Annotated in this window: 88 protein-coding genes, 1 tRNA gene, 3 rRNA genes, 1 other RNA gene and 1 riboswitch (2 of these 94 cut by a window edge); of the genes, 26 read left to right on the top strand and 67 right to left on the bottom strand. The window is 43.4% G+C overall.

Features of this window, described 5'->3' with window-relative positions; all coding sequences use genetic code 11:
* The 6 genes from HXT43_RS00685 to HXT43_RS00660 form a co-directional block, all read right to left on the bottom strand.
* Window positions 1–186, bottom strand: partial view of an ABC transporter ATP-binding protein gene (locus HXT43_RS00685; RefSeq protein ID WP_116442890.1) — the 5' portion only. Its footprint begins 1,611 nt before the window's first position; only the first 186 of its 1,797 coding nucleotides appear in the window; the start codon lies at window positions 184–186; its stop codon lies off the left edge, out of view.
* A gap of 2 nt (window positions 187–188) precedes the next feature.
* Window positions 189–2,003 carry an ABC transporter transmembrane domain-containing protein gene (locus HXT43_RS00680; RefSeq protein ID WP_116442889.1) on the bottom strand — a complete coding sequence of 605 codons (1,815 nt, stop codon included), beginning with the start codon at window positions 2,001–2,003 and terminating at the stop codon, window positions 189–191.
* A gap of 179 nt (window positions 2,004–2,182) precedes the next feature.
* A complete protein-coding gene (locus tag HXT43_RS00675) occupies window positions 2,183–3,925 on the bottom strand; it encodes an ABC transporter family substrate-binding protein (RefSeq protein ID WP_004104709.1) in 1,743 nt (580 codons plus the stop codon).
* A 323-nt stretch (window positions 3,926–4,248) separates the two neighbouring features.
* Entirely contained in the window at window positions 4,249–6,138 is a 1,890-nt protein-coding gene (locus HXT43_RS00670; protein ID WP_004104711.1) for an ABC transporter ATP-binding protein, read from the bottom strand.
* A 21-nt stretch (window positions 6,139–6,159) separates the two neighbouring features.
* Window positions 6,160–7,107 (bottom strand): ABC transporter permease, encoded by a 948-nt coding sequence (locus HXT43_RS00665; RefSeq protein ID WP_004104713.1) that lies wholly within the window; start codon window positions 7,105–7,107, stop codon window positions 6,160–6,162.
* A gap of 24 nt (window positions 7,108–7,131) precedes the next feature.
* Window positions 7,132–8,115 (bottom strand): ABC transporter permease, encoded by a 984-nt coding sequence (locus HXT43_RS00660; RefSeq protein ID WP_012914500.1) that lies wholly within the window; start codon window positions 8,113–8,115, stop codon window positions 7,132–7,134.
* A 562-nt stretch (window positions 8,116–8,677) separates the two neighbouring features.
* Here HXT43_RS00660 and HXT43_RS00655 point away from each other — a divergent pair.
* Window positions 8,678–10,120 (top strand): aminopeptidase C, encoded by a 1,443-nt coding sequence (locus HXT43_RS00655; RefSeq protein ID WP_032842247.1) that lies wholly within the window; start codon window positions 8,678–8,680, stop codon window positions 10,118–10,120.
* 345 nt (window positions 10,121–10,465) lie between these two features.
* Here the strand turns inward: HXT43_RS00655 and metG are convergent, their stop codons facing one another.
* Window positions 10,466–12,337, bottom strand: a complete 1,872-nt coding sequence (metG, locus tag HXT43_RS00650) for a methionine--tRNA ligase (protein WP_004118486.1) — start codon at window positions 12,335–12,337, stop codon at window positions 10,466–10,468.
* Window positions 12,338–12,641: 304 nt separating this feature from the next.
* Between metG and HXT43_RS00645 the strand changes: the two genes are divergently transcribed.
* Both HXT43_RS00645 and HXT43_RS00640 read left to right on the top strand, forming a co-directional pair.
* Window positions 12,642–13,268 carry a hypothetical protein gene (locus HXT43_RS00645; protein WP_050397209.1) on the top strand — a complete coding sequence of 209 codons (627 nt, stop codon included), beginning with the start codon at window positions 12,642–12,644 and terminating at the stop codon, window positions 13,266–13,268.
* On the top strand, window positions 13,259–13,522 hold the full coding sequence (locus HXT43_RS00640) for a hypothetical protein (protein ID WP_004104722.1): 264 nt from the start codon (window positions 13,259–13,261) through the stop codon (window positions 13,520–13,522). The genes HXT43_RS00645 and HXT43_RS00640 overlap by 10 nt, the downstream gene beginning before the upstream one ends.
* 31 nt (window positions 13,523–13,553) lie before the next feature.
* On the opposite strand, the gene rsmI is transcribed toward HXT43_RS00640, so the two are convergent.
* Entirely contained in the window at window positions 13,554–14,456 is a 903-nt protein-coding gene (gene rsmI / locus HXT43_RS00635; protein ID WP_004104736.1) for a 16S rRNA (cytidine(1402)-2'-O)-methyltransferase, read from the bottom strand.
* 129 nt (window positions 14,457–14,585) lie between these two features.
* Here rsmI and HXT43_RS00630 point away from each other — a divergent pair, with 129 nt between their 5' ends.
* Entirely contained in the window at window positions 14,586–15,428 is an 843-nt protein-coding gene (locus tag HXT43_RS00630; protein WP_101886197.1) for an alpha/beta hydrolase, read from the top strand.
* A 215-nt stretch (window positions 15,429–15,643) separates the two neighbouring features.
* On the opposite strand, the gene HXT43_RS00625 is transcribed toward HXT43_RS00630, so the two are convergent.
* The 7 genes from HXT43_RS00625 to ptsP form a co-directional block, all read right to left on the bottom strand.
* Window positions 15,644–17,161 carry a formate--tetrahydrofolate ligase gene (locus tag HXT43_RS00625; protein WP_174143538.1) on the bottom strand — a complete coding sequence of 506 codons (1,518 nt, stop codon included), beginning with the start codon at window positions 17,159–17,161 and terminating at the stop codon, window positions 15,644–15,646.
* 228 nt (window positions 17,162–17,389) lie between these two features.
* Window positions 17,390–18,997 carry a C69 family dipeptidase gene (locus HXT43_RS00620; RefSeq protein ID WP_064340312.1) on the bottom strand — a complete coding sequence of 536 codons (1,608 nt, stop codon included), beginning with the start codon at window positions 18,995–18,997 and terminating at the stop codon, window positions 17,390–17,392.
* Between the two features lie 111 nt (window positions 18,998–19,108).
* Window positions 19,109–19,660, bottom strand: coding sequence for a YbhB/YbcL family Raf kinase inhibitor-like protein (locus tag HXT43_RS00615; protein ID WP_004104740.1), 552 nt, complete (start codon window positions 19,658–19,660; stop codon window positions 19,109–19,111).
* Between the two features lie 223 nt (window positions 19,661–19,883).
* Window positions 19,884–21,416 (bottom strand): PTS ascorbate transporter subunit IIC, encoded by a 1,533-nt coding sequence (locus tag HXT43_RS00610; RefSeq protein WP_421780992.1) that lies wholly within the window; start codon window positions 21,414–21,416, stop codon window positions 19,884–19,886.
* Window positions 21,417–21,532: 116 nt separating this feature from the next.
* Complete coding sequence (locus HXT43_RS00605) at window positions 21,533–21,802, bottom strand: PTS sugar transporter subunit IIB (protein WP_004104746.1); 270 nt, start codon at window positions 21,800–21,802, stop codon at window positions 21,533–21,535.
* Between the two features lie 63 nt (window positions 21,803–21,865).
* Window positions 21,866–22,315, bottom strand: coding sequence for a PTS sugar transporter subunit IIA (locus HXT43_RS00600; RefSeq protein WP_004104748.1), 450 nt, complete (start codon window positions 22,313–22,315; stop codon window positions 21,866–21,868).
* A 104-nt stretch (window positions 22,316–22,419) separates the two neighbouring features.
* Window positions 22,420–24,078 (bottom strand): phosphoenolpyruvate--protein phosphotransferase, encoded by a 1,659-nt coding sequence (gene ptsP, locus HXT43_RS00595; RefSeq protein ID WP_064340721.1) that lies wholly within the window; start codon window positions 24,076–24,078, stop codon window positions 22,420–22,422.
* A gap of 275 nt (window positions 24,079–24,353) precedes the next feature.
* Here ptsP and HXT43_RS00590 point away from each other — a divergent pair, with 275 nt between their 5' ends.
* Window positions 24,354–24,620, top strand: coding sequence for an HPr family phosphocarrier protein (locus tag HXT43_RS00590; protein ID WP_004104751.1), 267 nt, complete (start codon window positions 24,354–24,356; stop codon window positions 24,618–24,620).
* Between the two features lie 99 nt (window positions 24,621–24,719).
* Window positions 24,720–25,799 (top strand): LacI family DNA-binding transcriptional regulator, encoded by a 1,080-nt coding sequence (locus tag HXT43_RS00585; RefSeq protein WP_101886200.1) that lies wholly within the window; start codon window positions 24,720–24,722, stop codon window positions 25,797–25,799.
* Window positions 25,800–25,811: 12 nt separating this feature from the next.
* On the opposite strand, the gene HXT43_RS00580 is transcribed toward HXT43_RS00585, so the two are convergent.
* From HXT43_RS00580 to HXT43_RS00555, 6 genes are all read right to left on the bottom strand, one after another.
* Window positions 25,812–26,990, bottom strand: a complete 1,179-nt coding sequence (locus HXT43_RS00580) for a DNA polymerase III subunit delta' (RefSeq protein WP_101891397.1) — start codon at window positions 26,988–26,990, stop codon at window positions 25,812–25,814.
* Window positions 26,991–27,044: 54 nt separating this feature from the next.
* Complete coding sequence (gene tmk, locus HXT43_RS00575) at window positions 27,045–27,749, bottom strand: dTMP kinase (protein ID WP_064340640.1); 705 nt, start codon at window positions 27,747–27,749, stop codon at window positions 27,045–27,047.
* 48 nt (window positions 27,750–27,797) lie between these two features.
* On the bottom strand, window positions 27,798–30,653 hold the full coding sequence (gene topA, locus HXT43_RS00570) for a type I DNA topoisomerase (protein ID WP_004104755.1): 2,856 nt from the start codon (window positions 30,651–30,653) through the stop codon (window positions 27,798–27,800).
* Between the two features lie 131 nt (window positions 30,654–30,784).
* Window positions 30,785–32,092: a phosphatase PAP2 family protein gene (locus HXT43_RS00565; protein WP_116971479.1), complete on the bottom strand. Its 1,308-nt coding sequence runs from the start codon at window positions 32,090–32,092 to the stop codon at window positions 30,785–30,787.
* A 45-nt stretch (window positions 32,093–32,137) separates the two neighbouring features.
* An RNA gene (ffs, locus tag HXT43_RS00560) (signal recognition particle sRNA small type) lies at window positions 32,138–32,234 on the bottom strand.
* A gap of 41 nt (window positions 32,235–32,275) precedes the next feature.
* Window positions 32,276–33,418, bottom strand: a complete 1,143-nt coding sequence (locus tag HXT43_RS00555; RefSeq protein WP_004118456.1) for an inositol-3-phosphate synthase — start codon at window positions 33,416–33,418, stop codon at window positions 32,276–32,278.
* 172 nt (window positions 33,419–33,590) lie between these two features.
* Between HXT43_RS00555 and HXT43_RS00550 the strand changes: the two genes are divergently transcribed.
* Window positions 33,591–35,909: a transglycosylase domain-containing protein gene (locus HXT43_RS00550; RefSeq protein ID WP_421780989.1), complete on the top strand. Its 2,319-nt coding sequence runs from the start codon at window positions 33,591–33,593 to the stop codon at window positions 35,907–35,909.
* 128 nt (window positions 35,910–36,037) lie between these two features.
* Here the strand turns inward: HXT43_RS00550 and HXT43_RS00545 are convergent, their stop codons facing one another.
* The 13 genes from HXT43_RS00545 to HXT43_RS00485 form a co-directional block, all read right to left on the bottom strand.
* A complete protein-coding gene (locus HXT43_RS00545; RefSeq protein ID WP_116971481.1) occupies window positions 36,038–36,781 on the bottom strand; it encodes an HAD family hydrolase in 744 nt (247 codons plus the stop codon).
* Between the two features lie 175 nt (window positions 36,782–36,956).
* Window positions 36,957–37,553 carry a heat shock protein transcriptional repressor HspR gene (locus tag HXT43_RS00540; RefSeq protein ID WP_116971482.1) on the bottom strand — a complete coding sequence of 199 codons (597 nt, stop codon included), beginning with the start codon at window positions 37,551–37,553 and terminating at the stop codon, window positions 36,957–36,959.
* A gap of 87 nt (window positions 37,554–37,640) precedes the next feature.
* Window positions 37,641–38,693 carry a DnaJ C-terminal domain-containing protein gene (locus tag HXT43_RS00535; RefSeq protein WP_174143535.1) on the bottom strand — a complete coding sequence of 351 codons (1,053 nt, stop codon included), beginning with the start codon at window positions 38,691–38,693 and terminating at the stop codon, window positions 37,641–37,643.
* Between the two features lie 126 nt (window positions 38,694–38,819).
* Window positions 38,820–39,515, bottom strand: coding sequence for a nucleotide exchange factor GrpE (gene grpE, locus HXT43_RS00530; RefSeq protein WP_101886206.1), 696 nt, complete (start codon window positions 39,513–39,515; stop codon window positions 38,820–38,822).
* Entirely contained in the window at window positions 39,515–41,398 is a 1,884-nt protein-coding gene (gene dnaK / locus HXT43_RS00525) for a molecular chaperone DnaK (protein ID WP_004104772.1), read from the bottom strand. The genes grpE and dnaK overlap by 1 nt, the downstream gene beginning before the upstream one ends.
* A gap of 267 nt (window positions 41,399–41,665) precedes the next feature.
* Entirely contained in the window at window positions 41,666–42,397 is a 732-nt protein-coding gene (locus HXT43_RS00520; RefSeq protein WP_101886207.1) for a HesA/MoeB/ThiF family protein, read from the bottom strand.
* Window positions 42,398–42,433: 36 nt separating this feature from the next.
* Window positions 42,434–43,246 carry a thiazole synthase gene (locus HXT43_RS00515; RefSeq protein WP_004104776.1) on the bottom strand — a complete coding sequence of 271 codons (813 nt, stop codon included), beginning with the start codon at window positions 43,244–43,246 and terminating at the stop codon, window positions 42,434–42,436.
* An 89-nt stretch (window positions 43,247–43,335) separates the two neighbouring features.
* Window positions 43,336–43,542 (bottom strand): sulfur carrier protein ThiS, encoded by a 207-nt coding sequence (thiS, locus tag HXT43_RS00510; protein WP_004104778.1) that lies wholly within the window; start codon window positions 43,540–43,542, stop codon window positions 43,336–43,338.
* Between the two features lie 122 nt (window positions 43,543–43,664).
* A complete protein-coding gene (gene thiO, locus HXT43_RS00505; protein WP_004104781.1) occupies window positions 43,665–44,735 on the bottom strand; it encodes a glycine oxidase ThiO in 1,071 nt (356 codons plus the stop codon).
* Window positions 44,728–44,831: riboswitch (TPP riboswitch) on the bottom strand. It overlaps the preceding gene by 8 nt.
* Before the next feature lie 671 nt (window positions 44,832–45,502).
* A complete protein-coding gene (locus HXT43_RS00500) occupies window positions 45,503–48,250 on the bottom strand; it encodes a TIM-barrel domain-containing protein (RefSeq protein ID WP_217428716.1) in 2,748 nt (915 codons plus the stop codon).
* A 126-nt stretch (window positions 48,251–48,376) separates the two neighbouring features.
* Complete coding sequence (locus HXT43_RS00495) at window positions 48,377–49,183, bottom strand: carbohydrate ABC transporter permease (protein ID WP_032835185.1); 807 nt, start codon at window positions 49,181–49,183, stop codon at window positions 48,377–48,379.
* Window positions 49,184–49,284: 101 nt separating this feature from the next.
* On the bottom strand, window positions 49,285–50,220 hold the full coding sequence (locus tag HXT43_RS00490; protein WP_004118448.1) for a carbohydrate ABC transporter permease: 936 nt from the start codon (window positions 50,218–50,220) through the stop codon (window positions 49,285–49,287).
* 47 nt (window positions 50,221–50,267) lie between these two features.
* Window positions 50,268–51,653, bottom strand: a complete 1,386-nt coding sequence (locus HXT43_RS00485; protein WP_004118447.1) for an extracellular solute-binding protein — start codon at window positions 51,651–51,653, stop codon at window positions 50,268–50,270.
* Window positions 51,654–51,926: 273 nt separating this feature from the next.
* Here HXT43_RS00485 and HXT43_RS00480 point away from each other — a divergent pair, with 273 nt between their 5' ends.
* On the top strand, window positions 51,927–52,952 hold the full coding sequence (locus tag HXT43_RS00480; RefSeq protein WP_004118431.1) for a LacI family DNA-binding transcriptional regulator: 1,026 nt from the start codon (window positions 51,927–51,929) through the stop codon (window positions 52,950–52,952).
* A 148-nt stretch (window positions 52,953–53,100) separates the two neighbouring features.
* Here the strand turns inward: HXT43_RS00480 and HXT43_RS00475 are convergent, their stop codons facing one another.
* On the bottom strand, window positions 53,101–53,937 hold the full coding sequence (locus HXT43_RS00475; protein WP_004119097.1) for a TraX family protein: 837 nt from the start codon (window positions 53,935–53,937) through the stop codon (window positions 53,101–53,103).
* Window positions 53,938–54,014: 77 nt separating this feature from the next.
* The gene (locus tag HXT43_RS00470) at window positions 54,015–55,715 is read right to left on the bottom strand and encodes an alpha-amylase family glycosyl hydrolase (protein WP_004104790.1); all 1,701 of its coding nucleotides are present in this window, start codon (window positions 55,713–55,715) and stop codon (window positions 54,015–54,017) included.
* A 258-nt stretch (window positions 55,716–55,973) separates the two neighbouring features.
* Between HXT43_RS00470 and HXT43_RS00465 the strand changes: the two genes are divergently transcribed.
* The 5 genes from HXT43_RS00465 to malQ all read left to right on the top strand — a co-directional run bounded on the left by HXT43_RS00465 (window position 55,974) and on the right by malQ (window position 64,536).
* Window positions 55,974–57,203 carry an extracellular solute-binding protein gene (locus tag HXT43_RS00465; RefSeq protein ID WP_064340169.1) on the top strand — a complete coding sequence of 410 codons (1,230 nt, stop codon included), beginning with the start codon at window positions 55,974–55,976 and terminating at the stop codon, window positions 57,201–57,203.
* Window positions 57,204–57,362: 159 nt separating this feature from the next.
* Window positions 57,363–58,769, top strand: a complete 1,407-nt coding sequence (locus tag HXT43_RS00460) for a carbohydrate ABC transporter permease (RefSeq protein WP_004104794.1) — start codon at window positions 57,363–57,365, stop codon at window positions 58,767–58,769.
* Window positions 58,766–59,689, top strand: coding sequence for a sugar ABC transporter permease (locus HXT43_RS00455; RefSeq protein WP_004104797.1), 924 nt, complete (start codon window positions 58,766–58,768; stop codon window positions 59,687–59,689). Before HXT43_RS00460 ends, HXT43_RS00455 begins: the two co-directional genes overlap by 4 nt.
* Window positions 59,690–59,999: 310 nt before the next feature.
* Entirely contained in the window at window positions 60,000–62,009 is a 2,010-nt protein-coding gene (gene pulA, locus HXT43_RS00450; RefSeq protein ID WP_174143536.1) for a type I pullulanase, read from the top strand.
* 277 nt (window positions 62,010–62,286) lie between these two features.
* Window positions 62,287–64,536, top strand: a complete 2,250-nt coding sequence (gene malQ / locus HXT43_RS00445; protein WP_101886209.1) for a 4-alpha-glucanotransferase — start codon at window positions 62,287–62,289, stop codon at window positions 64,534–64,536.
* 183 nt (window positions 64,537–64,719) lie between these two features.
* Here malQ and HXT43_RS00440 read toward each other — a convergent pair whose 3' ends face one another.
* The 3 genes from HXT43_RS00440 to HXT43_RS00430 form a co-directional block, all read right to left on the bottom strand.
* Entirely contained in the window at window positions 64,720–65,331 is a 612-nt protein-coding gene (locus HXT43_RS00440; protein ID WP_004104802.1) for a DUF624 domain-containing protein, read from the bottom strand.
* 188 nt (window positions 65,332–65,519) lie between these two features.
* On the bottom strand, window positions 65,520–66,353 hold the full coding sequence (locus HXT43_RS00435) for a carbohydrate ABC transporter permease (RefSeq protein ID WP_004104804.1): 834 nt from the start codon (window positions 66,351–66,353) through the stop codon (window positions 65,520–65,522).
* Complete coding sequence (locus tag HXT43_RS00430; protein ID WP_004118392.1) at window positions 66,350–67,201, bottom strand: carbohydrate ABC transporter permease; 852 nt, start codon at window positions 67,199–67,201, stop codon at window positions 66,350–66,352. Before HXT43_RS00430 ends, HXT43_RS00435 begins: the two co-directional genes overlap by 4 nt.
* Before the next feature lie 302 nt (window positions 67,202–67,503).
* On the opposite strand from HXT43_RS00430, the gene HXT43_RS00425 reads away from it, so the two are divergent.
* Window positions 67,504–68,517 (top strand): LacI family DNA-binding transcriptional regulator, encoded by a 1,014-nt coding sequence (locus HXT43_RS00425; RefSeq protein ID WP_004118390.1) that lies wholly within the window; start codon window positions 67,504–67,506, stop codon window positions 68,515–68,517.
* Between the two features lie 162 nt (window positions 68,518–68,679).
* Here HXT43_RS00425 and HXT43_RS00420 read toward each other — a convergent pair whose 3' ends face one another.
* Together HXT43_RS00420 and HXT43_RS00415 are read right to left on the bottom strand one after the other, a co-directional pair.
* Window positions 68,680–70,023, bottom strand: coding sequence for an ABC transporter substrate-binding protein (locus HXT43_RS00420; protein ID WP_004104821.1), 1,344 nt, complete (start codon window positions 70,021–70,023; stop codon window positions 68,680–68,682).
* Window positions 70,024–70,383: 360 nt separating this feature from the next.
* Entirely contained in the window at window positions 70,384–71,094 is a 711-nt protein-coding gene (locus tag HXT43_RS00415; RefSeq protein WP_064340164.1) for a histidine phosphatase family protein, read from the bottom strand.
* A 169-nt stretch (window positions 71,095–71,263) separates the two neighbouring features.
* Between HXT43_RS00415 and HXT43_RS00410 the strand changes: the two genes are divergently transcribed.
* A complete protein-coding gene (locus HXT43_RS00410) occupies window positions 71,264–71,722 on the top strand; it encodes a DUF4235 domain-containing protein (RefSeq protein ID WP_101886210.1) in 459 nt (152 codons plus the stop codon).
* 44 nt (window positions 71,723–71,766) lie between these two features.
* Entirely contained in the window at window positions 71,767–72,573 is an 807-nt protein-coding gene (locus HXT43_RS00405; RefSeq protein WP_101886211.1) for a nitroreductase family protein, read from the top strand.
* Window positions 72,574–72,608: 35 nt separating this feature from the next.
* On the opposite strand, the gene HXT43_RS00400 is transcribed toward HXT43_RS00405, so the two are convergent.
* Entirely contained in the window at window positions 72,609–72,866 is a 258-nt protein-coding gene (locus HXT43_RS00400; RefSeq protein WP_041160536.1) for a hypothetical protein, read from the bottom strand.
* A gap of 319 nt (window positions 72,867–73,185) precedes the next feature.
* Between HXT43_RS00400 and HXT43_RS00395 the strand changes: the two genes are divergently transcribed.
* A complete protein-coding gene (locus HXT43_RS00395; RefSeq protein ID WP_101886212.1) occupies window positions 73,186–74,730 on the top strand; it encodes an aminotransferase class I/II-fold pyridoxal phosphate-dependent enzyme in 1,545 nt (514 codons plus the stop codon).
* Between the two features lie 135 nt (window positions 74,731–74,865).
* Complete coding sequence (locus HXT43_RS00390) at window positions 74,866–76,128, top strand: MFS transporter (protein WP_174143537.1); 1,263 nt, start codon at window positions 74,866–74,868, stop codon at window positions 76,126–76,128.
* Window positions 76,129–76,172: 44 nt separating this feature from the next.
* Here the strand turns inward: HXT43_RS00390 and HXT43_RS00385 are convergent, their stop codons facing one another.
* The 4 genes from HXT43_RS00385 to HXT43_RS00370 are packed head-to-tail and all read right to left on the bottom strand — an operon-like array spanning window position 76,173 to window position 79,529.
* Window positions 76,173–76,697, bottom strand: coding sequence for a hypothetical protein (locus HXT43_RS00385; RefSeq protein WP_004104843.1), 525 nt, complete (start codon window positions 76,695–76,697; stop codon window positions 76,173–76,175).
* A gap of 27 nt (window positions 76,698–76,724) precedes the next feature.
* A complete protein-coding gene (locus HXT43_RS00380) occupies window positions 76,725–77,936 on the bottom strand; it encodes an ABC transporter permease (RefSeq protein WP_101886213.1) in 1,212 nt (403 codons plus the stop codon).
* Complete coding sequence (locus HXT43_RS00375) at window positions 77,920–78,630, bottom strand: ABC transporter ATP-binding protein (RefSeq protein WP_032842256.1); 711 nt, start codon at window positions 78,628–78,630, stop codon at window positions 77,920–77,922. Before HXT43_RS00375 ends, HXT43_RS00380 begins: the two co-directional genes overlap by 17 nt.
* Entirely contained in the window at window positions 78,627–79,529 is a 903-nt protein-coding gene (locus HXT43_RS00370) for an efflux RND transporter periplasmic adaptor subunit (protein ID WP_101886214.1), read from the bottom strand. Before HXT43_RS00370 ends, HXT43_RS00375 begins: the two co-directional genes overlap by 4 nt.
* Window positions 79,530–80,004: 475 nt before the next feature.
* On the opposite strand from HXT43_RS00370, the gene HXT43_RS00365 reads away from it, so the two are divergent.
* The 3 genes from HXT43_RS00365 to HXT43_RS00355 all read left to right on the top strand — a co-directional run bounded on the left by HXT43_RS00365 (window position 80,005) and on the right by HXT43_RS00355 (window position 82,366).
* Window positions 80,005–80,676, top strand: coding sequence for a response regulator transcription factor (locus tag HXT43_RS00365; RefSeq protein ID WP_064340328.1), 672 nt, complete (start codon window positions 80,005–80,007; stop codon window positions 80,674–80,676).
* Entirely contained in the window at window positions 80,673–81,833 is a 1,161-nt protein-coding gene (locus HXT43_RS00360) for a histidine kinase (RefSeq protein WP_101886215.1), read from the top strand. Before HXT43_RS00365 ends, HXT43_RS00360 begins: the two co-directional genes overlap by 4 nt.
* A 161-nt stretch (window positions 81,834–81,994) precedes the next feature.
* Complete coding sequence (locus tag HXT43_RS00355; protein WP_004112863.1) at window positions 81,995–82,366, top strand: hypothetical protein; 372 nt, start codon at window positions 81,995–81,997, stop codon at window positions 82,364–82,366.
* Window positions 82,367–82,546: 180 nt separating this feature from the next.
* On the opposite strand, the gene HXT43_RS00350 is transcribed toward HXT43_RS00355, so the two are convergent.
* The 6 genes from HXT43_RS00350 to HXT43_RS00325 all read right to left on the bottom strand — a co-directional run bounded on the left by HXT43_RS00350 (window position 82,547) and on the right by HXT43_RS00325 (window position 89,686).
* Window positions 82,547–82,897 carry an XRE family transcriptional regulator gene (locus tag HXT43_RS00350; RefSeq protein WP_231880178.1) on the bottom strand — a complete coding sequence of 117 codons (351 nt, stop codon included), beginning with the start codon at window positions 82,895–82,897 and terminating at the stop codon, window positions 82,547–82,549.
* Window positions 82,898–82,918: 21 nt separating this feature from the next.
* Window positions 82,919–83,638: a nitroreductase family protein gene (locus tag HXT43_RS00345; RefSeq protein WP_101886216.1), complete on the bottom strand. Its 720-nt coding sequence runs from the start codon at window positions 83,636–83,638 to the stop codon at window positions 82,919–82,921.
* Between the two features lie 450 nt (window positions 83,639–84,088).
* Window positions 84,089–84,205, bottom strand: a 5S ribosomal RNA gene (gene rrf / locus HXT43_RS00340).
* 179 nt (window positions 84,206–84,384) lie between these two features.
* Window positions 84,385–87,445 (bottom strand): 23S ribosomal RNA (locus tag HXT43_RS00335).
* Between the two features lie 375 nt (window positions 87,446–87,820).
* Window positions 87,821–89,347: ribosomal RNA gene (locus HXT43_RS00330) — 16S ribosomal RNA — on the bottom strand.
* The 16S, 23S and 5S rRNA genes sit together here, the layout of an rRNA operon.
* A gap of 192 nt (window positions 89,348–89,539) precedes the next feature.
* Entirely contained in the window at window positions 89,540–89,686 is a 147-nt protein-coding gene (locus HXT43_RS00325) for a hypothetical protein (protein ID WP_162720529.1), read from the bottom strand.
* A 393-nt stretch (window positions 89,687–90,079) separates the two neighbouring features.
* Here HXT43_RS00325 and HXT43_RS00320 point away from each other — a divergent pair, with 393 nt between their 5' ends.
* On the top strand, window positions 90,080–90,850 hold the full coding sequence (locus HXT43_RS00320) for an SIR2 family NAD-dependent protein deacylase (protein WP_004106199.1): 771 nt from the start codon (window positions 90,080–90,082) through the stop codon (window positions 90,848–90,850).
* Between the two features lie 25 nt (window positions 90,851–90,875).
* Here HXT43_RS00320 and HXT43_RS00315 read toward each other — a convergent pair whose 3' ends face one another.
* The 12 genes from HXT43_RS00315 to tgt all read right to left on the bottom strand — a co-directional run bounded on the left by HXT43_RS00315 (window position 90,876) and on the right by tgt (window position 104,456).
* On the bottom strand, window positions 90,876–92,795 hold the full coding sequence (locus tag HXT43_RS00315) for an alpha-glucosidase (protein WP_004106198.1): 1,920 nt from the start codon (window positions 92,793–92,795) through the stop codon (window positions 90,876–90,878).
* A 214-nt stretch (window positions 92,796–93,009) separates the two neighbouring features.
* Window positions 93,010–93,978: a ketopantoate reductase family protein gene (locus HXT43_RS00310; RefSeq protein ID WP_004106195.1), complete on the bottom strand. Its 969-nt coding sequence runs from the start codon at window positions 93,976–93,978 to the stop codon at window positions 93,010–93,012.
* 242 nt (window positions 93,979–94,220) lie between these two features.
* Window positions 94,221–95,267, bottom strand: a complete 1,047-nt coding sequence (locus HXT43_RS00305) for a ribokinase (protein ID WP_004106193.1) — start codon at window positions 95,265–95,267, stop codon at window positions 94,221–94,223.
* A gap of 46 nt (window positions 95,268–95,313) precedes the next feature.
* Window positions 95,314–95,709, bottom strand: coding sequence for a D-ribose pyranase (gene rbsD, locus HXT43_RS00300; RefSeq protein ID WP_004106191.1), 396 nt, complete (start codon window positions 95,707–95,709; stop codon window positions 95,314–95,316).
* Between the two features lie 293 nt (window positions 95,710–96,002).
* Window positions 96,003–96,941, bottom strand: coding sequence for a D-ribose ABC transporter substrate-binding protein (locus tag HXT43_RS00295; RefSeq protein WP_004119817.1), 939 nt, complete (start codon window positions 96,939–96,941; stop codon window positions 96,003–96,005).
* 264 nt (window positions 96,942–97,205) lie between these two features.
* Complete coding sequence (locus tag HXT43_RS00290; RefSeq protein ID WP_004106187.1) at window positions 97,206–98,207, bottom strand: ABC transporter permease; 1,002 nt, start codon at window positions 98,205–98,207, stop codon at window positions 97,206–97,208.
* Window positions 98,208–98,378: 171 nt separating this feature from the next.
* Window positions 98,379–99,872, bottom strand: a complete 1,494-nt coding sequence (locus HXT43_RS00285; protein ID WP_032842457.1) for a sugar ABC transporter ATP-binding protein — start codon at window positions 99,870–99,872, stop codon at window positions 98,379–98,381.
* A 216-nt stretch (window positions 99,873–100,088) separates the two neighbouring features.
* Window positions 100,089–101,099, bottom strand: coding sequence for a LacI family DNA-binding transcriptional regulator (locus HXT43_RS00280; RefSeq protein WP_004106183.1), 1,011 nt, complete (start codon window positions 101,097–101,099; stop codon window positions 100,089–100,091).
* Between the two features lie 390 nt (window positions 101,100–101,489).
* Window positions 101,490–101,951 carry a nucleoside deaminase gene (locus HXT43_RS00275; RefSeq protein WP_004106182.1) on the bottom strand — a complete coding sequence of 154 codons (462 nt, stop codon included), beginning with the start codon at window positions 101,949–101,951 and terminating at the stop codon, window positions 101,490–101,492.
* A gap of 74 nt (window positions 101,952–102,025) precedes the next feature.
* Window positions 102,026–102,796, bottom strand: a complete 771-nt coding sequence (locus tag HXT43_RS00270; RefSeq protein WP_112928822.1) for an alpha/beta hydrolase — start codon at window positions 102,794–102,796, stop codon at window positions 102,026–102,028.
* A 176-nt stretch (window positions 102,797–102,972) separates the two neighbouring features.
* A tRNA-Leu gene (locus HXT43_RS00265) sits at window positions 102,973–103,055 on the bottom strand.
* A 75-nt stretch (window positions 103,056–103,130) separates the two neighbouring features.
* Window positions 103,131–104,456 carry a tRNA guanosine(34) transglycosylase Tgt gene (tgt, locus tag HXT43_RS00260; RefSeq protein ID WP_004106178.1) on the bottom strand — a complete coding sequence of 442 codons (1,326 nt, stop codon included), beginning with the start codon at window positions 104,454–104,456 and terminating at the stop codon, window positions 103,131–103,133.
* A 185-nt stretch (window positions 104,457–104,641) separates the two neighbouring features.
* Here tgt and HXT43_RS00255 point away from each other — a divergent pair, with 185 nt between their 5' ends.
* Window positions 104,642–106,435 carry a S1C family serine protease gene (locus HXT43_RS00255; protein WP_112928824.1) on the top strand — a complete coding sequence of 598 codons (1,794 nt, stop codon included), beginning with the start codon at window positions 104,642–104,644 and terminating at the stop codon, window positions 106,433–106,435.
* 129 nt (window positions 106,436–106,564) lie between these two features.
* On the opposite strand, the gene HXT43_RS00250 is transcribed toward HXT43_RS00255, so the two are convergent.
* Window positions 106,565–108,328: a hypothetical protein gene (locus HXT43_RS00250; protein WP_101885805.1), complete on the bottom strand. Its 1,764-nt coding sequence runs from the start codon at window positions 108,326–108,328 to the stop codon at window positions 106,565–106,567.
* Entirely contained in the window at window positions 108,325–109,323 is a 999-nt protein-coding gene (rlmB, locus tag HXT43_RS00245; RefSeq protein WP_004106172.1) for a 23S rRNA (guanosine(2251)-2'-O)-methyltransferase RlmB, read from the bottom strand. The genes HXT43_RS00250 and rlmB overlap by 4 nt, the downstream gene beginning before the upstream one ends.
* A gap of 228 nt (window positions 109,324–109,551) precedes the next feature.
* Between rlmB and HXT43_RS00240 the strand changes: the two genes are divergently transcribed.
* The 3 genes from HXT43_RS00240 (at window position 109,552) to trpB (ending at window position 115,188) form a co-directional block, all read left to right on the top strand.
* A complete protein-coding gene (locus HXT43_RS00240; protein ID WP_174143500.1) occupies window positions 109,552–112,542 on the top strand; it encodes a cation-translocating P-type ATPase in 2,991 nt (996 codons plus the stop codon).
* A gap of 299 nt (window positions 112,543–112,841) precedes the next feature.
* A complete protein-coding gene (gene dcd, locus HXT43_RS00235) occupies window positions 112,842–113,423 on the top strand; it encodes a dCTP deaminase (RefSeq protein WP_064340247.1) in 582 nt (193 codons plus the stop codon).
* 571 nt (window positions 113,424–113,994) lie between these two features.
* Complete coding sequence (gene trpB, locus HXT43_RS00230; protein ID WP_004106157.1) at window positions 113,995–115,188, top strand: tryptophan synthase subunit beta; 1,194 nt, start codon at window positions 113,995–113,997, stop codon at window positions 115,186–115,188.
* A gap of 149 nt (window positions 115,189–115,337) precedes the next feature.
* Here trpB and HXT43_RS00225 read toward each other — a convergent pair whose 3' ends face one another.
* A protein-coding gene (locus tag HXT43_RS00225; RefSeq protein WP_004106155.1) for a LysR substrate-binding domain-containing protein crosses the window boundary here: on the bottom strand, window positions 115,338–115,343 show its 3' end. It continues 897 nt past the right edge of the window; 6 of the gene's 903 nt are visible here — the last part of the coding sequence; its start codon lies beyond the right edge, outside the window; it ends in the stop codon at window positions 115,338–115,340.

The raw sequence follows: 115,343 nt of genomic DNA, 5'->3' as shown, positions 1-115,343 counted from the left end.
GTCGATTAGCGTTTTTGTAATCATTGGCATCGCTGTCATAATTATGCTGCCGCTAATAACTACCATAATTACGAATAGAAGTTTAGTAGCATACGGCTTCATATATTTTCTAACGCGCATAAGTTCGTGCACGTTTATGTGTTCTTCTTGACCTTCGTCTTCACGATAAGTATTACGTTGTGCCATTTCTACTCCCCCTTCGTTTCGAATCCTGCAGACCTGCCAGTTTTAAAGCCAAGTTGCTTTCTATAAATCTCCCAATACCTCCCGTGCGCTGCAACAAGCTGAGCATGCGTGCCGCGTTCAACAATTTTCCCGTGATCTAGCACAACAATCATGTCTGCATCTTTAACGGATGAAATTCTGTGCGCAATAGTGATTATTGTGCGCGTGCCATCAAGCTTTTTCAGCTCCTGCTGAATATGCTCTTCCGTTTCCATATCTACAGCAGAAGTTGTATCGTCCATAATCAAGATTGCAGGATTATTTGCCAACGCTCTAGCTAAGCTCAAACGCTGCTTTTGCCCACCAGAAAGACCTACCCCACGCTCGCCTACTACTGTTTCATAGCCTTCTGGCATATCCATAATAAAATCGTCTGCTGCAGCAATTGTTGCCATCGTGCGAATGGTATTATCTAATTCCTTACAATTTTCTTTAGTTTGAGGTAATCCAAAACTAATATTTCCTGCAATAGTGTCCGAAAATAGGAATGTTTCCTGCGCAACTATGCTAACTTGGTTACGAACAGTTTCTAACGGCCATTCGCGCACGTCTTTTCCGTCAATTAAAACACGACCACGCGTAGGATCATAGAATCTTGCTATAAGACTTACGAGAGTTGATTTGCCGGAACCAGTTTCACCAAGAATACCCAGTTTGCTTCCAGCAGGAACGTCTAAATCAATATCTTTTAAGATTGGAGAGTCTTGATCGTCTGGGAATGAAAAATCAACATGCTCAAAAGTAATTTTACCTCTAATTTTAACGGTTTCGTCCGCTTCTTTTGGATGTCTAATATGCGATTCTTGCGTAAGAAGTTTGCGAATATTCACGCATCCTGCGTTAAAACGCTGCCAATCATTAATAAGCCAGCCCACCATTCGTACAGGCATGTGTAGCATCCAAAGGAAGCTATTAAAAGTGACGAATGCACCTAAAGTCATGTTGCCATTCAAAACAAGCCATCCGCCGAAACCAACTGTTATAAGCTCAAGCACAAAACCCATGCCATCGAGCCAAGGCATGTATTTTTGAGTATTTTTTGCAAGCGTAATATTGCAATTAAAGTAGTCTTCGTTGCACTTATCGAATTTCTTAGTTTCGTAATCCTCACGCACGAAAGCTTTTACTACGCGATTCCCCTCGATATTTTCTTCCACCATTGAATTCATGCGCGCAAAGGATTCACGAATTGCAAGGAATTTCGGTCTAGCTTTTTTGCCCATAATTTTTGCGAGCAGAAACAAAAATGGCGTAATTGACATAAGTGCTAAAGCGAGCTTCCACTGAATTGAAAACATTATAACCAGCGCTAACACGAACATTACTACACAATCTAACGCCATATACGAAACCCAACTTAAAATATGACGAATCGCGTCAGTATCCGATGTCATACGACTCATAATGTCGCCTGTGCGCGTGTGATTAAAGTACGTAAAATCGAGAGAATGAAGCTTTTCGTACTCGTCGCTCACCAGGCGATACACGGCATTTTGACCAAACTTTTCCATTAAAAGCTGGTAAATATACCTTGAGCCAACGCGAACAATCATCATCGCAACCATTAAAACGCATACGCTTATAAGCAAATTATGCTGTTTGCCAATAATGATTTTGTCCACAATAAAGCCAGAAAGCAACGGCATTGTCATTGCCATCGTGTCATTGATAATAAATAGAAAAATAGCAAGCCAAACTTTCCACATGTCCGGCTTACAGTATTGCAATACCCAGCGCACGTTACTCGCATCTTTGCGTTTATTCGGATTGACGTACATGCGCCAGCTTCTCCTTTGTTTCCGATTTTGCTTTTTGAGACTTAATTTTAAATTTATACTATTTTCTCACATTAGCATACACAAAAAGATGTGGCGTGTAGCCAAAAGACTACACGCCACATGCTATAAGTTAAGCAATCAGCTTAGTAAACTTGCGCGAATTATCGCTACAAATTTACTTACTTCTGCCAGCCCATATCCTCTGGGTAGGTGCTTGCGTAACCAGCAGGGCCGTTGTTAGCAAAGCCCTTCTTGAACACCTGGTAAATAGGAGGAGCAGAAACTGGAAGAGTTCCGTAGAGTGCGAGAGCTGCAGACTCTGCCTTGTTTGCATAATCAGTCTGTTCCTTGTAATCGTAGGTCTTGCCAATCTTGTTGAGCATAGCATCAATCTTCTTATTGCCAACGAGACCGAGGTTGGAATCGCTATCAGACTTGTAAACCTGGCTTGCTGCAGACAAGAAGCTCAATGGAGATGTGGACTGCCATGCCAATGGAAGCACCTGGTACTCGTGCGAAGCAACAACCTCGGAGAACTTAGCAACAGCATGGTTCACAGTCTTGCACTTAATTCCAGCCTTCTTCATCATGGCCTGGAATGCGTTAGCAAGAGCTGCCTGAGTAGAATCATCGCCGAAGAAGGTGAAGGAAATCTCAAGAGTCTTGCCATTCTTGGCGTAGTAGCCATCCTTGCCCATCTTGTAACCAGCAGCTTCAAGGGTCTTCTTAGCGTTTTCGGTGTTGTACTTGCCGTCAGCAGGAAGATTGTTCTTGTAGCCAGCCTGGAACATGGAGAGAAGCTCAGAACCTGGCTGCTCGCTCTTCCAGTTCATGCCCTGGAACTGAATCTTGTTGTAGGTAGCAACGTCGAATGCCTGAACAACAGCCTTACGAACTGCAAGCTCGTTAAGTGGCTTGGACTTAGCGTTGAAGTTAAGCACGCGAACCTTGGTGCTGTAGCCGTAACGCAGCTGAGCACCCTTAACGCTACGAGCAGACTTGATTGCGTCCTTAGCAGAAATGCTATCGGTTACAGCATCGATTTCACCGTTCTGGAAAGCGTTCAAAGCTGCAGTATCTTCCATACGCTTTACAACAACCTTATCGAGCTTTGCCTTCTTACCCCACCACTTTGGATTGCGGGTGAAAACAACCTGATTTTCGGTTGCGGATTCAATCTGGAATGGACCTGCACCCCACTCGTTGTGAGGATTGTTTACCCAACCCTGGTTGAAGGTCTTAACGTCACCGGCCTTTGGATGAACCAGTGGAGCGAAAAGCATTTCCCATGTTGCGCATGGCTTCTCATAAGTCACTACAACCTGCTTTGGAGTGGAACCTTGTTCAACACTCTTGATGCAGTCATAGCCTTCAGTACTTGGGACGGAGTAATCCTTGTTCTTTCCGTTCAAAGCCTGCCAAGTAGCCTTAAATGCAGTGTAGTCAAAATCAGTGCCATCATTCCACTTGGCCTTTGGGTTCAAGTTGTACTGAACAACAAGTGGCTTATCGCTAACCTTCTTAACGGAAGTGATGTAGTCAGGGTTGTACTTAAGCTTTTCACCCTTAACGGTGTCATAAGCCATAAGATTTGGCTGGTAGAAGCCCCACAAAGTATTCATGTAACCAGAGTTACCGTCGTTAGAAGCGTAATTCCAGTTTGGACCGAGAACAGGAAGAGCAACGGTGTAAGTGCCGCCGTCCTTAACGTTGTCACGTGACTGTGGATTATCGTAACGCTTGTTGACATCTGGCATTGGAAGTTCGCCAGTGTAAGAAGTGTCAACACCAGCAGCTGGCTCTTCAGTCATACCTGCTTTACCAGCATTGTTAGTAGCACCGCCGCAAGCGCCGAGCAGCATTGCAACAGAAAGTGCAGCTGCGGCAAATACAGTCAGTTTACCTGCATTTGTATTTTTCATGATTCCTCTCATTCCCCGGATGATGTCCGTCTTCCGGTATGTTGTATGAGTATATACAACTCTATGACATTCGACAAATCGTTTTCACAAAATATTGATTTTTTTCTTTTCAACTTTATGAAAATTAGTCAAAAAAGAATAATTTATTATCTATAATGAGCAAAACAGAAAATTTTTTAGTTTATTTTGGATAAAAAACAAAATATATTACGTTTTTTAAATTTATGTTACACAATAAAAAGTCGCGCATGTTGTAATAAACATGCGCGACTAAGTAATTTATTCAGGTTGATGAAGATTAACTAAAATCAACAAGTCATGAATTACCTAACATCGTCAAAATTATCTTCTTCAGAAAGAATAATACGCTTACGGTTCTTCTCAATTGTAGGATCCGGAATTGGCACAGCGCTAATCAAAGCCTGAGTGTAAGGGTGCTTTGGATTATCAAACACCTCATCCGTTTCACCAGATTCAACAATTCGACCGTGATACATAACAGCAATTCGGCTAGAAATATGTCGAACAACAGCCATGTTATGCGCCACGAACAAGTAAGCAACACCCAACTTGTCTTGCAAATCTTCAAGCAAGTTAATAATTCCAGCCTGAATAGAAACATCCAAAGCCGAAACTGGCTCATCAAGAAGCAAAAGCTTAGGATTCACAGCCAAAGCGCGAGCAATAGCGATACGCTGACGCTGGCCGCCGGAGAACTGCGTTGGGAAGCGATCAACTTGATCAGGATTCAACTCAACCAATTGCATAAGCTCAGCAATACGCTGGCGAATTTCTTCCTTCGACTTCTTTTGCACAAGCAAAGGCTCGGCCAAAATATCGTAAACAAGCATACGAGGATCAAGAGAACTCATTGGATCCTGGAACACGTACTGAATCTTAGAACGAAGTTCGCGACGCTGCTCACGAGTCAACTTATCGTTCAACTCAGTACCAAAAACTGTAATAGAACCAGACTCAGGCTTCTTCAAGCCCATAATCTCCATCAAAGTCGTGGACTTACCAGAACCAGACTCGCCAACCAAAGCCACAGTTTCGCCTTCACGAACCTCAATACTCACACCATCAACCGCGCGAACTTCGCCAACCTTACGTCGCAAGAAGCCGCCGCTAGTAATTGGGAATGTTTTAACCAAGTTCTTAACATCCAAAACAACTTTTCGTTGCTCACGAGGAATGCCTTCAAACATTGGCTTAATTGGCTTTTCGGTTTCCGCATGCAGCAACGAGCGAACAGTTTCGCTTTCCGCTTCAAGACCAATCATAGTGCTGTCGTCGCCGCTCTCTTCTTCAGCCATAAGCATATCCATAGTCGGCTTAGAAATTGGAGTCAAACGACGAGTGCGCTTTTGATCAACGCGAGGAACAGCGCCCAACAAGCCAATAGTGTACGGCTGAGTTGGGTGAGCAAAAATCTCCTCAACGCTATTATGCTCAACCAAATGGCCCGCGTACATAACAATAACTTCGTCTGCAACGCCAGCAATTACGCCCAAATCGTGAGTAATGAAAATCATTGCAGCGCCGGTTTCGCGCTGAGCTTTCTTCAAAACTTCCAAAACCTGAGCCTGAATAGTCACATCCAAAGCGGTAGTAGGCTCGTCTGCAATAATAATATCCGGATCGTTAGCAATTGCCATAGCAATCATCACGCGCTGGCGCATACCACCAGAAAACTCGTGAGGGAAAGCCTTCAAACGCTCAGCCGGCTTAGTAATACCAACCAAATCAAGCAATTCAATAGAACGCTCGCGAATCTGCTCTTCGCTCATGTCCGGGTTATGAATAACCAAAGCTTCCTTAAGCTGATCACCAATAGAGAAAACTGGAGTTAAAGCAGAAAGAGGATCCTGGAAAACCATGGCAATATTCTTGCCACGAATCTTACTCATCTCAAGATCAGTTTTAGTAAGAAGCTCCTCGCCCTTATACTTAACCGAACCTTTAACACTAGCATTCTTATCGAGTAAGCCCATCACAGCCAAAGAAGTAACCGACTTACCGGAACCGGACTCGCCAACGATACCAATAGTCTTTCCGCGGTACAAATCAAAATTCATTCCGCGCACAGCATGCACAGTACCAGCTTCAGAAGCGAAGCTAACTTGCAAGTCGCGTACTGAAAGCAACGGTTCGTTGTTTTGATCTTCCATCGTGGTTTCTTCCTTAATAGCGTTATTTGCAATATCAGTCATGTTTATCACTCCAAACGCTCGTTAGTCGGCCTTACCAACAGACCTAGAATATGGATCAATGGCATCACGCAAACCATCACCAATAAGCTGCACGGAGAAGGTTAGCAAAACAAGCACTGCAGACGGCACCAAAAGCACCCACGGAGAAGTCTGCACAACGCTTTGGCCAGCATTAAGCAAAGTACCAAGAGAAGTATCCGGAGCCTTAATACCAAGGCCCAAGAAGCTCAAAGCAGTTTCGCCGTTAATCGCACCAATAACACCAAGAACCGTGTTAATAATCAATACAGAACCCAAGTTTGGAACCAAGTGGCGCACAATAATGCGGAACGAAGAAACGCCCTCGAACTTAGCTGCACGAACATACTCACGTTCGCGCAAGCTCAAAGTCAACGTACGAAGAGTACGAGCGTAACCAATCCAACCAAAAGCTGTTAAGCCAAATGCCAACCACAGCCAATCGCTACCACCACTAGAAGCACTAATGATTAAAGCAATCAGCAGGAAGGAAGGAACAATCAGCAGCATGTCCAAAAGCCACATACCAACCTGCTCAAACCATCCTTCGAAGTAAGAAATGGCAGTACCAACCAAAGCAGCAATAACTGTAATGGTAATAGAACTAACAATACCAATGGAAAGTGAACGGCCAAGTCCGCGCACAACCATTGCGTACATGTCTGAACCGCCTGGCGTAGTGCCAAGCCAATGCTCTGCAGAAGGAGGAGTTGCTAGAGAAGAAAAGTCTGGTTCGTCGTAGCTCCACTTTGAAATCTTTGAGCCAAACAAAGCAAAAAGAATCAAAATTACAAGCATAACCAAGCCCACAACTGCAGACGGGCGACGGAAGAATCGACGCGTATAAAGCGTCATCTTACCAGTGCGTTTAAAGTTGCCCCAGGCACCAGCAGTAGCTTTTCTATCTGCAGCAGACTCTTGAGGTTTTGAAGATACATCTTTTTTATTCATATCAAATTCACCTACACTGTTCTGCTAGTTCAAACGAATACGTGGGTCGAGCCAAGCAGAGAAGATATCTGCAAGCAGAGCACCAACTAAGGTACATACAGCACCAAACGCTGCAATAGCAACAGAACCGTTAATATCGTTCTGCATAATGGTCTGAACGAAGTAGCTACCAAGACCGTTAATAGCAAACACGGTTTCAGTAATCACAGCACCCGTAAACACGCCTGCAATAGAGAAGGCGACGTCAACAGCTGTTGGAATCAAAGAAGTACGCAAAGCGTGGCGGCGAATAGCCAAATTCAAAGGTAAGCCCTTAGCGCGAGCCGTACGAACGTAATCAGCATTCATAGTATCGAGAAGATACGTGCGCTGCGTTAAATGATACCCAACCATGCCAGGAATTGTCATAACAATCGTCGGCAAAATCAAATGCTGAAGGAAGTCAAGAAGGAACATGAACGGGTCAGAACCCTGGTAAGAGTGCAAACCAGTAACGTAGAAAAGTCGCACGCCTGTTGCGCGGTTAATGCTAATAGCAGCAAGCACAACCATCAAACCCAAAACTGCTGCAGGAACAACCAGCAGGAAGGTTGCGGTGGAATTAAGAACTCTATCTTGCCACTTGTACTGACGGATAGCAGTGTAAACACCAACGCTAACACCGAGAACAATGCCAAGAATTGTAGCGCCAGTAACCAGCTGAACAGATGCGCCAATACGAGACATAATTGCCGGACCAACTGGAGCCTGATCTGGGCTCAATCCCCAATCCCACTTAGTAAAAATGTTGTAAATCCAACGGCAATAACGAGTAAACACTGGAGTCTGGTCGTTAATATTTGCCAAATCCAAAGAACGGTTGATTGATGCAATAGGTGGATGCGGATGCCTAGACATGTAGTTCGAACGCGGTCTCATAAAAGCACTTGTCAAGAAATACGTCATGGATACGGCAACAAACAACATCACCACATAATTCAGGCATCGTTTAACGATGTATCGTATCATTGTGACTCTTTTCTACGACTAGCCATTTTTTACCTCCATTCGGCATCCATAAATCTTGTGATTTACAGTATTGCCGATCTAACACTCGACCTTGAAAAAGGCGTGTTTGAATCGACCCTTGTCAATCCGGACACATAATTAGTATATTTTTAGCCAAGCTATGTACAAAGAGACAAACAGAAAATATTTTTGCACAGCACTTTTCTCAATATCCAAGGGAAAAATTTCGTATATATAAGTTATATTATACATATCTAAACATGCAAAAAAGCGCAAAATATCAGTGATTTCTAGCTATATTTTTACACAAAGATATGTATTTTAAAATCAAAAAAGTATTTTTATACATACAAAATACGTTTTATAAGCAAATATAATAAATTCAAAATTTAATTACAAAAACTGAATATTTACCGAAAAAATTGTAGTTTTACTAAAATAATTAATAGTATTCAAGCAAATGCCGAAAATAGGCATAGACAAGAAACACACGCGAGACATTGAGCAGTATACAATATTTTTTATTCGTACTTTCAACTCTAAAAGGAGAATGAATAAGCTCATGGCTGAAAACATCAAAGCCGTAACTCTGGAACATGTAAAAAATTATTCCAAACATTTTAACGAACAGCGCGCAAATCTTCTCGCCGCGAATGCAGCAGTAACAAATGGTGTGCTTAAAGCCGCAACAAGCTACCAAGGCAAGCGTGCTCTTCCTCGCGAATTCTCAATAGAATTAAAACAAGGCAGCATTACCAATCAGAAGCGCTCCGGACGCTGCTGGATGTTCGCCTCACTTAATACTTTGAGATACGAAGTAATGCATAAGTGGAATTTAGACGACTTTGAGTTTTCAGAAAGCTACCTATTCTTCTGGGACAAGATTGAAAAAGCAAACGCTTATTTGGAAAATGTGCTTTCAACACTTGATGAAGATGTTAATAGTCGACTTTTTGAGAGCATTAACTATGGTCCAATCGATGACGGCGGCTGGTGGCAAATGTTCGTCAACTTGGTAAACAAGTACGGACTTGTGCCAAAGAGTGCATATCCAGATTCACAGAACTCAGTCGACTCTGATGCATTCGTACAGTACATCAATACCAAGTTGCGCGAGTTTGCATACGAATTGCGTGAAGCTCATAAGAACGGAACTTCTTTGGAAGAATTGCGCGAAATGAAAGTTCGCGATTTGGAAACCGTTTATCGCATGACGACTATTGCCCTGGGTGAACCACCTGCACAGTTTGACTTCTTCGCACGAACTAAAGATGATGATGACGATAAGAAGGACGGCGAAAAAGACGAAACCAAGAAAGATGGCGAGAAAACCAGCAAAGCTGACAAGCCAAAAACCGGCAAAGATGAGCGTCCAATGATTTGTGAATATGGAATTACTCCACTTGAGTTCGCAAAGAAGTACGTCCCAGTTGACGTAAACGACTTCGTAACAATATGCAACGCACCTATGGAACGCACACCATTCAACAAGCTCTACCAATTCAAGTACAGCACCAACGTAGCTGAAACAAAGGAAATGGAATTTGTTAACGTTCCTCTCGATGTATTCAAAAAAGCAGCTGTAGACCAATTAAAAGATGGTCATCCAATCTGGTTTGCATGCGATTGCACACAGTTCTCCTTGCGTGACAGTGGATTCTTCGATCCTGCAGTTGTGCGCGTAGATGAATTGTTTGATGTGAAGTTTACATTCGATAAAGCTCACGGTTTGGAATATATGGATTGCCCAGGAAATCACGCAATGACATTCACTGGCGTAAATCTTAATAAAGATGGCGATCCAGATCGCTGGAAGATCGAGAACAGCTGGGGCAAGGATGCTGGCGAAGACGGCTATTATGTTGGCTCAGCAGAGTGGTTCGATCGTTATGTGAACGAAATAATCATCAACAAAAAGTACCTTGACAAAGAAACTTTAGCTGTATTGGATCAAGAACCAGTAATGCTTGAACCATGGGCTCCACTTTCGAAGCGTTGCCGTTAAATAGTTACCATTAAAAATTAAGTTTGGTAACCGTGTGAGCGCAGATTGCTTTTGCAGTCTGCGCTTTTATTTTTGTTTTACTTTTTATTTTTTATTTTTCATAAATTAAAAAGAAGCCCGGCGGGAAGAGAAACCCGCCGGGGCAGAGAGAAAGAGAGAAGAAGGTTTCAATTATGGGGTTCGAAAACGAACCTCGCTAATGGCGAACCATTAACACATGTTAGTATAGCTAAACATTCGTCCAAAGAAAAGAGTTTTTCCTTAAAATTTCCTTAAAATATTTTCTTTTAGAGAACCATTTGCTATGTTTTCTAATTTTATAATTTATTTATTGAAAATTTCAACCTATTTCTCACTATTTTCCAAAGATTTTTTTGCTGCAGCAAGTCTTTCTGCCTCGACACGCTGACGCTCGGACAAAGCAGATGCGAAACGCTCAAGCTCCTCCTCAACTGCTTCTTTTGGAATCTTGGCAAAAATAGGACTTGGCTTAGGCACAGGCGTACCTGCTACCAACTCCTCACTCTCCCAAGGATGAACAGTTTCCCCCAAGCGATAATCGCCCGTAATAATCGGATACTTGAAGTCTGGATTATCCAAATCTTCAACTTCTTCAATATGAGGCAAAGGCGAGAATACGCCAGTGCCACCAAGTGCTTCCCAAACTTTTTGAGCTGCATGAGGCAAGAATGGCGCAAGCAGATGATTAGCATCCGAAACAGCCTGAGCTGCAACATGCAACACAGTACCAAGGCGAGCCTCATCATCTTTAATTTTCCAAGGCTCAGTTGCAGAAATATATTTATTAATATCCGCAACTACTCGCATTGCTTCAGTAAGAGCATTCTTCTGACGATGACGCTCAATCAAACTACCGACCAAAGCAAAAGCATCAGAAGTTTGATCGAGAAGAGCGCGATCCATTGCAGTCATAGAATCTTCGTCAAGAGGAGGGATTACACCAAAGTTCTTATTAATAAGATTTGCCACACGATTGACAAGATTACCCCAGCTTGCAGCAAGCTCTTCGTTATTATGGCGAGCAAACTCAGCCCAAGTAAAATCAGCATCAGAATTTTCTGGACCAGCAATAGAAATGTAGTAACGCACAGCATCTACAGGGTAACGCGCCAAAATATCCTTCACATAAATCACGATTCCGCGCGAAGAGCTGAACTTCTTGCCTTCCATAGTCATGAACTCAGAAGCAACAACCTGTTCAGGCATGTTCAATGGACCATAAACGCCAGCCTCACCACCTTTAGAACCAGCACCGTTGTAGGCAAGCATTTCCGAAGGCCAAATCTGAGAATGGAAAGTAATGTTATCTTTGCCCATGAAGTAGTATCCAGGAGACTTAGGATCACACCACCAATCACGCCAAGCGTCTGGCTTGCCTTGTCGACGAGCCCACTCAATAGATGCAGACAAGTATCCAATAACAGCGTCAAACCACACATACAGACGCTTATTCGGATTATCAATCCATCCTTCAACAGGAACAGGAATACCCCAATCAATATCGCGCGTAATAGCTCGCGGCTTTACTTCATTAAATAATCCAAGCGAGAAATTAATAACATTCGTGCGCCAACCTTCGCGAGAATGAAGCCAATTAACATTCGCCTCAGCCAAAGCAGGCAGGTCTAGGAAATAATGTTCAGTTTCTTCAAAGCGCGGAGTTTCACCATTAATTTTAGAAACTGGATTAATAAGCTCATCCGGATCAAGCTCGTTTCCACAAGCATCACATTGATCGCCACGAGCACCATCTGCGCCACACAATGGGCATGTGCCTTCAATATAACGATCTGGCAAAGTACGACCAGTGGAAGGAGAAATAGCAACCTTCTGAGTGCCCTTGTAAATATAGCCGTTCTTTAAGCACTGACGGAACATTTCTTGCACAACATGCTCGTGATTTGCAGTAGTAGTACGCGTGAACAAATCGTAGCTCAAACCTAAATCGCACAAATCCTTAGTAATCACACGATTATAACGATTAGCAAGCTCTTGCGCAGAAACGCCTTCCTTATCTGCTTCAACCAAAATAGGTGTGCCGTGCTCATCCGTGCCAGACACCATTAATACGTCATTACCTTTCATGCGCTCGTAACGCGCATACACGTCCGACGGAACCCCGAAACCTGCAACGTGACCAATATGACGAGGGCCGTTAGCATACGGCCAAGCAACATTCACCAAAATATGACTCATAGACAATTATTATCTTGTTCAACGCGGACAGTACATAAGAACATTGCAAAAAGAATCCCAAAATATACGAGAAAACACGCTGAATAACAAGCCCCACACGAGTTCATCCACATATCCACAAGTTATAAAACCAGCCTGGAATTGAAGCAAATATAAACATAATCTCAACTTATGCATTACGAAACTTATTCACTACAAAGCATGAATTACAAAATATGCGTTAGAAAAACAACAATATGTGCGATACGCATTGTAAATAGTCGCGCTAAAAAATAAATATGCAAAAAGAAAGGATTGAGGAAAATTGAAAAAACAACAAAACATACGCGATTTATTGGATATTTGCGAAGAAGCACAAACACAATTCCCGGAATTACTTGACGACAACCATTTACCAGGCCCAATGTGCATGAAAAAACTTTCTCAAATTGGCGTATTCAATAGGCTTGATTTAAATGCAGGATATTCAAATAAAGCAGCTATTTCCACTCAAGGAAGAAGCAATATTGTGAGCAATCTTATACCTACAGAAAGCATAGCCTGCTTATTTACTGCAGCATGGGTTTGGATAGGAGGCAATTTTCCTGAAAATATAGATGTTATTGATTATGGGCATAGAAGAAAAAAGCCGCACGGCCATGCAATCCGAGCATTTCGAAGACACTTAAACAATGAAGAATACGTAATACTTGGAAAAATTAGAATAACAACGCCAGAACGAACAATTTGCGATTTAGCGTACACTCCAAGCGAAAACGAAGAGTACGAACCTTATAGAAAAGATATTGCTCACTTATTGATATCTAAATACAGCATTGACTTGCGAAAATGCAAACGTACTATTGACGGAAACCCATATTTCCCAGGCTCAATACATGCAAGAAATTGGATACGAAACATTGCGAAAGAAGCAAACAAACCATGGAAATAAAGAACTCTTATGCAACTAAAACAAGCAGCCCTCCAAAACCACCTATAATACTCACGCCATCTGTTGCTATCGACCCTGCAACAAAAACGGAAGTGCTATGGTATATCGCGCAAAAAATACCAGAACTTCGCAAATGGATTATTGCAAACCCTTCGGCAGACGCGCAAATCTTAGAATATATTTCTCAACAAGGCGGGCCTGACGTTCGTTACAGTTTTGAAGTGCTATTTTCTGCGTATGACAGCAATGAATAGAAAGCAAAAAATAGTAGCAAAAGCAGAAATCTTACTTTTGATCAGGTTTGTGCTCAAGACAAGACGCGTAAACTTGCTTACGATTAGCAAAAGATCCGTCAGCAAACGGATGCTCTTTTACTACTTTTGTAATGGCTTCTTTTATGCGCAAACCTTCGGATTCTGCACATTCAAGCGAAAGCTTTGCAAGAGCATCAATGCTTAAATCTGTGCTTTCAGACTGCACTTCTTCGTCACTTGCACCACCGATAACTAAAACTATTTCACCTCGAGGAGGATCCGCTAAAACACCATCGTGAATACTTTGCACAGTTCCACGACGAATTTCCTCAAAATCTTTTGTAAGTTCACGGCATAACGCCATTGGACGATTAGAGCCAAGTACTGCCAATATATCTTCCATAGCTTCTGCAATACGATGTGGAGCCTCATAAAATACTATTGTTCGTCGCTCGGCTTTAAGCGAGCGCAAATGCTGTTGACGCTCACCAGATTTACGAGGCAAAAAGCCTTCATAACAGAAGCGATCAGTTGGCAATCCAGAAAGAGCAAGCGCATCTAAAACTGCACTAGGACCAGGCGCGCAAGTAACAGGCAAATCGCGCTCTATTGCACGTCGAACAACAGCAAGACCCGGGTCGTTAATGGTAGGCATACCTGCGTCTGAAACAACAAGAACAGTGCTGCCCTGCTCAACTTTGTCTAGCAAACCATCTGCCTTGTTGCGCTCATTATGATCGTGATATGCGATTACGCTACCAGAAACATGTACGCCAAGGCGATTCGCTAAATCATAAAGCCTACGCGTGTCTTCAGCAGCAACAATATCAGCAGTTTCAAGAAGATTAATTAATCGTGCAGAAGCGTCTGCCATATTCCCAATAGGCGTAGCAGCTAAAACAACCTTACCTAAATTATCTTCTTCATCACACATCTTGAATCTCCTTATAAAACTTCTTAAAACTCTACACGAATTTATAAAAGAACGCACTTACAAAGCGAGGTATTTGATTAGAATTATGCTTAGTGTAATTGCAATATAAGCGAAACGAAAAGAGACACTATGAAGATTATAAATCAGAAAATAAAAAGTACAGATGGAAGCGATGCGCAGCTTATTGGATATATTTTAGACGATAATTTAGATAGCGAAGGCTTACAAAACCGTCCTGCAATTTTAATCTTGCCAGGCGGAGGTTTCTTGCGCGTCTCGAATCGTGAAGCAGAGCCTGTTGCCATGAAGTTTGCTGCAGAAGGATTCCACACTTTTGTGTTGCGATACTCGCTTACTCCAAGCACGTACCCAACTCAGCTTTTAGAAGCCGCAGAAGCGATGAGCTTAATTCGCAAAAACGCAAAAGAATGGCACGTAGATGCGCAAAAAATTGCAATTATTGGATTCTCCGCTGGAGGGCATGTGGCTGCAAACCTTGCAACTAGTGTTAGCGACGAAGTTGAGGAAGCAAACGGATATACGGCTGATGACGTGCGTCCAAATGCGCTTATGCTCGCATATCCTGTTATTTCTGCTGGAAAATATGCGCATAAGCCAACTTTCGATCGTCTATTTGGAGAAGTTAGCGACGAAAAGCGAACTGAACTCGTCAATAAACTTTCGCTGGAAAATCACGTGGATCGCAAAACTCCACCTGTATTTGTATGGCAAACTGTTACTGATCAAACAGTTCCAGTAGAAAATTCAATAATGTTTGTGAACGCTTGCGTTGAAGCTGGAGTAAGTGTTGAAGCTCACCTGTTCCCTAAAGGACCGCACGGCTTAGCTTTGGCAGTTAAAGAAACAGCAAAACGCGATGAAAATGGCGCAGTAATTCCTGAATTTGTGCAGCCAGAAGTTCAGCAGTGGGTTAAGCTTGCTTGCGATTGGTTGCATCGCACTTTTGCGTGATTTAACTTCAACACTCCCGCGTTTGTTCCCTTTTCGACCCATTTGGTAAACAAAACGCGGAAACAAAAAGCGGAAACAACAGACGAAACACAAGGCAAAAACAAAAACGTCGTCTACACGCCATAAGGGGCATGTTGACGACGTTTTTCTATTTGCTATCAATAAGTAATTTTAAGTAATCTCAATATTTAAGAGAAAATTACACTATTAATATTTCACACGATTTTTGGCATTGGAGTTGTTAGTGAAGATGTGAGATTTACCTGCACAACTCCAGCTCCAGCGTGAACTTCCACTTTCTTCAATGTCACAGTGCGAGAATCTTCAGGCGCATGATCATCGTCAGTCATAGTTGCTGGCGACTTTACAGCAACAAGCGCAAGGTCATCGAAAATAACTCCAGAATTTGCACACAAATCCTGCGCTTCTTTCAATGAATCAGCAAAACCTGCTTTGTCGATTACACGCTCAACAGGAACACCGTAAGCTTCTGCACACAACAAGTTAATTCGCTCCCTAAGCGTCTTTCCACGCCTACTTTCTGGAACTTTCGTTTCAACATCATCAGTTATTGCAGACACAAAATCGTCCAGCTGATTTGCCAAACCATCGCCACCATCACGGAATAAATTGCCAACAATAGGCTTTCTGAATCCTAAAGACTTGGCTTGTTCCAACAATTCAGGCACTTGATCATCCTCGCCTTCCCACAAATTAATCAACGGGAACGTAGGGATATTAAGAGATTCCAAACGAGAAACATGGAATGGGTAACGCCAAGCCAAAGTTTCGTCATCTCGCCAAGTAGTTGCGCGAGTAACTACAACTGCAGCAGCAGGCCACTTTGCGCCAAACTCGCGAGCAGCAATATCTAACCACTTTTGAGCACCAGCATCCGTACCATAACCTGCTTCCACCACTACAACATCATGCTCAGCGCAAGCCATTTCAACGCTTACAAGGCTTGGAATACCAAGCGAAACGTTCGCAAACGGGCCGCAATGGACGTAGATTGGAGAACCATTAATCGTCTCAGTTTTAGCAGGCTTTACAGCGTCGGCAAGAATATTGGTGATTCGCCACAAATCCACAAACTCACCAAACTTAACAGGCTTACCGTCTTTTGTGCCAGCAATCATTGAAGAAACACGATGAGAAATCTCGTCCATACTGCGCGACAACACTACGATTTGCATAAGCTCGCAAGTTGGCGTCAAAACAACGCGCTCAGGAACAGTCCCCTTGCCAAAATCAACAGCAATGCTTCGCAAAGATCGCGAAGGAACTTCACTAACTCGAGGAACTAAAATAGTATCAAGAACACCCTCGTCGACTGCTTTTTCCGCAAACGACACAAGCAAATTCTGCGCGCAAGCAATAGCAGCCATTTCACCACACAGGCCCCAGTCAATCAACTCAGGGTGAGAAAGCGAAGACTTACCGCCACCACTTGCACCACCTTTAGAACCAGCAGCTGTAATTCCCATGCTTGGCTGACGAAGAACTGCAGCTGCGTCCACACCGCGCTCACGCAATGCATCAACTAACGCGATAGTTGTAGTTGTTTTACCTTCTCCGCGAGAAGCTTTTAAAGGAGTATCAGCAGTAACAAGCAGAACCTTACCGCGCTTCCTAGGCTCCTCTGGATGTTGCTTTAAATAATCCAAGTACCCAAAGGCATCAATTTTTTTAACCAAACCGAATGTTGTAGTGTATGAATCAAGAATGCTCATGTACCCCTCTTTCATAGGCATATTGGCACAACTATGCATGCGGATAATGTTAATTACATGATTCATACTATACGATTGTTTGTTCGTAGCATAGCCACCACACGCAATATCTATACGCGTTATTATCAACGTCTATAGCAAAATAACAAAAGATAACAAAAATGCCTTCCGTGTGAAATAAAAAGTTCATTTCTTAGGAAGGCACTTAATTTTTAATAAAATTTAAATTTAGTGATCAGAACGATTGAAACCATTCTTCATACGCATGCTAGTGATGTACAGCACCGTGTCAAGCAAAGAATCGGTTTCTTTCTTCAACTTTGCTGCCATATCGTCATTTGCTTCAGCCAAAGCCTCGCGCACTTTATCGTTGCGAAGCTCGGCAATAATAGCTTCAGGATCGCGAACTAAATCATCGTAATCTTCGCCTTCATCACCTTCACGTTCTGGCTCGTAATCAGCCAAATCAACGCCAAGAAGATCTGCCACGGCAGCATCCGTAGACTTGACCATTGCGTGACCAAGGGAACCGACAACTTCTTGGTAGCGCTCAATCGCGTTTGCAGTGTCGTTAAATGCGGCATCCGCAAGAGCAGCAATAATGCGATTCTCCCAATAGAAGTTTTCGCTTGTTACGCGAGTAGTCGTATCTTCCAAATACTTTGGAGTGCGATTTACGTTTGGATAGAACGGAATCAAAGAATTGAAAGGATTAGAACCGTAAGTAATCCACTGAATTGCACGCATTGCTTCCGGCATGTAAGGGCGGATTTGCATTACAGCAAGCTCGCTTTGGCGATTAATTCCGATTGGACGCAACATATGACGAGTATGCTCATCTCCAAGATTGCCGTAAGGATCATACTCAGTGCCCTGATAGTGAGAGCTTAAAACGTACTTAATATCCTCAACAGTCACTTTACGCTCAGGCTGGCGAGCCCAAGGAATATCGTTGCTGTCCGGACGATGATCAGCGTCTTTACCATCCCACACTTCGTCATACGGATTCAAGAAGCGCTCCATGAACCATGCGCGAGGAGTGTTGTACACGTGGTCAGCATCCGAATGAGAGCCAAAAGCATCACGAGGGTTAAACGGAGAAGCGTTTTCCACCGACAAATCCAAGTGATTTTCTTCAATAAACTCAAGCAAATCAGCCGAGCACATATGCTCTTCTTGAAGATCAAAAGCATCATCTAAATCGAACTCGTCAATTCCGAGCTGGTTTGGCATAACAACATAAGCTTCATCCGGCACACGCTTAGCAATCCAATGATGACCACCGACAGTTTCAAACCACCAAATCTCGTTCACATCCGAAAATGCAACGCCATTCATCTCATAAGTGCCGTACTTTTCAAGCAATGCACCCAAACGCTCAACGCCTTCGCGAGCGCTACGAATATAAGGCAAAACAAGCGTTAAGAAATCTTCTTCGCCAATTCCACCCGGCACTTCCGGCTTGTAGTCAGCATCTCCAACTTTGCCTTGTTCTTTTTGAAGTTCAACCATTGGATCTGCGCCTAACACGCGCTCGTTGGACGTAAGCGTTTCAGTTGCGCTCATTGCAACATTTGCTTCGTTAACGCCAGCTTCTCCCCAAATTCCTTCGCGCAAGTCTGCATTTGGCACGCTTGTGTATTGCATTGGATTATCCGGCAACTCGACTGTTACGTGGCTAAGAACAGACTTATAAACGCGAGGTTGATCTTCCGGCTTTACTACCACTAAACGCTTCGGATTAAACTCGCCATTTGCTGAGTCTTCGTTACGCGCAATAAGCGTGGATCCGTCGTAACTTGCTTTTCTACCAACAAGAATTGTTGTGCATGCCATATTTGCATCCTCTGTTTTTAGATTTTATATTTTATTTTTAGATTTGTTACTGTTTGATTCTAACGCTTAGGCGTTAACTGCTAACCTAATTGGTTGCTCTCGTGCTTGCGTTTAGGCTTTACCAGTAAGGAACATTCCACCAGCATCTACACCTGAAGTTACATTTCTTACTTCGCGTAACAATTCATTCATGTAGAATCCCGGCTTAAGATTTGGCAAAGGCTTTTCTGTGCCAAAAACTTCAAACATGTATTCGTGATCTTTATCAGGAGGCTGAGGGCCGTTGTATCGCATAGTAATTGCTGAATCATTGCAACCAATAAATCTGCTTGCTTGCGAGTTACGACCTTGAAGAGCTTCCGGAATCATAGAAGTCATTGTGCGAGAAAAATCTTCCGGTATTTGTAAAGCGTGAGAATCATTAAAATCAAACATTAACGCTTCAACAGGCACGTTCGCGGCAGTCCAGTGAATCCATTCAAAACCGCATACCGGTATTGCATCGTCGTCAACAAAACGCCAATGCAAATAATGCACGAAAGATGGCATATTATCAACGTAAAATGGGAAAGAAACTACTGGAACTCCGCTGATCTTATTCTGCTCCGGCGCAGCTTTAGAATAATCATCCGGAATGGTAGTGAAATCTGTAGAAATATTCATAATTTAAGTATCTACCATTACACAACACTAATCAACTGCGCGAGTAACAAATAAACGCAAACGTTAGCGCAATCTAATTGTTCAAGCAGATCGTGGCACTCAAGCAAAAACAACACTAAGAAACAACGCTAACTGCATAATTTGACGGTCAATATAAAACGTGCGCCCAGAAAAATCTAAACTGGGCGCATTAACTAAAATGTAATTTTTTACTGTACTCTATTTATTTTGTAGCAGCCTCCTCATGAGTTTCAGCAGCCTTAGCTGCCACAGCTGCTTTCTTAGCAGCACGCTCTTGCTTCTTAATTCCTTCAATGAACTCAGCATGCTTTACTGCAGGAAGCCAGCCAGTGTTAACAACCTTAACCTGCCATACCCAAGCCAAGGCAAACAGAATAACAGCAACAATAATCAAGCTTATAGCACCAACGCCTGCACCGAGGTGAGCGAAGTTACCAACAACAGTGCCAACCCAACCAAAGTCAGCATCGCCGAAGGTGGAGTTTGCCAAGCCGAAGGAACCCATAACAGTAAGCAATACTGCTGGAAGGAATGTAATAATTAAACCGTTAATAAAACCACCGAGAATAGCACCACGGCGACCACCGGTTGCATTACCAAACACGCCTGCACCACCACCATCGAAGAAGTGAGGCACCATTCCTGGGAGAATCAATGCCAATCCCCAAGCTGGACCCATCCAAATTGCAATAAGTCCGAGAGCTACAAGACCTCCAACGAAGGAAGACAAGAAGCCAATAAGAGAAGCATTAGCACCGTATGGGAATACGATTGGAATATCCAATGCTGGACGAGCGCCTGGAACGACCTTGTTAGCAATGCCCTGGAATGCAGGAACCAATTCACCTAAAATGATACGAACACCATAAAGGATGACACTAACACCAATTCCAAATTGCAAAGCCTGAGCAAAAGCCGCCATGTAGAAGGCACTATAGTCCGTAGGGTGAGACGCGAAAATCTTGAAGAGTTCCTTTACTGGCAACACAACCGAAGCCCACACTGCGAATACCAAATACAGCACAACCATCAACAAAGTCGTGGAGACCATTGAATCACGCAAGAAGCTCAAACCCTTAGGGAAGTTAATATCTTCAGTAGACTTAGACTTCTTACCAACAGCAGCACCAACAGCACCAGAAACAATGTAGCTTAAAGAGTTAAAGTGACCAATCGAGAGCTTATCGCTACCAGTAATACGGTTCATAAAAGGCTGCGCAAAAGCTGGCAGAACAACCATAACCGTTGCCATAATGACAGAGCCGACAATAACAATAAGCAACTGGTTGCCTGCACCAAAACCAACGGAAAGAACTAGAGCCAAAAGCATAGACATAAACACCATGTGGTGACCAGTCAAGAATATGTACTTCAAAGGAGTAAAGCGTGCAGCAAGAAGCATAAGAACGAAGCTGAGCACAATAATGTATGCAGAAGTAGCACCGTACTGACCTGCAGCCTGAGCAGTAATAACCTCATTCGCAGGTACAACACCATGAGCACCAGTAGACTTCAAAACCAAGTCACCAAATGGAGCAAGTGCACCAACAACAACGCCAGCACCTGCACCCAAAATGAGGTAACCCATAGCAGCTTTTAAGCCGCCTGCAATCACTTGTCCTGCACTACGTTTGAGTGCGATAAGACCGATTGCCGCAATAATACCAATCAAATAAGCCGGCACATTCAAAATCTGCTGACTTATGAAATTTAAAACCTGAACTACAATGTTCATCTTATTTCCTTCTTTTTATTTAGAAAAAGCGAATAGCGCATGAAATAACAGCACGACTATGCCAAAGCAGTAAGCACGTAATCAGCATAATCAAACGTTTATTTGTTACACATAATTTATGCGTAACGCTCAAGCACACCCTTCACCTCTTCAACATCCATGAAATTTTCAATTGTTTCTACAGGAGTGGTAGTGCCCTCAAGCTCTGGAGCAAGCTGAGGAGAAGTGAGCACAAGATCATTCATATTCGCAGTACCTTTTGCACTTCCCGCATCGGAAGTAGTAACTGTAACATCAAGACCTAAGTCTGCTGCCGCAGCCTCAACATTGATTTTTAAAAGTACAGACGTGCCAATGCCGTTTCCGCATACACATAGAATATTCATAAATAACCTCTTTCGTTGAGTTGTATTTTTTTAATTTTGCAAAATTAATTAATTCTTTAGTATTTAACTTTTAAGAATTGCGCGAATTTCTTTAGCGTTTTTTGCTTGTGCAAGTTCTCTAGTCTTCACAGGATTAGACAAAGCTGCAGCAACCGCGGACATAACGCCAATATGCTCATTTTCATCGTGACCTGCAAGACCAATTACTAAAGAGACCGGATCGTTGGCAGTGTTACCAAATTTAACAGGCGTACTTAAACGAATCCAGCTCAAACCACTTTTTAACACTGCTTCCGACGGGCGCGAATGTGCCAAAGCCAAGCCTGGGGCAATAACAATATACGGGCCCATTTTCTCAACTGTTTCAATCATCTGATTCGTATATTCATCAGTAGTAAAGCCAGACTCCTTCAAAGCATTGCCTGCAAGACAAATAGCATCACGCCAATCCTTCGCTGCAATATCAAGGTTTACTGCAGAATCCGGGAGAAGCTCATCAATATCAGTACTCATATTTTCTCTTTTCTAAGCATGTTAATTATTCTTGATTATTTCTGATTGGTAATCGAATTTTTAATGTTTTTCGTAACGATCATATTTTGAATTACTCCCTTAGCTTATTCTTGCATGATTGAGTGGTAGAACTTTCCAGCTAAAGCATCATGAGCTTTAGCCTTAGCTTCATCAAATGTAGTTTGAGCAAGTTCTGCTCGAACATCGTCCAAAGCAACCGGCGTCATAGAAAGCGAGTTAATACCGAGACCTGTAAGAACAACCGCTAAGTCTGGGTCTGCTGCAGCTTCTCCACACACTCCGACTGGCATAGCATGTGCGTTACCAGCGTCTGCAATCATTTTGATCGCGCGCAACACTGCAGGGTGCCAAGCAGTTTGATAATTAGAAACAGACCCAAGGGTTCTATCTGCTGCAAGAGTGTATTGCGTCAAATCATTCGTTCCGATAGATACAAAATCAGCGACTTGAGCAACCTCCTCGGCAACAAGGGCGATAGAAGGCACCTCGGCCATAATGCCAACCTTTTTAAGACCTTTAGATTTACCAAGTTTTACAAAATATGCTGCTTCATGTTCGTCTGAAACCATTGGAGCCATCACCCATAAGTCAGCATTCGTCACAGCATCAGCACGAGATAATGCCTCCAGCTGACCATCTAGAACATCCATATGCTGTCTTAGAGTACGCAAACCTCGAAGTCCGAGGGCAGGATTTGGTTCATCTTCAGGAGTCAAGAATGGTAACGGCTTATCTGCTCCAGCATCAAGCAATCGAATAACAACTTTCTTGCCTTCAAACTGAGATAGTAACTCTGTATAAGATTCTGTTTGTTCTTCTATACTAGGCGGTTGCTCGTTACCAATAAACAGAAATTCCGTTCGGAATAGACCTACTCCTTCTGCTCCATACTCATGAGCAGTTACAGCATCTGAGGGCTTTCCTACATTTGCCAAAAGAGGAATCAAATGACCATCTTTTGTACTTCCAGGCAATCCACGCAATTCACGAGCGCGGCTTAAACGCTCACGAGACTCTTTAACATGCGCGATTTCTTCTTCACTAGGACTGCTTATAACATGACCATTAACGGCATCTACTACAACAATTTGATGATTCTTCAGCTGAGAGGCATCGTGTGCTCCAACAACAGCAACAATTCCACGAGCACGAGCAAGAATAGCAGTGTGACTTGTAGGACCACCATCAAGAGTGACAATTGCCTGAACCTTGCTTAAATCAAGTGAAGCTGTATCAGCAGGTGAAAGATCCTTAGCAACCAGTACAAAAGGCGAATCACTTTCCGGCACTCCAGGAGCTTCAACACCAATCAAAGATGCAATAACACGCTGGCCAACATCATGCAAATCTCCTGCACGCTCAGCCATGTAACCACCAAGATTACGCAACATGTCTTCAAATTGTGCGAACCCTTCCCAAGTGGCACGTTCAGCTGTTTTCCCCTTATCAATACCAGATTCAATTGCACTTATTAATGCTGGATCTATGGCCATCTGTGCAAGAGCTTGCATAATTGGTGCTGCCTTTCGAGTCCCCTCATCCTTTGCTTCAAGAGCCTCACTTGCACGATGGTTTAGGTCTTTATTTACTTCATTTAAAGCATTTTTAACAGCCTTTTTTGCATCCTCAGCCAACACACTAACAGCACGAGGAGAATCCTCTGGCTCATGCAAAGCAGGTGCCATACACAATACTTCACCATATGCCATCGAGCGCCCAATGCCAACACCAGTGATTACCATACTTAAAACCCTCCTTTAGGTTTAGAAACTTTATTACGGCCGCAACGCCGCATAAGCATTTCTTGTAGGTAAACGTTTCTTACTAATGAAACTATACACCATTAAAAATGTTGTTACAACAAGTGAAAACGTTTTCTGTATTTTTCAATTAATTATGCTACACTTAATGTTGAAAATAGCAAACAAAAAACCTTAAGAAAAAATATGGTTTGCTTTTATATGAAAAATAAAAAAATAAAAGCAGAATTTGTTAATTATTATTCAAAGGAGAAAAAATGGCAATTGCAACTCGTACTGTTACTATTGAAGACCCAGTTGGAATACATGCTCGCCCAGCGTCAGAATTTTCTCAAGCCGCAATGTCCTCAAATTGCATTGTAACGATTGCGAAAGGCGAAGGTGCCCCTGTAAGTGCGAATAGCATTCTTTCAATTATGGGATTGGGCATTACTAAAGGAGATTCAATCACAATTACCGTTGATGGTGAAGACGCTGAAAATGTAGCTAACAATCTTGTCGACGTAGTCACGAAAGGCGAATAATATAAATAAATAAGTGTACATAAACTGACAAATAAATAATATTCAATTTGCGGTGCTGTTTACCAATAATTACAGCACCGCACTTATTCGGGGGCAAATATGACAAATCAAACTAATCAAAACGCCTCCATAACTCATGTAGCAGCTCTTGCAAAAGTTTCAATTGCAACAGTATCTCGTGTACTTTCTGGTAGACGAGCCAAAGATGACGATATTGCAAAACGCGTAAGAAAAGCTGCAGAGCAGCTTAATTATTCAGTAAATTATGCAGCAAGCGCATTAAGAAGTGACACAACTAATACAATCGGCGTAGTAATAGGCACAAGCAACGTAGATGATTCATTCAGTGTAAATATGCTTTCTGCATTGGATGAAGCAGCTCATGAAATAGATAAAATACTTCTTGTTGGAACTGGAAAAGACGCAGAAGCTCAAGAAGAACGCATAGAAGAGCTTATCGGTCATAATGTTGACAGTCTTATTGTTATGCCATCTAACAATAGTGATTTAACAAAAACACTTGAAAACTACGTTGACAATCTTCCCATTGTGCAAATTGGTGGCACTACTACTTCATTCCACGTGAATTGGGTTGGCATGGATCAAGAATCAATGATGGAAGCCGCTTTGATACATCTTTCGCATCACGATGCCCATAATATTGCTTATTTAAGTGGAAATGTTGACTCCACACAAAGTGCAAACTTATTTGCCAATTTTCAGACTGCTGCAAGCCGATTAAGTTTACTTTCTGAGCCAGATTGGACAACTTTTGGAGAACTTACTTATCAACGTGGATTCAAGGATACAATGCGGCTTTTTTCTGATTCTACCGCTAAACAATCTCGCAAACCAGACGCTGTTATTTGCGCAAATGACGCTGTCGCACTTGGAGCACTTCTAGCTTTAGATGAGCTTTCTTTGCAAGTTCCGCAGGACGTTCTCGTAATAGGTTACGGAGATAGCAGACAGGCAGAAATATCTGAACCAAAGCTTTCTTCAATCCGTCCTCCGTATCAGCAAATTGCGCGCGAAGCAATCCGCCTAACCGCTGTTAACAAATCAGAGCAACATTGGTTACCTGCACATATGGAGTTTAGACCGGAAATCATGCGACGCGAATCAACAAATTCACCAAGAATAGGCACAAGCGATATGTCACTTCCGTGGAGGATATGATACTTTTGTATTTTATTGACTTTGCAAAAGTGAGCAAAATAGTGCTTCAAAAACAAGAGTTGCGTTACCATTTCTCGAAAGCCGACGACGAGTAGTAGCAATGCTGTCAACACAATCCAATGCACTACTTGCTGTCATGCTTTGTGCCAACTGGACAATTCTAGACTTGTATTCCTGATTTATAATCGGCGAAGACTTTTGCGCTTCGTTAATAACAACTAAAACATCTCTATACACGCTATCGATTGCGTCAAGAGAACGGCATAACACGTCACGACTTACACGAGTTACTTTACGTTTTATATCATCCTTTTTCCCAATTGCATTGTAGCTTGCGCGCAATTTGGGCGGAATGCGATCCTCATCGCCTAATCCGTTAATTCTACGAAATTCTTTTTGTTGAGCCTCAACATTTCGCTGAACCTCATCTTCTGCTTGTGATTTTGCATCGTCAATAAGCATTGCAGCAAGCATAATTGCGTCGGCAGCATCATGCATACGGAGCAATCCTGCAATAAGCTCATCTCGCCTACTTAAAGCACGCTCATCGCTTGCGTAGATAAAAGCAGTTGCTATATTTCCTTGAGAAAGCCTGGCTGCACGATTTGCTAGCTTATTATCCGCATCCGTTTTTTTAGTAAGATATTCTGCTATAGACTGCTCGTTTGGAGTAGCTAATTGCACAAGTTGCGTACGCGAACGAATTGTTGGAAGCACATCCATAACACTTGAAGCGCATAAAAGCCAAATCGTATGCTCGCTTGGCTCTTCAATCTCTTTAAGAAGAACGTTTGTGCTACGTTCCAACATTCTGTCAACATCTTCAATAATTATGATTCGCCAAGGAGCAGTGCTAGGCATCTGCTCAGAAATCCCAATTGCCTCGCGTACATCGTCAATACTAAGAGTTACGCCTTTTGTTGCAAGCGTATGCACATCAGGATGCGATCCTGCTAAAACTTCTTTGGCAGTTTTACTAAGCTCATTTTCGCCGCTAATTCCATCACTGCCTTCTCCATGATCCGGACTTTCGAGAGCTGCAGCGAAAGCGCGCGCAACTTGCGCACTACCGAAGCCAGCAGCTCCGCAAATCAGCCAAGATTGCGCTATTTTGCTAGCATCCGCACAAGCAATTTTTCGCAATCGCGAAACTACCTGTTCTTGCCCAATAACGCTATCCCACACACTCATCGCTTCACCCCCTGCATAGCTTCTTTACTTCTTCACTTTATAAAATTCGCCACTTTATTTAGTTTCAATTTCTTCAATTAAGTTATGTACGTCTTGCACAATAAGTTCAGATAATGATTTCGCTGAGAACGTTGCATCTAATACGCGATAACGATCTGCAGATTCCTGCGCCAAATCTAAAAATGCTTCTCTAGTGCGACGTGCGAAATCTATTCCAGCTGATTCCATGCGATCTTGCTCACGATGCAAACGCTTAAAAGCATCTTCCGGCTGCATATCTAGCAAATAAGTGCGATTAGGCCACAGCGAATCCGTTGCCCACTCACTTAAAGTTCGCACATCATCCATAGTCAATTCGCGACCGCCTGCTTGGTAAGCAAGCGAAGAATCAATATAACGATCCGTTATTACTACTGCACCACGGCTAAGTGCAGGGCGAATTACTTGCGCAACATGCTGTGCACGATCCGCAGCAAAAAGCAAAGCTTCTGTTCTGGCAGATACACTCGTGCCATGCAAGAGTATTTCGCGCAAAGTTTTACCCAACTGCGTACCGCCAGGCTCACGCGTCACTACAACTTCTCGCCCCGAAGATTGCAAATAATCCTTAAGAGCCTCAACTTGCGTAGTTTTGCCAACGCCATCAATGCCCTCAAAAGAAATAAATAAGCCTTTATTTGCATAAGATTGCTCACTTCTGCAGCCGCAGTTTCCTCCGCAAGCGCAGCCATCAGAGAAATCGTCATTCTTAGATGCCATATTTTTTGACTCCATATGCAAGGTTTATTTAATCTTTAGATTTCATTCCTATGCTTTTTTAGCGGTAGATTTCTTTGAAGTAGTCTTCTTTGTAGAAGTTTTCCTTGCGGTAGATTTTTTCGCAGTAGACTTCTTTTCAGAAGATTTTGCAGTGCTCTTAGTCGCGCGCTTTTTGCGTTTTACGGGACCTGCGGCACGCTTTTGCGCCAAAAGTGCAAATGCATCCTGCGGATCAATCGATTCAGGCGTATACTGCTTTGGCAAAGTGCGATTCGTTTCGCCATCAGTAATATAAGCTCCGTAGAAACCATCCTTAATCACTACTGGCTTCCCAGTTTCAGGATCTGCACCAAGCTCACGAAGAGGCGGCTTGGCGGCACCACGAGTACGCTTACCGTACTTTGGTTGCGCAAATAAATCTTTCGCTTCCTGCAAAGTAACAGTAAAAATAGCATCTTCACTAGAAAGAGATCGCGTATCCGGCTTAGATTCCACAGTTTCTCCAGCAGAAGTATCTACAGCAGAATATGTTTTAGTTAAATATGGACCGTAACGACCATTATTTGCTTCGATACGAGCTAGTTTTACAACACCTTCTGCGTCAACTTCTTCATATTCGCCAACAAAACGTGGCAAATTCAAAAGTTGCAACGCTTCTTGCAAAGTCAAAGTCGCTGGATCCATGGTTTTAAACAAAGAAGCCATTTTTGGACGAGCCTTAGAAGACTTAGAAGCCTTAGAAGATTTAGAATCTTCCGCATTATCCTGCTCTTCTACCAGTGCCACGTACGGCCCAAAACGACCATTGCGCACTTCTACATTCCCACCCGTTTCTGGATCTACTCCAAGCACACGTGGACCCTCAGCATTATTCTCAAGCAATTCTCGAGCAGCATCAACAGTTAACTCATCTGGAGCTAAAGTTTCTGGCAAAGAAGCATGACGAGGGTTGCCTTCAGCATCAAGATTCTTAATGTCTTCCAAGTAAGGACCATAGCGTCCAATACGCACATGCAAACCATCGCCAATGTCTATGGTATTTATTTCACGCGCATCAATTTCACCAAGCTCTGCAACCTGCTGTTGCAAACCAATATGAGCTTCATCAGCGGAATTAGCGGCACCTTCACCAGAACCGAAATAGAACCTAGTTAACCAATCGCGACCGGTTTCTTCACCGTGCGCAATTCTGTCCAAACCATTTTCCATATCAGCAGTAAACGCGTAATCAACATACTTCGGGAAATTCGCTTCCAAAAGCTTAATTACAGCAAAAGCAAGCCAAGAAGGAATTAACGCACGTCCACGCTCATACACGTATCCACGATCAATAATTGTGGAAATAATCGTTGCGTAAGTAGAAGGGCGGCCTATTTCCTTAGCTTCCAAAGTTTTAACTAAAGAAGCTTCAGTATATCTTGCAGGAGGCTGAGTTTCGTGAGAATCCGCACTAACACTTTTAGCTTCAAGAATATCCCCAGCTTGCATTTGAGGAAGCGCCTTATCGCTTTCACCTTCAGATGCATGTGCATTGCCAAAAACCTTCATAAAACCAGCAAAAGTAATTACTGTTCCAGAAGCTTGGAACAAAGCTTCTCCATATTCTCCAGCAGAAGCATTTAACTTAACAGTTGCTGTAAAACCTGTAGCATCAGCCATTTGTGACGCAAGGGTTCGTTGCCAAATAAGCGTATACAATTTCAGCTGATCCGCAGGTAATTTATCTGCAAGCTCGTCCGGACTTAAGAAACGCGCTCCAGCAGGGCGAATACATTCATGAGCTTCCTGCGCTCCTGCAGACGTAGTTGCATACTGCTTAGGAGATTGCGAAACATACTCGTCGCCAAACGCTGCACGAGCGGCACTACGAGCAGCTTCGATAGCTTCTTTGGAAAGCGTTACGGAATCCGTACGCATGTAAGTGATATAGCCGTTTTCGTATAAAGATTGCGCAGCTCGCATAGTTTGGCGAGAGCTCATTGAAAGTCGGTTTCCAGCAGTTTGCTGCAAAGTTGATGTAGTAAAAGGTGGCAAAGGACGACGATGATACGGCTTCGTTTCCATAGAGTCAACTACAAAATCTGAATTTTCAAGAGCTTTAGAAAGCTTAGATGCAAAATCAGCATCAACATGCAAAGCTTTTTGTGATTCATCTTTTGTAGAAACCAACTCACCTTTTGAATTGAAATCTTTAGAACCAGCCAGACGGCGACCAGAAAGCTCGCTCATACGCGCTTCAAAATCAACACTTTCACCATCTGAGCCTTTAGAACTTAAAATCGCGCTAATATCCCAGTAAGACGCCTTAGTAAACGCCATACGCTCGCGTTCACGCTCAACAATCAACCTAGTAGCAACAGACTGCACGCGTCCAGCAGAAAGACCAGGACCAACTTTTCTCCACAAAACAGGAGAAAGCTCATATCCATACAAACGGTCTAACACACGACGAGTTTCTTGCGCGTCAACCATATTGTCGTCAACATTTCGAGTATTACTGAGCGAGGCTTGAATTGCATCCTTAGTAATCTCATGAAACACCATGCGCTTTACTGGCACAGTTGGCTTCAATGCTTCTACCAAATGCCACGCAATAGCTTCACCTTCGCGATCCTCATCAGTTGCCAGATATAATTCGTCAGCTTTTGCGAGCGCAGACTTTAAATCGGAAACAGTTTTCTTTTTATCTGAGCCAACTACGTAATATGGCGCAAAACCATGATCGACATCTACACCAAACTTACCAAACGCCGCTTTGCGTGAGGCTGGAACTTGGCTTGGCTGAGCGAGATCGCGAATATGCCCAACTGAAGCCATGACGGTATATCCATTGCCTAAATACCCGCCAATTTTTCGCGCTTTCGTGGGAGACTCCACAATGACTAGCTTATTCTGTGCTGCCATATTCGCTCCTTTCCTAACACAATCGAACATATAATTCCGAACTATATGTTTCACGCTAACTGTATCGCAACTTAAGTTATACGTCTATTACATTCCACCTCGGTGGATAAAAGCAGATAGAGTAGACAATATTACTTAGAAGCAGATGGAGGCGTTGGCGGAGCGCCTACTAATCCAAGCCTACTCAACGGCGAAGCTGTAGAGTGACGCATTACCATAATTACGCCAAAAACAAGCAAAGACACGCCTATAATCAGCCAATAAGTTGCTACATAAGATACGCTTGCAGCCCATTGAGCAAAAATATCAACACCAGGAAGAATTTGCCATATTAAATAAAGTGCATACAAACACGCCAACACACCAATCGTAATCATAGAGCTTCCTACAATTTGAACGCTAATTGAGGAACGTCGATAAGCTGGCATATCCATTCCACTACTGCGAGTGCATGCGAGCATAATAAGCGTTACAGCACCAACGATAAGTAATGACATAAGAACGTCAGAAACTCTATGCCAATGTGCTGCAACCAAAGAAAGTTCCACAAGAATGCTTATAAAAGCTGCAACTACTGACGCCCATGCGCGCCAAACACGCGAAACTACACAAATAAGCAACGCACATGATGCAGTAATAAGTAGGGTATGACCTGAAGGTGCTGAATTTGCAGACAAATATTCAATACTTATAAGCATTGGGCGCGGAAGAATTTTTTTCAATGGTTCAGCAGCAGCCGAAAGAATAATAATTCCAGCACATTGACCAAGAAGCCACCAACGTTTACGAATACAAACTACTATGAGTGAAACAAGAGCAATTATTATGCCAGTAACTATAACAACCATAGAAACGCTTATAGGTCGCAAGCAAAATGCAAGCCAAGACGGCATACCATGAGAGCCAAATCCATCAATTACCATTTCTTCATAGCTTTGACCAAGTACTGTTTGCACACTAATAAACCATATGAACGCAGCAGAAGCCAGGAAAACAATTGCAATAGCAACACACCACAATATGGTAGATATTCGAGGACGCTTTACGAGCGGATCAAGCTGATCAATATCATCTGCATCCGATGAAGAATCTTCAAAAGATAACTGATTAGTTGAATACGACAAATCAGACAAATCAGACAAATCAGATTGACGTTTAGTTTGTTTCACAAACTGTTTTACAGACTGTTTAGAAGATTTCTCTTCAGTATTTTCTGGAAATAAAGGCGATATTTTTTCGTCATTATCCTCAGATGAGATTGGGGAAAATGGCGTAATCGTATTAATCGAATCCAAAGGATGCGAATAGTCACTACCTTCACTGTTGCGATTAATATCTTGCGAAGTTCCACCTACCGGCAGCGCATCACTTTCTCCAGCAGAATCATCATGCTGATTGTCAATGCTATTGGATTGAATTCCTGCAAATTCTTCACTCATACTTTAGACTTTACGACAGTATTTACGACCGCGCTAGTTTTACGCATAATAAAACCTCCGCGCACCCACCAGAGGCCACTTACCCTTGCTGCATTTCTGCCCTGGGGGGATTGGGTGACTTAGTGCCACACGGAGGCTTTATCTATATTACACGATTTTCGCTACATGTCGAGTAGTAATAAATTATGCGCGCCACACACTCTTGCCATGTTCTTTTGCAAATTCAGTATCTTCATCAAGCTGAGACTCGTTAGCTTCAACATCACCAGCAATATAGCGTTCAACTAATTGGCGAGCTTCACTATCTTCATGCTGAACTGCAGGAGACTTCATAAAGTATGAACTTGGAGCCAAAACCGGACCAGAAAGCTTGCGATCCAAAGCAATTTTTGCGGCTCGAACAGCATCGATAACAATTCCGGCAGAATTTGGAGAATCCCAAACCTCAAGCTTGTACTCCAAATTCAAAGGAACATCACCAAAAGTAGTACCTTCCAAACGCACGAAAGCAAACTTGCGATCATCCAACCAAGCTACGTAGTCTGAAGGCCCAATATGAACATTATGCTCATCCATTTCATGAGGCACGATTGAAGTTACTGCACGAGTCTTAGAAATCTTTTTAGATTCAAGTCTTGAACGCTGAAGCATGTTCATAAAGTCCATATTTCCGCCAACATTCAGCTGATACGTGCGATCCAAACGCACACCGCGATCCTCAAAAAGTCGAGCCATAACGCGGTGAGTAATAGTTGCACCTACCTGACTTTTAATGTCATCGCCAATAATAGGAACTCCTGCATCACGGAATTTTTGTGCCCACTCAGGATCAGAAGCAATGAAGACTGGCAGGCAGTTTACAAATGCACAGCCAGCTTCCATCGCAGCAGTCGCATAAGCTTTATCGGCTTGCTCAGATCCTACTGGAAGATAAGAAACAAGCACATCCACATGCTTATCTCGCAAAACTTGAGCAACGTCAACAGGTTCAGCCTCGGACTCATCAATCATTTCACGGTAGTAATCACCAAGACCGTCATAAGTTGGACCACGCAATACTTCTACACCCAAATTTGGTACATCAGCAAAACGAATTGTGTTATTTTGTGAAGCGCCAATTGCTTCACTTAAATCATGCCCAACCTTTAGAGAATCAACATCAAACGCCGCAACAAACTCAATATCGCGCACACGATACTGACCAAATACAGCGTGCATCAACCCTGGAATTTTCTCACCGTCATCAGCGTTTTTGTAATATTCAACGCCCTGAACCAGCGACGAAGCACAATTGCCGACACCGGCAATGGCAACGCGGATGCTCATATAGACTCCTTGCCCTGCAAAATAAGCGACATTACATTATGCCGCACCATACACATTTCATAATACTATTGCTTTAACAAATATGTACTAATATTCAATATTTTTAATCTTTTCTAAACAAAAACATGCTGTTTTGTAGAAAAATTCAACACCGGACGCTACGGTGGAATGTATGGTTGCACGTAAAGATGGAAGACGAGCGTCTACTTCGCATGAGAAAGCTACTCGAAGCATATCGTCACAATCACAAAAAAATACGAATATGCCTTCATCTGTCCCACCAAGCGGACAAGACTCATACCGTCCACATTCGTATTCTTTTGAATCAAACAAAAGCAGCCGTAATTCGAGATTCGAACGTTCTCGCGCAGCAACACGCAGAAGGCGTCGTAGAACTTGGCGAGGCAGACATCCTATTATTTTTTGGGCACTTATCGTTATTTTTGTACCAATTTTGCTAGGCACAATTGTTTTTGCTTATCTGTACGCAACTACAGATATACCTGCACCAGACAAAGTTGCTATGGCAGATAAGACGAAAGTGTACTATTCAGATGGCAAAACTGAATTAGGCTCTTTTGCTGAGCAAAATCGCGAAATTATCAATTGTTCAGTACTACCTAAATATGTTGGTAAAGCAATAGTTGCTTCAGAAAATCGTTCCTTCTACCACGATGGCGGAATAGATTTTAAAGGAATTGGACGCGCATTACTTCATAACGTTACAAAGCACGGGCGTTGGGGCGGCTCAACTATTACGCAACAATATGCGGAAAGATATTATCTCGGTGAAACAAAAACTTATTTTGGAAAACTAAAAGAAGCTATTTTAGCTTTGAAAATTGCGCAAACCCAAGATAAAGATACAGTACTTTGCAATTATATGAATACTATTTACTTGGGTAGAGGAGCATACGGAATTCAAGCTGCAGCTAAAGCATATTTCGGTATAGAAGCAAAAGATTTGTCACTTTCGCAAGCTGCACTTTTAGCAGGTATTATTCCAGCACCAAGTAGCTGGGATCCTGCAATTGGTCCAAAAGAAGCAGGCATTCGCTTTAAGCGCGTGTTACGCATTATGAAAGAAGATGGCTACATTACAGCTTCTCAAGCAGCGCAAGCAAAAATGCCTAAAACTATTACTCAGACGACTCAAAACATTTACGCAGGTCAACAAGGTTACTTATTGCATATGGTTCGCGATGAGTTAACTAGGAATGGTGCTTTTACGCAGGAAGATCTTGACAGCGGCGGATATCGCATTATTACTACTATCGATAAAGCTAAGCAAGATTTAATGTTCAAAGTTGCAAGTCCTTCTCAAGATGGACGAGGAATTGTGCCAGAAGGACTGCAAGTTGGCGGAATTTCAATAAACGCAAAAGATGGTTCAATCATTTCCGTTTACGCAGGAGACGATTATCTAAAGAAACAGCTTAATAACGCTACACAAGCGCTTTACGAGCCAGGCTCTACTATGAAGCCTTTTGCGCTTATGGGAGCAATTCAGGCTGGCACTAGCTTGGATACAATGTTCAATGGCAATTCTCCACGCAAGTTTGATGGTATTGATAAGCCTGTTGGAAACTTTGCAAACATGAGCTACGGCACAATTAACTTATATAGCGCAACTGCAAATTCTGTGAACACAGTATATATGGATTTGCAAAGTAAACTTGGTGCTAAGAAAATTGCTAATACTGCAGTTATGGCAGGTTTAAACCCTGACCGCGTCAATGGTAATAATCCGTTTACTGTTCTTGGAAATGATTCTGTACATGTAAGCGAAATCGCGCGCGCATATGCAACATTTGCAAACCAAGGAAGACGCCCAGATCTGCATATTGTTGCCAGCGTAAAAAATCCTGACGGTAAAGAGTTCTACCGCGCACCAACGGCTGGAAAGCAAGTATTCTCACCAGCTGATGCCGCTTTAGCTACAAAAGCAATGATTGGCGTAGTGCAACATGGTACAGCAACCGAAGCTCGCTCTGTAGGTAGAGAAATTGCAGGAAAGACTGGAACAGCAAACGACGAAACTGCTGGTAGCTTTGTAGGATTTACGCCAAATATTGTTACCGCATTTGCTATATGGAATCCAGATGCAAAAGGTAGTCCACAAGTAATTAAACCGTTCCACGGATATCTTGGAGGAAGCGACTACCCTGTGCACTTGTTTACAAGATACATGCGTCAAGCGGTGATAGGAACACCGAATACTAAATTCCCTGAAGCAAAAGACACAGGCAAAATTGGCGGGCCTGATGGAAAATGGGGATTAGGCGAACAACGCGCAATCACGCACGCAAAAACCGAGGATGAAGATAAAGATAAAAACAAGGATAAGGACAAAGACAAAGATAAAACTTTAGACCTTGATAGCCAGCTGTATGGTCATGACGATTCATCATCGGGCGGCGTTGGCAGCTACGACAATAATTCTGGCGGTCATAGTTACGACAATAACTATGACACAACTGGAGGAAACTAGTAAATTAACTGTAGCTATTTATAAACAAAACTGTAGCTAATTTACAAACAGATATGTGAATAGCTAGCTAAGTAAATAGCTAAATAAATAGCTAAATAGTTTGTTAATTAGTTTTGCTAGTTTATTAATTAGTTTCGGCTCAAAACAATGTTCTCAAGCATTTTAGCAGTAACATTTTCATAACCGTTAAGTTCTGCATGATGCTTGCTTTCAGATATGTTTGCGCGCGAAAAACCTGTTTGCGCAATTACAGTTGCTCCGGAATTAATTGCAGCAGTAAGACCAGATAGAGAATCTTCTATGGCAATGCAATTAGCCATCTGCTTTGCAACTTCCTCATCCGTGCCCTCAATGCCAACCATTTTCCCTGCAGCAAGATAAGGCTCAGCACTAGGCTTCGGCTTAAATCCATCATCTCCACACACGTACCCAGCGAAAGCACCTTCTGGAGCATGATTCACAATATTTTCAACCAAACAACGCGGCGAATTGCTAACCAAAATTGAAGGAATGCCAGCATCCGTAAGACTTTTAAGCACGTCTAAAACTCCTGGAACCCAAGGCACGGATTCAGCTTCACGAGCAGCAACGTAATCAACCATGCCTTTGCCAATTTCTTCTACTGTAAGTTTTGTACCACTTGGAATCATCTTATTGGCAACAGTGTCAAGGGATCCGCCAGAGCATTCCCAAGCTAAATCTTCATCCCAATATCCACCGTATTTTTTTACTAAATAAAATTCCGACTCATGCCAATACGGCTCGGAATCTATAAGAGTGCCATCCATGTCCCAAAAAACTGCACGCAACACATGTTTTTCTTCACTAGAGTTAAGAGTATTTGCACACACATTCGTCGTCTGTTCAGCCATTCACAATCCTTCATATTGCATATATTTGCTTTAGCTTTTATAGTGCATCATTTTTCACACTAATTCTGTATTACTTTTCGCACTATTAATTCTTCTCGTTAATTCTCGCTAACTAATTCTTCTCGCTAGTTCTCACTAATTTCTAAAAGCACAATAAGTAGCCATGCCTACGTTACTATATGCTCCACGCTCTCCACAACACCACAGATTTTTCATCCGAAGACTTTCGATTTTTATAATTACTGTTATAGCTTTCCGAAGAATACGACGAAGGTAACGCTCGTCTCTCTGTAAGAATATCTCGCCTCCAGCGACGCGCATTGCGAGAACGCTGCATTTCCACAATGTCACCATCCGCATTTGCAGCAAAAATGTTGCGCTCTGAAGACTCTGCAGAATCTAACAAATGCCTTACTTGTCTTTTAAGCTGTCGATTTTCTTCTTGCAAATCAAGTATTTGCATGATGCCAGCAAGATTAATGCCTTCATTTTGGCTTAAATGCTGAGTTTGCACAATCCTGTCTATATCTCGCAAAGAATAGCGGCGAGCGCCACCTTCAGTTCTATGCGGCATTATTAAATGAAGCCGATCATACTGTCGTAAAGTTTGCGGATGCGTATTGGTTAGGCGTGCCACATGGCTTACGGTAAATATTGGCAAATCAAGAACAAATCCTACTTCATCTGCCCCGTCAAGCGTTGCAGTACCACGCACTAAAGCAACTGCACACATTTCATACAGTGCTTTAGTTTCACGCGTTATTGGTGTCATAGCACGCCTTCCTTTGCCCTTTTTAGTATGTTTAAAGCACTGTTACAAGCAATTCAACAGTGTTTAACCTACTAAATTATTGTTAACTTAGTTTTGTCTTAATTTTTTAATTTCTTCAGCATAAGTTTCGCCAGCAGTTTTATCAAATTCTTTTGCAACGCGCCTAAGAGACATGCTCGAACGCTTTGGCAAACGAATCTGCACAACACCAACAAAATTGCCATTCTTTCCAGGCACTCCAGCACCTTCTACACGAACTTCATCACCGCTTGAAACACAAGCTGGAACTTTGAAAGTAACAGGATTGCCGTCTACGTCGTTTATGCTAACTTTTGCGCCATGAACTGCTTCACTTAACGTTAGCGGCAATGTAGAAATCAAATCGTCGCCTCGCAAAGTAAATTTATCTGATGCTTCTACTTGAACATGCAAGTACAAGTCACCTGCAGCACCACCGAACTTGCCTAGCTTGCCTTTTCCTTTCAAACGAATTTTCTGTCCGGTTTTTACACCAGCTGGAATATGCGTTTTAAAAGTTTCACCAGCCGCACGCAACGATACTGTAGCGCCTTTAAAAGCTTGCTTAAATGTGAGCTTTATATCGGTTGTTATATCTTCGCCAACTTCAGGCACGTCAGCTTCCTGCGATTGAGAATACCTCTCACCACCAAAGCCACTCGCACCTTGGAATCCTGCTGAATCTTGAGAGCGCTGACCTCCACCAAACATGGAGAAAATGTCGCTCATATTTGGTCCAGCACCGTTGGATGTAAAGCGAATGCGCGAACCGTTTCCGCCCATACCACCCATGCCAGAGCCGCCGTTGAACATGGAGAAAATGTCCGAGAAGCTCGACGCATCGAAACCGCCAGCACCACCTGCTCCTCCAGCGAAACGAGCACCACCAGCACCAAATTGACGGATAGCATCGTAACGTTGGCGAGTTTGACTATCTTTTAATACGTCATAAGCTTCAGAAACATCCTTAAATTTTTCTTCAGCTTCTTTTGTTTTGTTTAAATCAGGGTGATATTTACGAGCAAGTTTGCGATACGCTTTAGTAATCGTTGCCTCATCTGCGTCTTTGGAGACACCGAGAACCTTATAAAAATCCTTAGCTAACCATTCATTTTCAGCCATTTGTGCCTCCTTTCTTCACAAGCACATTGGCTATTTCGCTTTTGACCAAATATAGGCTGCTCGTGCCAACTCTTATGAGTCAGCACGAGCAAGTTATGCAATAAAGTCACGAAAGAGTTTCGTTAGTCATTGCTGTGGTGAAGAAACGACCACACGAGCGGCGCGAATAACGCGATCTCCTATTCGATATCCTGCTTCAACTACAGCATCAACAGTTTCTTTTGTAGCGTCTGGATCTGGTCTGTGCAAAATTGCATCATGCTTGGTCGGGTCAAAATCTTCGCCCTTTTCACCAAACTTTTCCACACCAAACTTTTCAAAAGCCTTATCTATCTTAGTTGCAACAGCCTTGAACGAATCATCCATTTCGCTATGCTCGCGAATGCGGTCAATATCATCCAATGCTGGAAGCAATGCTGTCAGCACGTCAATAATTCCATGCTGTCTGAAACGATCCTGCTCTTTGGCAGAACGATTTCTGAAGTTTATAAACTCAGCACGCTCTCGCTGTAACGCTTCCAAGTACTCTGCAGCTTCTTTCTTAGCTTTACCTAAGGGAGTTAAACTGCCGCTATCTGCGTCTTGGCTGTCTTTCGATTCTGAAGATTCAGTGGAATTCGCCGTATCCTCAGAATTTGCGGAATTCGCAGAAACGTTAGCATCAGCTTTCGCGTCAGCTTTCGTTTCTGCAGGATTTGCACCTTCAGCAGCTTTCGATGAAGATTGCGCAGACGATTTCGCAGAATCACCTGTAGCTTTTACATCCAGCGAGTCAGCATCTTCCATATCTTGCAAATATTCGTTGGCGTTAAAGTCGGACATTACTTGTTGTCCTTATCGTCCTTGTCGTCGTCCACCACTTCGGCGTCAACTACATCATCATCCTTAGCTGCAGAGCCAGCCTGAGCACCAGCAGCAGACTGAGCACCAGCTTCGGCACCAGCAGCACCCTGCTGAGCGTAAAGCTGCTGACCGATCTTCTGAGCAGAAGTCATCAACTCGCTTTGAGCAGACTTAATCTTCTCAACGTCGTCACCCTTCAAAGCTTCCTTCAAAGCATTAACCTTGTCGGTAACTTCCTTAGAGATTTCATCGGAAAGCTTGTCTTTATTGTCGTTCACGAGCTTTTCAGTCTGGTAAGCAAAGGCTTCTGCTTGGTTGCGAACTTCAGCTTCTTCCTTACGCTTCTTATCTTCAGCTTCGTGAGCTTCAGCTTCCTTCACCATGCGGTCAATTTCGTCCTTTGGCAAACCAGAACCACCGGTAATAGTCATGGACTGTTCCTTACCAGTGCCCTTATCCTTAGCGGAAACGTGCACAATGCCGTTAGCATCAATATCGAAAGTAACTTCAATCTGCGGAACGCCACGAGGAGCTGGAGCAATTCCAGTCAACTCAAAAGTGCCAAGAGGCTTGTTATCGCGAGCAAACTCACGTTCGCCCTGGTAAACCTGAATCAACACGGATGGCTGATTGTCTTCAGCAGTAGAGAATACTTCCGAGCGCTTCGTAGGAATAGCAGTATTGCGATCGATAAGCTTTGTCATAATTCCACCCTTGGTTTCAATACCCAAGGAAAGTGGAGTTACATCAATAAGCAGAACGTCTTTGCGATCTCCCTTAATAACGCCCGACTGAACGGCTGCACCAACTGCAACAACCTCATCTGGGTTCACGGACTGGTTAGCTTCCTTACCGCCTGTAAGTTCCTTCACCAAATCCTTCACAGCTGGCATACGAGTTGAACCACCAACAAGAACCACGTGATCGATCTGGCTTACTGAAATACCAGCATCAGAAAGAACGTTGTTAAATGGAGTACGGCAGCGGCCAAGCAAGTCGGAAGTCATTTCCTCAAAGTGAGCACGAGTCAAAGTCTCATCCAAATGCACTGGAGTGCCGTCAGGAGTCATTGCCAAGTACTGCATAGAAATTGAGGTAGAAGTAGAAGAGCTAAGTTCCTTCTTTGCCTGCTCAGCAGCTTCCTTCAAGCGCTGCAAAGCAATCTTATCCTTGCTCAAATCAACGCCATACTTGTTCTTAACTTCGCCAACGAGCCAGTCGATAATCTTCTGATCCCAGTCGTCGCCACCCAAATGGTTATCGCCGTTAGTTGCTTGCACCTGAATTGTGGAGAATCCGTCGTCATCCTTACCAATTTCAAGCAAGGACACATCGAAAGTACCGCCACCCAAGTCGAATACCAAAATGCGCTCGTCTTCCTTGCCTTTTTCAAGGCCGTAAGCCAAAGCTGCAGCAGTTGGTTCGTTAATAATACGAAGCACGTTCAAGCCTGCAATCTTACCTGCATCCTTAGTTGCCTGACGCTGAGCATCGTTGAAGTATGCTGGGCATGTAATAACGGCATCGGTTACCGGCTCACCCAAGTAAGCTTCAGCATCGCGCTTCAACTTCATCAAAACCTGTGCAGAAATCTCTTGTGGAGTCCACTTCTTGCCGTCGATATCAACAGTCCAATCAGTGCCCATGTGGCGCTTTACTGAGCTAATCGTGCGATCAACGTTTGTTACAGCCTGACGCTTAGCAACTTCACCAACCAAGATTTCGCCAGACTTGCTGAATGCCACAACAGATGGCGTGGTACGTGCGCCTTCAGCGTTTACAATAACTGTTGGGCTGCCACCTTCAAGAGTAGCAATGCAAGAGTTGGTTGTTCCCAAATCAATACCTACTGCGCGTCCCATAATTTCTCCTTAACTAGGTATTGCACCTTTTGTGCAATTACGCTTTCCTTCAAGTTTTGTAGTTACGTAAGCTGAACCTTATTTAGATTCCTTGTTGGAAACTATGTAAAGCATCAGCTTTTTTACTTTCCAAAACTTGAGTCTATTACACTCAACTTATAAAAGTCAACTTTTATTCCCAAAAATTACAAAAAACTTTATACAACTAGACTCAAGTTTTGCAATTTAAGCAAAATTAATGGGAAATTCTGAAAAATTCAATAGGATTCACGCGCTGAACTTAAAGCGACGCAAAGAATTATCCAGAGCGTTATAACGCGCTAAAACGCCAATAAGCGGCGTGCCAATACCGGTTATGAGTTTAATTGCTTCAGTTGCCATCATTGCGCCAACAATAGCTGCAGTTGCACCCAACACAGCCGATTTTGGCACTTTTTCTTTAGGCAGAGGGCACGCATACAAATCACGCAAACCAGGACCTTTTCCTGGCACGAAAACGCTTACTTGACCTTCATAATAAAGCACCGAACCGTAAACTTCCGGCGTACCAGCACTCCAAGCAGCATCCGCAATCAAAAAGCGCGTATCAAAATTATCACAACCGTCGATAACAATATCGTGACTTTCTACAAGCTGCTTTGCGTTGTCTTCATTAAATCTATTTACAAGGTTGATTTTTAAACCTGGAGATAACGCTTGCAGACGATTAGCTGCAAGTTGCGCTTTAGATTTGCCGCACTGATCGACAGTATATAAAGTCTGTCTTTGCAAATTAGAAAGCTCAACAACGTCGTCGTCACAAATTGTGATTTCTCCAACTCCTGCAGCAGCAAGCGAAAGCAAGCACGGCGAACCAAGTCCACCTGCACCGACCATGCAGATTTTCGCATCGCGAAGTAACTGCTGATGTTCATTAGTAAAGCCCGGCAGGAGCAAGTGACGGCTAGTGCGTTCCGCCTCAAGCTCCTGCAGGTTGTCGTAAATTTTATTAATCGTCATGTTGAATAATATGCCGAAAAATTACAGTACAGAAATTTACAGTACAGAATCAGCCCAAGCGCGACCTTCAACAGGCGAAGAAGCGAGTGCATGTTCACGCTTAGGAATACGGCCAGCATCGTGAGCAAGCTTTCCAGCAGTTACAGCAGCAGCCATTGCGCGGCCCATCTTTACAGGATCTGGGCAGCGAGTTACAGCACTTGCAAGAAGCACACCAGAGCAGCCAATTTCGAAAGCTTTAACAACATCGGAAGCAGTTCCAACACCAGCATCCAAAATTACAGGAACGCCAGCTTCCTTGCATTCTTGAACAATCAGCTCAATGTTTCGAGGATTCAAAATGCCAAGACCAGTTCCAATTGGAGCACCACCAGGCATAACAGCCTTCACGCCAAGCGAAACCAAGCGACGAGCCACAATCGGGTCGTCATTCGTGTAGCAAAGCACGCTAAATCCTTCTTCAATAAGCTTTTCTGCAGCAAGCAAAACTTCGCGGGTATCTGGGAGCAACGTATCGTCGTCTGCAATTACTTCGAGCTTAATCCAGTCAGTTCCAAGTGATTCACGAGCCATTTTTGCTGTAAGAACAGCATCATGCGCAGTTTTGCAACCAGCAGTATTTGGCAAAACGTTAATATTGTGGCGCTGCAACATGCCGTAAATATCCACGCCAGTTTTTGCGTGACGACGCATGGCAACTGTTGCCACTTCCGCACCCGAAGCAACAAGCGACTTTTCCATAATATCAATGCTCGTCATGCCGCCTGTACCAAGCAAAAGCCTTGAGTGTAAAGTCTTACCGCAAAGCTGCCAAGTATCGGCACTTTCTTCTGTATTATTTTCTGTCATTTTAAGCCTTTTATTTAATATTTAATATTTAAACTTAATTAAAATTAAATAATTAAGCGCACTAATTTCACGCTTAATTTTGTGGTGTTTCAGCCGCCTTGAACTGCGCTAAGAATTTCGACTTGATTCCCATCACATATGACTGCTGATTCCCATTGCGCGCGAGAAAGCACATCGTCGCCAATTGCGACCGCTATACCAGGTCCTGCATCCGAACCATAACGTTGCGCAATAAGCTGAGCAACAGTTAATCCGTCTTGCACTTCAACAGTTTCACCATTGACTACGATTTGCATAATCTAACCTTTACTAACTAAAAGCTGAATTACTAAAAGTACTTTCTGCATCACACTTACGTCTATATTTGAACGCTTCACAAATTCGCAGCGAAATATAGCAAATTCACCGAAATTAGCGATTAGAAGCGTGCAGGATTGCAGCTTTCCAAGAATCCCTTTTCCTTCTCAGTCAACTCTTGCTCAAGCACGAGTTTTGTGGTCAAAGAAGAGCCTAAAGCGGTGAGCAAAATTCCGTGACGGAAGTAACCGGTGGAAATCGTGGTGTGCGTCTTAGGATCAATGCCAATGAATGGCAAATCATCTGGAGTTCCAGGACGACCGCCAGCAGTAACCTCAGTAATCGAGCATTCCTGAATGCCAGGAAGCACGCTTGCGGCATCGCGAAGCAAGTCAAGCACGCCACCGACCTTTGGAATATCGCGGTCATCTTCGCGAGAAGTAGCACCGAGCACAAGCTCGCCTGTTTCCTTAGCGCGAGGCACCAAATAAACTGGGCGGTCATGCACAAACCCACGAACCACGGAACTCAAAATTGGGCGCAAAGGCTCTGGAATAGTCATACGAATCATATCGCCCCACACAGCGCGAAGCTTAAGCTGAGGAAGCATATCCTTAGCACCCAAGCCGGATGCCAAAACTGTGTCTGGACCCAAATCGTCTGGAGTGCTTGCGCGACGCTCAATAACAACACCGCGCTTTTCAAGTGCATCAATCATTGCTGCAGTGAAAAGACGAGGGTTGATTTGATGGTCGTCCGGCACGCTTACAGCGCCTGCAATCGTCGGCGAAAGCGCAGGCTCAATTTCACGAAGCTTACTCACAGAAATATGCTCAGCTCTACGTCCATAACGGTGCTGCAAGTTTAACAACTCGTTCACGTGCTCGTTATCTGCAGCGTCACCACCGATTACGTAAGAGCCGCACTCTAAGTAGCCGGTTGGCTTATCGGTGTACTTTGCAACCGAATCAACCAATTCCTTATACATAGTTGCAGACTCAAACATAAGAGGATACAACGCTTCTTGCTGATATTGCATTTCTGCGGTAGGAGCTAGCATGCCGGCAGCATGGTGAGAAGCACCGGAGACTGGATCTGGATCAATTATGCTAACTTTTACGCCAGCTTCCGTAAGTCTCCACGCTGTTGCTAAACCAATAATACCTGCACCAATAATACGAATATTTCGCATATATACTCCTTCCCTACGGCGGCATTACCCGCATCAGGTTTACGGTCGGCTTTCGCCCTCTCAGCCTGTGTAGAACAGGCTCCCGCGGTGTAACCTTGACTTTCAAGAATTACAAATGCAGAACGTTTCAATATTGCTAACTTAGCAATATGCAAATGCTGCAGGTAGATGTAACAAAATTATGTGAATTTCATCACACTACCGTGCAGCATTTTAACACTTCTACAGAAAATCTGTTAATTTATCCGGTATGTCAAGCTGTGAAACTAAGCAATTTTTGTTACTGACGCAGTCAGCGCTCGCGTGGATTACGCGCTCGCTTACGAAACTCGCGTTGGAAGTCCACTGGACTCCCAACTTAAGCGAGTTTCCGCTCCGAGTTGCCTTCGCGCGCGCTTTGCCTGAGTCTGAAATTATTGGAATTTCAGACTCCTTCAAAGCGTGATTTGGCTTAATTGTGAAGCACGGTGTGCTTCACATGCCAAATCAGCCGAACGGCTATGCCGTGAGGATATGCGCTCAGGCAGATCGTCAGCGCACACAAAACACAACCCAGTTTCTAAAACCCAACCACACAACTCTGCCCTGCCTTCGCCAATCGAGACGAAGGCAGACCTCGCTTGCGTTGAAAGCACACCGTGCTTTCAATCTTGAGCAAGCTCGGCGCTCCGAGTTGCCTTCGCGCGCTAAATCGCATCGCTCAGGCAGGTCGTCACGCTGCGCAGGCAATGCATAACTCCGTTTTTTCGTTACTGGCGCAGATTAAATCACTCAACCGAGCGCAGCAAAATCTCCTCAAGCGCATGCTTCACAGAAACAGGCAGAGTGCAACGCCATTGCGCCCACTTCACTACGGAAGGCTGATCAGTTGCGTAAGCGTTAAGCATATCAACATTGTTGCGATACTTTTCTGCTTCCGATTCGTTTTCGTATTCAAGAGTTGAGATTGCAGCAATAGCGCCTGCACTTCCGTTAGCCTCGCTCACTGCATCAAAAGCCATTTCCTTACCGCGGTACGGCACTTGTGCTTGAAGCAGGAATCGGTAAGCGTCACCAACTTTAGGATCGGCAGCAACTTGCAATCCTCCGTCAACAATTACGCGAATTTCCGAACGAGCCGGCACGTCTTTTACAGAAACCGACAAACTCAAAGTCGACTCTTCACCTTCGTAAGAAATCGCAAACTCGCTTGCGTTAAGCTCTTGGCTCCCCACAAACACGCGCACGTGAGCAAAATCTGTGCAAGCAACTCCTCTAAATACAACATTCCAGTTGCGTTTTTGCGGCACAGATTTTACGGCAGCATCTTCCCCGGCAATGCCTGAAATAATGAATTGCGAAGAACCATTGCCGTCTCGCCACACAAAATTCATACGCGTGTTGACAGTATTCCCAGCAGACGCTGCAGCAAAGTCACCGTTATCTTCTCGCATTACGAACTCGCCGTCAGCTCCAGGGAATGCAAGAATTCGCAAAGCCCGCGGATTTTCAATGCTATTAACCGATTCAGCAGCATCAGCACTACGCTCGCAATCTGCAACTTCCGGCAAAACTTGCAGAGGCACAATTGCTCCAGCACACGCAAAAGCAGGCACGCGATCAAGCGAGCGCCATGCTTCAAATCTGCGACCATTCAAGCCGCGAGACACATACCTGCGCCCGTCAAATAAATCGTACCAATCACCTTCCGGCAACCAAACTCCAGCACATCCGCGCAAAGCAGCCGCATCATTAGGAGAAACAATCGGCGCTACTATAAGCTCACTTCCAAAACGGTATTCGTTAGGAATTTCGTAAGCCATGCCAACTTCCGGCGACTGCCAGTACATTGGCTCAACAATCGGTCTGCCTTCAAAAGCTGCGCGATAATTCATCGTATAAACGTATGGCAAAAGTTCCGCGCGCAAACGAAGCATTTTCACCATTGCTTCGCGAGTTTCCGGAGGGAAATTCCACGGCTCTTTTCCAGCAAACGGCGAACAAGTCGAGTGCAAACGATTAATAGGACTAAACGCGCCGAAAGCGTACCATCGCGCTTCCAGCTCGTTATTTCTAACGCCAAGCATGTGTCCGCCAATATCGTGACTCCACCATCCGTAGCCAATATTGGAAGCTGTAGCAGTAAAATAAGTTTGGAAAGCAAGCGAATCCCAAGTAGTAACGGTATCTCCCGAGAATCCAACTGGGTAGCGATGCGAACCAGGCCCAGCATAACGAGAGAATGTAAGCGGCCAGCGACCTTCGCGCGCAGCATCCTCATAATGCATGTGATTTAGCATCCAAAGAGGATCCAAACCAGGCTCGCGCGTCACGCCTCCCTGCTGCCAGTCAATCCACCAAAATCGCACGCCTTCATCTTCCATACGATGATGCATATTGAAGTAAGCTTCAACAAATTGCGGATTTGTTAAATCAAATTCCACAGCTTCACCGCTTGCAGGATCAATTCCCATCTCTCGCGCAACTTGCGGATAATCTTTTTCAAACGCACGCACGCCGTCGCGCGGATGCAAGTTCAAAGTTGGAGCCAAGCCAGCAGCGTTAAGTTTACGCAAAAAAGCGCGATGATCCGGGAAAAGTTCCTCATTCCACGTGTAACCAGTCCAACCGGAACCATATTTTGCATCAACATCCGTAACATGCCAATCCATGTCAATAACAGCTGCACTGAAAGGTATGCCTTCGCGTTTAAAACGATTATGCAATTGCAAATATTCGTCTTGATGGTAGCGATAGTATCTGCTCCACCAATTGCTTAGCGCAAAACGTGGAAGCAGCGGCTGAGCACCTGTGAGCTTATAAAGGTCTTGAATTGCTTGAATGTAGTGGTGTCCGTAGCCGAAGAAATACAAGTCTTTATATCTTCCAGCTTGCTCACTAACCTTGTGCGCACGCGACTTAACCCAAGCCCCATACGGGTTTGATTTACCATTTATTTCCTCAGCCGGAGCAATTTCGCAAGTTGCAGAATCATCTAAAATAGACCATCCATCGCGCGAAAGTATGCCTTTATCGAGCTTTACTGGGCCGTTCGCCTGATCCAAAGTTCTAAAAGTTCCAAGAAGATTTCCCGGGCAATCGTCGCCATAATGCCACGTATTAAACTGCGTACATGGCACTCCGCGCACAACAATACTTAAGCCTTCTTTGCTAAAAGCTTCGCAGTTATAAGTAAGGTGAAGCTTTTCAGTTTCTACTTCCAGCCATCCATTTTCGTTTTTATGCGCACTAAATTGTGGCTGAGCATCCGCGCTCTTCTGAGCAAAATTGCGACAAATCACAGTTTGCGTAGGATTGTCAACAAACTCTCCATCGTCACTCCACTCAAGACGCAACAGCGAATCTGTAATAACTGTAATTCGCCACTTTTCGCCCTTAATTACCTGACTATCCTGCGCCTTTGCATACTGCGAATTTGCAAGGTCAGCAAAAATTTGAGATTGCGAATCCGAATACGTCACAGCTTCACCGATAATTTGTGATTTATCTTGATTGCTTATATTTATCACACTCATAGCAGCACCTTTACTCAGTACGCAATGCCACACTGCAACATTTGTCACACAACATTTGTCATACAACACTTGTTGCACCACGCTTTCGCGCACAACACTTACGTATCTTCTCTTCACTTATGCGGGTTACTTACCGCTACCAGTGGAAATACCTGCAATAAACTGCTTTTGGAAAATTACGTACACTATAATAACTGGCACAATCGCCAAAGAAGTCGCTGCAAACAAGCCACCATAATCAGTGCCATATCGCCCAGTAAACACCTTCAAGCCCACTGCGAGCAGCTGCTTCTTTTCGTCCGAAATCATCAAGAACGGCCACAGATAGTCCTCCCAGTTCCACAAGAAAGTAAAGATGGCGAGCGCCGCAATCGTGTTATGGCTCATAGGAAGAATAATACTGTGGAAAATACGAAAATCAGATGCTCCGTCCAGTTTTGCAGCTTCAATGAGTTCGTCAGAAATACCTGTTATTGACTGACGGAAGAGGAAAATGCCGAAAGCGCTAATTAATCCCGGGACAATTAAGGCTCGGTACGTATCTTGCCAACCGAAACTTGTCATCATATCGTACTGCGGAATAATAGTTACAGCCCACGGAACCATCATGGTGCTCATCACTATACCAAAAAGCAAATTACGGCAACGGAAACGCATTTTTGCAAATACATATCCCAACACTGCGCTGGTATAAATGGCAATTACCGTTTTTGCTACAGCAACAAACAACGAGTTGCAGAATAATCTCAAGAAATCAAATTTTTCCTGAATACCAACGTAGTTATCAAACGTACTAGGCATAGGAAATAGTCCACCATCGACACGCACAATATCACTATTTGGTGCAAATGAAGAAATGAACATCCACACAAATGGAATAATTGTTAGCGCAGAAAGCAGAAAAAGAAAAATAGTAAGCGACCAACTCAACACAGCATGACGAGTGCTGCTTCTTGCACAGTTACGTAATTTTTTCACAATACCCCCCTTAGCCGGCACCGTAACAACAACTCCAGTCGTTTCCGTTTTATTGCTCACACCAACTCACCGTCCTCAGAAGCTTTGAACATGATTATCGTGAGTACGCCAGTAAAGATAAAAAGCACTACGCTCATGGCTGACGCAATACCAAAGTTATACTTTTGGAAGGCTTGATCAAAGATCAAGTAGCTAATAGTGTAAGTTGCTGTTCCTGGGCCACCGTTAGTCATAACTAAAATCTGCACGTAGGCTTGCAGGTAAGCAATCATTGACGTGATCACAATGAATAACGTTGTAGGTTTGAGTAGAGGCAAAGTAATGCGGAAGAATTTTTGCACACTGTTAGCACCATCAATATCGGCTGCTTCATACACATCTTTGGGAAGGTTCATTAAGCCTGCTAAATATAGCACGGTTGCGTAGCCAAAATCTTTCCAAATGGTCATGATAATAATTGCCGGCATGGCCCAAGTAGAACTGTGCAGCCAATTAATATTCAATCCCGTAACTTTATCAATCATGCCAAACTGCGGATCAAACATCCACATCCACACGAAGCTTACTGCGACAAGTGGTGTAATCGTTGGCATATAAAATAGGCCACGCAGCGAATCTTTGCAATGCACGAGCTTGGAGCTGAGCAACATTGCCAAACCCAAACCGAGAATAATGCGGAAAATTACGGATATTGTCATGAAAATAGCTGTATTACCGATTGACTTCCAAAATAGGCCGTCGGTTAAAATCTGTTTGAAATTATCGAGCCCAACCCAGTTGTACGTTCCAACCAACGGATTCCACTCGTGGAAGCTGCCGGCAAACGCTTTATAAATAGGATAGGCAAGGAAAATCGCGAAATAAGCAACCAGAAATGTCACTGCCACATTGCGAAATGAGAAGGTTCGAGACAACGCAGCGGTTACTTTTGCTATACCACCAAATTTTTTCCCTAGAGGAGTTGAATGAGATTTCTGATCTAATTGTTCCATGATTTCCCTTGCCTTACTTGAAAGAACACACTTCAGTTTATGAATCTTTACTTGTGTTCTTTGAAGAATTCATACTTGCTTTCTGCAGACTTAAAGTTGGAATTCTTCATGTCTTTTACCATGGTCGCCTGTGCTTCTTTTACTGCGGAATCAATAGATTGACCATTTTGCATAACGTTTTGGAACGCTGCCTTGCTGCTGGTTTCCACCGTAGAAGGAGTGATGCCTGGCCAAATCAACCTATTCACGCGAGGCTGAATAGCCGCCATTACCGGGGCCTTAAGAATCTCTGGATCGTTCTGTAGCGATTTCTTCGCTGGGAACGAGTTCAGATGTTTCACTGCAGAGCGAATAAAAGCGTCGTTAGCGAGAATGAACTTGATAAAGTCTTGTGCCACGGCCTGCTGTTCTTTACTTTGGTGAGCGTTGATTCCTGGAGTAGATTCGCCATTGTAGCGATCATAAGCGAATGGCGTTTCTTTCGTGAATGTTGGAGTTGGGAAAATACCGTATTCTACGTTCGGATATTTTTCTTTCAGTAGGCCTTCAAGCCAACCCCAAGCGTATACCATTCCGGATTGTCCGTTGCCAAAACTTTGCGTGTAATCAGTACCGAAGTCTGTTGCAATAACTTTGTCTTTGTCGTACAAATTCTTTAGGAATTGCATGTTTTCGCGCGTAATTTTGTTGTCAAAATTAGGCTTTTTGCCACTTTTATCGAACGCAAGTTCGCCACGTTGATAGTTCAAGCCTTGGTTGATTGCAGCGTATGCATCACCATTAACATTGAAACCGGCTTGTACCATTTTGGAACCGTTCCACTTGGTAAGTTTCTTTGCCACCTCGCGCAACTCGTCCCAAGTCGTAGGAATATCTGCTTCTGTTAAACCGGCTTCTTTCCAAAGCTTTTTATTGTAGTAAATATTGCCAGTATTGATGACCGAGTCAATATACTTTACTTTTCCGTTGGAATCTTCGTGTGCGACAGAAGAGCTGTAGTCAGCTTCCATTGCTGCCTTGTCAACGTTGTAGTCGGCAGCGTATGGGCGTATAAGCTCATCCTTGGAATTGTGAATATTGAACAGAGCTGGGCCGCTTTTGCCTTTGAGTGCTAACGGTAGTTTTGTCCAATAATCGTCCCAAGCAACGTTCTTCGTTTTGAACGTTACGTTAGGGTAGATTTTCGTATACTGCTTGATCATATCGTAGATTGGGTCGGTACTACTGTCTCCCCAGCTCCAATATTCCAAAGCAATTGGCTTGCCTTGATTAACAAGATGGTTAGGGTTATATTTCAATGCTTCACCCATTACCGGCAAACCTTTATCTTTTTTTGTGTCGGTTACACCGGCAGAATTGCTGCCACACGCGCTAACACTAGCAAGCATGCCTAAAACAGCGACACATGAAATACATATTTTTCTAATATTCATTGTTACTCCACTTCTTCGTGAAATTAATGGGTAAAATCTATAATATTGCGAAAAGTTTTCACTGGTCAAACAGAAAAAATGTGAATGTAAAGGTTTTCATTTCGAATCCGTTAAACTGCACCATTTTTGCGAAAATAAATACTTTTTTACCCGCGTGTCTAAAAATGTAAACCTTTACATTTATTGTATTTACATAACACTTATATGTTCTTTTTGAAGGGTATATATAACACTCTTCATATTTGAGCAAAAACAAAGAACAGAAGAAATAAAATGTCAAAAAACAGTATTAGCGATGTAGCTACGCTAGCAGGGGTTTCCATAGCCACTGTCTCTAGAACTTTCGCTCACCCAGACAAAGTAGCGCCAGCAACACGAGCAAAAGTTACGCAAGCAGCAGAACAACTCGACTTTACTGTATCAAGAACCGCAGGAGTACTGAAATCAGGCAAATCATACCGCATAGCACTACTTATTGGTAGCAGTCGCATAGAATGGTTTAGTGCTTCTATTATTGAAGGATTAAACGCTACGTTGCACGCAGCCGGATATGATCTAGTAATTTATTCAGTAGATGGTATCGAACAGCGTAAAACTTTCTTCAAAGAACTACCTTTACGCGGTAATACTGATGCCGTAATCGTATCTTCTTTCGATATCAGCAACAATGAGGCAGAGCAACTTCAACGCATAAAGGTACCTATTGTGGGCATTAATTGTGTAGCGTCTAAAATTCTTTCTGCAGCAATCAGCATTGACGATACTGCAGGAATTAAACTTGCAGTGCGCCATCTCACTACTTTAGGCCACAAAAAACTACTGTATGTTTACGAACATTTTAATTCACCACTTCGCTTCAGTTCTTCGAGACGAATTACCAGTTTTGAAACGATATGCAACGATACACCAGGAGTTCAAGGGAAAATCTTACCAATTGACTTTGGAGACAATCCCTTAGATGCCACTATTTCAGAACTATTTTCAAGCAGCAACCCTCCTACTGCACTGTGCTTTCACCAAGATTCCACAGCTATACCGTTCCTGTTTCGTTTACAAAAACTAGGCATACGAGTGCCAGAAGATTTGTCTATTATTGGTTTTGACAATAGTACTTTTGCAGAAGCATTAGGCTTAACTACCATTCGACAAAATCCATGTCTGATGGCTCAGCAAGCCGCAAATATTGCTTTAGCACTTATTAACGAGCAGCCAATTACAAGACGCCATATTACAGCTCCGCTTCAGCTTCTAATCCGAAACTCAACTGGTCCTGCCCCAGACATTACATCTGCAAACTGATTAGCGAATCAGATTAGAAAACTAGGTTTAAACGCTATGCAAGGCGTAGTACCAAACTCGCTTTATAGCAAACCCTGATTTGCTATAAACCCTGATTTGCGGTAAAACTCGCCTTACAAACAAATCCAAAAACTGCTACGAAATGTTTTCAACGCAAGAATACTGCAAACACTGACGCAATGATCAACATCAGCGGATACCACACATACATAACACAACGGAATGTCGTCGAGTTTTTAGGACCATCACCATAAGCGCTACGATAATGCAACACAGCCACACCAATACCAGGTGCAAGCATCGACATAGCACCGAACATTCCTGCAGTCATCTCCATAGTAATTTCGCGCTTTTTTAATAATTCAAAAAGAAGTACGAAAATAAGCAAAGTTACACCGCCGAAGAAAATTCCATGCTGCACAAAAACTTTTCCTATCAAATTCCAAAGAAGACCCGCAATGATAAGCACAGTAATAGCAAAACCTTTACTAAATCCGCTTAAACGCTCCCTAATTGTATCTATACTCGAAAGTACAAATAGTGCGATAACCATTGCAAATACAGGATTTTGCGAACGCATGTCGAACAAACATTTTGAATTCACCAAATCGTATGGAACTTCGCAGACCACTGCTAAAATCAACAATCTTAACATGTAAAGATTCAAATTATGAGTATTGTGATATCCGCGTACTAATATCCACGCATACCATGGCACTGCAGTCCAGCTTATAAATTCGCAAACTAATATGACTGTCAATGCGAACATATTATTGGTTACTGTTCCGCCGAACATTCGTGCAATTACTGTGTTACTAAATGCACCTAGCATAAGCATAAAAGCGCCGAGCATTTTAAGTTTATTGAGCGTGATTCCAGTTTTTATGTTACGGTCAGCACGAATTGGTTTGCCGTTTGCGTCAAGCATTTCCTTATTCGCGTTACCGCTATCACGCATTATTGCTTTACCACTATTAATACCCATTGCACGTCCTTGTTTATTTGCGCATACCTAGTTTATATAAACTTTATCTGTAGTTACGTATCTAACTAACCTGTAATTTACATTCCAAACACTGCAAAACTTTGAGCGCCGAGTGTTAAGCAATCACCATTAACTGATATTTCTCCAATTTTAAGTAATGGATTGTAAGCAGATTCTTGCGTAAGATTCGCTAATGCTTCTAATGAAACTGTTTCGCTATTTACACCTGGGTTCATAACCACAATGCTTCGTTCCACAGCTGATTCTCCTACGTCACCTTTTGCGCAACGCTCGTAAGCAAAGCCGCGGCCGTCAACCGGAGCATACAAAACTCTCCAAGACGCGTCAGCTTGCAAAGATTTGCGACTATGGCGAAGCGCAATAAGCGAGCGCACCCACGAAAGGAAGGAATCTTCGCAATTAATTTGCGCAGAAACAGTTGGAATTTCACCACTTTCCACTGCTTGTTTTCGAGAATTTGCGCAAGTTCTTCCGTCTGCTCGCGCTTCAACAGGCAAGTATAATTTAGATTTTGCAGCCATCGAGAAGCCAAAATTCTTTGCATCGTCCCATTGCATTGGCGTACGAGTGCCCGTACGAGCGTAGCCGCCTTCTTTTGTTGGAATATCGCGATATTTCATGCCAATTTCGTCGCCATAATACACGAATGGCACGCCTGGCATAGTGAGTATCATGCCGAAAGCCACGCGACGCTCACGATCGCCAAGACGCGGAGCAAGACGCGGCGTATCGTGATTGCACGTGATGAAACTAAAGTAACCTTGCGAATGGGTTGACTCATATTGTGGGCAATAATCGTCTAAAAATGGGCAAATACTGCCGCCGCCGTGCGCATTAAAGTAGCTGTGATCATGCTCAGGATTGCCGTCTAAAGCATTATCAACATCACGAGCTAAACGTGCGTAACCGTTAGGGTTTCCATCCCAGCGCCAATTCAAATAGAAGTCCATGTCGAATCCTGCAGTAAGAGCCTGACGTGGTCTGCCCCATTCGGACACAAAAGCAGCCTGCGGATACTCTTCTTTCACAGTGCCAAGCATTTCCTGCCATGCGCGAATTGTATTGTCTTTGCCAAGGCTTCCTTCGCCATTATTGTCATCGTTTTTTACAAGCGAATCAGCCATATCAACTCGGAATCCATCCGCACCAAGCGAAAGCCAAAATCGCATAATATCAACCATTGCAGCGCGAGTTTCTGCCGCTTCTTTGGAATCTGGAGCGGATTGCCAAGCTCGATCCCTATGTGCAAAACCGTAGTTTAATGCAGGCTGACATTTGAAGAAGTTTAGAATATAAGTGGCGTCACGCTCAGTTTCACCGCCAATAAACGGCATAGAATAGCCGCTAAACGCACTGTCTGTCCAAATATATCGCTTGCTAAATTCGTTTTCTTCAGCTTTCGAACTTTCCTTAAACCACTCGTGTTCTTCACTCGTATGACCCGGCACTAAGTCAAGCAATATGCGGATTCCTCGATTGTGAGCTTCACTAAAAAGCTGCTTTAAATCTTCGTTCGTTCCGTAACGCGCAGCTACTTTTTTGTAGTCGCGCACGTCATAGCCCGCATCTTTAAAAGGCGAGTCATAGCAGGGATTAAGCCAAATTGCGTTGCAACCAAGCGATTTTACATAGTCTAACTTTTCGATAATTCCTTGAATATCGCCTATGCCATCGCCATTGGAATCACAAAAACTTTGCGGATAGATTTCGTAAAAAACCGCGTCTTTAAGCCACTGAGCATGATCGTATAATGCCATTATTTCACCCTTCTAGCGTTGTGCTACTTAGTTTACACACAACCACTTGAAAAAATTTATAGGGCAAAATATACAGACTAACCCGCCACTCATTTGCAAACGACACGATATCCGTGTATACTACACAGTGCTTACGAACGGATTTGTGAGACTTGTGACGCTGCTCTACGCAGCAATCGCGATGTTGCGCCACAACGGAGTCCGTTACTACGCCACCAAATGATATGCCGGTTTTTGGCATGATATAGGAGGTCAAGGATGACGAATATTAAGAAGATGCTGGGTGCAGGTCTTGCAGTTGCTACTTTGTTTGGATTTGCAGCTTGCGGTTCAAGCACTAACAATAGCGATAAGAAGGCTGCTGATTCAGCACCTGTTCAGCTCACCGTTTGGGGTTCTGCTGACGATCAGAAAGATGGCGGCTGGATTAAGACTGTTGAAGCAGAATTCAAGAAGGAAAATCCAAACGTTACTTTCAAGAACGCTGTTGTTGAGCCACCAGACGCTGCTAAGGCTGTTAAGCAGGATGCTAAGGCTGCTGCTGATGTGTTCCTCTTCCCTAACGATCAGCTCGGCGACTTGGTAAAGGCTGGAGCAATCGGCGAATTAAGCGATGACGCCACAAAGCAAGTTAAGGAACAGAACGAAGATACTTTGATCAAGTCTGTTACCGCTCAGGACGGTAAGCTTTACGGCGTTCCTTACACCGGCAACACTTGGTTCATGTACTACAACAAGTCCAAGTTCTCCGCTGATGACGTTAAGTCCCTCGACAAGATGCTTGAAAAAGGCAAGGTTTCATTCGATCTTGCTAATGCTTGGTATCTCCCAGGCTTCTACCTCGATGGCAATATGACTCTCTTCGGCGAAAGTGGAAACGATGCTAAGGCTGGCATGAAGCTCAGTGATAAGGCTGCTGAAGTTACCAAGTACATTGCAACAAAGCTCGTTGGAAACGAAAAGCACTTCGTACTTGATGGAAATGGTCGCGGCTTGGCTGGCTTGAAGGACGGCTCCGTTGATGCAATATTCTCCGGTTCTTGGGATGCAGCCAAGGTTAAGGACGCCTTGAAGGATAACTATGCTGCAGCTGCTCTTCCAACCTTCAAGACTGAGTCTGGCGAGCACCAGATGAAGTCCTTCGCTGGTTCTAAGGCTGTTGCTTACAACACCAACACCAAGTCTCCAGAGATGGCTGCTAAGTTCGCTGCATTCTTGGGCTCCAAGAAGTCCCAGCAGATTGCTTTCGAAAAGGAAGGTGCAATTCCTTCTGACAAGTCCCTTGCTGACAGCGTAAAGGCAGAGCCAGCTGCTGTTGCTCAGATGGAAACCATTGCTAAGACTTCTGTCTTGCAGCCAGCAATTCCTGAAATGGGTAAGTTCTGGGATCCAGTTCAAGCATTCGGCACTTCTATCTCCACCGGTAAGATTACTGGCGATAATGCTGCCGCGCAGACCGCAGAATTTGCTAAGGGCCTAGAGAAGTAAGTAAACAAAACTTACTCTAGCCAACAAATCTAAATAGATGCATAAGCAGTGTTTTATGCACTTTGAGTAAAACAATGCGCCCCAGCCCCCGCTCCGGCAAGGGGTGGGGCGCATTGTTTATCTTCTACAAAATAATTTTGTTTACATGAAAGGCATGTCATGACTGGCACGACATCCACAAAGCGAGAAAGACGCCAGAAGAAGACGTCAACTGCAGAACGCTTTGCTCCTTCACCTTATTCACTGAAAGAGGCTGCAAAACATGCGGACATTCTTTCATGGATTTCTGTTGTTATATTTGGCTTTGGCAATTTTGTCCGCAAGCAATACATCAAAGGCGTTATATTCTTAGCGTGTGAAGCAGCTTTATTCGGATTCTTATTTACAATTGGATTGGATTATCTTCCAAAAATTAACACTCTTGGCACAGTAGAACAGGGCAGAGTTAAAGTCAACGGATTCTGGCGATACAGTGCGGGCGATAATTCTGTAGAAATTTTACTGTATGGAGTTATGTCGATATTAGCGATTGTATTGCTTGTATATCTGGCAACTCTCGCTCTTCGCAGCGCGTACAAAGCGCAATCTGTAATGGCAGACGGCAAGAAGCCACTTAATTTCATTGATGATGCTAAGACTCTTCTTGACGAAAAAGCACACGTCGGTTTTATGACTCTTCCAACTGCTGGCATTGTGTTATTCACAATTTTGCCATTGTTCTTCATGATTTCTATGGCTTTCACAAGCTATGATGAGAATCATCAACAAAAATTCAGCTGGATTGGGTTAGACGTTTTTTCTCAATTCTTAACCGGAAAAAGTGATTTAATTAAAGCTGACGTATTCTTTGACGTATTAATCTGGACTCTTGTTTGGGCATTCCTTGCAACCTTCCTGAACTTCTTCCTCGGCATGTTCATTGCAATGATAATCAATAGAAAGTCCACTCGTCTTAAGGGATTGTGGCGAACTTGCTTCTCACTTACAATTGCAGTTCCGCAGTTTGTTTCATTGCTTATTATGAACAATATGCTTAGCCAGAACGGTGTTATTAACATTGTCTTTAAGCAAAACGGTTGGATACATCAAGAGCTTCCTTTCCTTACGGATGTAACTTGGGCTCGAGTGACGGTAATTCTTATCAATCTTTGGGTTGGTATCCCATTCACCATCATGCAGATTACAGGTATCTTGCAGAACGTTCCTGCAGAACTTTACGAAGCTGCAGAGCTCGATGGCGCAGGTTGGTGGCAACGTTTCATGAACGTCACAATGCCATACATCATCTTTGTTATGACTCCATATTTGATTACTACCTTTACTGGCAACATCAATAACTTCAACGTTATTTACCTCTTAACAAAAGGTGGCCCAGCAAGTAGCAAAGTCAACAGTGCAGGCGGCACCGACTTGCTTATCACATGGCTCTACAAGTTGACTGTTGACCAGCAAAACTACAACGCAGGTGCAGTAATTGGTATTTTGACATTCATGGTACTTGCCGTCGTAGCACTGATTACGTATCGCAACTCTGGATCTTACAAGAATGAGGAGGGATTCCGGTGAGTGATAAAACTACAACTAAGAACGAAGAAGCTGTTGTAAAGAGCACTCGTAGTGTTTCTTTCCTTAAAGATCAACATGTCAGAAGAGTAATTGGAGATACTTTCTCGCATCTGTTCTTGCTGGTGTTGTCAGTTATTTGGTTGATTCCAATCTTGTGGGTTTTGTTAGAAAGCTTCAACAAGAACACTGGTTCCTATCAGAAAACCTTCTTCCCAACTGAATACTCACTAAATAACTATATAAAGTTATTTACCGATACCGATGACATTAATTTCCCACGAATGTTCCTCAACACTTTGATCGTGTCAATTTTCGTGTGCATTATTTCTTTGGTGTTTGTGTTAGCAGTGTCCTTCTGCATGTCTCGTCTCCGTTTCAAAGGACGTAAGACATTCATGAATCTTGCTCTGATTCTTGGTATGTTCCCAGGTATCATGGCTGTTATTGCTATCTACTTCATTTTGAAGGCTCTTGGTTTAACAAAAGGTTCGATTGTATTAATCGCACTTATTATCGTTTATTCTGCAGGTAGCGGTGCTGGCTTCTACATTATGAAGGGCTACATGGATACTATTCCAAAGTCTTTGGATGAAGCTGCATACTTGGATGGATGCACAAAGTGGCAAGTATTCTGGAAGATTATTGTTCCAATCTGCAAGCCTATGATTGTGTTCCAAGCAATTACTGGATTCTTGGGACCATGGCTAGACTTCGTTATGGTGAAGACAGTAGTGAGAGACAATAAGGAAAACTACACAGTTGCTTACGGATTAATGGAGATGCTTACCAAAAAGTATCTACCTGATTGGTACGCTGCATTCGCGGCAGGTGCTGTGTGCATTTCCATACCAATCGTAATCCTGTTCATTATTATGCAGCGCTTCTACGAAGAGTCCATGTCTGGCTCCGTTAAAGGCTGATAATTTACAGGATATAAATCTACTGAAGGCTGAGACGCTTTCGAGCGTTTCAGCCTTCTCTTTCGCTAGACAACACGAACACATAAAAATAAAAAATAACTTAACACACTCGCCGTTTGACTTAATACGATAATGGCTATCGCATAAACCCTACCGTGTTTAGCCAAATAGTGCCGCAAAACATAAAAAACTTGATAACAGAACAATAAGTAAATAATAAAATTTAAAAACTGTATAATTACTAATACGATTAAATAATTTAGAAAATTTAGACGATTCGCAAAATAGCGAAAGAAGAAGGATACCCTATATGACGACTCCATCTTCGGCAACATGGCCTGTATACGAAGGACCTCTTGGATTTACTTTAAATGCTAAATCTACAACATTCACCGTATGGGCACCAACTGCACAGAATGTGACGTTAAGACTTTTTGAAACTGGAAACAACAGTGAGCCAATTCAAACACACGAATTGAAACCGTTGCATGACGGAGCTTGGCGGATTAATTTCCGTAAGCGTTTAGACGGCATATACTACGATTATCTTGTTACTTTCCAAGATGGCACAGTAAATCGAACTAGTGACCCTTGGGGTGTAGCAAGCGGTGTAAATGGTGAGCGCAGCCTTGTCATAGACGATGAGCGAGTGTCTCCTGCCAATTGGCATAAAGATAAGTCTCCTAAGTTTGTGCGCCATGCAATGGTTGTGTGGGAAACGCATGTTGCAGATTTCAGCAGCAATCCTAATGGCGGCTTTAAGCCAGAGCATAGAGGCCAATATCTCGCTTTTACTGATGAACATACATCTTTGCAAAATCCAAATTCTTCTGAATGCAACTTCCCTACTGGCTTGGATTATTTAAAGCAGCTTGGCATTACTCATGTGCAACTCGAACCTATTTACGATTTTGCAACAGTTGACGAATCCACAATCGACAATGCGCGCAAAAACGGTGCTTCAGCAGAAGAATTAGATTCTCTATACAACTGGGGTTATGATCCTCACGCTTACAACGTTCCTGAAGGTGCTTATTCTAGCAATCCTTACGATGGCACTGCGCGAATTCGCGAATGCAAGGCAATGATTGCGGCATTACATGCTAATGGTCAACGCGTAATTATGGATGTTGTTTATAATCACATGTACAAGTCCGCAGAAAACGCTTTCGAATGCATGGCTCCTGGGTATTTCTGCAGGCGAGACTCTGACGGATCTTTTGCTAACGGCTCTGGCTGTGGAAATGAAATGGCTTCTGAACATCCTATGTTCCGCAGGTTTATTATTGAATCTTTGCTGCATTGGGCACGCTGCTATCACATTGATGGCTTCCGTTTCGATCTTATGGGATTGACTGATACTGAAACCTTAAATCAGGCACGAACTGCATTAGACAAGCTTCCTGGCGGTAAAGATATTGTTATGTATGGAGAACCGTGGGGTGCTTCGGATCCTGCTGTTGATGAGAAAGTTCCGATGGGAGATAAAGACGGCAGAGACACTCTTAACGAGCGCATAGGCTGGTTTAGCGACGAGTCTCGCGATTCCCTCAAAGGCAATGTTATGAACCATCGCGACCGTGGATATGTTAATGGCAATGAGTTCTGGTGCTCAGATGCGGCTCGCCAAACTCTTAATGCATGGCGTGATACTCCTTCTGCAGGTAAAGAAGTTGGACAGATTGTTCAATATACTTCTGCTCACGACGATTTGACTTTGTGGGATAAGCTTTGTATCTCTATGCGCGAGAATGCTAGCGATTTTGAGTTTGACGCTCAAGATGTACAACAAGTTGCGGATATTTTGAACGCTAATATGTTTGCAGCTGGAATTGTTTTGTGCTCTGCAGGCACGCCGTTTATGCTAAGCGGAGAAGAGTTTGGACGTACTAAGCACGGTTGCGATAATTCTTATAATCGCGGTGTACTAATGAACCAGCTTGACTGGGCGCGCACTGAACGTTTCAATCCGCTTGTTCAATGGTATCGTGCACTTATAAAGCTTCGCGCTGAATATAGCTCATTGTATGACGGCAAACGCAAACAACTTGAAACGTCTAACCATACTGTTTTGGCTACGCGCATTGGCAATAATTTAATTGTTTGCGCAAATCCTATGTATCATGAAGATGCAACTATTCAACTACCTGCAATTCATAGTGCAAAATCTCAAGAGTGGCATTGCGTACTTAATTCAAGTGATTATTTTGCTAAGTGGACTGGAAAACAGCCTGACACCAAGGTAAATATTACAACTGAAAAAAGCACTGCTACCCTACACTTGCCTATCAGAACTTTTGTTGTGCTTAGCAACAAGTAATTGCGTTTTAGTAAGTAAAAAAAATAATAAACTATTAGACGATTGCAACTAAACATGAGTAATCACAACACTTGTGTTTAGTTGCAATTACTTATAAAAACTAACAAATATGTCGCAACGCTAATTTGCAAACGATGTCAGGTATTTATATAATTGACAGGCAGGGTGTATTTCAATCCAGAGATGTATTGATTTACGCACTATCGCCATAGTTGCACATTTGGCACGCTTACGACGATGTTAGGAATGTGCCAAATCATAAAGTAGAAGGAGCACCATGACAACAACAGCTACTGGCAAAGCTGATGCTGATAAGCCTATGGAAGAAAGCGCAGAACGTCTTGCACGTCCACTTATTAAGCTTGCTAAGGCGTGCGGCGTTGCCACTTTTTATATTGATCAGCAAGGAAGCTACACCGAAATTACAGATGAAGCATTAGTTGGAGTACTTGATGCATTAGGCATGTCTGCCGACACTCAAGACAATATTGCAATTTCATACGAGAAGGTTCAGCGCAAACGCTCTAGCGAATTATTGCCACCAACTGTCGTTTCGTTTAATGGCGCAAAAACTTGCGTACCAATTCACGCAGGAGATGCCAAAAAAGAGCAAATTCATATTTCTCTTACACTCGAAGATGGAACAGATTATGAAGGCTCGTTAGGCGATATTCAATCCGAAGACAATGGAGATTTGTTCATTGAGCTTCCGGATGATTTGCCAATGGGCTACCACACTTTGCATGCTAAAGTAATCAACACGAATGGCGAGACAGCTCAACACGCTGATGTTACATTGATTGCTGCACCTGCGCGTATTCCGTTGCCTGAAAGCGTTAAGCAAAAGCATCGTTGGGGATTCATGACGCAAATGTATTCTGTGCGTTCAAAAGATTCTTGGGGAATTGGCGATTACGGCGATTTGCGTCGCCTACTTAAGGATGCTGGAGAAATTGGTAAGGCTGATTTTATGCTGATTAATCCAATTCATGCGTGCGCTCCAGTAACACCTCTTGAGCCTTCACCGTACTTGCCTGAGTCTCGTAGGTTCTTGAATGTCACTTATATTCGTCCGCAAGATATTCCGGAATATGCTGAATTAAGCGGAGAGGATCTTGCTAAAGTAGAGCAATTGCATGAGTCTATTGCTCCTCAAAACAATAATCCAAATCCTATAGATATCAACGCTGCATGGGATGCCAAGCTTCCTGCGTTGCGTATTATTTTCAAGCAACCTCGTTCTACCGAACGCGAGCGCGAGTTTAGTGAGTTTAAGCATCGTTCTGGTGAAGATCTTGACGCTTTTGCAACTTGGTGTGTTGCGTTTGAAGTTTGGGGTGCTCCTTGGGGCGAGAATTTGTGGTTTGACACTACAGGCAAAGGCACTCCGCAAATTGAGCGACTTAAGCGCGAACACGCTGATTTGTTTGAGTTCCATCGTTGGCTTCAGTGGATTGCTGATGAGCAAGTTGCTGCAGCTCACGCTGAAGCTAAAGCTGCTGGTATGGCAATTGGTCTTATGCAAGACATGGCAGTTGGCGTACACGGCTACGGTGCTGACGTTTGGTGGAGTCCGGAACGATTTGCTAATGGCGTAAGCGTTGGTGCTCCTCCTGATTTCTACAACCAGCAAGGTCAGGATTGGGGTCAACCTCCATTCGATCCAAATTATTTGGATGAAACTGGCTATATTGCTTACCGAGACATGGTTCATAACGTGTTCTTGCACGCAGGAGCTGCTCGTATTGATCACGTTCTTGGATTGTTCCGCTTGTGGTGGATTCCACAAGGACAAGGTGCTAGAAACGGCGCATATGTGTACTACAACGTAGATGCAATGCTCGCAGTTCTTACTGTTGAAGCAACTCGCGCAGGCGGCGTTGTTATTGGCGAAGATTTGGGCACTGTTCCGAAGTATGTTTCTAAGGTTCTTGCATCTCATGGCGTGCTTGGCACTGTTGTTGAATGGTTCACTCACGACGACGAAGCTGAAGCTGCTACTAAGAAGGCTGGAAAGAAGCAAATTATTTTCGCTAATCCGTCTACATATCGAGAGTATGCTCTTGCTTCCGTTACTACGCACGATATGCCACCTACAGCTGGTTATCTTGCCTTTGAGCATGTCAAGCTTCGCGAGCAGCTTCATCTGCTTACAGACTCCGTAGAAACGTTCCAGGAGGCTGCTCAAGCTGAACGCGATGCAATGATGAAGATGCTTCTTGAGAACGGCTGGATTAGCAAAGATGCTGCTGAGGATGTTGAAGGCCATGTACAAGAGATTGTGGAAGCTATGCATGCGATTATGCTCACTTCCCCATCTTTGCTTTTGCAAGTTGCTTTGGTTGACGCTGTCGGCGAGAAGCGTTCACAGAATCAGCCTGGAACTAGTACAGAGTATCCAAACTGGCGTATTCCACTTGCTGATGCTGATGGTCGTGTAGTTCACACCGATGAAGTATTTAAGTCACCACGAGTGCTATCTATGACGGCAGTTATGCGCGGCGAAAATACACGGAAGCATGTATAATTTAATGGTTGGTTTACTGATGAACTGACTCTATTCCCCCTCGTAAGGAATATGATTTGCATAGTAGCAAATCAAAATATTTCTTACATGATGTCCTATGTGAGGCGAGCATCTATAATAGTGCTCGCCTCATTAATTTTTTGCCACTTACCCCAATTTTTTAATTATTCATATAACTGTCAACTACTCTTGCTTAATATACTTTGCAAATACACGCTCTAAAATCGGAGTATGCAGCATAATAAGCGATCCCCAACCAATGAATACCAACAAAGGCAAACCCTGCGGCAAATATACGATTGATGCAAATATTAACACAATAAACACTATATCTAGCAGTGTCATTATAAGAGTTTCTTTCCAATACGAAATACCAAAAATAAGAGAATTAACCACTGTTTTATCAATTGAATTTTTAAAACGCGCTTGTAGTGCAAACACCCATTCGGCAACAATAACCCACAATATGCTCAGAATAAATTTAATAATTAAAAGTGGAGTAGACCACACGCAAAGCCATAGCCAAATAATAGCAAGCAAAACTGGCCCCATTACAGCCCAAATAATAGTAGATTCCAAAAAATTGCTAGCAAACGCGCGAAAATAAGCTGCAGTAATATGTCCTTCACCTTGCTCTGTACGTCTTGCAGCATCATGACCGGCACAAAGAGAAGCACCGATAGTAATTAAAGGAATGCTTGTTAAAATCATCAATATTGTAAGCCACACGGCATCAGCAAATGTTTCCATGCTTTGCGCAAACTTTGAATCTGGGCTTCCAAACGAGAAAATCATTCTATACTATCTCCTGGTTTTATGACGCAATTCCTATGCTCTACTATCTATAGATACCTTTAACAACGAACTCTACCACCTAATTACAAACTAGCGTAACTATTAAAAATAATGACGGTGTGCACAAACGTAATAGTATGCGCACACCGCCGCTTTTACTGCCACTTGAATTTTGGAGGAGAATTAATTTATCCCTTTACTGCACCAGACATAACACCTTTAATAATGTACTTCTGGCAGATGAGGTAGAAGATTATGATTGGAACAATTGCCATAACCAAGCAGCCCATCATGGCACCCATCTCAACAGATCCATAGCCGCCCTTCAAATACTGAACAGCTATAGAAATCGTCTTATACTTGTTGAGATCGAGCGTCAAGAATGGAAGCAGGAAGTCATTCCAAATCCACATTGCCTGCAAGATTGAAACCGAAATAATAGCAGGTCGCATAATCGGCACAATAATCTGGAAGAATATACGTGGCACAGAAGCACCATCAATCATTGCAGACTCTTCGAGTTCTTGCGGAATACCCTTAATCACACCAGTGAAAATAAACACTGCAAGTCCTGCACCAAAGCCTAAGTAAATAATCCACAATCCCCATGGAGTATTCAACTTTAAAGTGTTCGTAATGTAAGCAAGGGTGTACATAACCATCTGGAACGGCACAATCATGTTAAACAGGAACAAAACGTATAGAAGTTTTGCTGCCCAATTGTTCACACGAACAATCCACCATGCACACATTGACGTGCACAGAAGAATGAGGATTACAGAACCAACAGTTACAACAATAGTCCAGAGGAAACTCATTGGAAAATCAGTACGATTTGAACCTAATACGTAGTTAGACATTCCAACAAACGATTTTGAACTAAAAGTAAAAGGATTGCTTGCAATATCAACCTTAGACTTGAAAGAATTCAGTACCACTAAAGCTATAGGGAAAATCCATAACAAGCTTATAAGAGTGAACAGCACAGTCCATAACGCAGGATGCTTTGTTTTCTCGTTCATGCCGCTACCTCCTTTGACCTAGTGAGCATATTCTGAACCATAGCAATAACAGCCACGACAATGAAGAACATGACTGCCTGAGCCTGACCAACGCCTTCACATCTTGGAGTAGTGAAAGTTCTATAAATATTAAGAGCTAACATCTCTGTTTTCCTTGACGGACCACCGTTAGTTAATGCGAAGTTCTGATCGAAAAGCTTGAAGCCGTTGGTAATTGTTAAGAATGTGCAAACAGTAATAGAAGGCATCATCAATGGAATAGTAATCTTGAATAAAGTCTGCCTTGGGCTTGCACCATCGACAGCAGCTGCTTCCATAACATCTCCAGGAAGAGCCTGCATTCCTGCGATATAAATAATCATCATATAGCCAATTTGCTGCCAGCAAACAACAATCACAAGGCCCCAGAAACCGAATACTTCAGAGAACGTAATCGTACGATTGAAGTAGCCGAGTATACCATTTAACAAGAGCTGCCAAATATAACTTAAAACGATACCGCCAATAAGATTTGGCATAAAGAACACGGCTCTGAATATCGTCGTGCCCTTGAACTTCTTAGTAAGCATGTACGCAATTGCAAAAGCAATAACATTAATAATTATTGTTGTAATAACTGCAAAAAGCGTTGTGAACAAAAACGAATAAACAAGATGCGGATCTTTTAAAGCTCTATAGTAGTTACGAAAACCCACAAACTTACCATCAGTCACAGTAGTGAATTTTCTAAAGCTCAAGTACACACCCATAATAAATGGCACTAAGAAGCCAACAACAAACGCAGCAAACGTTGGCAGCGCAAATAACCACCACCATTTACGTATTGCTTTTCCGCTCATACTAATCATGACTCGTCACTTTCTCCTCCTTGAGCGCGACATCCACGTAGACATCGCTGTCCCGAACCAATAACTTCATTCTACTACATGAATTAGCTATGTCAAACGTTGTCATTTTCGATATGTCACTTCAAACAAATATCAGAATTTAGTTTTAAAAAAATTGCTTATTATCGTTGGCATTCCAGCAAAATTTGCTAGAATAGAAATGTCTGCAAACGTTTGTTTGTTTCGAACTATAAAAGTTCGCACTAAACAATTAAACACAAGGCTGTGCTACACGTTTGTTATACGCGAATAAAGGAGTTCACATGTCGGCAAATATTCAAGATGTAGCGAATAAAGCTCATGTGTCAGTTTCTACTGTGTCACGCTCATTTACACGACCAAACTTAGTATCTGCATCCACTCGCAATAAAGTATTGGCCATTGCCGAACAATTGAATTTTTCTATTTCGAAATCTGCAGCAGCACTAAAATCTGGTAAAACCTTGCGCATCGCTTTATTGATTAGCGATCAAATTCGCCTATGGTTTTCTGCATCTATTATTCAAGGATTGAATCAAGTATTCCACACAGCTGGATACGATTTGTCAATTTTTCAGATTTCCAGCAGCAAAGAGCGTAGCGAATTTTTCACAATGCTCCCAACTAGACGTAATGCTGACGCTGTTGTTGTGTGTTCCTTTGACGTAAATACCAACGAAATCGCACAACTTAAATCAACAGGCGTGCCAATTGTTGGCATAAACTGCTTATATCCACAAAAATGCGATTTTGACGCGACTATCAATATTGACGATGACCAAGGTGCAAGACTTATGGCACGCCACTTAATCGGTTTAGGGCATCACAATATTGCATATGTGCGCACAACTCGTGACGTTTCACTACATTTCAGCGTATTGCAGCGTTACCATTCTTTTATTGATGAATGCCAAAATAGCGGAATCACACCTACAGAAATTGTGGCACCTGCTAATTCTGATCGCATAAGTGCCATAGTTTCTATGCTTCTTGGAAGTTCAATTATGCCAACAGCAATTGCATGCCAAGAAGATGGGATTGCAATACCACTTATGTTTCAGCTTGCCCGCAGCGGGTATTCTACTCCAAAAGATGTGTCAATTATTGGTTTTGACGATAGTTTTTATGCGCATGAAACTGGCTTAACTACTATTAGACAGGATCCAGTTGATATTGCTTCTACTGCGGCAAATATCACGCTTGCACTTATAAACGCAGAGAAAGTTGAAGATCAGTATCGCATTGTTCCAGCGCAACTTATTGTGCGTTCAAGCACAGCTGCATTATTAAAAGAGTAGACCTTTTATAGTTTTCTAGAAAATATCGAAATAACAAAATATCGAAATAACAAAATCCGCTAGGACTTAGCACTATGATGTGCCAGTATCCTAGCGGATTTGCTTACGTCACCTTTGCTTGCTTACGTCAGCAGGTGCAACGTCTATTTATTTATTAATGGATCAGTCGTCATCTTCATGAGCCTGAGAATATTCCTTAGCCCAACCATCCACGAATGCTGTCTTAACCTTATCCCACTTGCCGGTGCCCTGAGCGTACTCAAGCAAAGCAGAGCCGAGGTCGTTCTTCCAGTTATCAGATGGCATTACGGTGAAGTTCCAGCTTACTGGAGTCTTACCAGACTTAGCATCTTCAACAGCTGCCTGAGTCAATGGGTTGTCGGACTTGATATCTGCGAAGCTCTTGAATGGAGTGGTGAAGCCCATCTTCTTGGACAAAGCATCCTTACCAGCATCGGAAGTAAGCAGCCACTTCAAGAAGTCCTTAGTTGCCTTCTTGTTAGCGTCAGACGTCTTCTCATTGATGCACCAATAGTTCTCAGAACCAGTTGCCAAACCTTGCTTCTCTTCGCCCTTAGCGCCAATATAAATTGGAAGCATACCAAGGTCTTCAGCCTTCATACCAGCCTTGGAGAGGTCACCCCAAGCCCAAGTACCATTCTGGTAGAACACAGCTTTACCCTGGGAGAACTCAGCATTAGCATCTTCACCAGTCTTGGAACCAATCTTTGTTGCTGGTGTAGTGGAGTCAGTAATGTAAAGATCGAAAATCTTCTTATAACCGTCAAGGAAGCTACCCTTTACCTTTGCAGGCTGCTTGGTAACATGATCTTCCTTGAACTCATAGTACAAAGGAAGATTTGCAAGGTGGGTCTTAAAACGCCAATCAGAGCTGGAATCAAAACCAGCAGAAGTGAACGCGCCTTCAACACCAAGATCTGACTTGTGCTTTTGAATATCATCTGCAACAGCCTTCAACTTATCGAAGGAGTTGATTTCTTCAGCAGACTTTACCTTAGCGTCCTTAAGCTCGGTGTACTTCTTGAGCAAAGCCTTATTATAAATCAAGCCGTAGGTTTCCATTGCATATGGGATACCAACAACCTTATCTCCATCCTTCAAAGCAATATCCTTGTTCTGAAGTTGGCTATAAAGCTCAGTATCCTTCAAATCAGCAGTGTAATCCTTCCAGCTTGCGTAACCAACTGGACCGTTGATCTGGAAGAGTGTAGGAGCTTCATCACCCTTACTGATTTCACTCTTCAAAGACTGCTCATAAGTTCCGGAAGCAGCAGTTTGAACCTTAACCTCAACACCTGTTTTCTTGGTGTATGCCTTAGCTACTTCCTTCCACTGATCTGCAGCTTCTGGCTTAAAGTTCAAGAAGTAAACCTTACCTTTAGCAGAGCTGTCACTTGAGGAGGATCCGCAAGCTGCAAGCGCGCCAAAAGCCATTGCCGAGCAAGCTACCAGTGCAATTGTTGATTTAATTGTACGATTCATCATCGAACCTTTCTCCTATGCCGACAATCCCGTCATTGGACTGCCACACCTCTAGGTGTCCTTATCGACAATATTTATTATGCCTCAACTGCTGCAATATTGCAAACGATAGCATAACTAAATTAACGCGTGTCGTCATAAAAACACTACACTCTAATATATTCGATAAAATTAGCACGTATTTTTGGCAATAATTAAAGGGATTACGCAACAATTTAGCAAACGATTGCGCAATCTCTTGAGGATCATAGTTTAAAACAAATTATTTAATTAGCAGCTAACCCTGCCCACGAGCAATCTTATATTCCTTAGCCCATCCGTCCACAAACGCGGTTCTAAGAGTATTCCATGCCTTTCCGTATTTCAGCAATTCCAATGCACAATTACATTATCGCCTTTGTACGCGCCCAACACAGAATAATGCGCGGTATCCATACGAAGAAGTCGTGCAAAATCTGGGCTTACTCCAAGCCAGCGCGCAGTAAGAATACGCAACACATGAGCATGCGCAACAATAAGCACGTCCTTACCTAATTTCAATTTAGGCATTGCCATATCAATAATCTTTTGAGTACGATCCGAAACCTCTTGCAAGCTTTCTCCAGAAGTTCTGTGCACATCCACTGCTTCTCCACTAGGAAGCACCTCTTTAGCGTCACTAACCATGTGAGAAGGAAGAACTTTAGGACCATGCTTCCACACATCCCAAGCCTCAACGCCACTTAGTTTAGAAATATCAGCGCGCGTGCGACCCTCAGCAGCACCATAATCCCACTCCAGCGCACTATCGCAAATTGTATACGAATCAAAACCAGCAAACTGAGCTGTTTGCTGCGCGCGACGAAGTGGACTTACAAGCACACAATCCTTATCAAAACCTTTTGTGAACACACACTGCAATCTAGCGCCAGCCTCTTTTGCCTGCTCAACACCAACTTCAGTAAGAGGCAAATCCGTGCGCCCGGTATGTTGACCGGACACACTCCAAGCAGTTTGGCCGTGGCGAAGTAACACCAAGCAACCCTGCTTCGAGCATTCTTTCTGAGAGGATTCTTTAGTGCCGTTATTTTGCATAGTCTTCACATTCCTCACCAGCGCCATGTACACACATCGCACTGGACGCCTAGCAGCACGATTGCTTTACGTAAGCATTTCTTAACTTGCAGCCACTTTGCCGCAAATCAAGATCACTGTTCCATGGTACCGCCAAAATTGGTATTTCGTTACCACTAACATAGAAAATATGACGCAATTATCATCGGCTAATACTAAAACTCAACGAAGCCATCGTGCGGCTCAAGCTACCGTACAACGACTTAATGCAGCAAATCGTAAGATTGAGGCCCTTCGCGAGCGCCGATTGAGAAATCAAAATACTTTGGGAGATTCATTACTAAAATCTGCACTTCCTTCTTTTGCAACGTTTATTGCAGAGCAGATTGCGCACTTAATATGGAAAAAACATGTTGATACTAGAAAAATCAATTTAAACTCTAATAGTCGTTCTAACAATCTTTCTAAAGAAAAAGTTGCGCAAAAGCAGCGTGTTAAGCAAGAAGAGCCGCTGCTACTGTCTCTTGGATTTGCAGTATTTTCTGCGATTCTTACTACGATTGTTGGTCGCTTAGCAAACCACGGAACCTTGTCTTATATTGCGAGAAGGCAAAGAAAAAGACAATTGCGCTCACAAAAACGATTTTAATTTATTAAATTTTATAAACTAAATGGCCTTATTTTGAAACGAGAATGCTGAAAGGAATAAGAAATAACGTGCCAAATTTACGCCACAACGAAACTATCGATACTTTACTGAATCGCCGCTCCATTCGCGCTTTTTGCAACGAAGCAATTGACTACGATACAGTTGTCACTCTTGAAGCTGTAGCTCAGCGCGCTGCTTGTAGCCAGTTTTTGAACGACTGGTCAGCGATTAAAATTACGGATAGCTCAATTAAGCAAAAGCTTTCCGAAATTGGCAACCAAACATATATTGCTACAGCTCCACTACTGTACGTTTTTATTATTGATCAACATAGAAACGCTGCAATTGCGCACAAAAATGGCGTAGATACCAGTAGCGACGAGTTTATGCTTAAAACTCGCTACCGCTTTACACAGGCTCAAAATGACGTTATTTTGGCGCTTCATGCCATGGAAACTGCCGCGGAATCTTTGGGGCTTGGTTGCGTAATTCTCGGTTCAATTTTGAACAGTAGAACTCAGCTTATTGATATTTTGAATTTGCCTAAATACACGTACCCCGTGCTCGGCCTGGCAATTGGTAAGCCTGCGCAAAGCCCAGAATTAAAGCCGCGAATGAGTGCTGACATGCAGATTTTTGAGAATACCTACCCTGCTGACGACGCTGAATTATTAGAAAATCTTGCTGATTTCGACAATCGCGTGCATCAATATTACGATTTGCGAAATGCTAGCAGACCAGTTGATGCTTTCAGCGCACAAATTCTTACTATAGCAGCAGACGATATTGCCAAAAAACACGAAGCAGAAGATGTTGAGCAGGTTGCAAGGCAAGGTTTTAACGTTGCGTAAGATTTAGCACCGTTTTAATTTAGTGCCGTTTTAACTTAACGCCGTCTTGGCTTGTACCCGCGCTTTCTAGATTTCGGCTTTGCGCTTGCGGATGGCGAGCGCATATCGGAATACATGCGATCTACCGGGTTTTTATGCGTCAAATGCCAGCAACCGCAATATTCACAAGCATAAACCCACAACTGCGCACCGCGCTCTCGCAAACTTTGCTCCGCAGCCATAAGAGCCTGCCCTTTATTCTTGTACATGATTTTTTGGGTAGATTCGCAACGCCTCGGAGTAAAGAAATACATAGCTTTTATGGTAGCAAACCGCTTAACAGAGCTTATACAAGACGTACGCAATTGCGTAAATCACGCATTATTCCTGAACTTAAGCCATAAAACACGTTCACAAAAGTTCAAAATAAATTCAATTTATTATAATTTAGTTCAATTTTTCTACTATATTTCTACTATTTTTTACTATTTCTCGTCATTTTTTGAAAAATTACTATACAAAATAATTTTTGCGACTAATATTGAGCAAATAGTTCAATTTAATACTTATATTTTGAACTTTGCTATAAACTTGTTCAATTTATAAATGCCGATTTTACAAGAAAGACAGATTATGGCACAGAATTTTGCTGATGAGCTTAAGAAAGCTATGAAGCGCAAAGGGTACAAGCAGATTGACGTAATCGAGCTTGCGGCAAAAAACGGTCATAAGCTTGGCAAAAGCCAGTTAAGCCAGTATTTAAGCGGCAAAACTGAGCCTCGCAAAGACGTGCGTAACATGCTAGCTGAAATTCTTGGAATCAGCAGCGACGGAATCAAAGGCGGTCATTCTTGTGCAAAAATCGAGCAAAACTGCCAGTCTGCAGAAGAATCACAATTAAATCAATTACAACAGCAGCAACAGCCGCAGCTTACAGAAGCTGAACTTTCCAAAACTCTAAAGCATCGCACATTCAACAAATCCACAAAACTTGAACACGTGCTTTACGACGTTCGCGGTCCTGTTGTTGAAGAAGCAAACCGCATGGAAGCAAACGGAACGCATATTCTAAAGCTCAACATTGGAAATCCTGCGCCTTTTGGCTTCCGCGCTCCAGACGAAGTAATTTACGACATGCAGCAGCAGCTTATTGACTGCGAAGGCTACTCAGATAGTCGCGGACTTTTCTCTGCGCGCAAGGCGATTATGCAATACGATCAGCTTAAGGGCATTCCAGGCGTGCAAATGGAAGATATTTACACCGGAAACGGTGTTTCCGAGCTGATTAATCTTTCTATGCAAGCGCTGCTTGATTGCGGCGACGAGATTCTTATACCAAGCCCAGACTATCCTCTGTGGACCGCGTGCGCGAGCTTGGCTGGCGGCACTCCTGTGCACTACATATGTGACGAAAAGTCGCATTGGTACCCAGATATTGCCGACATTCGCTCTAAAATCACGCCGCGCACTAAAGCAATCGTGATTATTAACCCGAATAATCCTACGGGCGTGCTGTATAGTCGCGAAGTTTTGGAAGAGATTGTTAAGATTGCGCGCGAGTTTAATTTGATTATTTTTGCGGACGAGATTTACGACCGTCTTGTTATGGACGGCAAGAAGCATATTTCGATTGCTTCTCTTGCTCCAGACGTGTTCTGCGTAACTTTTAGCGGACTTTCTAAATCGCATATGATTGCTGGCTTCCGCATTGGTTGGATGAGCCTTTCGGGAGATAAATCCAAGGCTCGCGACTACATTATGGGACTTAACATGCTGTCTAATATGCGTTTGTGCTCGAACGTTCCTGCACAGTCGATTATTCAGACTGCTTTGGGCGGATACCAAAGCGTTGAGAAGTATTTGGAGCCGGGAGGTCGCGTGTATGAGCAGCGCGAATACTGCTATAACGCGCTTCAGGAGATGGATGGCGTAAGCGTTGAGCGACCGGATGCTGCTTTCTACATGTTTGTAAAACTCGATCCAGACCGCTATAACATTCACGACGACGAACAGTTTGCGCTTGATTTGCTACGCGATCAAAAGTTGCTGATTGTGCACGGAAAAGGTTTTAATTGGCAGACTCCAGGCTACTTCCGCGTAGTTTACTTGCCGCGCTTGCAAACGCTTCGCGACGCAATGAGCAAACTCTCCAACTTCCTCTCCTACTATCGCCAGTAACAGCAACCCCCACCTATAAACTGCGACAAAACACTCATTTCGCTCACGGTCCATAAAAAGGTGTATATCAAGAGGCATATATTATTCAGAATATGAAAGACATTCATAACATGAAGAAAGAAAAAAGAGAAGGAAATGAACGCTGCGGCACGAATTCGCACAACTCTTATTATTGCCGTTTTATCGCTTAATGCCTTTCTTATAACAAGCTGTAGATTTGGCGTAAGCCTATATCTTTTAATACATGTCGACTTATCTCACGCAGCGCTTAACGCGGTATCAGTAGCGCTTATGACCTGCATAGCAGCACCGCTTGGCGGCATTATCGCAGATAAATATCCACCAACTAGATTGTTTATAGCTCTAACGTTCTGCTTTGCCTTGCTGTGTACTGGATACGGTTTCGCTTTAGTAGCACAGCATAATCTTATTGCTATTACGGTTACACTACTCGGCATAATATTCGGGTTCTTTACTGCATTTTCTTCGCCTAATCAAAAAGTATTAATGGCATATAGCGCGCCAGCTGGCGAAAAAACCAAATTTTTAGCAAGCATGCGCATGTGGATTAATCTCAGCAGGCTTGCTGCACCTGCTATCACTGGCATATTTGTTGATATATGCAATCCGCTCATTTTCTTTACGAGCATTGCTATTGTGATGATACTAGCGGCGCTACCTCTACTGTTAGTTAATCTAAACCAGCAAGCACAAAATAGCGCAAACAATACGAAGACAGGAAGCAGTAAAACTGCTGGTTTTGCAGCTTCTCTACACTATATGAAATCTACACCATGGTTAATAGTCTTAGGAGTAGTATCAGCATTACAATCTGGATCATGGCTTGCTGCATTTAGACTAATGGGAGCACACCATTGTCTCACACTTTTTCATTCGGCATCCACGTGGGGATCAATAGTCAGCATATTTAACATTGGCATGATTGTAGGTTCGCTATTATGCAAATATATTGTGCTGCATTATGAGATTTTATACTCTATTTTACTACCTGGATTCCTTTCTATTCCTTTACTTATTTTCGCACTTAATAATTGGATTGCTCTTTTTCTTTGCTCTGCTTTCATTGCAGGTATTATTTTTGACGCCACTATTGTCTATGGGCAAACAGCTCTTCTCGACGGCATACCAACACACATTCTCGGCGCAACTACTACTTTTACTTCTATTATGGAGCAATGCGGCATTATCGTAGGGTATGCAAGCGTACTAGCATGGGGAAATCTAAATTCATCATTATTCATAATGATTGCAGCTGGCGTAATACTTGTTTCAACAGGTATAGCCTTATGGATTATTCGAACTCGTAAACAAACATACCCATCAATGCTTACCAAAGATTATTGGACACCATCAACATGGGTAAAAAGAAGCATATAACAAGCTATTTAGTGAGAAAGCACAATAAAGCTATACAAATGCAATTACATCACAGGACAATTAGCTTGCACATCCTGTTGGAATCCTGACGGATCTCCCAGTTTTGCTTTACGCATATGCTCTTTGAAAAAGTTTCGCGTTGCATCATCACAACGGTCTGGACCCATAAACGGCATGCTAGGCACTTTTTCAAGCTCATGCAAAGCTTTACTTGCCGCTTGTTCATCACTAGCATACGTATCTAACCATTGCCGTTCCCAAGCACACTGATAATAATTAGATGCTTGCGTATCACCATATCCACTCTGGAACTGGCCGTCTTTTTCTTCTCCAACCAAGTTTGCAGGAGCTTTATATTTTTCAGGCCAACTAAGCTTTGCCACAGATTCCTGATATTCCTTCTCTATATGAGCAAAATCAACAATCTCTCTAGGCGAACTATTTTGCGAGCGCGCACCACCCACACCACTCGCATCATTGTTGCCTATTCCTCCACACGCATTAAACATAAGAAGCGTACTAAGCACACCAACAATAAGAGTTGCTTTACCAATAGTATGATTATTCATTATTCCTTCTTTCTTATTTTTTGAAAATTAACGCAATGCTAATGCTGGTTGTAAACGTGATGCTTTTATTGCCGGCACCACACTTCCAGCAAGCGCTGTAATAAAAGCCGCAATAACAGCTCCAATAGCGGCTTCATATGGGTAAACTGGCGGACTAACTGGGCTTGCTACATCCCAAAAACTTGATGCTGTAGACACAAGGCCAAAAGAAACAGCGACAGCAGCAATCGAAACTATCAGCGCTAAAATAATCGCACTGCCTAATACGAGTGAAGCAATCGACCATCTAGTAGCACCCAAAGCTCTGCGTATAAGCAGTTCATGCGTGCGCTGCTCCAACGATGCTAAACCAATATTGATTAAACCTAACGCGGAAACAAAAAGCAATAATGCTGCTACGATAGCAAAACTTAATTGCAGTACTGTTATAACATTCTCGTAATCATCACTATTATCATGTCTTCTAATTTCGTTTACTTGTCCACCACAACAGTCGTAAAGAGCGTCTGAAACATAAGATTTAATTGATTTTTGAGAACGATTTTCTTTATTCAACCAGTAGATTGAGCCTTGAGCTTCTTTTCCAGAATATTCCCAAAGAGTTGGAGCGTAACGTAATAATCCTAGAATATTCACGTATACTTTTGCTGAGTCTACGCCATCGTTCACAACTCCAACAATCCTTATAGGACTCATTTGTGTTGTTTTACGAGAAGTAATAAATGCTACTTCACCAATCTTGTATCTTTTGCTAGCAGATTGGTTTACTACCATTTCTAATGCGTTGCTTTTAGCGCTATTACTAAACCATCTTCCACTTACAATAGGTAAGTTATAAACTTTGTTGTATCCTGCCGTAGTGTAAACAGCGTCAACATATTGAAGATTGCCAGTCTTATATTCTTTGCTTATTTTTACACTCTTCGAGGCTGGCATAGAAGCGCTAAACAGTAGTCCAGTGTTTGGTTGTAGCATAACGTTAGCGTTACGGTTTACGGATTCAATGCGATTTAAGAATTTGTTAAATACTGAATATTCGTCAAAATTTTGTGCTGAAAAAGTAATCTCATATGTTGGTCTACGACCGTTTAGCTGTTCATTAGTTGCAATAAGATAGTCCTTACCAACCGTGCCAATAAGCACTGACGCAATAACGGCAATGATGCCTATAAACATTGAAAAACCTGTGAGGAAGGATCTCATAGGAGAAAGGCGCAAATCTTTAAGCAGCATAATCATAAAGAACACCGCCTTCCATAGTAAAAATGTGAGAGCAAGAACGAGCCACTTTCATATCATGAGTGACTAATAGTAATGTTGTTCCAGATTCTTTAACACGATCATGCAACACTTGAAGCACTTTTTCTCCCGTACTACTATCGAGTGCACCAGTTGGCTCGTCACAAATAAGTAATTCGGGATTAGTGACGAGAGCACGCGCTATCGCAACTCTCTGCTGTTCACCGCCTGATAAACTTCCAGGGTATTCGTTGAGTTTATCTTGCAATCCAACAGCACATAATGCTTCTTCTATCGTTTTTCTTCTTGTCTGCTTGCTTTGTTGTAGCCCTGCGTATAAAAGCGGCAACTCAACATTTTCTCTAATGCTTAAATGCTTAATGAGAGAATAGTTTTGGAAAACAAAACCAATATTTCTAGCGCGCATATGCGATACTGTAGTATCACTACACTTTTGGATTGACTTGCCAGAATAATAGTATTTTCCAGTAAAATTTTTATTCAAAAATCCAATAATAGAAATAAGACTCGTTTTGCCAGATCCAGACCTGCCAACTACCGCGTATGTTTCACCTTGATTAAGTAGCATAGACGCAGAGTTGACAGTGGTAAGCCATTCGCCATTGCCTAGTTTTACACGCGCTGACACGTCTTGTAGTTCAACCAGTGGAACAGGATTGTTTCCCATAATCATTGCACTCCTGGAATGAGATCAGGAGAAACACCTGCTACAACATCACCCTCATGCAAACCAGACGTAATCTCAATATTAGCGCCGTCACTTATTCCAAGACCAACTTCTTTACGCTCCCAATTATCGCCTTTTTTGTATGAGACTAAACCTTTTTGAACTCTTCCAGCAACCGCACTAACGGGCAGCGTTAGAACCGATTGTTTATGCTTGCCATTAAAAACAAGCGTCGCATTTTGGCCTGATTCTACTTCTGTGCTTTTATCTATTAAACACGTTAAAACTTTTGACGATACACTAGGTGTACTTTGCGCGCTCGACTCATCTGTTTGAGTCGAATCAGCATTATCATTCTTGCCACTACCCGAGGCTGCAACATCGGTAGAAGTTCCACCGCTTTGTACTATTTGCAAACAATTGGTTGGTCCAACACCATCTTCAACTTGGAAGCGACCTTTAACATCTGCAATATCCGCAGAACGAAGTAAAGCTTTTGCGTTAAGGCTTATTGAAAAACCTTCATATTTAAGAGTGAACAGTGGGAAAGATTTAGGCACGTCCGCAGATGATTCAGCTACTGACACAACTTTAGCGTCTACGGGAGCAATAATTTTGTTACCAGCATTGTAGCCTAGAACACTCCCAGCTTTTACAGTACTGCCTGCTTTTACCGATGGAGAAAAATTCCCTCTACTTACAGCAGTGATAACAAAGGTAGACGATTGTTCTATCGCTGCTTTACCCGACACAACTTGTGTTAAAGGCTGTTTTTTGACTGAAACAAGTGGAACTGAATCATGTGATGCCTGCTGTTGACTATCATCAACTGCTCTACCAGAGCATGCAGTAAGCAAACACACTGGCAGAGCAGCAAGCAAGAGTACTTTCATAAACTTACTCATAACACAAATCTCCTTACTCACCAAACTCGTAGACACATAGTATGCGTCGAAACAAGCCTCTCAAACTGATCCAAAATAAATAAAGTGCTTCGTAATGCTACAATTGACGCTTTTATAATTGTCACTTTATTGAAGATTTAAGCTTTTGCTTAATAGCCTATAATCGCCGTAAAGAGTTTGCATCAGACTAAATGATGATTTTATTTATGATTCTTGGAGCTTGCGTAATACCAGAGAATGATTTGTTTTGCATAGAGTTTATACACTACTGAGCGACTTCCGTGCGCATAGCCCCAACCACATTGTGATTAAATCACTAAGCTTTAAGCGAACTTATTCGCTGCGGAGTAACCCCCATAAGCTCCAGTAACTACCTTTATACAATCTGCTTTGTAAAGGTTTTCCTAGACAAGATATTCATCATACAAATTCAAGTACTATTATTACTTAAATAATGCTTTTCTAAAGGAGCAATATGATAGCAAAGCATATTACTGTTGGCATTGTTGATGATGATTGTTTTTGTCTACACGGCCTAAAAACATATATTGAACAGGTTGTTCCGTCCTGCAATATTTGCTGGTTGTCCACGTGCGTCGATCAAGCAATTCAGTTTTGTCAAAATCAATGCCCAGACGTGCTGCTAATTGACATGTATATGTCTGGGGTTTCGGGAATTAAAATATTATACGAATTGCGAAGAAGATACTCACTCCCAATAATAATTGCTATAACTTCATTCCCTATCAACGATTATGCTTTAAAAGCATCAACAGCAGGCGCGCAAGGCATTGTTGGAAAGAACCACCCAGAAACCATTTGCGCCATGCTTAGCAGTATTGCCCATGGCACGTTCAAGCCACAAATAATAGGAGATCTTCATTTTGACGACACGACGACAGCATTTCAGCGTTTGCAAAATAAGCCAAAAAATGGACGCCTTGCTTTAACGAATCATGAGACTGAAATTATAAAGTTGTGCAGTAAAGGCATGACTAATGCGCAAATCGCCAAACGTTTATTTGTTGAAACTTGTACTGTGGAAACTATCCTTCGTCGCGTGTTCAAAAAATTGAATGTGACAAATCGTTCACAACTTATTACTACATGGCTGCATGATGAATATTTAGGAAATGATACACAATGATTATTTTCTTAATGCGTCGTTTACGAGAAAAGCTTATTGACAATAAAACATTTTTACTATTGGGATGTTTGTCAAGCGCAATGGATGCATATATTTACTCAAATAGCGACAATAGCACAATACAACTTGTTATAGTTTACATGATTCTTGCTGCTATAAATCTGTTTCTTTGCTTGCTCCCGCATTTTATGAGCATGTGCTATATTTTTGTACATCTCAGCATTCTTGTTATTCCTAGTCTGAATCTTCCACCAGTAACTTTCGGGCTCATCATATCATTTGTTTTTATTTCGTATTTATATCCGATTCAATTTACACTACCTTTATTCTTAGTAATAGATGCATTACACTACGTTGCATACCGATACTTATCAACTTTGTCTTTCAAGTATCTTATTGCTTACCTTTTAATAAATATATTTTGCGTTTGCACTGGTATTATTTTGCGCATTTCTCACCAAAAAATGGTTCTTTATGAAAAAGATAAGCAAACAATTAATAATCTTCATCTGGCTGTGCGAATGCACGATAGATTAACTAATAAGATTGCAGATATTGCACTACAAAGTAAAATAGCATTACTTGACAAGTCTATTTCTAAAAAACAGCGAAGTGCTATTGAGGCAATAAATGATTTGGCAGATCAGGCTTTTGAAGAAGGACATAATATTATCGACATTCTACGTGGAAATACTGCTAAGCAAGATGCTCGAAGCGAGTTCATCCAGCACATTGAAGATACACTACAAATGAACGACTCAATCAATACATCTTGTGGATTAAAAGGAAGATCCATATGCAATATATCTAGTAACGATATTCCTGAAGACATTAGCAATGAAATCATCTGTGAAGTTATTGAATTAATCGAAGAACTATATTTGAACATGCGAAAATACGCTTCTTTAGTTTATTACATCAGAATTTCGATACGCGAAAAACAAATTGTTATAGAACAGTTCAATGTTCGATTTTTGGGCGGAAAAAGTAAAGATGCAATTCGCTCAGTATCTCAAAAAGGACTTCTGCTTCATCGCGATACCATAAAGCATTTAGGCGGTTCACTCTATTTTCGAGCCTTTGGTAAGTATTGGGAATGTAATGCAGTTATTCCTTTCAAAAATGAACATAACTGTATAGATAGTATGCTTTACTGATTCAGTTTAAAAGATTAATGAATCTTAAGCAGTTTTAGTTAGTAATTATTTGTAAAGGTTTTCATATACAAGATATTGTTTACCTTTTAGCACGCCATTAATTTATAAATTGTCAAAGTTTTATATACACAATTATTTTCTTGTATCAGAAGGAGAAGAATATGAGTAATTTAGAAGATACAAAAGCACAAATTCCATCCGTATTTTGGACAATAGCCAATGGTGTATTTCTTGCTAGCGGAATTGCGCTGATTGTAATGCGTAATGATTATCTATGGGGGGTGCCTCAAATTATCGCTGGATTATTTGGTCTTGCAACCATGTTTCTCATTAAAAAACCGTGGTGCGCGCAGCTATATTTTATCGTATCTTCACTAGCTGTAATAGCAAATGGGCTTATGGAAATATTCGGCATAATCCACGGATCTGGATACGGTTATGTTCCGCTGATTATTGGCATAATTGTGCTTCTATTTATAGGCCTTGACAAGGATGAAAGTTCAAAAGCTCTTGGAATTGCCAAGAATAAATAAAAGCATTAGACTGCGATTTTAACTTAAAAACATATCACAATTTTCAAAGGTCAAGTTGCATCCATGCATCCTACGGCTTGACCTTTACTTATTTATCCGTTATTTATTTGTTTTGCATAGAGTTTATGCGTTACTAAGCGACTTACTTGCGCATAGCCTCAACCACATTGCTTTGAATCACTAAGCTTTAAGCGAACTTATTCGCTGCGGAGTAACCCCCGTAAGCTCTGCAACATCACGAACCGTCAATCCCTGATTCCTTAGTATGCGAACCGTTTCACACATAAGCATAGATGCCTCTTGCTGAGTTTTTATAGCTGCCGATTTTGCATCTAACATGCGCTGAAGCATAAGCTCATCTTGCTCACTAAGTTTCGGAGTTACTTTCACGCCATTGACTTTAACATTTAAAGTTGCAGCAGCATCTTTTACCATTGCTGCAACCTGATCAAGCCTACGCACTTGAGTAAATAATCCTGGTATTTCCGGCACTTCTATCTGATATTTTCCAAAGTACTTTGGATTTTGCAAGATAGGTTGGTTCGTGCGAAGTTACTTTTCCTGCGCAAGCTCGATTGGCGGATGCTCCGCGCGGAAAGCATTTACGTGCGCTTCAGACGCATACCCTAACGCAAAACCAGTAATCAGCGCATACTCCGGAGGAATGTCGAATACTTCGTCAAGCGGTGAACGCCATGTAGCAAGAACGCCAAGGGGGCATGAATCTACGCCTTGCTCTTTAGCTGCCAACAGTAACGTTTGTAGCATAATTCCAGCATCCAGCGCAGCAAACGGCAGAAAATCGCGGCGAACAAGCACAAATCCCATAACTGGCGCACCGAACGCCTGGAAGTTGCGCAAAGTGTGAGCATTTCGAGCAGGAAAATCTTTGCGATCAATATTTAAATGTTTATACAACGCCAACCCTAAACGAGCGCTACGCTCTTTAAGTGATTGTGGATACGGAGCCATTACAGGAAAATCTCCATCCGGGTGGCTCATTTTCTGCGCTATCAGGCGCTCTTCTTCGCTAAGGGTAGCGTCTTTAGTACGAAACATTGCTTTGCATTTTTGCGTATATGCATCAATTAACTGCTGTTTACGTTCCCCTTGAGCAATAGCGAGCATGTAGCCACGCGTATTGGACCAGCTCGGTGATTGTGTAGCTGTTTGCAAAATAGTTTCAAGTATTTTAGAATCGACTGGCTTATTTAGAAAATCACGTGCAGAAAATCGCGACTTTGCGAGTGCTTCAAAAGTTTGTGTAGTCATGCTTTTAGTATATCGCACCGAATACGCACGCAGTGTTCTCTCTCGTGTTTGTGTGACTACCTGCTTGAGTGCTTATAGCGCGAGAGTCCCGGCATTTTTGACCACAAATGCCCGCAGTTTTTCCTCGTGTTTGGAGTGTGTCGGTGTGTGTTGCGCTCCATTTGTGAGAACACTCTCTCACGTTTGGAGGGTTAACCCTCGCTCTACGCTCCATTTGCGAGACGACACTCGCACTATACGTGCTCGCTACGAAACTCGCGTTGGAAGTCCACTGGACTTCCAACTTAAGCGAGTTTCCGCTCCGAATTGCCTTCGCGCGCTAAATCGCAGCGCTCAGACAGGTCGTCGCGCCCCCGTTTGAAGGATTACAGATAACAGTATACGAAAACGAAAAAACAGTATGCGAATATGAAAAAAGCGGGGAGTAAAAAACTCCCCGCTAGAAAAATAATGCGGCAGCGTGCTAGTCTCCCACACCCTATCGAGTGCAGTACCCTCGCCGTGTCAGGCCTTAGCTTCCGGGTTCGGAATGGGACCGGGCGTCTCACCTGAGCCATGACCACCGCAAAACTAGATTATACACTCAAAACCATTGAGTGGCAACACGTGGCGGTTAGGGAACCGGACATGAACGCGCGTAAAAACTCTTTTATCAACTGATCGTTAAGCAAAACATTCAGTACTCATTAACGCTAGAAGAATAATACTCATAAGGAACTCACCCTCCCCACTAGTAAAAGTGAGGAAGAATGTCACCATCGCCCGTTAGTACTAGTCAGCTCCACCCCTTACAGGGCTTCCACATCTAGCCTATCAACCACGTGTTCTACATGGGGGCTCACACACTAAAGTGCAAGGAATGCTTATCTTGGAGCAGGCTTCCCGCTTAGATGCTTTCAGCGGTTATCCCTTCCGAACGTAGCTAACCGGCAGCGCCACTGGCGTGACGACCGGCATACCAGAGGTTCGTCCACCCAGGTCCTCTCGTACTATGGGCAGGTCTCCTCAACATTCCAACGAGCGCAGAGGATAGAGACCAAACTGTCTCACGACGTTCTGAACCCAGCTCGCGTGCCGCTTTAATCGGCGAACAGCCGAACCCTTGGGACCTGCTCCAGCCCCAGGATGCGACGAGCCGACATCGAGGTGCCAAACCATCCCGTCGATATGGACTCTTGGGAATGATCAGCCTGTTATCCCCGGGGTACCTTTTATCCGTTGAGCGATGCCACGTCCGTACGCCGGCACCGGATCACTATCTCCGACTTTCGTCCCTGCTCGACCCGTCAGTCTCACAGTCAAGCCCGCTTGTGCGATTACACTCAACACCCGATTGCCAACCGGGCTGAGCGGACCATTGAGCGCCTCCGTTACTCTTTAGGAGGCAACCGCCCCAGTTAAACTACCCGCCAGGCACTGTCCCTGACACGGATAACGCGTCGAGGTTAGACGCCAGATATGGAAAGAGCGGTATTTCACCTGTCGACTCCACGCAAGCTAGCGCCCACGCTTCACAGCCTCCCGCCTATGCTACACGATCCACACCTAACGACAATACCAAGGTATAGTAAAGGTCCCGGGGTCTTTTCGTCCTTCTGCGCTTAACGAGCATCTTTACTCGTACTGCAATTTCGCCGGGCTCCTGGCCGAGACAGTGGGGAAGTCGTTACGCCATTCGTGCAGGTCGGAACTTACCCGACAAGGAATTTCGCTACCTTAGGATGGTTATAGTTACCACCGCCGTTTACCGGGGCTTAAATTCACCGCTTCACCGAAGCTAACGGATCCTCTTAACCTTCCGGCACCGGGCAGGCGTCAGAGCGTATACAGCGGCTTACGCCTTCGCACGCTCCTGTGTTTTTGGTAAACAGTCGCTACCCCCTAGCTTGTGCCACCCCCAACAGCTCAACAATGTAAAACCATATCACCATCAGGGGTCTCCCTTATGCCGAAGGCACGGGAGTAATTTGCCGAGTTCCTTGGCCAGGATTCGCCCGATCGCTTCGGTATACTCTACCAGACCACCAGTGTCGGTTTAGGGTACGAGCGGAATCACACCTCACGTTGAAGCTTTTCTTGGCAAGCAGGATCACCGGAATCAGCCTTACAGCCTACCCATCACGCCTCAGCTTAACATCCCCCGGATTTACCTAGGAGACAGCCCACACGCTTAGCCACGGAAAACCACCTCCGCAGCCGGCTACCTACCCGCGTCACTCCCACGCTAACCTACTACCGATACAGTCCCAACACAAACCCATCAACAACCCCGAAAGGCAATCAACAAGAAAATGAAGGTTAGTACTCTCAGATTCAGTTCGAACGGTGTAACACCGGTACGGGAATATCAACCCGTTCATCCATTCGACTACGCCTGTCGGCCTCGCCTTAGGACTCGACTCACCCGGGGACGACGAACGTGGCCCCGGAACCCTTAGTCATTCAGCGGACGGGATTCACACCCGTCTCTCGCTACTCATGTCTGCATTCTCACTCCTGTAAAGTCCACGACAAGTTCACACTGCCGCTTCACCCCATACAGGACGCTCTCCTACCCCGCATGAAACAAATCATGCAGCCGCGTCTTCGGTGGCGTGCTTAAGCCCCGCTACATTGTCGGCGCGGAACCACTAGACCAGTGAGCTGTTACGCACTCTTTCAAGGATGGCTGCTTCTGAGCCAACCTCCTGGCTGTCTATGCGACTCCACATCCTTTCCCACTTAGCACGCGCTTCGGGACCTTAGACGACGATCAGGGCTGTTTCCCTTTTGACGACGGAGCTTATCCCCCGCCGACTCACTGCCGTGATAAACCTAACAGGTATTCGGAGTTTGGCTGCTATTGGTACCCGGTATGGGCCCGCAAGCATCCAGTAGCTCTACCCCCTGTAAGCAATAACACGACGCTGCACCTAAATGCATTTCGGAGAGAACCAGCTATCACGGAATTTGATTGGCCTTTCACCCCTAACCCCAAGTCATCCCCCCAGTTTTCAACCTAGGTGGGTTCGGTCCTCCACACGGTCTTACCCGCGCTTCAACCTGCTCAGGGCTAGATCATCCCGCTTCGGGTCCAGGACATGCGACTCAAACGCCTTTTAAAACTCGCTTTCGCTACGGCTCCCCCACCCGGGTTAGCCTCGCCACATACCACTGACTCGCAGACTCATTTTTCGATAGGCACGCCGTCACCCCACAAAGAAGGCTCCGACGGATTGTAAGCGCACGGTTTCAGGAACTATTTCACTCCCCTCCCGGGGTGCTTTTCACCTTTCCCTCACGGTACTAGTACACTATCGGTCAGACAGGAATACTTAGGCTTACCCAACGGTCTGGGCAGATTCACGCGGGATTCCACGAGTCCCGCGCTACTTGGGAATAAACATAAAGAGACATCGCACGACAAGCTACGGGGCCATCACCCTCTACGGCTGGGAATTCAATCCCATTCACCTAGCACGACATTTTATCACTCTCCTCAACCCCGTCAGAGGCTGAACAGTCCATCCCACGACCCCGAATGCGCAACACCTGACGGCTATCACACGCACCCGGTTTAGCCTGATCCGCTTTCGCTCGCCACTACTCACGGAGTATCCTTTCCTGCAGGTACTGAGATGTTTCACTTCCCTGCGTACCCCCCACAAAAACTGTGGTGACCACTCATAACAGTGGCCGGGTCTCCCCATTCGGAAATCCTCGGATCAAAGCCCACTCGGCAGCTCCCCGAGGCATATCGCAGCCCGTCACGTCCTTCATCGGTCCTGTCTACCAAGGCATCCACCATACGCCCTTACCAGTGACAAACACTAAAGTAAGAACCCATCAGCAAAATTCTCTAGACAAAAAATCATCACACTAAACGATCACAAAACGATCAAGCGACTCCAACAAAAGGAGCCGGTTGAAATTGATAAAAGCAAAAAAATCGAAACCAAAAAAGTCTCGCATTTTACTCGCGTCCACTATCCAGTTCTCAAACCACCACAACACCACAAAACCAGCATCAACACTCAAAAAGCATCAACCTGAAATCCTGTGAGTCAAGGACCGCAACCCCAAAACAAGGGGGGTGGCAATCCGGGAACCCAAAAGCATGCCCAACAAACTCATATAAAACGTTAACCACTGTTTTCCACACCAGTAACCACACTCAACCGAGCGTGCACAAAAACTCCGTAGAAAGGAGGTGATCCAGCCGCACCTTCCGGTACGGCTACCTTGTTACGACTTAGTCCCAATCACGAGCCTCACCTTAGACGGCTCCATCCCAAAAGGGTTAGGCCACCGGCTTCGGGTGCTGCCCACTTTCATGACTTGACGGGCGGTGTGTACAAGGCCCGGGAACGCATTCACCGCGACGTTGCTGATTCGCGATTACTAGCGACTCCGCCTTCACGTAGTCGAGTTGCAGACTACGATCCGAACTGAGACCGGTTTTAAGGGATCCGCTCCATGTCACCATGTCGCATCCCGTTGTACCGGCCATTGTAGCATGCGTGAAGCCCTGGACGTAAGGGGCATGATGATCTGACGTCATCCCCACCTTCCTCCGAGTTAACCCCGGCGGTCCCCCGTGAGTTCCCGGCATAACCCGCTGGCAACACAGGGCGAGGGTTGCGCTCGTTGCGGGACTTAACCCAACATCTCACGACACGAGCTGACGACGACCATGCACCACCTGTGAACCTGCCCCGAAGGGAAACCACATCTCTGCAGTCGACAGGCACATGTCAAGCCCAGGTAAGGTTCTTCGCGTTGCATCGAATTAATCCGCATGCTCCGCCGCTTGTGCGGGCCCCCGTCAATTTCTTTGAGTTTTAGCCTTGCGGCCGTACTCCCCAGGCGGGACGCTTAACGCGTTAGCTCCGACACGGAACCCGTGGAATGGGCCCCACATCCAGCGTCCACCGTTTACGGCGTGGACTACCAGGGTATCTAATCCTGTTCGCTCCCCACGCTTTCGCTTCTCAGCGTCAGTAACAGCCCAGAGACCTGCCTTCGCCATTGGTGTTCTTCCCGATATCTACACATTCCACCGTTACACCGGGAATTCCAGTCTCCCCTACTGCACTCTAGCCCGCCCGTACCCGGCGCAGACCCACCGTTAAGCGATGGGCTTTCACACCAGACGCGACGAACCGCCTACAAGCTCTTTACGCCCAATAATTCCGGATAACGCTTGCGCCCTACGTATTACCGCGGCTGCTGGCACGTAGTTAGCCGGCGCTTATTCGAAAGGTACACTCACCCGAAGGCTTGCTCCCAATCAAAAGCGGTTTACAACCCGAAGGCCTTCATCCCGCACGCGGCGTCGCTGCGTCAGGGTTTCCCCCATTGCGCAATATTCCCCACTGCTGCCTCCCGTAGGAGTCTGGGCCGTATCTCAGTCCCAATGTGGCCGTCCGCCCTCTCAGGCCGGCTACCCGTCGAAGCCTAGGTGGGCCATTACCCCGCCTACAAGCTGATAGGACGCGACCCCATCCCATGCCACTAAACACTTTCCCAACAAGACATGCGTCAAGTTGGAGCATCCAGCATTACCACCCGTTTCCAAGAGCTATTCTGGAGCATGGGGCAGGTTGGTCACGCATTACTCACCCGTTCGCCACTCTCACCAGTCAGCAAGCTGACTAGATCCCGTTCGACTTGCATGTGTTAAGCACGCCGCCAGCGTTCATCCTGAGCCAGAATCGAACCCTCCACGAAAAACTTCAATGAAGAGCCAACAAAAGGCTCCAATATTAAAAAGAAAAAGACGAGACATTCTTTAAGGAAAGAACATCCCAACAAAAAACCTCACCACCATTTAACCATCTCTCAGGCACCCTGCAATCTGCAAGGCAGGCAATGAACTGGCAATAATTAACTAATAAGTAGTACAGACACGCTCTTGAGTTCTCAAACCACCACCACACCAGCCGGCCCATCAACCTCAACCGAGGAGAACCAGCCGCGCTGAGCAGCAAGAGATAAACTTACACCAACCCACGCTAAAACGCAAACCCACCAAAAACAAACACCCCAAAACCATTGAAAACAAGCCAAAACACCGGCGTGTCGAAAACCACGCAAAAACACCAAAAACCTACACAAAGCCAGGAACAATAATCAAAAATAGCCCCAAAAACCTCAAAATCGGGAGTGTCGCGCACCCACACATTAAGAAAAACAACAACAAATACGCAATTAATACGGAATCAACGCGAAAAATACACAATAAAAGCAGAAAAAGATGAGATATACGATTAGATAACACAAAAATATATGAGTGCGATATATGGAATACATACGAAATAAGAAATACCTATATAAATAGATACTTATTAAATAAACTTTTATAAAGAATACAAAGCACATAAAAACACAAAAAGCATAAAGCACATAAAGAAAATAAGAATAGGACATTAACAGACATTAATAAAAAGAAGGAGCAGAAGAATGAGCAACAAGCAATCGAACAGCAAACGCCATATTGTTGTACTAACCGGAGCAGGAATCTCCACAAGCGCTGGCATTCCTGATTTTCGCGGACCAGATGGCGTATGGACTAAGCACCCAGAACAAATGAGTGTTTACGACATAGACGCGTTTTTAAGCAGCGAAGAAGAACGCATTTACTCTTGGCGATGGCAAAAAGAGTCACCTGTTTGGAATGCTCAACCAGGAACAGCACATAAAGCGCTTGTAAAACTTGAGAAAGCTGGAATGCTAGATTTAATCGCCACCCAAAACTTTGACGCACTTCACGAAAAAGCTGGCAATAACCCAGACATTATAGTGAATTTGCATGGAAGCATTGGAACCTCACACTGCATGAGCTGCCACGCGAGCTATAAAACTGCCGATATTATGGCAGATTTAGACGAGAATCCAGATCCGCATTGCAGACGCGCTCTTCCATACCGTAGCAATATGCCTTGCAACGGTTTAATCAAAACAGACGTTGTATATTTTGGCGAGGCACTTCCTGAAGGAGCAATGGAACGAAGCGCGCAAGCAATAGTTAAAGCGGACGAGCTGTGGGTTATTGGTTCCACGCTAGAAGTATTTCCAGCTGCTTCTCTCGTACCGCTAGCCGCGCGTGCAGGAGTGCCTATTACGATAATGAACTTGGGCTCTACACAATACGACTATTTGGCAGAGCGTATTATTCGCGAAGATATTGCGAAAGCTCTGCCAAAATTAGTAGACGAAACTATTGCAAAGTGATTATTGCAAAGTAACGCTATTAAAACTATTGCAAAGTAACAGCTATACCTTCCCAAGGCGCAAGCGTACCGTTTTTAAGCGATGTAAGCGCGTGATTCACGTCGTAAGTTGTAACCATTACTTCACGCCCCACAAAAGCGTTAGAGGCGCGATTTTGCAATAATTGCGCGCTCTGCGTAGGTATAGGCACGGTTGAATCAGTCATATTAACCATTACGAGCATGCGTTCTGTAGATTTCGCAGAATTTGCAGCAGATTCCGCAGCAGTCTCTGCAGAGTCATCCTGCTTTTCGCAATCAGATTTAAGCTCGCGCACGAAAGCGTACACGCACTCGTCATCCGCATCGACCAAATTCCAAGAGCCAGCAGAAACAATCGGCTCCGAATGGCGCAAAGCAATTAAATACTTATAGAAAGCGTAAACGGAATCTGAATCTTCCATCTGCTCAGCTGCATTAATGTCTACGTAGTTAGGATTCACGCTAATCCACGGCTCTGCGTTATTTTGCGACGTAACATTAAAAGGCATAAAACCCGCGTATTTAGAAGCATTCCACTGCATTGGAGTTCGAGAATTGTCGCGCCCGCGCTTTGCGAGCGCATCCATCATCGACTCAGCCGACTGAATATGCGCTTCTTCTACGCGCTGCTTAAACATATTCAACGCTTCCAAATCGCGATACTGCTCGAGACGCGTAAAGTGCGCGTTAGTCATGCCTATTTCCTCGCCTTGGTACACGTAAGGCGTGCCGCGGTGCATGTGAAGAAGCATGGCAATCGCCTTAGCAGAGCGCACGCGCATCTCCTCACTAGCCTCACTACCCCAGCGAGAAAGCGCACGCGGCTGATCGTGATTATTAAAGAACAAGCTCGCCCAACCAGCATCCGCTACCGCTTGCTGTTGCTCTGCCATCACGCGCTTTAATTCCGTAAGCTTTAGCGGCACAGGGTTCCACTTAGTTCCGTTTTCGCAATCGATATCCACGTGATTGAACAGGAATAACATGTCGAGTTCACTGTGAGTAGGGTCAGTAATATAAGTATTACGGTGCGGAGAAATTCCCGGAGCTTCACCAACAGTTAAGAAACCTTCGCGCCCTTCGAAAACTTCTGCACGCATCTCACGTAAGAATTCGTCTAAACGAGGACCATCCGAGCAGAACGGGAACGGCGAAGAATAGCCGTCAGCACCAGCTGGAAAATCTTCAATCTGGCAGCCAACTTCCCCAGGCAAACGACCTTCAGAATCAACATGCTTGGAAATTTGCGTAATCACATCCATGCGGAAGCCGTCAATTCCGCGATCCATCCACCAATTCATCATCTTGTACACGGCAGCGCGAACAGCAGGATTTTCCCAATTCAAATCTGGCTGCTTTGGAGAATACTGGTGAAGGAAGTATTCTCCGCGCTTCGGATCGTAAGTCCACGCAGAACCGCCGAAATACGAACCCCACTTATTCGGCTCCGCACCCGGCTCACCAGGCACACAACCTTCACGCGCAGGCCTCCACCAATACCAATCAGCGTAATCACTAGAAGCATCTCTTGAAGCCTGGAACCAAGCATGCTCGTCAGAAGTGTGATTTACTACTAAATCCATCACAACTTTAAGCCCACGCTTGTGCGCGCCAGCCAAAAGTTCGTCCATATCTTCCAAAGTGCCAAAAAGCGGATCAATATCTTGATAATCGGAAATATCGTAACCGTTATCGTCTTGCGGAGACTTGTAAACAGGGCTGAGCCAGAGCACGTCAACACCTAAATCAGCCAAATAGTCAAGGCGCGAAGTGATTCCCTTCAAATCACCAATGCCGTCACCGTTCGTATCTTGGAAGCTTCGCGGATAAATCTGATACACTACTGCATTCGCCCACCAAGGGTTTGGCGTAGCGCCGTTTGTGCGCACGGATTCTGGCAAGTTTGCTCTGTCAAAAGTAGTCATATAAACCCCATTAATTTACGTTAATAAGTATTTTTATTACAGTTTTATCTATTACAAATAATTTTATTTATTTAATAGTATTGATGATTTTAGACTCTAAATTTTATCAGCATATTAGATGTTACGCGCGGATCATAAAAAGCGGCCCGCAGTAAAAACCGCGAGCCGCTCCTCCTTCTCATTCATTGCAAGAGCTATAGGGATACTCTCTAAATTATTGCTGATTATGAAGCTTGAACGCGAGTTCTGCCAAATGAACTCCGTGCGTTAAGAATTCGTGAGTACGGCAAACGTAATCATTTTCGCGACCGAGCTTTGCTATGTAACCATTAATGTAATCGACTTCAGTCTTTCGTCCGCGACTCATATCTTGGTACATAGAAGGATAGTGCAAAGGATTTGCAACACGACTTACGTAATCGATAGCCTCCAACTCCTGCTGACGCGTATTAACCATACGAATTCCTGCACGATCGCACACGTCGTACGCTTCGTTAATAAGCTGTCGAGCCATATCCATAGACCCAGGGTACGAAATAAACTGGCCCATTTGAATCTGATACATTGTGCACAAAGTGTTAACTACGGAATTGAAAACTACCTTCGCCATGCACGTACCCTTGAAATCTTCCGTAATAGTAGGATTCAAGCCTGCAGCTTTAAAGTCGTCTCGCATAGCAAGCTCAACATCGCTCACCTGCTCGTTTAACGCACACATGTTCATGGTACCAACGCCAACTTTACCAATAAAATCAACGTCGCCCGGACCGTTCAAAACGGTTGCAATCATTGCAGTTCCACCATAAATATGGTCATCCGGGAAATATTGCTGCAACTTTTCGAAATGACCCCAACCATTCATAGCAGCAAACACAACCTGATGCTCTTTAAACAAATGCTTACAACGCTCCAACATTTCCGCAAGCTGCATTTGCTTCATAAACACGATCCACACGTCTGGATCGCCGTCATAATCTTCAGGCGTATACATATTAATCGGCACTAAATGACGGTTTTCGTGGTCACGGCTCACCATTACGCCGCCTTGCTCGCGAACTTTATTCACATTTTCATCCCAGGCATCAATGAAATCAACATGAATGCCAGCCGTTTCCTGCAACAAAACGCCATAGCGATATCCCATAGCTCCCGAACCGATCATTGCATATTTCATGCCACTCATAGTGACACCTCCTTTTAGATAAAAATGTGCTTAGGCGAAATTCGTGCATACATGGAAATTCGTCGAAGCGGCTGTGAATATAATAAAAAGCAGTAAGGCTGATTGTAGTGACTAAAATCAGCCAACTGCTTTTTGGTTTTTATAGCATATTACACAGTTTTAGAAGAATGTCAAAATTCTGTACATCGGCAAGGCGCGAACGTCAACTGAATATACTTACAATTTATGCATGCATCACCTACTTACAAGTGAAAAAATTGACGAATTTGAGCAACTGTACCGTAGGAAGCTTGTGCGCCAAATCCAGTAGCAGCATATGCAGCTACATAAGAAGCGAGTGACGCCGCATCAACCAACCGCATATCCACAGACAAACACGCAAGCACAGTACCCATAAAAGCATCGCCACAACCCGTAGTATCAACGGCATTGACATGCTGAGCCATAATTCGATGCACCGAATTATCAGCATAATCCAAAACCATAGACCCACGTGAGCCAAGTGTTACTATTGCCTCATTAAAGCCAAACTCATGCATTGCATGAAGCGTATGCTTCCAATCAAATGAATCCCAATCACCACTATCTGGTTCTGAAATATGCAATAGCTGTGCCATTTCATGCTCATTGACCAGTAAGATATCTGCAGATCGTATAAGATCTCGCGGTAATGTATCCAAAAAAGGCGAATTATTAAGCAAAACTTTTACGCCATGCTCATGTGCTAAGCGAGCGCACATCGTAACCGATTCTAATGGACTTTCCAAGCAAAGCCCTAATACTTTTGCATTAGTAATAGCAGCTTGCACAGATGACGACTGAATATAATCAATATCAACTTGCGAGTTAGATCCAGGCGCATAAACAATAGTATTTTCGCCACTTTGCGCATCCACTGTAATCACTGTTGCGCCACTGTTGCAATTGGGTACATGACGTACATACGTCGTATCAACACCAGATTCTCGCAAAGCACCAGTAAGAAAATCAGCATTAGCATCATTACCTACAGCACCGAACATACATACGTGCGCACCAAGCTTTGCAGCAGATACTGCCTGATTACCTGACTTACCTCCAGGCAGTATTCGTATTTCGTCACCTTTAATGGTCTCACCAGGCATAGGAAGACGATTAGCAACAATAGTATAATCCGCATTCATAGAACCAACTATCGCTACAGTAGGCATCTTCATATTTCGTAACGCAGGCAATGTCTCATGTTGCAAAGCCACGTTAACAGGCTGAATGACTTTAATCTTTTCTAAACTCTCCAACGAGTCAAGCATATGATAACTACACATAATTCTCCCTAAATATTGCGCAAAACAAAGCTTAGAATGGAACACCACAACGCAGCAACACGTTAGAATACGGAGTAGTCTCACCCGTTCGAATCACGAATTTAGCTTGCGAAACAAGAGACTTAAATCCTTGTTCGCCATCATGAGGCACATAAGTCAATGGCACACCAAGCAAATCCTTGACCCATGTTTCTGGAACATCATCACAAGCTTCTTCCGCCATAATACCAGACTCAAGAACAAGATCGTCCTTTATTGATGCAAGCACATCAGGAAATCGCGGTATTCCAAAAACCAAGGCTAAATCAATAACTTCTACGCCCGCTGGGACAGGCAAGCCACAGTCAGAAACAACAAATTGATCCTTATGCCTCAATTTTGCAATAGCAGCTGCTAATTGTGCGTTCAAAATACCATGAGTTAACATAATTCACCCCATATCGTGGCTCATGAAAGCGACATCAACAATGATCATCACCTTTATAACAAATGCGCCACCACGAACATATATGATAAAAATCTTATTAAGAAAACAATGGCGTTGAGAACGCTAAATCATACGGTATTAATAAATTTTACTGTTACAATTATTTTCACGAAAACATCATGAATGCTCTCAGCGCCATATAAATTTTGCATTAGCTATATTAATCCATAAAACTACTCAACATAAACTTTAATGTTTATACACAGAATTACATAGTTTTATGCAAATATGTATTACTCAAAATCACCTACATTCTTTACTGTCACTGTTTTCACAGTAATTGGCTCAGTCTTTGGAACACTTTGCCCTTTAATAGCTTTTACAGCAGCAGCAACGGCAGAACGACCAAGTTCCTTTGGCTGCTGAGCAATTGTTCCAGCCATTGTGCCGGCTTTAATAGCTTTCATACCGTCAGCAGTGCCATCGAAACCTACTACTTTAATTTCTTTACCAGCTTTAGCTCCTAATGCTTGAATGGCACCTAATGCCATCTCGTCATTTTCGGCGTAAATGCCGGTTGCATTCGGGTGCGATTGCAACAAATTAGTAGCCACATTTAATGCTTCAGCACGGTCAAAGTTAGCAGTTTGTTCTGCTACAACTTTAATATTTGAATATTTTTTAATACGATCTTTGAATCCTTTGCCACGGTCGCGAGTAGAAGCCGCTCCAGGAATACCTTGCAAAACCAAAACTTCACCCTTTTCGCCCATACTATTAGCTAGCGTGTCAGCAGCCTGAGCACCACCAGCAACGTTATCGGAAGCAATATGCGAAGTAACTTTTTCACCAGTTACAGAACGGTCAACAGAAATCACAGGCAAGTTCGCGCTTAGCAACGGGGCAACTGCAGGACCAGCAGCATCAGAATCTACAGGGTTAATAATAACAGCTTTTGCACCTTGTGATTGAGCATTCTGCGCTTGATCCTGCTGCTTTGCAGAATCATTCTGAGCGTCGGAAACTTGCAAATCAACACCAAGTTTCTTTGCTTCAGCTTGGGCACCATCACGTAAATCCACAAAGAACGGATTATTCAAAGTAGAAACTAGCAATGCGACTTTATCGCCACCATTAGTACTACCACATGCACTCATGCTGACAATAAGTGCAGATGCTGCTGCAACCGCGCAAGCAATCTTTACGCCTCGACGCATAATTGGATAATTCATCATATCTCCTTTGATTATTGCCCTGTGCTACCGCAAGTTTTTAGTTCGATAAATCCACAATGTTGCAGTGACATAAGGCTGATGTTTCACCATCTCTTTACCTTATTGTTACGTAGTTTTGAGTTATAAAGTTCAGTTATAATATTCCAAATCGTTTCAATTCTTGCTGAAAATATTGATTACTCGCCACTTACGAATCAACATTTGCAAGATTCACCTCCTTCCTACGAGAAGATCAAGTTTATAAAAAGTATTAATTTGCTGTCAGTGCGTATCTTCCTTGCGGCGCAAAGTGTCAAGGCTCACAGCAAAGGCAATAACCAAACCAATAACTACTTGCTGCCAGAAGGAGGAAACATTCAAAATATTCAAGCCATTACGAATTACAGCCAGCAAAATTGCTCCTACGAAAGTGCCAGAAATCTTACCTTTACCGCCTGAAAGCGAAGCACCACCGATAACAACAGAAGCAATAGCATCCATTTCATAGCCAGTGGCGGCCTGAGGCTGAGCGGAATGTAAACGACCGGCAATAACTAAACCAGCGATGGCAGCGAAAATACCGGAAAAAATAAACACCATAATTTGTGTTTTATGAATATTGATACCAGAAAGGCGAGAGGCCTCCATATTCCCACCAACAGCATACATAGAACGACCAGTAGTGGTGAAGTTCAGTATTACTGCAGCAATAACACCCATGATAATCATCATCACGATTGGCATTGGAATACCTAATATGTTGGCACCAAAGAAATTCACCATACCAGAGGTGGAAATAGGACGACCGTCTGAAACAACAAGGGTAAGTCCACGCGCAACAGACATCATTGCCAATGTAGCAATAAACGATGGTAACTTAAGAAAAGCGTTCGCAACACCTGAAATAAGACCAAAAAGCGCACCGGTTACTATACCTACAACAACAGTTAACACTGGCGGCAACCCCATAGAAACGCCTGTATACGCAACCAACATGCTAGAAATTGCAGCCACCGCACCTACTGACAAATCAATACCAGCGGACACGATGACAAAGGTTTGACCGAATGCCAAAATAGCAACTGTCGCAGCTTGAATACCCACATTGAGAATATTCACACTTGTCAAAAATGCTGGCGTGGCGCACGAAAGCGCAGCACACAAGATAATCAAGCCGATAAGAGCGCCATTACGTGACGCAAACTTTTTCGCTGCAGGCAAAAATCCTTTATCAACTGCACCGTATCCCAAATGCTCAGATTTTGCACTACTCGTAGCAGCCATAATTTATACTCCTTTAACAAATTTTGCTATAACTCACTGCACTACTGTGTGCAATAAATTGTTGTATGCAAGTTTTACGTTTGATTGGTAACTTTAATTTTTAAGATTTCAATATGGCTCATGTATCAGTTTCATATTGAAAGCAGTAAGGTTTTACTCATTCCTGTATGCTCAAATACCAGATGTATTAAGGTGAGTCACTGCAAGCTCCATCACACTTTCCTGCGTAGCCTCGCTTGCAGCTAATTCACCGCTGATTCTGCCGTTCGACATCACCAATACGCGATCTGACATGCCAAGCACTTCAGGCAAATCTGAGGATGCCATCAGCACAGCACCTCCATTTTCTACGATACTGTTAATCAACTCGTAAATTTCTACACGAGCACCAACATCAACACCACGAGTAGGCTCATCCAGCAATAGCACTTTCACGTTCGCCATAGACCATTTGCCGAACACGATTTTTTGTTGATTACCGCCAGATAGCGAACCAGCGGGTTGATCAATGTTTGCCATACGAATACGCAATTTTTTTGCAGTTTCTTCTTCGCGAGTACGCTGCCCTTTCAAATCCGCAAATCCTGCATGTGCTGTAGGAACTAATGTAGAAATTCCCAAATTTTCTGCAACAGATGCTTCAAGAATCAACCCTTGTACTCGACGATCTTCTGGGACTAAACCAAGACCAGCTGCGATGCTTCCTGCAATATTCGCTTTCGCAATAGATTTACCATCAACAGTTATTGAACCTGAATCATAACTATCTGCACCAAATATTGCACGAAGAACTTCGGTACGACCAGCACCTACCAAACCTGCAAGACCCACAACTTCGCCAGCATGAACGCTGAAGGATACATTTTCTAACGTACCTTTTCGCGTTAAGCCTTCTACTTTTAGCAGCTCTTTGCCTTGACTACGTTTGCCATGAGGGAATTGATTTGTAATATCACGACCTACCATGAGTTTTACAAGTTCCTTCTCAGGAACTTGCGCATCAACAGTATCGACGTATTTGCCATCGCGAAGTACAGTTACAACATCACCAATACGCGCAATTTCATCTAAATGATGAGAAATAAACACCATTCCAACATTTTTGGATTTTAAATCTTCCATAATGTTAAATAACTGTTCACATTCTGGTTTTGTTAGAGCAGCTGTTGGTTCATCAAGAATAAGGATAGATGCATGTTGCATAAGTGCTTTGGCTATTTCTACCATTTGTTGACGAGCTACACCAAGTTGTCCCATTGGCTTATTGACATCTTCATCTAAACCGATAACTTGCAATGCAGATTCCGCACGAGCACGCATCGTCGCCCGACTAACAAAACCAGCTTTCGTAGGAAGCATACCAAGGAACAAATTTTCCATAATAGAAAGTTCTGGCACCAAATTTAACTCTTGGTGAATCACAGCAATGCCCAATTTGCGAGCAGTATCCACATTAGGAATTCGCACTGTTTCACCATTGATCTCAATATGACCTTTATCTGGCTGATAAATGCCACTCATCATCTTAATAACTGTTGACTTGCCCGCACCATTTTCACCAAGGAGAACATGCACTTCACCTGGTTTTACTGTTACAGACACATTGTCAACTACCGTAGAATTACCGAATATTTTCGATACTCCTACTAGCGATAGTTCCGTCATGTCCTACCTCTTTCTTCGCTACAGCACCACTGCTGCCACGAAAATGCAATAAATTACGCTACATTACGCTTGTACTTTGGATGAGAATTATGCCGCAATGTGCATGCAAAAACGTAACAACAACGGTACGCTCAGGCGATTGCTGCACACGCTTACAAAGTCACGGTACAAAAATCAATAACAATAGTGTCAAGCTATAGAATAACAGCCTTACAGCTACGCATTTCCTAACGATTCACGCGGAATATACATAGTTTCTACTCGCTGCGATTGAACATCAACATTATGTTCTAACATATCCAAAAAAAGTGCAGCACTAGTACGACCAATGCGCTGAACTTGTTGCGAAATAGTAGAAATACGCGGCGTTGCTAAGCGGAATATTTCAACATCATCAAACGAGATAAGTGAAATATCACTGCCTATCACTAATCCTTCACGAGCCATTACATCCATCACTCGCAGCGCATCTGGCGAATAGCCGATAATAAGCGCTTTTACACCAACGCTAATCATGCGATGCAACACGCTAGCACATGAGGATTGTTCAAATCCCGTAGATTCTACAAATACATGTTCTTCGCCAAATATCTCCGAAGCCACTGTACGAAATACTTGTTCACGTTCTTGCAGTGACGGTGAAGCGATAATTGGACCCGACACGTAGCCAACTGAGCAAAAACCATGTTGTTTAACATCCAATAATGCGTCACGAATACCTTGCTCTGGATCCGAATCCACAACTGGCACATGCGTCAAATCGCCAGTCCGAGGTTCCACATGTCGATCCATAAACATAAGTGGAAGATGCTGCTCCATCAACATTCTCATAGCATCAGTTTCCTCACCTTGAGGCACAATAATCGCACCATCAATGCGTTGAGAAAGAATACTTGTAATAAATGAATCTTGACGAGCCGCACTCTCAGAAGATGTTCCAATAAACGCACAATAGCCGGCATCAAACAACGAGTCTTGCACAGTATACGCAAGCTCAGCAAAATACGCATTGCGTATATCTGGCACAAGTAACCCCACTGTCTTAGTACGAGATGACCGCATCGCCTGAGCGCGAGAATCTGGTATATAACCTAGTTCCGCAACTGCACGCTCAACTTTCGCCTTAGTGTTTGCCGATATACGACCCGTATTATTCAATGCGCGAGAAACAGTTGATACTGATATACCAGCACGTTGCGCAACATCGCGAATCGTAATGTACGACATGACACCTCCAGCTCATCTCTTATGCTCAACCAGTGTTAACAATTTTGCACTGTTATCGATATGTTTTGATTTTAGCTTGTACTCCATGTTTTATACTACGTTTTTCCATATACTCCTCTCGTTGGAGAAAAACAGCACTATGCAACCATGCATAAGAGCCTCTGTGCAATCTTATTCTCAATGAGCAGCTTCATCAGCGCTGAATAGAATCCGCAAATTGAGATAACGTTTCCACAATTGTCGGTTTCTTCAACTTACCTCATGCGGTAACGTTACCGCAACTATAACATTTTGCTAGAATGAACACAAGGGGAACACGCTAAAAATTACTTTTCATGCACTGCGTTATCTTGAATTAAATGCAACATTAAAAAATAATGCAACACTTATCTAACGTTGATGCGCAAAAAAGTTTCGCAAGAGCCTAGCACACTCAGATTCGCATACTGAACCAATGACTTCCGGGCGTGAGCCAACATGAGGATCTCGTAAAATATCCCACACAGACCCACACGCACCAAGTTTGGCATCCCACGCCCCGAAAATCACGCGTTTAAGACGCGTTTGCAGCACAGCCCCAGCACACATGGGGCAAGGTTCAAGAGTTACTACCAGAGTACAGTCAGATAGATTCCAAGATTTACGCGAGATAGCAGCATCTTTCATAGCAAGCACTTCAGCATGAGCCAAAGGATCAGCACTCTGCTCCCGCATATTTGCGCCTTTGCCAATAATATTACCGCCACCATCAAGCACAACTGCTCCAACTGGAACTTCGCCTGCAGAAGCAGACTCTCGAGCCAAATTCAAGGCTTGATTCATTGCAAATACTATCTCATCGCGCATATTCATGAAATCACTTTACAGATTAATTTACAGATTAAGAAAAAACAAAATCGAATAAATTTACATAAATCTAAGTAAATTTACATAAGCCCAGAAGAAATATCGTGAGTTACGAACCACTTGCGAATATCGCCAATTTCGTTCATATCAACAGCATGATCCAACCCGCGATAACGACGTTCTTCAAGCCAAGTGTGCTCCTCAAGCCACGCTGCAGCAGCCGAGAATTCGTAAGGAGGAATCACGCCATCCTCTAATCCATAGCCGAAAAATACAGGAGTATTACGCTCAGCTAAATCGTCATCTTTTAAAGCAATTTCAGATGCAGAAGCAGGAACATTAGGAGCTATGAATCCGGAAAGCGAAACGGCTGCACGGTAACGCGCAGGATTCAAACGCAAAACATGCACTGCGAGCGCAGCTCCTTGCGAAAAACCAAATGGCACAATGTCGCGATTTGCTGGAATATTTTCACGCACCCACTCGTCGATTGAGACAGCAGCAGCATACATGTCGTAATCTAAATCTTCTCGCTGCGGCACAGCATCGTGGAACCAACTGTAAGCACCTTCTGCCAGCTTAAGCGGAGCGCGTAAAGCAATTGCATCATTATATGGTGCCACTACTCGCAACAAATCCAATAAATCTTCCTCATTAGAGCCCCAACCGTGAAGAAGCAGAAGCAGCGGATGCGTTGGATGAGCTGAAGCATCCCCTTGCGAATACTGTGCATTTGTAACTTTTAAAGGCTCACCAAAACGGCCCGGCACAACGTGAGATTCGCGACCAATATGTGGATCGTAAGAATTGTCACCTACATTATTGATATTTAGTTCATCGTTAGCGTTCATTACATCACCGTCGCTTGTAATAAATAGAAGTTTGTACAATACTCGAGAAGTTTGTACAACATTCGCACTTTTTGCACTGCAGTTGCAATATAGTTGCTTTATATTTGCACTATACTTGCACAAAAGGCCAGAATCGTAAGAGGCAAAACCCTTGCAATTCCAGCCTTTTTGACGAGTGCGAACGGCGGGACTTGAACCCGCACGAGCATACGCTCACTGCCACCTGAAGACAGCGCGTCTACCATTCCGCCACGTTCGCATACAAAGTGCAAGGCTATCATATTTAACATAAATTCGCAATATTTAGCCTAGCATTTTGCGCTCAAAACTACTCTCAGCCTTTTGCACCTTTTTCGTAATAATGAGCAAGAGTTTCATCGCGAAACTCTTCAAAATATCCGCCGTCAATAGAAGCTCGAATATCGTCGAGCAGCTTCACAAAGAAACGCTCGTTGTGAATAGTTGCAAGCGTAAATCCGTTCATTTCACTAGCGCGCAGCAAATGATCCACATACATTCTGGAATAATGCGTACAAGTGTAGCAATCGCAGCCTTCTTCAAGCGGACGCTGATCATGCTTAAACTCAGCACGTTTTACGTTGTAGCGACCATGTCGAGTAAAAATTGCGCCGTTCCTTCCGCAACGAGCAGGAGCAACACAGTCGAAAGTATCTCCACCATTCTCAACACACGCAAAAATATCGTCAACTGCGGCAATACCAAGCACGTGACGAGGTCGATTTTCCGGCATAGCATCGCAAATCCATGCGCAAGTATCACCAATAATCCGCTTCTCAATAGCGCCGCCGATTCCAACTCCATCAAAATCTAAAGAAGCAATTTCTTCAGCTGCATGCCTACGCAAATCCTCATAATTCGCGCCCTGCACAACGCCGTATAACGCTTGATAAGGCTTGCCAACGCGCTCCTGCGTTAAACGCTGATGTTCAGCAACACAACGCTTAGCCCAGCGGAACGTACGCTCCACCGATTCCTCCTGGTAGCGACGCGTATTCATCAAAGTAGTAAGCTCATCGAAAGCAAACATAATATCCGCACCCAGCTTATGCTGGATTCCCATAGAAATTTCAGCACTAAAACGGTGCTTGGCTCCGTTAAGAGGAGACTTAAAAGTTACGCCATCCTCGTCAACAAAAGCCATACGCTCCTTACCTGCTGCAATAACATCATCCGACTTCATGCCGGTAACGTCCATTGCAAGAGTCTTCTTAAAACCAGCACCTAAAGAAAGAACCTGAAAACCGCCAGAATCCGTAAAGGTTGGCTTATCCCAGTTCATAAACTTTCCCAATCCGCCAGCTTCGTCAAGAACATCCGCGCCAGGACGTTCGTACAAATGAAAAGCATTTGAAAGCATGCACTGAGCACCCAAATCCTTAATGCTTTCTGGCAACACTGCCTTCATTGCAGCTTGCGTTGCAACAGGTACAAATGCTGGGGTCTGAATATCCCCATGAGGCGTGTGAATTACGCCGGTGCGCCCATAGCGAGCGCCGTCACGACCTTTACCTTCAGCAGTATTGGAAAGTCGCGTTTTAGTTGTAAACGAAAATTCTTTGCGGTCACCAGGTTTCCCCGGCTCAGCTCCGCGTGGATGTTCAAGAAGACTTGTCATAGCATTTACTTTATTAGAAGGCATGACGAGTATAAATAAAAAACACGCACAATTTATATTTTTATGTGGCAATATCCAAATTAATTTGCAAAATTTATGAAATTTACAAGGCAAACTATTTAAAAAATTATAAAAAAACATACTATCTCTTACATAGATAATGGCATGGTTTATTATGGTGTGTTAAGAGTCTTTTGTAAGGAGGATGAATGGCTGACGATATGTATGGTGCAAATCAGCAGGAATCCAATGAAACTGCAAATAATGGATATTACGAGCAGCAGGAACAGCCGACGCAACCAGCACAACCAACGCAAACAACGCAACCAGCACAAACATATAGCCCAGCTCCTGAATTCGGAGCTTACGGCCCAACAAATAACGAAAATGAAGTTGGTACAAACACTACACAGTATCCAGCTAACAATTACGCCGTAAACCAAAATAACGATGCGGATAATACAAATATCAACAATGCTCCTACGCAATACATTGGATCACAAAATTACTACGGAAATAATAATTTTAACGGCTTCGGAAATCCGTATAATTACGGCACAGACAATAATTCTTACCCAAATAATGAAGTTGGCAATCAAACACCAGCGCAGCAGAATTTTAACAATAATGCAAGTAACGAAGAAAATGAAAATATAGCAAAAACAAGCATTATTAGCACAAATGCAGCAAATACAAACGACACAAACAAAAAAGGTAACAAAAGAAAAACAAAAAGCTCTTCGTCAACTGCTTTTGTCGCCATTTTATCCTCCGCAATTTCTGCAATAGTTTGCGTAGTTGTAGTCCTATTTGTAGTCTCGCAAGGTCTTATTTCAATTCCACAAAGCGGCTCTTTCGCAAACATCGGCTCTCATTCTTCTGGCCCTGGGACCGCAGTAGTTAAAGGTGGTCAATCTCCAGATTGGCAAGGAGTTGCAAAAAATGTTTCCGGAGCCGTTGTTTCTATACAAACTCGTTTAGAGAAAGGCATGGGGAAGGGTTCTGGAGTAATCATTGATTCAAAAGGTTATGTTGTAACAAACAATCACGTAATTTCTGATGCAAAAGAAATTCAAGTAACCCTTTCTAATGGTCAAATTTATTCAGCTACATTAGTCGGAGCAGATAAAACTACTGATTTGGCAGTACTTAAATTAGACAATTCACCAAATAATTTAAAGACAGTCCAATTTGCAGATTCTAATCTACTTTCCGTTGGTGAACCAGTTATGGCAATCGGGAATCCGCTTGGATATGACGATACAGCTACCACAGGCATTGTTTCGGCTTTGAATCGTCCAGTATCAGTTATGGACGACCAAAGCCGCTCTGAAATTGTAACTAATGCAGTACAAATTGATGCAGCTATTAATCCAGGAAATTCGGGCGGCCCAACTTTTAACGCTGCCGGAAAAGTCATAGGTATTAATTCTTCTATTGCAGCAACATCAGCTCAAGGGGAAACTACAGGATCAATCGGCATCGGCTTTGCAATTCCAGCAAATTTGGTGAAGCGAGTAGTTACAGAAATTATTAAAAACGGTTCTGTAAAACACGTAGCACTGGGAATCATGATTAAAAGCACAGCAGTTGAGTCCGAAGGAATTACTCGCGGAGGAGCTCAAATTGTTTCTGTCAATCAAGGAAGCCCTGCTGAAAAAGCCGGACTCAAAGCCAATGACACTATTGTTGCCTTTGACGATAAGCCTGTATCCAATAATTACGCACTCCTCGGGTATGTGAGAGCAACAGCGTTCAATCAAAAAGCTACGCTCACAATAGTTCGTAACGGCAACACACTTAAGTTGCAAGTTACATTCAACCAAGAAGAAGCTGCTGTTAATGGCACAAATAAGCAAGAAAAGAAATTAAAGAAAAACCAAAAGAAGCCTAGTAAAAAACGCGGCAGTAAGTCGGACGATGACGACGATGACGATTTACAACAACGTGGAGATGACGATGGTGACGATGGTGGAATATTTGATCCATTCGGTTTCTGGTAAATAAAACCGCATGTTTTACATTAAAAGTAAAACATTGTAATAAAAAATGCCCCTAAATAAGTTAGTTAACTTACGCAGGGGCATTTTCATAATGTAAAATATATTTAAATGTTTATATAAATGCGCTAATTATTTTTTACGCTCGTATACAATAATTCTTCCTTCTGAGGTCCCTGCTTTCCAAGATGATTTTGTTTTAGCAATAGTACGCTCAGTATAATGGTCAATATTGTAGTTTAAATACACAAAATAATACCAAGGCTTATCTGATTCTGTGACAAAGAATTTAGGTTCTTTCTTTGCTTTGCAAGCATCCCTTTCATTTGATGCCTGTTCTTGAGATGGCTGCTCATTTGTAATAAACGAGCTATTCTTATAGCTGCAATCAATAAGATTCTTTGAGAAATAAGGATTTGCTGTAATAAGCTGCCACGAATATTGATGAATATCTTCAAATTCAGGAACAATAACATTACCTTGTTTATCGGTCTTTTCGTCTTGATGCAGCCAAGACGTTACGAATCGCATGTTTTCAGCATGATTTTGCTTAATAAATTGCGCAAGTGCGCGCGAACCTGAATAGTCGAATCGAATATCGTTAACGCAAGAATACGCGTTCCAAATCAAGCTTGGGGACAATAAAACAACAGTAATAATGCCAGCAATAACTTTGTTTCCAACAGATTTACTTGCAGATCTACTGTTGCTATTTTCAGCTTTATTTGTATTTTTATTTACAACTTTGAATAACCTAAAAATAATCGTCGGCATATCTTTAGATTCCAGTGACTTACGCGCAATGCACATCCAAAGTTGAGCTACGAAGAATGCAAAAACGATTCCTGCGTGGTGCAAAGTGAAATACTGCGTAGCAACTACTGCAAAAGTCAAGTAAGGGAGTATCAAAGAAACAAGCATGCCCCTTCGATAAGCAATTCTTACGGCGAAAGCCCATATTAAAATCGAAATAATAACGCAAATAATCGCGGACGGTACGCTTAGTGTAAGTCTGCGTAAAGAGACATCGCCGGCAAATTGGGTAAACATACTTTCTGATGGCATAACGAAAATAAACGACAAGAATTGCGTAAGAGGAGAATTTCCGTCGAATGTTTCACGTGATGCAAAAGCATTAGCAGCAGGCCAAATGCAAATAATGCTTGCAATTCCAACTAAAGCAAGAATTATCCAGCTTACTAATCTGTTAATGTTAGAGAATATTTCAGCAAAAGCTTTTTTAATTCCTGCAGATTTTGCAGCTCGCCAAATCCAAGCTAAAGCAAAACCTGCCGATAAAGCAATACCGTACGCGCTGATTGCACATAAAAGTACAAGACTTAAAGCGAGTTTCCAAGTATCAGAAGGTTTAGAATCAGATTGTTTCCAATAATGTGCAACCATAAACAAAGCCGCGCAAAGAAGAGCATATGGACGCGAGGTAACGCCATATTGGAAGCACAAAAAATACGTAAATGGAAGCAAAAATACAGCCAATTTACTAAAAGGCGCGCGGAAAATAAGCCAGCCACCCAAAAGCGCAGTACATAAAAGCTGCACTCCTTTAAGACCTATCTCGTATGGCACTCCTGTTTTTGCAGGGATTGAAAGAAGCAAAGTCCAAAGCGGTGGATGGCCTTCATAATGTGGGCGAAGAGTTAACAAATCAGCAAACGAAGAATCGCGTGCAATAAGCCAACTTTGAGCTTCATCGAACCAAGGCTCATGGAAGCACATCACTACTACAACAACAGCCATGTACGCAATAAAAATAATCGCGCGCGCATGTTTTACGGACCATAGTTTATTTGGAATATTTAAAGTTTTAGTCGTATCCGTAGTTGCAGTTGCATCTGTAATAACTGCATTTGTATTCACAGTAGTATTTTCGCTCATAGTTGTTCTGTTTTCGCAGCCAAACGACGAGCATTAGCAACAGCGTACAAACTAATGCCTGCTGCAACAGAAGCGTTAAGAGATTCAACCGCGCTAGAAATTGGGATTCCAGCAATAGCATCGCACGCTTCTCGTGTAAGGCGACTCATACCCTTGCCTTCAGAACCGAGCACAACAACTAACGGGTCAGTTTCAAAACCAGTTTCTCCAACAAGCTTATCGCCTCCGCCATCAAGACCAATTGCATACCATCCGCGCTCACGCAAACTTTGAATTGCCTTATTTAAATTCACAACTCGAGCAACCGGCAGATGAGCTGCAGCACCGGCAGAAACCTTCCAAGCGGCAGCAGTTACGGAAGCACTTCTGCGCTCAGGCAAAATTACGCCATTAGCACCAAAAGCCGCTGCAGAACGAATAACAGCACCCAAATTTTGAGGATCTGTAACGCCGTCCAAAGCAATAAACAATGGTCGAGCATTAATGCGAGCAGAATCTGAATCAGCAGCTTCCATTGCGCGCGCCTTCTTTTCAGCGCGTTCAACTAACTCTTGCAAAGAGTGATACTGGTAAGGCTGAACTTTCAAAATAATGCCCTGATGATTCGTGCTATGTGCAATACGATCCATCTCAAGGCGATCTGCTTCAAGCAAACGCAAACCTTGCATGCCTGCTAACTTCACGATTTCGCGCGTGCGATCGTCGTGCTCAATGCGATTAGCTACATACAATTGCGTGCTTGGAACTCCAACTCTTAAAGCCTCTAAAGCAGCATTGCGACCAATTACCAACTCGTCTGAATCGCTACCAAGCTTATCCACGCGACGACGCGCAGCCAAACGAGGATCCGCAAACGTGCGCTTAATAGCAGCCTTCTTAGCAAAATAAGCTTTGTGATACACGCGATCTTCAGCCTTCGGAGTAGGCCCTTTTCCGCGTAAAGCATTGCGATGTTTTCCACCCGACCCCTTGGTCGGTCCTTTTTTCGTAGTCATACTCCTATTCTCACATGCCCCCGAGGCATTGCTATTAATGGCTTTCTGGAGTCGGCAAAATTTGCTGATTCTAAGCTCGGCGCGTTGTATGGCATAATAGAACGGTACTTAATTGTTGCAAACTATTGCAATATTCCACAACCGCGCAATAGTTACAATACGAAGCGCTAAAAATAGCGTTAGCATTGCGATTATTGACTACTCCGCGGCACTCCCAAGGGGGAAGATATGGTTGATCACGCTCTTGATCAATCCAATAAAACGGCTGACGCTTCAGCTAATAGCAAAGATCCATCATTGTGTGATGTTCAACAAGTAGCTAAATCGCTTAACGTAGATATTTCATGCGGTTTAAGCTCTGAGGAAGCCGCAAAAAGACTTGATCAATTCGGTCCGAATGCGCTTGCTGCTGCTCCTAAAATTCCAGCATGGAAACGATTCCTTGATCAATTTAAAGATCCGCTCGTTTACTTGCTTATTGCAGCAACTATTATTTCTGCAATCGCGTGGTTTGTTGAGCGCGCACAACATAAAGGAAACAGCGGTGGAGAGATTCTGCCGTTTGATTCAATCGTAATTATCATTATTTTGATTGCAAATGCAGTTCTTGGCTACATTCAAGAGTCGCGGGCAGAAGAAGCAGTCGAAGCTTTAGCTAGAATGAGCGCTCCGCAAACTTCAGTTTTGCGCGATGGTAGCGTGGTGCGCATTAATACTGCAGAAGTTGTGCCAGGCGATATTTTAGTGCTTGGCGAAGGCGATGCCGTGTCTGCAGACGGTCGACTTATAGCAGCAGCCTCCTTACGCGTAGCAGAAGCAAGCCTTACAGGCGAATCTGTAGCAGTAAGCAAACGCCCAAACACACTTTCGTCTGCAAAAGCTTTAGGCGATCGTACAAATATGGTTTTCAACGGAACTGCTGTTACGCAAGGAACCGGTCGCGCTGTAGTCACCTCTACAGGCATGCGCACACAAGTTGGCAAAATCGCGGATATGCTTTCAAAATCAGATGACGAAGCAACACCTCTCGAGAAAGAAATGGTACACGTTTCTAAAGTTCTTGGAATTGCGGTGTGCATTATTGCGGCTGTTGTTCTTGCTTCCATGTGGCTGATTGAAGGCTTCCACAGTATTCAAGATATTATTGATTCTCTGCTGCTTTCTGTTTCCCTAGCTGTTGCTGCTGTTCCAGAAGGTTTAGCTGCGATTTTGACAGTAGTTCTTGCGCTTGGCGTGCAACGAATGGTGAAGCATCATGCTGTTGTAAAAAAGCTTTCATCCGTGGAAACACTTGGTTCTGCTTCTGTTATTTGCTCCGATAAAACAGGTACTTTAACTCGAAACGAGATGACTGTTGAGCGCGTAATAACACCTAGCGGCGAAGTTCAGCTTACAGGAAGCGGTTACAAGCCTGAAGGTCGTATGATATTAATTGGTTCTGTAGATGCTGACTTAGCAGTGCCGCAAAATCTTGCTACAGAAGTATTAGGCGCGTTAGGCTCCGGATGTTTAGCTAACGACGGCGATTTACACTATGACGAAACTACTAAAAGTTGGCAGCCTGTGGGAGACCCTACAGAAGTTTCGCTAGTAGTAGCAGCGCGTAAAACAAAGGCAGACAAACGTTACGCTCATTTGACTCGAGTTGCGGAAGTACCTTTTACTTCTGAACGCAAACGTATGTCTGTTGTCGTTAAAGATGGTTCGGATTCTGGAAATCTGATTGTTTGTGCTAAGGGCGCTCCGGACGTGCTGCTTTCTTATTGCACGCGTATTGCAGTAGCTGGTGCCGTGCGTTCGCTTACTGACGGCGATCGCGAAGATATTTTAGCAACTGTTGAGCGTCTTTCCGGAGAAGCCTACCGCACGCTTGGAATGGCTTATAGGCCGCTTGGAGTCGATAGTCTTTCAAAAGTTGATGGCATGGTTTCTAACGCTGCAGGTCAAATCGCGGACGTCGCAGAACAAAGTGACGTACTAGAATCTGATTTGATTTGGAACGGCATGGTTGGAATTATTGATCCTCCGCGAATTGAAGTTCGAGATAGTGTAGCTCAAGCTCATCGCGCTGGAATCCGCACTGTTATGATTACAGGCGATCATCCTCTTACGGCTACGCGTATTGCTCGAGATCTTGGAATTATTGGAAAAGATGAGCATGCGCTTACAGGCGACGAACTTGACGAGTTGCTCTCACGCGACGACGACAACATTGCTTTTGATGAAGCAATCAGTAAAACTAGCGTGTATGCGCGAGTAGCTCCTGAGCACAAGTTAGCTATCGTTTCTTCGCTTCAACGTCAAGGAAATATTGTTGCGATGACAGGCGATGGCGTGAACGATGCTCCAGCCGTAAAATCTGCCGATATTGGCGTAGCAATGGGCATTACGGGTACAGAAGTAACTAAAGAGTCTGCCAAGATGATTTTGGCTGACGATAACTTCTCTACAATTGTTGCAGCAGTGCGCGAAGGTCGCGGAATTTTCGACAATATTCGTAAATTCTTGCGATACTTGCTCAGCTCTAACGTTGGTGAAGTTTGTACGGTTTTCGGCGGCGTAGTTTTTGCTGGCGCACTTGGAATTACGCAGCCAAACTCTGTTGGAGTTACTTTGCCTTTGCTTGCAACTCAGCTTTTGTGGATTAACTTGCTTACGGATGCAGCTCCTGCACTCGCGATGGGCGTTGATCCGCAAACTGACGACGTAATGGATCGAAAGCCTCGAAAGCTTACCGATAGCGTTATTGACCGACGAATGTGGGGAGATATTGTATTTATCGGCATAATCATGGCTGCTATTACGTTAATTGGCATGGATATGCATTTGGCAGGCGGATTCTTTACGGACCGTTCTGTTGGAATTATGGATCACGCTGCTCAGCTTACTCACGCTCGCACAATGGGCTTCACAATTCTTGTGTTTGCGCAAATGCTGAATGCGTTAGCATCTCGTTCAGACTCACAAAGCGTATTTGTAGGCTTATTTGCAAATCGTTGGCTTTGGGGCGCTATAGCAGTTTCTGTTGTGCTTCAGTTGGCTGTAATTTACATACCGTTCTTGAACGAGCCATTTGGCACTGTTCCTTTGAGCGTAACGGAATGGTTCGAGTGCCTCGGTCTTTCAATGGTTGTGTTAATTGCTTCCGAACTTAGAAAGTGCTTCTTGCGTTTTCTTGCTAAGCGTAAAGCGGCTAAATCCTTAACTGCAGTTGCTTAAAAAGCAAGCAATTAGCTAAAAAATATCAGCTGATTTATAAATACGCGGTACAGTACGTAGTTTTCTTACATAACCTACGTCTCTGTGCCGCGTTTTGTGTTTTTATTTTCTATAAAATTTTTTGCTTATTGCTCATGAATATTTATTTGTTTTCAGGAAATAGCTTGCATCATACTCACAGACCGCGGCACGCGCTACAATTGTGCGTATTGTATTTTTCGCGCAAAATAGCAATAAATATTTCGTGCGAACAATGAAGTTGCTGATGTATAAGCTTTATTGCAAGGAGATTTGACGTCATGCTGTTGTCTGATCGCGACATTCTCAAAGCTCATGATGAGGGTCACATTGATTTGACCCCGTGGACCCCGGAAATGGTACAGCCAGCGTCAATTGACGTGCGCCTCGACCGTTTCTTCCGATTATTTAACAATCATGCTTACACGTATGTTGATCCTGCAGAAAATCAGGGAGAACTTACAGAACAGTTCGAGGTAGCTCCTGACGAGCCATGGATTCTTCATCCTGGAGAGTTCGCACTCGGCGCTACGTGGGAGTATGTAAAACTTGACGCTACTATTGCTGCACGTTTGGAAGGCAAAAGCTCGCTTGGTCGTCTTGGCATTTTGACACATTCCACAGCTGGCTTCATTGATCCAGGTTTCGAAGGTCATATTACTTTGGAGCTTTCAAACGTTAGCACTTTGCCAGTTAAACTTTGGCCTGGCATGAAGATTGGTCAAATGTGCTTCTTCCAGTTAAGCTCACCATGTAAAAACCCATACGGTTCAGCTGTTAACGGATCACACTATCAAGGTCAGCGCGGTCCAACTCCGTCACGTTCGTATGAACATTTCTATCGTGCTGATTTAAGCGAATAGTATTTTTAGAAAAATGATTCCGTTTTTAGAAAATTAATTCCTAAAATAGCAAGATTTAGAAGAAAAGTAGATAATTCTCAGGTAATTATCAGTTAGCGTTACTGTTCTGCTCAGAATAGTGTGGTTATATAATATTGTCGACAAAAAGACAGGTGCAAAGCACCTAAAAAATTATTCTTTTCTTCTCTCCTTTATTTCCCCGGCGCATAGACGCCGGGGTTAAATTTTTTCCGCACGAAACGCCGAATTAACACTAAAAGGTTGACATTGTCACAGCTACGGCTAAACTTGTGCAACAAGATTGGAGGTTGATGAACATGAATACTCGTTTCTGGCGCAGCTGGCGTAGTTAAAAGCGAGTTCACATATCGGTGTGGGCTTGCTGATTTTAAACAAATCAACGGGGCTATGCCGGATTCATCATCAACATTATTTGAGCTGAATGGCATATAAGCTGCCATCCAGCTTTTTTATTATCTGAGCACACGCCCTTCAAAATTACAAAATAATCAACACAACAAATAACAAACCTAATGCCGATTTCCTCGGCACTCACAAGAAGGGCAAAATTATGGTAAACGCAGTTGAACAAAACATGTATTACGGTGAATTTGGCGGACAGTACGTACCAGATATGATTCGTCCAGCACTCGACGCAGTAGCAGCAGCTTACTTACAATACAAAGACGATCCAGAGTTCCGCAATGAATTGGCGGGATTATTAAAAGATTACGACGGTCGCGAAACACCTTTATACTATGCTGAATCTTTCACAAAATATTTAGGCGGCGCAAAAGTATATTTAAAGCGCGAAGATTTAAACCATCTCGGCGCTCACAAAATGAATAATGTTCTCGGACAAATTTTACTCGCTCAGCGCATGGGTAAAAAGCGCATTATCGCTGAAACCGGAGCCGGTCAGCATGGCGTTGCCACTGCTGCTGCAGCAGCACGATTCGGCATGGAATGCGAAATTTTTATGGGCGCACTTGATTGCGAACGCCAAAAACTTAACGTTTTTAGAATGACTTTGCTCGGTGCAAAAGTTCATGCTGTTCAAGAGGGCACAAAAACTTTAAAAGATGCTGTAACTGCAGCATTTATGGATTATGCACAGCACTTGGATGATACCTTCTACATCGTTGGTTCCGCAGTGGGACCTTACCCTTATCCACAAATGGTTCGCGATTTTCAAAGCGTTATTAGCAAAGAGTCAAGAAGGCAGATCCTAGAAAAAGAAGGCAGATTACCGAATGCTGTAATTGCTTGCATTGGTGGCGGTTCTAATGCAATTGGTTCTTTTGCAGCATATATTGATGATCCGTCTGTACGATTGATTGGCGCTGAAGGCGCAGGTAAAGGTGCTGATACTCCTCAAAATGCTGCTACTATGACGAATGGAAAAATTGGCATTACGGACGGCATGAAAACTTATGTTCTTATGGATGATGACGGTAACGAGCTTCCAGCCTACTCTATTTCTGCAGGATTAGATTATCCTGGAGTCGGCCCAGAACATTCATATTTAAAGGATTCTGGTCGCGCAGAATACTACGCGATCACTGATGATGAAGCAGTTCAAGCTTTCCGCGCACTTTCTAGAGTCGAAGGAATCATCCCAGCTTTGGAAAGCTCACACGCAATAGCACAAGCTATGAAGATGGTTCCAAAGATGAGTAAGGATGACATTGTTTTAGTAACAGTTTCCGGCCGTGGAGATAAGGATGTGAATCAAGTAGCACGCTATCTTGGCATTGAATTATAAATCATTAATTTAGCAACAAATAAAACGAGGCAGTAACTCTCAAAATAAAGTGAGAATAAAAGAAAAGTAAGAGAAGAAGAATACGGCACTTCTGTAGCTAACTTAGCAAACAGAAGTGCCTATTTTCATTTTTAAACAGAATATCCTACTTATTT

The sequence above is a fragment of the Gardnerella sp. DNF01195 genome, from assembly GCF_049244175.1.
Taxonomy (GTDB): domain Bacteria; phylum Actinomycetota; class Actinomycetes; order Actinomycetales; family Bifidobacteriaceae; genus Bifidobacterium; species Bifidobacterium leopoldii.
This window is presented reverse-complemented; position numbering and strand designations above follow the sequence as displayed.

What these genes read in the sequence shown, in the direction of transcription:
- HXT43_RS00680 (WP_116442889.1), bottom strand. Translation starts at nt 2,003, where the DNA reads ATGTACGTCAATCCGAATAAACGCAAAGATGCGAGTAACGTGCGCTGG.
- HXT43_RS00675 (WP_004104709.1), bottom strand. Translation starts at nt 3,925, where the DNA reads ATGAAAAATACAAATGCAGGTAAACTGACTGTATTTGCCGCAGCTGCA.
- HXT43_RS00670 (WP_004104711.1), bottom strand. Translation starts at nt 6,138, where the DNA reads ATGACTGATATTGCAAATAACGCTATTAAGGAAGAAACCACGATGGAA.
- HXT43_RS00665 (WP_004104713.1), bottom strand. Translation starts at nt 7,107, where the DNA reads ATGAATAAAAAAGATGTATCTTCAAAACCTCAAGAGTCTGCTGCAGAT.
- HXT43_RS00660 (WP_012914500.1), bottom strand. Translation starts at nt 8,115, where the DNA reads ATGATACGATACATCGTTAAACGATGCCTGAATTATGTGGTGATGTTG.
- HXT43_RS00655 (WP_032842247.1), top strand. Translation starts at nt 8,678, where the DNA reads ATGGCTGAAAACATCAAAGCCGTAACTCTGGAACATGTAAAAAATTAT.
- metG (WP_004118486.1), bottom strand. Translation starts at nt 12,337, where the DNA reads ATGAGTCATATTTTGGTGAATGTTGCTTGGCCGTATGCTAACGGCCCT.
- HXT43_RS00640 (WP_004104722.1), top strand. Translation starts at nt 13,259, where the DNA reads ATGGAAATAAAGAACTCTTATGCAACTAAAACAAGCAGCCCTCCAAAA.
- rsmI (WP_004104736.1), bottom strand. Translation starts at nt 14,456, where the DNA reads ATGTGTGATGAAGAAGATAATTTAGGTAAGGTTGTTTTAGCTGCTACG.
- HXT43_RS00630 (WP_101886197.1), top strand. Translation starts at nt 14,586, where the DNA reads ATGAAGATTATAAATCAGAAAATAAAAAGTACAGATGGAAGCGATGCG.
- HXT43_RS00625 (WP_174143538.1), bottom strand. Translation starts at nt 17,161, where the DNA reads ATGAGCATTCTTGATTCATACACTACAACATTCGGTTTGGTTAAAAAA.
- HXT43_RS00620 (WP_064340312.1), bottom strand. Translation starts at nt 18,997, where the DNA reads ATGGCATGCACAACAATTCTTGTTGGTAGAAAAGCAAGTTACGACGGA.
- HXT43_RS00615 (WP_004104740.1), bottom strand. Translation starts at nt 19,660, where the DNA reads ATGAATATTTCTACAGATTTCACTACCATTCCGGATGATTATTCTAAA.
- HXT43_RS00610 (WP_421780992.1), bottom strand. Translation starts at nt 21,416, where the DNA reads ATGAACATTGTAGTTCAGGTTTTAAATTTCATAAGTCAGCAGATTTTG.
- HXT43_RS00605 (WP_004104746.1), bottom strand. Translation starts at nt 21,802, where the DNA reads ATGAATATTCTATGTGTATGCGGAAACGGCATTGGCACGTCTGTACTT.
- HXT43_RS00600 (WP_004104748.1), bottom strand. Translation starts at nt 22,315, where the DNA reads ATGAGTACTGATATTGATGAGCTTCTCCCGGATTCTGCAGTAAACCTT.
- ptsP (WP_064340721.1), bottom strand. Translation starts at nt 24,078, where the DNA reads ATGGTAATCACTGGTGTTGGCATTGGGCGCTCGATGGCATATGGTGAA.
- HXT43_RS00590 (WP_004104751.1), top strand. Translation starts at nt 24,354, where the DNA reads ATGGCAATTGCAACTCGTACTGTTACTATTGAAGACCCAGTTGGAATA.
- HXT43_RS00585 (WP_101886200.1), top strand. Translation starts at nt 24,720, where the DNA reads ATGACAAATCAAACTAATCAAAACGCCTCCATAACTCATGTAGCAGCT.
- HXT43_RS00580 (WP_101891397.1), bottom strand. Translation starts at nt 26,990, where the DNA reads ATGAGTGTGTGGGATAGCGTTATTGGGCAAGAACAGGTAGTTTCGCGA.
- tmk (WP_064340640.1), bottom strand. Translation starts at nt 27,749, where the DNA reads ATGGCATCTAAGAATGACGATTTCTCTGATGGCTGCGCTTGCGGAGGA.
- topA (WP_004104755.1), bottom strand. Translation starts at nt 30,653, where the DNA reads ATGGCAGCACAGAATAAGCTAGTCATTGTGGAGTCTCCCACGAAAGCG.
- HXT43_RS00565 (WP_116971479.1), bottom strand. Translation starts at nt 32,092, where the DNA reads ATGAGTGAAGAATTTGCAGGAATTCAATCCAATAGCATTGACAATCAG.
- HXT43_RS00555 (WP_004118456.1), bottom strand. Translation starts at nt 33,418, where the DNA reads ATGAGCATCCGCGTTGCCATTGCCGGTGTCGGCAATTGTGCTTCGTCG.
- HXT43_RS00550 (WP_421780989.1), top strand. Translation starts at nt 33,591, where the DNA reads ATGGTTGCACGTAAAGATGGAAGACGAGCGTCTACTTCGCATGAGAAA.
- HXT43_RS00545 (WP_116971481.1), bottom strand. Translation starts at nt 36,781, where the DNA reads ATGGCTGAACAGACGACGAATGTGTGTGCAAATACTCTTAACTCTAGT.
- HXT43_RS00540 (WP_116971482.1), bottom strand. Translation starts at nt 37,553, where the DNA reads ATGACACCAATAACGCGTGAAACTAAAGCACTGTATGAAATGTGTGCA.
- HXT43_RS00535 (WP_174143535.1), bottom strand. Translation starts at nt 38,693, where the DNA reads ATGGCTGAAAATGAATGGTTAGCTAAGGATTTTTATAAGGTTCTCGGT.
- grpE (WP_101886206.1), bottom strand. Translation starts at nt 39,515, where the DNA reads ATGTCCGACTTTAACGCCAACGAATATTTGCAAGATATGGAAGATGCT.
- dnaK (WP_004104772.1), bottom strand. Translation starts at nt 41,398, where the DNA reads ATGGGACGCGCAGTAGGTATTGATTTGGGAACAACCAACTCTTGCATT.
- HXT43_RS00520 (WP_101886207.1), bottom strand. Translation starts at nt 42,397, where the DNA reads ATGACGATTAATAAAATTTACGACAACCTGCAGGAGCTTGAGGCGGAA.
- HXT43_RS00515 (WP_004104776.1), bottom strand. Translation starts at nt 43,246, where the DNA reads ATGACAGAAAATAATACAGAAGAAAGTGCCGATACTTGGCAGCTTTGC.
- thiS (WP_004104778.1), bottom strand. Translation starts at nt 43,542, where the DNA reads ATGCAAATCGTAGTCAATGGTGAAACTGTTGAAGTGCAAGACGGATTA.
- thiO (WP_004104781.1), bottom strand. Translation starts at nt 44,735, where the DNA reads ATGCGAAATATTCGTATTATTGGTGCAGGTATTATTGGTTTAGCAACA.
- HXT43_RS00500 (WP_217428716.1), bottom strand. Translation starts at nt 48,250, where the DNA reads ATGAGTGTGATAAATATAAGCAATCAAGATAAATCACAAATTATCGGT.
- HXT43_RS00490 (WP_004118448.1), bottom strand. Translation starts at nt 50,220, where the DNA reads ATGGAACAATTAGATCAGAAATCTCATTCAACTCCTCTAGGGAAAAAA.
- HXT43_RS00485 (WP_004118447.1), bottom strand. Translation starts at nt 51,653, where the DNA reads ATGAATATTAGAAAAATATGTATTTCATGTGTCGCTGTTTTAGGCATG.
- HXT43_RS00480 (WP_004118431.1), top strand. Translation starts at nt 51,927, where the DNA reads ATGTCAAAAAACAGTATTAGCGATGTAGCTACGCTAGCAGGGGTTTCC.
- HXT43_RS00475 (WP_004119097.1), bottom strand. Translation starts at nt 53,937, where the DNA reads ATGGGTATTAATAGTGGTAAAGCAATAATGCGTGATAGCGGTAACGCG.
- HXT43_RS00470 (WP_004104790.1), bottom strand. Translation starts at nt 55,715, where the DNA reads ATGGCATTATACGATCATGCTCAGTGGCTTAAAGACGCGGTTTTTTAC.
- HXT43_RS00465 (WP_064340169.1), top strand. Translation starts at nt 55,974, where the DNA reads ATGACGAATATTAAGAAGATGCTGGGTGCAGGTCTTGCAGTTGCTACT.
- HXT43_RS00460 (WP_004104794.1), top strand. Translation starts at nt 57,363, where the DNA reads ATGACTGGCACGACATCCACAAAGCGAGAAAGACGCCAGAAGAAGACG.
- pulA (WP_174143536.1), top strand. Translation starts at nt 60,000, where the DNA reads ATGACGACTCCATCTTCGGCAACATGGCCTGTATACGAAGGACCTCTT.
- malQ (WP_101886209.1), top strand. Translation starts at nt 62,287, where the DNA reads ATGACAACAACAGCTACTGGCAAAGCTGATGCTGATAAGCCTATGGAA.
- HXT43_RS00440 (WP_004104802.1), bottom strand. Translation starts at nt 65,331, where the DNA reads ATGATTTTCTCGTTTGGAAGCCCAGATTCAAAGTTTGCGCAAAGCATG.
- HXT43_RS00435 (WP_004104804.1), bottom strand. Translation starts at nt 66,353, where the DNA reads ATGAACGAGAAAACAAAGCATCCTGCGTTATGGACTGTGCTGTTCACT.
- HXT43_RS00430 (WP_004118392.1), bottom strand. Translation starts at nt 67,201, where the DNA reads ATGATTAGTATGAGCGGAAAAGCAATACGTAAATGGTGGTGGTTATTT.
- HXT43_RS00425 (WP_004118390.1), top strand. Translation starts at nt 67,504, where the DNA reads ATGTCGGCAAATATTCAAGATGTAGCGAATAAAGCTCATGTGTCAGTT.
- HXT43_RS00420 (WP_004104821.1), bottom strand. Translation starts at nt 70,023, where the DNA reads ATGATGAATCGTACAATTAAATCAACAATTGCACTGGTAGCTTGCTCG.
- HXT43_RS00415 (WP_064340164.1), bottom strand. Translation starts at nt 71,094, where the DNA reads ATGCAAAATAACGGCACTAAAGAATCCTCTCAGAAAGAATGCTCGAAG.
- HXT43_RS00410 (WP_101886210.1), top strand. Translation starts at nt 71,264, where the DNA reads ATGACGCAATTATCATCGGCTAATACTAAAACTCAACGAAGCCATCGT.
- HXT43_RS00405 (WP_101886211.1), top strand. Translation starts at nt 71,767, where the DNA reads ATGCTGAAAGGAATAAGAAATAACGTGCCAAATTTACGCCACAACGAA.
- HXT43_RS00400 (WP_041160536.1), bottom strand. Translation starts at nt 72,866, where the DNA reads ATGTATTTCTTTACTCCGAGGCGTTGCGAATCTACCCAAAAAATCATG.
- HXT43_RS00395 (WP_101886212.1), top strand. Translation starts at nt 73,186, where the DNA reads ATGGCACAGAATTTTGCTGATGAGCTTAAGAAAGCTATGAAGCGCAAA.
- HXT43_RS00390 (WP_174143537.1), top strand. Translation starts at nt 74,866, where the DNA reads ATGAACGCTGCGGCACGAATTCGCACAACTCTTATTATTGCCGTTTTA.
- HXT43_RS00385 (WP_004104843.1), bottom strand. Translation starts at nt 76,697, where the DNA reads ATGAATAATCATACTATTGGTAAAGCAACTCTTATTGTTGGTGTGCTT.
- HXT43_RS00380 (WP_101886213.1), bottom strand. Translation starts at nt 77,936, where the DNA reads ATGATTATGCTGCTTAAAGATTTGCGCCTTTCTCCTATGAGATCCTTC.
- HXT43_RS00375 (WP_032842256.1), bottom strand. Translation starts at nt 78,630, where the DNA reads ATGATTATGGGAAACAATCCTGTTCCACTGGTTGAACTACAAGACGTG.
- HXT43_RS00370 (WP_101886214.1), bottom strand. Translation starts at nt 79,529, where the DNA reads ATGAGTAAGTTTATGAAAGTACTCTTGCTTGCTGCTCTGCCAGTGTGT.
- HXT43_RS00365 (WP_064340328.1), top strand. Translation starts at nt 80,005, where the DNA reads ATGATAGCAAAGCATATTACTGTTGGCATTGTTGATGATGATTGTTTT.
- HXT43_RS00360 (WP_101886215.1), top strand. Translation starts at nt 80,673, where the DNA reads ATGATTATTTTCTTAATGCGTCGTTTACGAGAAAAGCTTATTGACAAT.
- HXT43_RS00355 (WP_004112863.1), top strand. Translation starts at nt 81,995, where the DNA reads ATGAGTAATTTAGAAGATACAAAAGCACAAATTCCATCCGTATTTTGG.
- HXT43_RS00345 (WP_101886216.1), bottom strand. Translation starts at nt 83,638, where the DNA reads ATGACTACACAAACTTTTGAAGCACTCGCAAAGTCGCGATTTTCTGCA.
- HXT43_RS00320 (WP_004106199.1), top strand. Translation starts at nt 90,080, where the DNA reads ATGAGCAACAAGCAATCGAACAGCAAACGCCATATTGTTGTACTAACC.
- HXT43_RS00315 (WP_004106198.1), bottom strand. Translation starts at nt 92,795, where the DNA reads ATGACTACTTTTGACAGAGCAAACTTGCCAGAATCCGTGCGCACAAAC.
- HXT43_RS00310 (WP_004106195.1), bottom strand. Translation starts at nt 93,978, where the DNA reads ATGAGTGGCATGAAATATGCAATGATCGGTTCGGGAGCTATGGGATAT.
- HXT43_RS00305 (WP_004106193.1), bottom strand. Translation starts at nt 95,267, where the DNA reads ATGCTTGACTCGTTGGAGAGTTTAGAAAAGATTAAAGTCATTCAGCCT.
- rbsD (WP_004106191.1), bottom strand. Translation starts at nt 95,709, where the DNA reads ATGTTAACTCATGGTATTTTGAACGCACAATTAGCAGCTGCTATTGCA.
- HXT43_RS00295 (WP_004119817.1), bottom strand. Translation starts at nt 96,941, where the DNA reads ATGAATTATCCAATTATGCGTCGAGGCGTAAAGATTGCTTGCGCGGTT.
- HXT43_RS00290 (WP_004106187.1), bottom strand. Translation starts at nt 98,207, where the DNA reads ATGGCTGCTACGAGTAGTGCAAAATCTGAGCATTTGGGATACGGTGCA.
- HXT43_RS00285 (WP_032842457.1), bottom strand. Translation starts at nt 99,872, where the DNA reads ATGACGGAACTATCGCTAGTAGGAGTATCGAAAATATTCGGTAATTCT.
- HXT43_RS00280 (WP_004106183.1), bottom strand. Translation starts at nt 101,099, where the DNA reads ATGTCGTACATTACGATTCGCGATGTTGCGCAACGTGCTGGTATATCA.
- HXT43_RS00275 (WP_004106182.1), bottom strand. Translation starts at nt 101,951, where the DNA reads ATGAATATGCGCGATGAGATAGTATTTGCAATGAATCAAGCCTTGAAT.
- HXT43_RS00270 (WP_112928822.1), bottom strand. Translation starts at nt 102,796, where the DNA reads ATGAACGCTAACGATGAACTAAATATCAATAATGTAGGTGACAATTCT.
- tgt (WP_004106178.1), bottom strand. Translation starts at nt 104,456, where the DNA reads ATGCCTTCTAATAAAGTAAATGCTATGACAAGTCTTCTTGAACATCCA.
- HXT43_RS00255 (WP_112928824.1), top strand. Translation starts at nt 104,642, where the DNA reads ATGGCTGACGATATGTATGGTGCAAATCAGCAGGAATCCAATGAAACT.
- HXT43_RS00250 (WP_101885805.1), bottom strand. Translation starts at nt 108,328, where the DNA reads ATGAGCGAAAATACTACTGTGAATACAAATGCAGTTATTACAGATGCA.
- rlmB (WP_004106172.1), bottom strand. Translation starts at nt 109,323, where the DNA reads ATGACTACGAAAAAAGGACCGACCAAGGGGTCGGGTGGAAAACATCGC.
- HXT43_RS00240 (WP_174143500.1), top strand. Translation starts at nt 109,552, where the DNA reads ATGGTTGATCACGCTCTTGATCAATCCAATAAAACGGCTGACGCTTCA.
- dcd (WP_064340247.1), top strand. Translation starts at nt 112,842, where the DNA reads ATGCTGTTGTCTGATCGCGACATTCTCAAAGCTCATGATGAGGGTCAC.
- trpB (WP_004106157.1), top strand. Translation starts at nt 113,995, where the DNA reads ATGGTAAACGCAGTTGAACAAAACATGTATTACGGTGAATTTGGCGGA.